The organism is Arthrobacter sp. CAN_A1, from assembly GCF_015751665.1.
GTDB lineage: Bacteria > Actinomycetota > Actinomycetes > Actinomycetales > Micrococcaceae > Arthrobacter_D.
In genome coordinates this window covers 170,946-279,561 of sequence record NZ_JADOUR010000005.1, presented here as the reverse complement: position 1 = coordinate 279,561, position 108,616 = coordinate 170,946, and the positions used below count along the sequence as shown (strand labels likewise).

The window sequence follows — 108,616 nt, the reverse complement described above, 5'->3', positions numbered from 1 at the left end:
GTGGCGTCGGTGATCCGTGCCCTGACGGTGAAGGTGGCGGGTCCGTCGTTGAGGTTGAAGTCGGTCTTATCCACCGATGAGCTGACCAGGACGGGGGCACTCGTGTCCGCGGCTGGGGCTGTGATGGTGATGGTTTCGATGGTGCGGAAGCTTCCGCTGTTGCCGAGGGTGTCGCCGAGCGGGTAGAGCAGAACTTCCCATTCTCCTGGTGCGGAGCCTTGGGGGATGGTGACGGTGCGTTCGTAGGTTCCGTCTTTGGCGGTGCCGGAGATCAGGGTCATCGAGCCGAATCCGTGGGATTGGCTGGTATCTGAGTGGGACACGGTGAGGGTGGGGGCTTTTGCGCCGGTGGCGTCGGTGATCCGTGCCCTGACGGTGAAGGTGGCGGGTCCGTCGTTGAGGTTGAAGTCGGTCTTATCCACCGATGAGCTGACCAGGACGGGAGCACTTGTATCTGCAGCAGGAACCGTATTGAGAGGGGATAGTGCTTGTGCGCTCACCGCGCCTGGGGACAAAGACGACAACACCAAGGTGCCGGCAGTAAGCAAAGTGATTGTGGCTCTGCGTGCAGGCAGAGTTCGTCCCCAGATATTCATTTGTCCCCTATGGTGCTGTTCGCAAGTAATTGAGATGATTCGGAATCCAGCGAGCCCGAAGCTGGGCCATGGATCGGTTGTACCCCTATATATATCGGCACCGTAAGACGGAATGTGAGCTTTATTGATCCCTGTTCTGGGTCCCCATAATCCGGCGGGCATCGGCTTGGGCAAGCAATTCCTCCGGGCTCACAACCTCCCCTTCCAGGTGCGATGACCCGCGGATCAGCCGTCGAAGCTCGGCAGGCGAATAAGGGTCAGGCGTCCGCCGATGCGCCATCGCATGGCAGTTGGGGCACAGCGGCACCAGATCGGTGACTGGATCAAGCACGTAATCGGAGGTGAGCTGCAATCCCGGAACAATATGGTGCAACTGAATGAAGCCCCGACCGAGCTCTCCATAGGTCGCCTCAAAGTCGAACCCGCAGACGGTGCAACCGGTCCCGTGGTGCGCAACGCAGAGCCGGCGTGCGTCGGGGTCCTGCTCGTAGCGGTTCACCAATGTCCGCGTCAGCGCGCTGGCGGGAAGGGTCCCGGGGATGGGGGCCACGGGATCGGCGTCCGACGGCGAAACATGCTCGGCCCACACCGCGCGCACCAGCTGCTCATCAGCCGCGGCGAGAGGGGTTCCGGCAGGGAGTCCGGCACCCCACGCGAAATCCGGCACCCGGCCGAGCAGCACCGACTCGGGGATGTGTTCGCCGCGGGGGAGAAGCAGGTCGACGTCAATGGTCAGGGAGCCGGCGTCGTCGTGGGCTGGTGTGGCGACGATCCCGTGACCCAGGAGGCCGCGTTCAGTGGCACCCTGCAGGATAATCCACGCGTCAGCACCTGGGGTCGCCGTGGAGTGAGCCGGCCACGCCACGGCGGCAAACCCGGTGGCGCGCACGGTGTCAAGGATAGAGGTGTAGGCGAACTGCCATCCGTCCCGCCGATCCGGATCCCAGCCGAGCACGATTGCCGTCATGGCACTCATTGTGTCACTGGCCGCACAAGCCAGTGGCCGCCCACCGGTTTCCCGATGCGCGGCCACTGATGGTTCAGACGTTGCTGGTTAGGCGGGGTCGGTGGAACCCTCTGCTACCGGCGTGTTTGCGGCCTCAGTCTTGGCGTCGGCTGCTAGGGTCTGGCGACGACGGTACAACTGGATGCCGATCGCGAGGGGGATGGCTGCCAAGGCCGTTGCGCGCATCCAGGGCCGGTCCAGGACGTGCCCGGTGGCTGAATCCAGTGACACCGCGCCTGCTCCCGCAATCGCGAACGATGCCGCGGCAATGCCGAGCACTGCCGGGTACTCGAAGCCGCCATCGGTGGCGAAGAAGCCGTTGGGGGTGTGAACACTGGCAGCGACGCCCATGGTGGTCGCTGCTGCAGCGCCGGCAACGGGGGTGCCGAGGCCGACGGCGAGTGCCAGACCCGCGCCCGCCTCACCCAGCCCGGCGAGCACGGCGCTGGTTTTGGCCGGGCGGAAGCCCATGGCGTCCATGCCCTTGCTGGTGCCGTCAATGCCTCCGCCACCAAACCAGCCGAACAGTTTCTGCGAACCGTGGGCGACGAGGACGCCGCCCAGGGCAACCCGGAAAATGGTCTGCGCGGTGGTGGCCGCGACAGGAGTATGTAGTTGATGCGTCATGGAATTCCTTCGGTGGGGGTCTGATGCTGCGTGCAGCTCCCCTTCTATAAGGCACGAGTCGGCTGGTTTCTTCCCGGGTCCACGATTCCTGTGGGCGGCGGGACTGTCAGACTATGTGCATGGACATCGCACTTGGTCTTCTCGCCCTGGTTTTGGTGGTGTGCGCGGGGAGCGCCCTGGGCCGCCGACTCAACGTCTCGGTTCCGCTGCTCCTGGTGCTCGTGGGTGTGGTGGGCTCCTACCTACCCTTCATCCCTCCGGTGGAACTGAACCCCGAGCTCGTGCTGATCGGGATCCTCCCGCCGCTCCTGTACGCGGCGGCCCTGCGCACCTCGGTAGTCGACTTCCACGCCAACAAACGCAACATCGGCCTGCTCTCCGTGGGCTACGTCATCTTCGGAACCATCGCCATCGGTCTGCTGGTGTGGTGGCTGATCCCCGAGGTCCCCCTGCCGGCGGCGCTGGCGCTGGGCGCCGTCGTCGCTCCGCCCGATGCCGTGGCCGCCACCTCCATCGCCCGGCGGGTGGGCATGCCGCGGCGGGTGGTCGCCATCCTTGAGGGCGAGTCGCTGGTGAACGACGCGACGGCGCTGGTCCTGCTCCGTTCCTCCATTGCGGCTATCACCGGCAGCGTCACCCTGTTCGACGTCGCCAGCGAGTTCCTGCTCGCGGTCGCCGGCGGGCTGGCCATCGGGGTCGCGGCCGCGTGGATCATGCTCCAGATCCGCACCCGGGTGCGCAACGTGGCGGTGAATACGTCGCTGTCGCTGGCCGCCCCCTTCATTGCGTTCATTCCGGCGGAGGCGATCCACGCGTCGGGGGTACTCGCCGTCGTCGTCGCCGGCCTGATCCTGGGCACCAAAAGTCCGGCGATGCCCGGCGGCGCCTCCCGGGTGAGCGAACGCAGCAACTGGGCCACCGTGCAGTTCCTGTTGGAAAACTCGGTATTCCTGCTGATCGGGTTGCAGGTGCGGTTCATTATTGAGGCGGTCAATGACGACTCGCTGGGGGTCGGCCGGGCCTGGATGATCTGCGCGATCGTTGTGGCGGCTGTTCTGGTGCTGCGCCCCCTCTGGGTGTTTCCGGCCACCTATCTGCCGCGGCTGATCCCCGCGGTGGCGCGACGGGAGCCAGCCCCGTCGTGGCAGCTGGCCGCTGTGGTGTCGTGGGCCGGGATGCGCGGAGTGGTGACCCTCGCCGCCGTGTTCACCCTGCCGCAGGACGTCCCCCACCGGTCGGTCCTGGTGCTCGCCGCGCTCAGTGTGGTGGCCGGAACGCTCATCCTTCAGGGTTTCAGCCTGCCGTGGCTGGTGCGCAGGCTCGGCATCCGGGGGCCCGACCCGCAGGAGGACGCCCTGACCCGTGCGTCCCTGATGCAGCAGTCCACCACCGCCGGAATGGAGCGGTTGGCGGTCCTGACTCGCCCCGACGATCCGCCCGAGGTGCTCACCATGCTCCGGCGCCGCACCGAGGAGCGGAACCTTGCTGCCTGGGAGCGGTTGGGCCGGCCCGAGGCCGAGGCTCGCACCCCCAGCCAGCGCTACGCCGAACTGCGGATCCAGATGCTTGACGCCGAGCGGTCCCGGATTCTTGAGCTGCGCCGCACCGGCACCTACGCGCACGACGTGATCGACGGGGTGCTGCGGCACCTCGATATTGAGGAATCGGTGCTCGACTCGGTGCTCGATTCAGCGCTCGACGACGACGGCGGTCCGGGCGCCGACGCGTCCTCAGCTGTTGCTGCGTCCGGTAACGGCGACTGCGGGGATCTGCAGACGGCACCCGACCACGCCGTCCCGTCCGATCTGCAGTGCCTTGACTGCGTCGCCGAGGGAACCGAACCCGTCCACCTGAGGATGTGCCTGCAGTGCGGGAGGATCGGGTGCTGTGACTCCTCGCCCGGGCTCCACGCGTCCCGTCATGCCCGCAACAGCGGTCATCCGGTGGTCCGTAGTGTGGAACCCGGCGAGGCGTGGAAGTGGTGTTACGTCCACGAACTGCTCGGGTAGGCGGTACGCGCCGCCCGGGCTTAGATCCCAGGCTTGGAGCCGGGTCTAGCCCGCCGGCGTCGTCCGGTGCGCGCGCAGCACGGTGTCGTGGATGGTGACGCTGGCGCCGTCGTGATCCTGGGTCCGTTCGCGGGACTCGGTCACGATCTCCCACTGCTCCGGATCCAGCAAGAGCACGATCTCTTCGGCGGTGTAGAAAAGGTCCGTCCGGGGAGGCCGGTGCGCGCCGGACTCCATGTCGGTCGGATGGTGACCGACGATGAGCAGGGTACCGCCGGGCGCAACGGCTGCCGCCAGCCGGGTAAACAGGGGTTCGCGCTCGTCCTTCGGGAGGTGCATGAACTGCGCGGAGATGAGGTCAAAGGAGGACTCCGGGGGAGTCCACTCCAGGAGATTCTGGCGGCTCCAGGTGATCCGGGCGGCGGACGCCTCATCCGTTACAGCATGAGCAGCACCGCGGGTGAGGGCTACCTGGGAGATGTCGACGGCGGTTACCGTCCAGCCCTGACGGGCGAGCCAGATGGCGTCGGCGCCTTCTCCGCAGCCGACATCGAGCGCCGTGCCCGGCGCCAGGTCAGCAACCTCGGCGACCAGTTGCGGATTGGGATGTCCGCTCCAGATAGAGGGACGTTCGTTATAGAACGCGTCCCAATAGGTTTGGCCGTACTCGGTGGGTGTCTGTTCGTGGGAGTCCTGCGAGCGGTGGTGGTGGGAGGTCATGAGGCGGTCACCTTTGAGGTCGTGTCGGTTTGGGTGAGATTGCGGTGCGCTGCGAGGTCGCGCTGCAGTTCCTCTTCCATGAGGTTCATGTTAATCATCGCCCCGGTCAACGAGCCATCGGCCGCCGACGCAAGCACCTGAGCCATCAGATTCGCCGCGTTGCCCACCGCCCAGACACCCGGGACATTCGTGGCACCCGCGTCGCCCGTCGCGATGAAGGTCCCGAGACCCGATTCGTGGGCGACAGTTGCAACACCGAGTCCGGCGAAGACGTCGGCGCGCGCATTGAAGGTGGGCCCGACGACGATCGCCTCCAGCGGGACACTCCGGCCGTCGTCGAGCACGACGCCGCGTAACGAGTCCTCCGCGATGCTCAGTTCCCGGACGGCGCCTTCGACCACGCGGATGCCGCGGGCGGCAAGCTTCTCGAGTTCCTCATCGGTGGGCGTTGGATTGGTGTGGAGGAACAGGGTGGTGTTCTCGCTCCACTGCCGGAACAGGAGTGCCTGGTGCACGGCCATCGGGCCGGTGGCGAGGATGCCGATGGCCTGGTCGCGGACCTCCCAGCCGTGGCAAAACGGGCAGTGCAGTACGTCGCGGCCCCACCGTTCGCTGATGCCGGCGACGGCGGGCAGCCCGTCGACCAGGCCGGTGGCGATCAAGAGCCGCCTGCCGGTGATGACCTGGCCGCTCTGCAGCGTGACGGAGAAGTCCTTGCCGTCGCGGCCCGAGCTGACTACCTGGCCGTCGACGATGGTGCCGCCGTAGGACTCGACCTCGGCCCGGCCGATCGCGAGTAGCTCGGCCGGCTTCATCCCTTCGCGGGTGAGGAAGCCGTGGACCCCCTCGGCGGGAGCGTTGCGCGGCTCACCGCCGTCGACGATGATCACCGAGCGCCTGCAGCGGCCCAGCATGAGTCCGGCGCTGAGTCCGGCGGCGCCACCGCCGACGATGACGACGTCGTACGTGTCTGTGAATGGAGGTGTGCTTCTGAGTGTGGTCATGTTGTTCATCCTCAATCCGTTCGCTGAGCGGCGCAAACATCTTTGCTGATATGGCAAACTGGGATTATGGATAAGGAAATTGACGACGCTCTGGCCGCTGTCGGGCCACGCCTGAAAGCTCTGCGCGTTCGGCGGGATATCACGTTGACCGACCTTGCCAAGGCGACGGGAATCTCGGTCAGCACGCTGTCGCGGATGGAATCGGGCCAGCGGAAAGCCACCCTTGAACTGCTGCTACCCCTGGCGAAGGTGCACCAGGTGCCGCTGGATGAACTGGTGGGCGCGCCAACCACCGGGGATCCGCGCGTTCATTTGCGGCCCGTCACCACCAGTTGGGGCACCCTCGTGCCACTGACGCGCAAGCCGGGCGGGATTCAGGCCTACAAGCACATTCTGCCGGGTGGCACTCAGCGGGAGGCGCCGACCCAGCAGGTCCATGAAGGCTACGAATGGCTGTATGTGCTGAACGGCACGTTGCGGCTGGTGCTGGGGGATCGCGACGTCGTCCTGCCAGCGGGCGAGGCTGCCGAGTTCGATACTCGGGTGCCGCACTGGTTTGGGCCGGCCGACAATAATCCGGTCGAGTTCCTGAGCCTGTTTGGCCGGCAGGGTGAGCGGATGCATCTGCGGGAAGTGGCGCACGGCGACGACTGACCTCTGGCGAATCGTCGGCCTACCGCTCGTCGCGCCAGAGCTCCCTGCCAGCCCAATACGCCATCGAACCATTGACTGAGACTGCGGTCACACCTAGTGTCGAAACATTAGTAGAAAACTTATTCCACAACGTGGAACTCGCAGGGCGTAGATTCATGCGGGACTCACAGTCAAAGGGGACTGGATGATGGACAATCTTGCTGTGTTGAGCCTATTGGCGTTGGCGCCAATTCTGGTGGTGGGGGTATTGCTGGCGGGATTCCGCTGGCCCGCGAAGTACGCCATGCCGGTCGGCTACGTTCTGGTGGTGCTCGTAGCGCTGCTGGTTTGGGAGATGGATTTCACCGGCGTCATCGCGGCGTCGCTTGAGGGGCTGATCGTTGCCGCGACCCTGCTCTACATCGTCTTCGGTGCGCTGCTGCTGCTCTCGACGCTCACGATCGGTGGTGCGATGGCGAGCATTCGGGCCGGGTTCAACAACATCTCCGCCGACCGCCGGGTGCAGGCGATCATCATCGGCTGGCTGTTCGGTAGCTTCATCGAGGGTGCGTCGGGCTTCGGTACGCCGGCCGCCGTCGTTGCCCCCTTGTTGCTGGCGATGGGATTCCCGGCCATGGCTGCGGTTATGGTGGGCCTGATTATCCAGAGCACGCCGGTGAGTTTCGGCGCGGTGGGTACGCCCATTCTCGTGGGTGTAACTAATGGGCTGGGTGGCGATCCGGCGGTGGAGGAGCGCATCGCGGTTCTCGGGCTGACGATGCCTGAGTTTGTCTCGAACATCGGGTTCCAGGTCGCGGCGATCCATGCCATTGTTGGCATCCTTATCCCGCTGATCCTGGTCTGCATGCTGACCGGGTTCTTCGGTCCGGAGCGGCGTTTCCGCGATGGCCTGGCTGTCTGGCCGTTCGCGATCTACGCGTCGCTCGCCATGACCGTTCCCTACGTGACTGTTGCGCGCTTCCTCGGGCCGGAGTTCCCGTCACTCTTCGGCGGGCTGCTGGGGCTGATGCTGGTCATGTTCACATCCAGCAAGGGCTTCCTGATGCCGAAGGACACCTTCGACTTCGGTCCACGAGCCTCCTGGTCCGACCGGTGGATGGGCACCATTGAGCCGTCCGCGGCGACCGACTCCCGCACCCACATGAGCATCATCAGCGCCTGGTCGCCGTACGTGTTGATGGCGGCGCTGCTGGTAGGTACCCGGGTGATCGCCCCGCTCAAGGAATTCCTGACCGGTATTCAGATTCCTTTCGAGAACATCCTCGGTACCGGGATCACGACCAATGTGCAGCCGTTCTACTCGCCGGCGTTCTTGATGATTATTGCCGCCGTGTTTGGTTACCTCCTGCACCGGATGAGCGGCAAGCAGATTGCCGAAACCATCAAGGTGTCCGGCAAGCAACTCGCCGGAACCGCTGTTGCCCTGCTGTTCGCGGTTCCGCTGGTCAGGGTGCTGATCCAGTCCGGTCCTGACCTCAACGCCTCCGGCCTGTCGAGCATGCCGGTGACCCTGGCCGAAGGCGCTGCCGCCATCTCAGGTGTTTCCTGGCCCGTCGTCGCACCGTTCATCGGTGCGCTGGGGGCGTTCGTCGCCGGGTCCAACACCGTCTCGAACCTCACCTTCGCCCAGTTCCAGTTCTCCACCGGTGTGGCGATCGGTGTGCCGCCGGAGCAGGTAGTCGCCGCGCAGGCGGTCGGCGGTGCGGGTGGTAACCCGATTGCGATCCACAACATCGTGGCGGCTTCCGCAACAGTCGGGCTGTTGGGGCGTGAGGGTGACCTGCTGCGCAAGACCATCCTCGTGACCCTGTATTACTGTCTGGCGGCGGGTGCCGTGGCGTCGCTGTTCATCTTCGGCTTCGGACTGAACCTTGGCACCTTCGTGCTGGCGGCTCTGCTGATCGGGCTGGTCTTCCTGGCACGGTGGATGATGCGCTTCCAGGGTAAGGATGCGCTGTCGAAGGTCGGCGGTGGCGGTCATTCTGACGGCGGCCGGGACGACGTCCGCACCAGGGACGACGACGTCGATGACGACGACTCCAGGGACCGCGTCTAGTCCCCCGACCGCGTCTAGTCCCCAGCAACAAAGAGGGCGGCGTCCGGGAAATCCCGGGGGCCGCCCTCAACAACTCTCTCGCACCTAGATAAGTGCTGGAGGTGCAGGATCGTGGTTGCCCAACCACTTTCCTGCGGCTCCGGCACTTTTCTGGCGTCCGGGGTGCGGGGTGGGGCCGGGGTGAAGGTGGGGGCTTGCCGCCACAGGAAACCGCTAGACGAGGCTGGTCAATCCGGTTTGGGCAGCAATTGCCTGCTGCGCGAAGGTGGAGAACCGACGCGTGGCAGGGGACAGGTAGCCGTGCTTGCGTTGTACCAGGGCGATCGTGTCGTAGAGCGGCTCAGCGAAGGGGAAACTCAGCACATTGTCCTCACTTCGCAGAGAATCGAGGATGCCGCGGGCCATGAAGGAGTCACCCGCCCCGGCCGCCACGAGGCTATACGCAGTCTCCGCATGTTCGACCTCCATCTGCGCCTCGATGGAAAGACCCGCAAGGTTTGCACGATCTCTCAACTGACGTCGCGTAGGATCCTTCCACCCCGCGTGAGCGTCATAAAGGACAAGCTTCGCGGCGGCAAATTCCTGAATGGTCACCGGTCCGGCATTGGCCGCCCTCGTGGATGAGAGGTAGTAGACCTCGTCCCGCGCGAGTTTACGGAACTCCAGGTGGTCCGTGTCCACCGGCAGCACCACCAGGCCACACTCGATCTCACCGCTCGCCACCGAGGCGGCGACGACGTGGGAGTTCAGCCCGATCATGCGCACCCGCACACCCGGGTACTTCTGGTTGAACTGCACAACGAGGTCAGCGAGATCATAGTTGGCGGCATACCGAAGGACACCGAAGGTTGATACCCCGCCGGTCAACGTGTGCAGCGCCTGCACGGCTTCGACTCCGTGCCGAGCCGAATTGACGCATTCGAGGGCATGGGGGCGCAATTCCTCCGCTGCCGGCGTCGGCGAGAGACCTTTGGAGGTGCGCAGAAACAAAGAGACTCCCAGCTCCTGTTCCAGGCGGGAGATGAGTTCGGATGCCGATGCCTGGCTGATCCCCAGCTCTCGGGCCGCCGCGCTAAGCGACCGGTTGCTGTAGGCGGCGAGGAAAGCCCGGAGCTGATTCAACGTCATAGGGAGACCCTATACCTTCCATCGTTAAAGGGCGGGTTCCCCTATGTAAAGGTGAAGCCTAAGCTCGCCCCATGGAACTCGACGCACATTACGCCTCCTTCATCACGGGATCATACGAATGTCTCAAGAGCGCGGCCATTGGAGGAGTCCCCGCACAGCGACTCCCGAAGGTGGTTGAGACAGTGTCGGAGATGCTGTCAACCATAGAAAAAGGTGGCCGCGACGCCGTCGCCAACTACTCGACGGTCCTGGACAACTGGGCAGGCGGCGACATCGAGATGGACGCCGACGCGCTCCGTCGGACGGGTGACTCACTCAAGCCCGAGCTCCGGGCGGCCCTCGAGGCAGGGGCGGAACGCACCAAAAGGTTTGCCGGGCTGCAGCTTGAACATCTGCAGGACTTCGAAACGGAGATGATGCCGGGCGTGGTCGTTGGCCAGCGGTATATCCCGGTAAAGCGAGTTGGGGCGTACCTTCCCGCCGGCCGGTTCCCGATCCTCGCCAGCGCGTTCATGACGGTCGGTGTCGCGAAAACGGCTGGCGTCCCCACCGTGATCGCGTGTTCACCACCGACCTCACCGACGGCCGGTAACCCTGCCGTCTTCTACTCGGCCTACCTCTCGGGCGTCGACAGGGCGTTCGTCGTCGGTGGCGTCCAGGCGCTGGCCGGCATGGCGTTCGGGCTACTGGGTGAACAGCCGGTGGACATGCTCGTCGGCGCGGGCAACGCCTACGTCACCGAAGCGAAGCGGCAGCTTTTCGGACGGGTGGGCATGGATCTGCTGGCCGGACCGTCCGAGGTCGCGATCATCGCCGATGACACCGCCGACCCGGTCCTCGTCGCCGCCGACCTCCTCGGGCAGGCCGAGCACGGCCCGCAGTCGCCTGCCGTGCTCGTGACGACGTCGCGGGAGCTCGCCGTCGCCGTCATTGCGGAAGTGGACCGTCAGCTGATTGATCTGAGCACCCGGGATATTGCCGGGGCCGCCTGGCGGGACTACGGAACGGTGTACGTCACCCAGGACAGGGCCACCGCCGTCGAGCTCATGGATATCCTTGCGCCCGAGCATCTGGAAATTATCACTGCCGACGACGACTACTTCCACAAGAACCTGACCAACTACGGGTCACTCTTCCTCGGGGAATGGTCCACGGTGGCCTATTCCGACAAGGGCATCACCGGAACCAACCACGTCCTCCCGACCGGGGGCGGGGCGCGCTCTTCCGCGGGCCTGTCGGTTGCCCGGTTCCTGAAACCCCTCACCTTCCAGCGCATCGAACGGGCCGCCACCATGGAGCTGGCACCGCTCGTATCCGAGATTTCCTCCTATGAGGAGATGGAAGCGCATCAGCGTACCGCTGACCTGCGCATCACCCGATTTGAGACCGAAGCATCATCAATCAAGGAGCACTCATGAACAGCAGTCGTGCAAAAATCTCGTTCGTAGCGGGAGCCCTCGGGATCGCCCTGACTCTGGCGGCGTGCGGGGGAGGATCCTCCAGCGAAAGCGAGTCTGGAGGCGGGGAGGGTGGCGCCATTGAGACGATCACCATCGCCACCTCGAATGATGCGCCCTTTTCCTTCACCGATGAGGCCGGAGCACTTCAGGGGATCGACGGGGAAATGCTCAACTGGATCGCCGAGAAGAAGGGATGGGAGGTTGAGGTCTTCGTTTCCGAATTCGCCACCCTGATTCCAGCCATCCAGGCAGGCAAGGCCGACGCCGTCGTCGACGCCATGTACATCACTGATGTCCGCAAGGAAGAGGTGAACTTCACGGACACCTGGTACCAGCAGGGCGAAGGGATGGTGGTGCCCGGGGATTCGACCATGACCAACCGCGACGACGCCAAGGGCACCGTCATCGGGGTCCAGACCGGCACCACGTTCATCGAACTGGCGGAGTCCCTTGAGCCGGAAGAAATCAAGTACTTCGACTCGCAGGCTGCGTTGCTGACCGCAGTGGAAAACAAGCAGGTCGACGTCGTCTTCACCGACGCCGCCGTCGTCGCCTACAGCCTGGTGCAGAACCCCAACGATGCCATCAAGATCGTGGACCCGTATGAGCCCTTCTTCCCCGGCCTGATCGGCGCGGCTATCCCAAAGGAGAACACGCAGCTGCTGGAGGAACTGAATTCCGGTCTCGCTGAGCTGAAGGCTTCGCCCGAGTACATGGAAATCCTGACCAAGTATGGGCTGACCGAAAGCAACGCCGTCGACTGATCGTTCCGTATTGCTCCACCTAGGTTGAAAGGGAGAACCGGCCATCGATTTTATCCAAGGCACGCTCAGCTACTTCCCGCGACTACTTGCGGCCTCGCCGATTGTCATCCAGCTCGCCCTGGGGGCGATGGTGCTGGCCCTCGTCCTCGGGCTGTTGCTGGCACTCGCCAGGATTTCGAAGTCGAGGATCCTTCGGGGAATCGCCGTTGTCTACGTCGAGATTATGAGGGGGACGCCGCTGCTCGTGCAGTTGGTGTACATCTTCTTTGTCTTGCCGGCCATCGGCGTGAATATTGATCCCATCCCTGCGGGGATCCTCGGCCTGGGGCTGAATTATGCGGCCTATCTGTCGGAGGTGTTCCGCTCGGCCATCCTGTCCGTCGAGGCAGGCCAGACGGAAGCGGCGCTGTCGCTGGGCTACACGCCGAGCAAAGCGCTGTGGAAGGTTGTTCTTCCGCAATCGTTCATCGTGTCGCTGGGTCCGATCGGCAACTATTTCATCGCGATGGTGAAGGACACGGCCCTGACCTCGGTCATCGCCGTGACCGAGATTCTGAAGACTGCCAACATCATTAACGCCCAGACCTTCGAGACAACGCAGATCTACACGGCAGCCGCACTGCTCTACCTGCTGATCAGCCTTCCGCTGTCGCGAATTGTGAGTGCACTGGAGAAGAGAGCGAGGGTCCATGTCTGACGAAGTGATCGTAAGCGTCCGGGACGTCCACAAGACGTTCACCGTGATCAAGACCCCGGGTCTGCTGCAGCGTCTCCGGGGTGATCGGCGGGAGGTGAACAGGATAGAGGTCCTGAAGGGCGTCGATCTTGACGTCCACAAGGGCGAGACAGTGGTCATCCTCGGGTCCAGCGGATCCGGAAAAAGCACCCTTCTTCGCTGCATGAACAAGCTGGAAACTATCGACGACGGCCGGATTCTGGTCAACGGACACCTCGTCGGCTACGAGGAGCGGGACGGGAAGCTGAAGGATGAAAAGGCTTCCATCACCGCGAAAAAGCGAACTGACCTCGGCATGGTCTTCCAGCAGTTCAACCTGTTCCTGAACAAGACCGCTCTGGGGAACGTCATGGCGCCCCTGCAGGACGTCAAGAAGATGTCCAAAACGGAGGCGGAGAAGCATGCCCTTGAGAACCTGAAGCGGGTTGGACTGCTGGACCGAAAAGACAACTATCCGTCCCGGCTGTCGGGTGGGCAGAAACAGCGGGTCGCAATTGCCCGAGCGCTCGCGATGGATCCAAGCGTCATGCTGTTCGACGAGCCGACGTCGGCCCTGGACCCGGAGTTGGTGGAGGAAGTGCTGACGGTGATCAAGAGCATCGCCGCTCAGGGCACCACGATGGTGATCGTCACCCACGAGATGCAGTTCGCACGCGATATCGCCGACATCATCGTGGTGATGGACCAGGGAATCATCGTGGAGAAGGGCACCCCCGATGAGGTGTTCTTCAGGCCTCAGCACCCGAAGACCTACGCTCTCCTCAAACGGTCCGGACTGACTGTTGAGCCTCCCGGGGGGAGTGCGGCTTCGCCTTTGTAGTCGTTCGCTCGGGTCCGGGGTGCAGCCGGGGTGCGGAGGGCGGGTCTGGGGCCCGGGGCTAGATGGCCTTGCCCGGGTTGAGGAGTCCGTGGGGGTCGAGGGCGTCCTTGATGGACCGCATCACGTCGAGGGATACCTCGCCGAGTTCGGGCAGTAGCCAGTCGCGCTTGAGGAGCCCGATGCCGTGCTCGCCGGTAAGAGTCCCGCCGAGGCTCTTCGCCAGGTAGAACATTTCTCCGAGCGCCACCTTGGCCGGACCCTCCGTGACCGAGTCTTCAGGGTTCAGAACGAGCATCGGGTGAAGGTTCCCATCGGAGGCGTGAACCACCGAGAAAATGCGAACCCCGGTGCGTTCGGTAATCTCTTTCAGCCCCACTGCCACCTCGGCAAGCCGCCCCCGCGGCACACCGATGTCACCGATGGACACCCGGCCCAGCTTCTCCAGGCAGGGAATGGCTTCGCGGCGAGCGGTGATCAGCTGAGCGGCGTGTTCGTCGTCGGTGGCTTTCTCGATTGACGTGGCGAACGGCCTGATCGCCTCGATCAGCACATCCTGTTCGAGGTGGGCGCCGTACCCGTCGGTCTGGCCCAATAGGAAGGCTCCGCCCTGGGAGCGGTAGGTGGTGCCCATGGCCATGTCGATCGCCTCGAGTGTCTGCCCGTCGATCAGCTCCAGCATAGAAGGCTGGATCTGTGACGCAATGACGGCGGATGCCGCTGCCGCCGCGGTGGCGAAGTCGGGAAAGAACGCCGCGACGGTCGCCGTCGCCACCGGCAGCGGGCGAAGCCGCAGGGTGGCTTCGGTAACGACGCCGAGCGTCCCCTCGGAGCCGACGATCAGAGCATTGAGATCGTACCCGGAGACGCCCTTCATGGTTTCGCGGCCGGTCCGGAGTTGGCGGCCATCGGCGAGCACCACGTTCAGTGACAGCACCGCGTCCCGGGTGACACCGTACTTGGCGCACCGCATCCCGCCCGCGTTGGTGGCCACGTTGCCGCCGATGGAGCAGATCGCTGTGCTCGCGGGGTCGGGTGCGTAGAACAGGCCGTATTCGCCGGCGGCGGCGTTCAGTTCCGCGTTCAGCACGCCAGGCTCGACGACGGCGAGTTGCTCCACCGCATCGATGCGCAGGATCTTGTTCATCCGGGATACGTCGAGGACAATTTCGCCAGCGCGAGCCGAGGAGCCAGCAGCGAGTCCGGTACCCGCCCCACGGGTCACGATTGGCGTGCGATGGGCGGCGGCGAGACGCATGGTGGTGACGACGTCGTCAGTTGTCTCAGCGAAAACCACCCCGTCCGGCAGGGACCCGGCAACAAAGCCTGACCGATCGGTACTGGCAGTGAGGCGGTCAGCGTCGGAGATAGAAACGGTCCGCGATCCATCCAGGACGCTCGCAATGGAGCTGGTGTGAAGTGACATGTCGTAGAACCCCTTCGTTATACGGATCAGCGGTGGTGTACTCGGTAACAAGATCTCACATGGTGGAATAACACTTCTGCTGATTGGATAAAATCCTAAGGGGTCTCGTGGAGTGGGTCAATGGAGTTGTGCCGGATTCCCTCCCGCATGCGCCAGGAAGAGGCGTGATCGCGCTGAGTGGTTAGGCTCCTGAGAGAGTCGACGGCCGACGTATTAGGAGCAAAAGGGGCGGACCCCCAAAAAAGGATCCGCCCCTCAAAAGGAGCTAGGAGATCTGCAGGCCACCGTTGATGTCGTAGGTGGCGGCGGTGATGTAACCGGCGTCGGGGCCCACCAGGAAGCAGATCAGGGCGGCGATGTCGTCGACGGTGCCCACCCGGCCCATCAGGATGTCCTTGGACATGTCCTGCTTGCGTTCCTCGGTGAGGGTGCCGCCCATGATGTCGGTGTCCACCGGGCCGGGGGACACGGCATTGACGGTGATGTTGTGCTCGCCCATTTCACGGGCCAGCGCACGGGTGAAGCCGATGATGCCGGCCTTCGAGGCGCTGTAGGCGACCTTCGAGTAGGTGCCGCCACCGCGCTGCGCCGAGATGGAGGAAATGCTGACCACGCGGCCAAGCTTCCGTTCGATCATCCCGTGCAGGGCGCGCTGCGTGACCAGGAAGGTGCCGGTCATGTTGACGGCGAATACCCGGTCCCAGGCGGCCTTGGTTTCCTGCATGAACTCGGTGGGGGAGCTGATCCCGGCCAGGTTCACGACGGCGACAATCGGCGGCACCGAAGCTTCGACAGTGCTGATCGCAGCGTCGACCGACGCTTCGTCCGACACGTCAGCGGCGACGCCGACCGTCTGCACACCGTGGCGCTGGGCAATATCGTCGGCAGCCTCTTTGGCCGCTACCCCGTCGATGTCGAGGATGGCGATGGACCAGCCGTCGCGGGCCAGCCGGTCTGCTGTCGCGCGGCCAATGCCGCGGGCCGAGGCTGCGCCGGTGAGGACTGCTGTGCGTTCAATCGGAAAGGTCACTGGATCTCCTGCTGTTGTTTTTCGTGGTGAATGAAGTGCTCGTAGTCGTCGTACGTCTGGTTGATGTGGGCCTGCATCGCCTTGCGGGCGACCTCGGGGTTGCGGGTGCGGATCGCCTCCAGCACCAGGAGATGATGCTCGATGGCGTGCTGCTGCACCTCGTGAAAGGAGGACGTTTCCCGCCGCATCGTGTACAGCAGCTGGCTCAGCGGCCCGAGGATCACCGGCACAAAGGGGTTCGCTGAGGCCCGGAAAATCGCCTCATGAAACGCGATGTCAGTGGCGGTCACGGCGTCGAGGTCCTTCGCCTTATGGGCTGCCTGCAGCGCGACGTTGGCTTCCTCCATCCGCGCGATGTCCTCGTCGGTGGCGTGCAGGGCCGCCAGTTCGGCGGCACCCGTTTCCACCATCCGCCGGATCTCCAGGAGGCGTAGCGAGATATCGGGAGAGTCGGCGGTCGTCGATGCGTACCTGACAATGGCCTGCAGGTCGGTCCACTGGGCCGCCGGATTCACATAGGTGCCCAGGCCCCGTTTGATCTGCACGATGTGCTGGGCCTGGAGTTGCTTGAGCGCCTCCCGCACCGTCAGCCGGCTCACGTCGAGGGATGCGGCCAGGTCGTTTTCCGGGGGGAGTGTTGCACCGGGTGGGTAGGTTCCGTCGATGATCCGTTCCAGAAGGTCATCGAACACCGATTCAGCGAGTGGTTTGCGTGCCACCGGTGATCCCTTCGGCAGCGTCCTCTTCAGCTGCGTATTTATTCACAGTGCGCCGCTGCGGCGCGACCACCTTGATCACTGCCGAGTCGTCGGCGGGGCCCAGGCCCTGGGTCTGTCCGAGCAGGAACAGCTGCTCGGCCGCCGCAGCCACCGGTGCCGCGAGTCCGGCGCCGCGGGCGGCCGTGCCCACAATGCCCAGGTCCTTCACGAAGATGTCGAGGCGGCTGAGCACCTCGGCGTTGCCGTCGTACCCCTCGATCATGCGCGGCCCCCGGTTGGACAGCATGAACGACGACGCCGCGCCGGTTTCCAGCGCCGCCAGGGCAAGCTGCTGGTCCAGTCCGAGCGCGTCGGCGAGAGCCAGTGCCTCGGCCGCTGCAGCGATATGCACGCCACACAGCAGCTGGTTCACCGTCTTCATGGCCTGACCGTCACCGGCATTGTTGCCCACCACGGTCAGCGTCGACGCAAGACGTTCCAGCACGGGCCGCGCCAAATCCAGTGCGGGGGGGTCGGCGCCCACCACGATCAGCAGGTCGCCTTCCCCAGCGCGCACCGGACCGCCGGACAAGGGAGCGTCGACCAGCGCCACGCCCAGGTTGCCGAGCCGCTCGGTCCAGGAGGCAACGGCGTCCATTCCCACGGTGCTGGTCATCACGACGACGGCGCCCCGCGTCAGAGCGGGGGCAATGCCCTCCCAGCCAAACAGGACGTCTTCCACCTGGGCGGCATCGCGCACGGCCAGGAGCACCACGCTGGCGCCTTCGACGGCGTCGGCGGCCGTCGGGGCGCAGGTCAGCCCGGTCTTCTCGCCCCGTTCCCGCGATGCTGGCATCGGGTCGTACCCGGTGACGTCGAATGCCTCGGCCAGGCGGGTGGCCATCGGCAGGCCCATGGCGCCGAGGCCCAGCACCGCAACGGTATTAGCGGTCATCGGAGGATCCCGTCGTCGTAGGGGAAGCGGCGGGGGAGCGGAGGATGTCCACCACGTCGGCGAGGGAATCGTCCGTCCCGACATTGCCGGCGAACACCACGAACGGGATGGAGCGCGCAGGCCCATCGGCTGGCTGCCAGAGCGAGACGATGCCGGGGAGCATCGGCCCGCGCACCAGTGCATGGCGGATCGACAGCCCATGGGCGGCAACGTCCGAGGAGGTAATGCCGCCCTTGGCGATCACAAACCGGACGGGCGCCGTCGCGATGGTGGAGCGGACGACGTCGACCACTGCCTGCGAAATGGTCCGCGCAAAGTCGAGGCTCTGCTCCGGATCATCGGACCGGATCAGGCGGCGGCTGGTGTGCAGGATGACCTCGCCAGACGGAAGACCGTCGACGACGGCGCGCACCGCCTCTGCCACCCCGGCATCCCGGCGTTCAGGGGCCAGGACGGCTTCGACGTCGAGCTCCACGAGCCGGTCTTCGGGTCGCCGCGCCACCAGGGCGTCCAGCTGCCGGGTGGTCAGCCCCACATAGGAGCCCACCACAATCAGCCCACCGGAGGCCGGGGCGTCGAGGCCGGCGAACACTTCCCCGGCCGTCAGCGGCGCGCGTTCCTGCTGCCCGATTCGGGCGCGGACGAACGGCGGACCCACCCGGTAGAGCAGCTTCTTGCCGCGGCTTTCGGCTTCCTCGAGGCCCAGTGCGAGCGCGCGAAGGTCATCTTCGGTCACGGCGTCCACCACGATCGGGACGGCGTCGGACGCATGGATCAGAGCGTCGGCAATGCCCTGCGCGCCGCCGCGGATGATTGAGAGGTCCAGTCGGATGACGGCGCTCGCGGACCCGCCGGTCTTTTCCGCCACATACTCGCCAAGGTCCGAGGAGGTGAACCCGAAGGTGGCGTCCTGGGCGAACTCGGTGTCGGCCACGGGGGTGAGGGCGCCGTCGTTCCCGCGCAGGTAGTGGACGCCGCCAATGGTGACGCGGCCGGCGTCGGGAAAGGCGGGAACCATGACCACGCCGTCGGTCTCGATGTCGGCCAGGGACAGCAGGGTGGCGGCGATGACGTCACTCTCGAGGGGGAAGTGGCCGCGGAGGGTGGAATCACTGCGGCTGACAAACCCGATGGTGACGCCGGCGGCCGTGGCGGCGTCGAGTGAGTTGGTGACGATCTCCCGATTGCGCGACGCGGTGGTCTCCGGGTCGAGGCTGCGGGTGTTGGTGAGGACGTAGACCGCCGGTGCCGGTGCGCCGCCGATGCGCTGGGCGAAGGCCCACGCGAAATCGCCCGGCTCCCAGGAGGTGAGGACCGGCAGATCGGCGACGGACTGGGTGCCGGTGGGGTCGTCGTCGAGCACCACCAGGATCCGTCCGGAGGCCTGCACTGCGGCAGCGATCACCTCCGGCTTGATGGCCTGGACAGCTGGGTAGCCGCTGAGCAACTCTTCTTCGAGTATCACTGGTTCCGCACTTTCGTCACTGGGTCTTCGTCACAGGCACTTGTCAGATGTCATATGTCTAGTGCTAGTGTGACACCCAGCACAGTGCCCGTCAAAAGTATCGATCAGGCCAGTGCGACCCACCTGAGATGGCAACGAGGCCTGCTCAGCGACCGAGGAGCAGTACGTGGATATACAACTTCTTTTGGCGCTCGTCCTGGGTATCGCCACCATTATTGTTTTGGTGCTGAAGACCCGGCTCGATGCGTTTGTAGCACTTTTGATCGCGGCGCTGGTGACCGGCATTGTCGCCGGGCAGGCACCGTTGGATATCGTCTCGTCGATCACGATGGGCTTCGGTAACACCCTGGCATCGATCGGCATTGTGATTGGCCTGGGCGTCGGGATCGGCAAGATCCTCGAAGTCTCGGGAGCAGCAAACTCGTTGGCGATGGCGTTCCTGAAGCTCTTCGGCAAGGGCCGTGAGCCCTGGGCGCTCGGCAGCGTGGGCGCACTCGTGTCCATCCCGGTGTTCTGCGACTCCGGCTACGTCATCATGAACCCGCTGGCCCGTTCCATTGCACGGGTCAAGCGCGCCGGGTACATCACCCTTGCGCTCGCGCTCGGCTGTGGCATGACACTGACCCACCACCTGGTGCCTCCAACGCCCGGCCCGCTGGCCGTCGCTGGCATCCTTGGCGCCGACCTCGGTGCGCTGATCCTCGCGGGTCTGGCGTTCACCGTCCTGCTGCTGCCGATCGTCGTTGTTTACGCCCAGTGGATTGGGCCGAAGATCGAGCCCTCCATGAACGCAGAGGTCCGCGAGACCGTGTACGGCACGGTGCACGCCCAGTCGGGTCGCCGTAGCGGCGGTACCGCTGTCGCCGATCACGACGGCGGCGCTAACACCACCGATGAAGACGACGCTCCGTCGATGGACGTCGACAACACAACCCTCGGCACGCCTCCTGCGGGCGCCAAGCCCCACCGGGTCGGCGCTTTCGTTGCGTCGCTGCCGTTGCTGGTTCCGCTGCTCCTCATCATCCTCAACACGGTCAGTGGTGCGATTGACCAGAACAACCAGGGCGTTGTTGGCACCGGGGAGTACACGCCGTCGTCATGGGCTGTGCCGTTGGCGTTTATCGGCAACCCGGTTGTTGCCCTCGTGATCGGTGTCATCCTGGCCGTCTACGTGCTGCTGCCCCGCTGGACGCCGCGTTCCAAGGTGCAGGGCTGGTTTGCCGAAGCTGCCGCCTCGTCCGGTCTGATTCTGCTCATCACCGGTGCCGGTGGCGCACTCGGCCAGGTACTGCGGAGCTCGGGTGTGGGCGACGCCCTCGCCGAGGCTATCGCCGGTACTCCGTTGCCAGCGTTCCTGGTGCCCTTCCTCATTGCCACGCTGGTCCGAATTGCTCAGGGCTCCGGAACGGTCGCCATGATCACCGCGGCCTCCGTGACCGCACCGCTGGTAGGTTCACTCGGTATCGATCCGATCGTTGCGGCCCTGGCCTGCACCGCCGGTTCGATGGTGTTCAGCTACTTCAACGACTCCTACTTCTGGGTGGTCACCCGCTTCGCTGGCCTGGACGGCATCGCGGCTCTCAAGGGTTGGTCAGGCATCACGACGGCAGTCTGGGTCGGCTCGATCCCGCTGCTGTTCATCGCCAACGCAATCCTCGGCTGATCTAGCGAGTTCTTTTCAACGGTGGCCGGGCGGCTCGGGTGTGAATCCGAGTCTCCCGGCCACTGCTGGCTTAACCGACAAAGAGTCACGAGGGCTTGTGCCATACCCGTATGCTTCTCTCACGAGCATGAGATGGGGGACATCATGCGCTGGGGGTCCAGGCGTTCAAGTTCTTCTACCTGTGTATCGCGTTGTGCCTAATCCATTCGCGTTATCAGTCCACGGAGAACAAGTGAAAACAATCAGAGCTGCCCTCATGATGCTCGCGGTGCTGGTGATCAGCGCCGGCACCCTGGTGGCGCCGTCCCAGGTCAGTGCGGCCACTACTTTCAATGACGTTCCATCGACCAGTCAGTTCCATAAGCAGATCACCTGGCTTGCCGATCAGGGCATCTCCAAGGGATGGTCAGATGGCACGTTCCGCCCGCTGCAGTCGGTCGCGAGAGACGCGATGGCAGCGTTCCTCTACCGGCTGGCTGGTTCACCGGCCTACCAGCCACCCGCGCAGTCGTGGTTCACTGATGTACCGGTGGGAACCCAGTTCTACAAGGAAATCCACTGGCTCGCGTCCCAGGGAATCACCACCGGCTACCCGGACAGGACCTTCAAGCCGCTCAACTCGGTCAACAGGGATGCCATGGCAGCGTTCCTCTACCGGTTCTCCGTCAAGCCCTCATTCACTGCGTCGAAGTCCAGCGCGTTCCGCGATGTACCCACGGCGAACATGTTCTATAAGGAGATCAGCTGGCTCGCGAACACCGGAATCTCCACTGGCTGGTCGGATGGCCGATTCCTGCCCCTGCAGCCGGTCAAACGTGATGCCATGGCGGCCTTCATGTATCGGACCAAGACCGAGCTTCCGCTGAACCGTCCGGCTGCCTACGGGTCGACGGCGGTCCAGGTGCTGCAGTCCATCCCGGTCAAGGGTCGCGCTCCCAAGACCGGCTACGACCGCGACAACTTTGGGCCTACCTGGTTCGACACCGACAACAACGGGTGCGACACCCGCAACGACATGCTGAAGCGCCAACTCACCAACATTACCTACACCTCCGGCAACTGCCAGGTCGCTACCGGAGTTCTCGACGACCCCTACACCGGAACACTGATCAACTTTGTGCGGGGAACCACCACCAGCACAGCGGTGCAGATCGACCATGTTGTTGCGCTGTCTGATGCCTGGCAGAAGGGCGCGCAGCAGCTCAGCGCCGATCAGCGGCTGATGTTCGCCAACGATCCTCTGAACCTTCAGGCCACCGACGGCCCGATCAACGGTCAAAAGGGCGACGGCGACGCCGCCACCTGGCTGCCGCCAAACAACTCCTACCGCTGCACCTACGTTTCCCGACAGGCCTCAGCGAAGGCCATCCACGGATTGTGGGTCATGCAGGCGGAACACGACGCCATGGCCAGCGTGCTGAATAACTGTGCCGGTCAGCCAGCCGCAGTTACCCAGCCAGCTCCCGTCGTCATGACGCCGGCGCCGAAACCAGCGCCAGCTCCGGCGCCCGCGCCGAAGCCGACGCCGAAACCCACCCCCAAGCCGACACCGAAACCGACTCCGAAACCAACCCCTAAGCCGACACCGCCTGCCAAGCCGGCGAATCCGGGCGATTCAAAGAACTGCCCGGACTTCAGCACCTGGCGGGAAGCCCAGAACTGGTACGAGAAATACTTCCCGTATTACGGCGACGTGGCGAAGCTTGACCGGGACAAAGACGGCATCGTTTGCGAGACGCTCCCCGGAGCACCGTAGGAACCGTTAGTAAGCAAGCGACTTCAGTAAGCGAGGCGACTGGGGCTGGGTTCGAAGCCGCCGGACGTCGCGCATAGCGTTCACAGTGGGTTATCGATACAGGGGATCTTTCTAATGCGTCCGGACGACAAACTATCAGCGCTGTTGCGCGAGGCGTACCAGCCCTGCAGCAACTTCGGAACCTGTCGCGAAGCGCAGTGGGACCCGGAGTCGGGGCACATACCACGCGGCTTCCTAGGCGCGACGGGTGCGCTCGACGACGTCGAGCTCGTAATGGTTTTTGCGGAACCGGGGCATCCGCATCGCGGCGAGGTTTATGACTCTGAGGACAGTCCGGACACGTTGCTTGAAAATGGGATGCGTCATGCTTATGAATCCTTCGCGAATGGGACGGATCTGTTCCATCGCAATGTCCGCTGGTTTATGGGGCAGCTCTACCCCGATCTCACCTTCGATGAGCAGCTTCGGCACGTCTGGCTCACTGATGGTCGCCTGTGTTCGATCGATAACGAGATTGGCAGGGTAAGTGGTCGCATATGCGCCGAGCGCTACCTTCGGGCCGAACTGGAGATGCTCCCGAACGCCACAGTCGTCGCTTTCGGCGGGAAGGCGCACGACTATGTTCGGCGCTTGAAAATCGAATACGTGAAGGCGTACGCATTGGCGCCTCCTGGTGCCAACCACAAGCCGGCGCGGCCGAGCTGGGAAAAGGCGCTCGAGGTTATTGAGTCCCGGCGGGTCCAGGGTTAAAATTACCGTCGTGGTTATTCCCGTACTACGGTCCGCTCACGGAGCTCCTCACGACGTGCCGGCACCCATCTACCTAACGCCAGATCGTTAGGTCAGGCTTTCAACAAAACAAGAGGCGGTCGCCTGCATGATGAAGTTTGGAAAGTACTGACCATGCTCCTTCCAGAGTGCGCACTGTTAGGCTCCCCAAATGACCACCCTCCCCGCATTGTCCCCGCTCCGAACCATCGCCCGCATTGTCTTGGGCGCTTTCCTCTTCTTCGCCGGGCTCGCACACCTGACGTTCGCCCGCGCCGAGTTCGCCGCCCAGGTACCTGACTGGATGCCACTCAATACGGATTTTGTGGTCGTGACGTCCGGCATCGTCGAGGTGCTCCTAGGGGCTGCGCTGGTCTTCCTCCCTCGCTGGCGCGTTATCGTCGGCTGGATCGTCGCGACATTCTTCGTAGCCGTATTCCCCGGCAACATTGCCCAGTACGTCGAAGGCGTCGACGCCTTCGGCCTGGATACGGATAGTTCTCGTCTGATCCGGCTGTTTTTCCAGCCGGCCCTGATCGCCTGGGCGCTGTGGTCAACCGGTGCCTGGCGGGACCGCAACACGCTGGGGTCGGTTAACCGACTAGGTCGGTAGTAGTAGGAGCAGATTCTGGCTCCGATAGGGCCTCTAAGCACCCACTTTGGTGTTGCAGCCCGACATATGTCAGATGGCTCGACTAGGGTTGCATTATTCATTTTGATTTAGGGGGAATTGTGGATTTTGCGGAACGACTCACAGCATTGGCAGCAAAGGTGCGCCAGCAGAAGTCTCAGATTGAAACAGAGGAAGCCACCAAGAACGCATTTGTCATGCCGTTCATCTCGACCATTCTCGGGTATGACGTCTTCAACCCGCTCGAGGTGGTCCCTGAATTCACTGCAGATGTTGGGGTAAAGAAGGGCGAAAAGATTGATTACGCCATCATGCATGGCGGCACGGTTCAGATTCTGATCGAGTGCAAGAAGTCTAAGGAACCGATCAAAATTGAACACGCATCGCAGCTTTATCGCTACTTTGCAGTGACTAATGCTCGGATCGCGATCCTCACTAACGGGGAGGTTTACGAATTCTTCACGGACCTCGACGCGCCCAACAGAATGGATGCAAAGCCCTTCCTTGTCCTTGACCTCAACGACATCGATGAGACCCTGATCCCGGAGCTGATGAAGCTTTCGAAAGAGATTTTTGACCTTGACTCGATTATCAGTGCTGCCGGTGAGTTGAAGTACATCGGGCAAATTAAGCGCACCCTCGCCGCACAGTTCAAGGAGCCGGACAGCGAGTGGATCAAGTCGTTGACTACTCGGGTCTATGAAGGTGCGTATACGCAGAAAGTGCGTGAGCAGTTCACCGGGCTGGTGACGAAAGCGACGAAGCAGTTCCTTAACGAGCAAGTCAACGATCGGCTAAAAACCGCTTTGGGGTCACCGAACTATCCGATGGCGAATGACGCGACTCTCGCGGCTACGGTGACGAGCGAGCAAGCGGTCGAGGATGACCTCGCCGAGACCGGAGTCGAAACAACACTCGAGGAGCTTGAGGGATACCAGATTGTCCGTGCGATTGTCTGCAATGAGGTAAAGCCTGCGCGCGTGGTTCAGCGCGACGCTAAGTCCTACTTCGCGGTGCTACTGGATGACAACAACAGGAAGCCTATTGCCAGGCTCCATTTCAATCGGGTCCAGAAGTATCTAGGCGTTTTCGATGATCAGAAGGTTGAACAGCGCATTCCGATTACTTCATTGGACGAAATCTATGAACACTCGGACGCACTCCGGACTAGCGTGAGGGCATATTTGGCGGCGGGCTGATTTCTTCAGTGCCGCCGGTGCTCTCAAGTGCCGCCTGTTCCTTAGCTCCTGACTTCCGGGGCCATCTGGGACGGCTGAATTCGATCTCTCGCAACTTCTGCATCTGTGGTTTTGCTTTACCGACGGCTCTGGGAACCGAGCTAGCAGCCGTTCCGATAGCGGTCCGGGACTGGTTGGTTAGGTCGCTCAGTGATTTCCGCCAGGACTCCCGTTCAACTGGCCCGTAGACAAGCCCTTCCAATCCATAGATCGTCGCGAACTGTCCGATGGTTTGGTGGATCGTTTCGACGGCGTTGAGTGTGGACTTGCTGCGCAATGGACTGACAACACGTGAGAAATCATTAATGTCAGACACCTTTGTGATGGCGTCATTTAGCTTCTGAAGCCTGAGTCCGGCCATCTCGCGACGGTTGGCGGCCGCGTGCTCGACTGCGTTGATGTGATGCTGCAAGTCGTCTGGTGCGCTTTTGGCCGCGTGGACTATTTCCAGCGTGTCCATTCTCGTTTGGTTCACCTGACACGCGGCTAACAGAACCAGCCAGGAGCGGAGTTCCGCCTCACTCGCGTGCTTGACTGCGTCTGCTTTCTCCGTCGCATTTCCCACGGTGAGGGAATCCGCGATGAGATCTAGCTGGTTCAATGCGTAGGAGCTGGATTGCGCGAGTGACGTGCTGTGAAAGGAGACTTGAGCCCAAGTAGTTTCGCTAATGCGTCCGGTCTCTTCGTACAGCGAGTATGCCTTTTCCATGACTTGGGTCATGCCTTGTACGTCACCCAGCGCGTGGGCTCGATTGTCGGATAGCAGCCGATCAATCTTGATGTTCATTGCCTCGACGAGCTGTTCCAAGTCAGCCAGCGCTGCCTTCAGCGCCGCTGCCGCACTAAGGGCAGCAACATTAGTCATTGTCGTGGGATTCATCAGGGCCGGTTCGAATTTGGAGTTACCTACGATCTGGCCTTTTGTTCCGCGAATCAACCCGGCCAAGGGGCCGTCTGGATTAAATTCCTTGAACTTCGCTAGAAGTCGCGCGGATTCGGGTGTGAGGGTGAAAGTCTGGCCGGTCATCGACGTTACGACTGTGGCTATCCCGGTCGCAGCGGCCACCGCGTCAAGTGTCGCTTTCTTAGCGGTAACTGCAGCTTGAGGACTGACGGATAGTTCCCGCATAAATTTCTGAATAAGGTCGGTATCGCCAACAATCGCAGCTTCTTTGCCCGAAACGAAAATACCGAGGTCGTGATTTTCAAGATCCATGCCCCTATTGAAGCAGATAAGGTCGACATCTGTGTGGCCCCGTGTCTGAGAAGGAGCGCTGGGTGGAGTGAGATGCGGTGATCAGGATGGGACTATGGAACCCACTTTTCCGCTCTCCCGAGCGCTCGTTCCAACTCCCGACCACCTGCTTCCGCAAGCAGTGTCGAGTTGCCCACCACAACTAGAAGACCTCGCGCTCGGGACAGCCCAACGTACAGCTGTTCGGCTGCACGGTCAATCTCTTTGAAGCCGTCCACACATAGAACCACAACCGACCGCTCAAGACCCTTGAACCCGAGGACGTGCCCATAGAACTCGGTCTCCATCGCGTGAAAGTCGCGCCAATAGTCATCCGTCGTTCCATTGTCGAAGTGTTCCTGGTGAATCGGGTGACGGCGGCGGGTGGTGAGCAGAGCGATCTGGTTCGAGGCCCAGCCATCATTGATGAGGGCGTCAATACAGTCACTTGCGATGTCAAGAGCGTCCTCCGTGGCGCACTCCACTCGGCGAACAGGCAACCCCGTGCCGCCACGGGGAGTGAAGTGCTCCCCGGCGAAAGACTTGAACACTTCGGCTATACGGCGGGTGTTCCGGAGGTTGTCGTCAATGTGGATGGGTACGAGCTCTGCTGCTGGCCCATGGGTGAGGTCTGCGGTGGCCCCGCCCCAGCGGCGGTAAACATCCTGACGGTCATCCATAAACGCGTAGACCTGGCCCGCTAGGGGGTCTTTCAAGCAAGCGAGCAGGGCTTCCCACCACAGCGGGGCGAAGTCCTGCGCCTCGTCGATGATGACTGCGTCCAACTTCTGCTCCAGGGCCAGGCTCGCCGCCTTCTCTATCAGCAGGCGTGGCATGTCCTCGTCGAAGTAGGCTTGTCCGGTGCCGTCCGGGACACCAAGAGACTGCACAAAGTCGTGGAACTCGCCCGTGAAAACCGGTTTGGCCTGCCGCCACCCCGAGACCTGGTTCTGCAGGTGCTGTCCCAGGCCCTTGTTGTAGCAGAACAGGCCGACCCGGTTGCCGTCGCGGCATAGTTGGCGCGCTTTCGCGACGGCCAGCCACGTCTTGCCACGATTACCGACCAGTTTCTGTTGGATGTTCAGGAGATTGAGGGGTACGCCGGGTCGTCTGTTGACGACCAAGATCTCCGCGAGACGGCCGTCGCCTCACTCGAACTTCTCCTGCGCCTGGTGGGGGAGTTGCCGCTACCGGACCGGCTGACCGGGGTGTCCTTCGCTCTCGGGAGCAGGCGCGCCCGGCAGGGAGTTCCCCTCGAGTCGCTGCTAAAGGCGGTCCGGATGGACTTCCGCCTCCTGTGGGTGGCGATGCTGGAGAAGGTTCCTGCTGCATCGTTGCCGGACTTCACCCAGGACGCGGTACGCGTGTGGGAAGCGGTCGAGTTCCACACCATCCGGGTACACGCCGGATATCTCGACGAGCTGGCGAGCATGGCCCAGGCGAAGGAGCAGCAGCGCGCCTTCCTGCTGTCCAGGTTGCTCACCTCGGATGGGAAGGACCCCCAGCTGCTGGGTCAGGCCGCGCGGGCGCTCGGGGTCGACGTCGAGAGTCGGTTCATTGTGGCGGTCGCGGCCAGCCACGCGCAGAAGACATTCCGGGAGCGGGCCGCGGCGGCCGGCGTCGGGCAATTCCTCCACGAGCGCGACGGGGCGCTCATTCTTATTCTGGAAGACCTGCCCGCACGGGCGGGGAAGGAGCCAGCCGGGACCCGCCCGTGGCTGGACCAGCTCGACTGCTTCCTGGCGCCGTCAGCCCGATCGTTGGCCGAGGTGCCCTTGATGCTGCGGATCGCCCTGCAATCCGTTCCCGCGGTTATTCCGGAGTCCTCGGGCAGGCAAACTATCCGTGAAACGTGGGGCCACGTGGCTGCGGCCCAGCTGGGTGAGTTTGGCCCCGTGTTGGCCGAAACGGTGTTGGGGCCTTTGGCAGCGATTTCCAGTCATGAGCGGGACCGGCTGATCGAGACGCTGCAGTCCTACTTCTCTTCCGGCTCGGTGTCCGATACCGCCAAGGAGCTGCACTGTCACCGCAATACGGTGTTGAACCGCCTGGCCCGGTTCGAGCAGCTCACCGGGTATAGCCCGAACAGGCCGGTGGACGCCGCAGCGGTGCTGGCGGCGCTGACTGTTCAGGCTCCGGTCGGTGACGGCGGGTAGCCCTGCTGGTGCGGTGTTGAATTGTCGGTGCCCGGATCTAGCATGGCCGCATGAAACCCCTTCAGAAGGCCAAGGTACCGCGCACCCGTAAATGCCCGGTCTGTGAAAGCGAATCGTGGCGGATTGCCTACGGGATGATTTTGCCGGACGCGCGGGAGCTGATGCCGAAAACGGTGTTTGCCGGGTGCTGCGTCTTTATGGATGAGCGACTTAACCTCGCAACGGGGGAGAGGGAGCTTGGATCACCCGACTGGGAATGCCAGAACGCCGAATGTCGGCATCAGTGGTGGTGACCTCCTTGGAGTCGTCCAATAAATTGTTGAACAATACCTTGCGCAGATTGTTCAACAACCTGTAGGGTCGTCTCCAATACAAAAATGTGACTCCAGTCACCTTGACGTAACGGATGGGCCCATGGCAGATATCGAGAACAAACCGAAGCTGAGCTCCTCCGCTCGGCGTACCGCGCTCCTGGGAGCTATGTTCCTCATGGCGACCAGCGCCATTGGGCCTGGCTTCATCACCCAGACCACAGTCTTCACCGTTCAGATCGGCGCCGCGTTCGCGTTCGCGATCCTGGCATCGATCCTCATCGACATCGCCGTCCAGATGAATGTCTGGCGCGTCATCGGGGTCTCCGGGCTCCGCGCCCACGAACTCGGCAACAAGGTCCTCCCCGGGGTGGGCTGGTTCCTCGCCGGGCTGGTCTTCATTGGCGGCGTGGTGTTTAACATCGGCAACATCGCCGGTACCGGCCTCGGAACCAACGCCATGCTCGGCATGGATCCCAAGATCGGCGGCGCTATCTCTGCCGTCATCGCCATCCTGATCTTTATCAGCAAGAAGGCCGGCATGGCGCTCGACCGCATCGTCGTGTTGCTCGGTGCCATCATGATCCTCCTGATGATCTACGTGGCCATCGTCGCGGCGCCTCCCGTCGGTGAAGCCCTCAAGAACGCGATCCTCCCCGAACAGATCGACTTCCTCATCATCACCACCCTCGTCGGCGGCACCGTGGGCGGTTACATCACCTACGCCGGCGCGCACCGGATGCTCGACTCCGGCGTCACCGGTCCCGAAAACGTCGGGGAGATCACCCGCAGCTCCGTGCTCGGCATTATCGTCACTGGCGTCATGCGGGTCCTGTTGTTCCTGGCAATCTTCGGCGTGGTCGCCGGTGGTGCGGTGCTGACCAGTGACAATCTGGCTGCAGAAGCCTTCGGCGTTGCCGCTGGCGAGATCGGTATGCGTATGTTCGGCATCGTCCTGTGGGCCGCCGCCATCACCTCGGTGATCGGTGCGGCGTTCACCTCGGTCTCCTTCATCACCACCTCGAAGACCCCCGAGCGGAAGCGGAACCTCATTACCGTTGCGTTCATCGCAGGCTGTGCCGTGGCGTACCTCTTCCTCGGTCAGGCTCCGCAGGAACTGCTGATCTTCGCCGGTGCGTTCAACGGACTGATCCTGCCGGTCGGCTTCGGTGTACTGCTGTTTGTGGCCTGGCGCCGTCGGGACCTGCTGCACGGCTACGTCTACCCCAAGTGGTTGCTGATCATCGGCGTCATCACCTGGCTGCTCACCTTGTTCCTCGGCTACACCTCCATCACCGGACTGGCGCAGCTGTGGGGCTGACCGACCTGCCGGCCGACCCGGCCTCGATGCTGCCCGACGACGCCCGGGCCGCCTTCCGTGCCGGACTGGTGACGCCGACGTCGGGCTGGTCCCGCGGCTACGCGCAGGTGAACGTGCTGGCGATTCCGCGGGAGCAGGCGTTCGACCTGCTGCTCTTCGCCCAGCGCAACCCGAAGCCGTGCCCCATCCTCGGGGTGCTGGAGCCGGGTGAAACCACCGGGCCGCTGCTGGCGGGCGGTGACATCCGGACCGATGTCCCCAAGTACACCGTCTATCACGACGGCGTCCTGGTGGACGAGCCCACGGACATCACCGCCCACTGGCGCGATGACCTGGTCACCTTCCTGTTCGGCTGCTCCTTCACCTTTGAGACCGCACTGCAGGACGGCGGCGTCAGGATCGCGCACATCGATCAGGGCGTGAATGTGCCGATGTACCGAACGAACCGGGAAGCCGCACCCGCCGGCGCCATGTCCGGGCCGCTGGTGGTGTCGATGCGGCCAGTGGCGGCCGCTCAGGTGGCCGACGCCGTCCGCATCACCTCCCGCTACCCGGCCGTGCACGGCGCTCCCGTCCATGTGGGGAATCCGGAGGAGCTGGGTGTTGACCTGGGCTCGCCGGACTTCGGCGACGCAGTGCAGATCCCCGAGGGTCACATTCCGGTGTTCTGGGCCTGCGGGGTCACGCCGCAGGCTGCGGTGATGCAGTCACGGCCGCCGCTGGCGATCGGCCACGCGCCCGGTCACATGCTCATCACCGACGCGCGGGACAGCGACTATCTGGTGCCCTAGGCGGTTCGGGTTTGCTCGGCGGATGCTTCATCAGCGAGGTGCGCCAGCAGTTCGGACTCGGCGGAGTCCAGGTAGGCGCGTAGCCCGGCAGCTGCCTCTTCGCGCTGCCCGGCGCGGAGCCGCTCGACCAACTGCACGTTGCGGTCCACGTAGTGGCTGTGAAAGTCGGGGGCCGATGCCATCGCGAAAAACACCAGCCGCATCTCCGCAAGCACCCGATCCATCAGGGTGCGCAACGATTCGCTGCCCGCCAGGCCAACGACGGCGCTGTGGAGCGCCTGGTTGGCATCAGCCATGTCCGGGACCGACCCGGCGTCGCGCGCTGCCTGGGCGCGCCGCACAATGGCTTCCATGTTCTCGAGCACCTCGGGGGTGACCTCACCCCACAACGCGGCGGCGGGTTCGATCATCCGGCGCACCCGGTAAATCTCGCGCACCTCATCGGCACCCGGGGACGCCACAAACACGCCGCGGTTCGGGATCCGGGTGACCACTGACTCGCGGGCCAGCGAGGAGAACGCCTCACGCAACGTATTGCGGGACACGCCCAGTGCCGTCGACAACGACTGCTCCGACAGCTTGGACCCCGGCGTCAGCTCGCCCGCGGCGATCCGGCCCCGCAGGACGGTGGCGATCCACGCCGCCGTGTGCGCATGCTCGGCCGATCCCGATGCCCCGTTATCCAGCTCCGCTGCTGCTTCGATAGCCATTACTTTCCCCACCCTCGTCACCAACAGATGTTAGCCGACCGTGCTCAGAACGTTTCCCAGGACTTCGCCACGGGCGACGGCGGCACCCGGGTCCTGCCCGCCGCGGGTGAACGTACCGGCCGCCGTGGACACCACCTCGGTTTCCATCTTCATGGCCTCCACGACGGCGACGGGCTGTCCCGCGGCGACCTCGGCGCCGTCGTCAGCCAGCCACTTCACCAGGGTGCCGCCCATCGAGGCGGTGATCGCGCCGTCGTCGTTCGCCGTCGCGTCGGGGGACTGAGCGACGGCGCTTCCGTTAGCGTTGCCGCCACCGTTCATCAGCGCAGCGAACACTTCGGCGGGCAGCCCGAGCTGGACCGCTTTACCGTCGATCTCCACGGTGAGGGTTTCCCGCCGGGCAACCGGTCCCGCGGTCCCGCTCGACAGTGCGGCGTCCAACCGGCCAGCGAATGCATTCTCGATCCAGGTGGTGTACACGCCGAGTCGTTCCGGGTTGGTGAAGTCCGGATCCCGCACCACGGCACGGTGGAAGGGAATCACCGTGGGAAGGCCTTCGATCCTCAGCTCGTCGAGGGCGGCGCGGGCGCGGCGGAGGGCTTGCGGCCGGTCTTCGCCGTGCACGATGAGCTTGGCCATCAGGGAGTCGTATTCGGCGGGGACGCTGGAGCCGGAGCGCACCCCCGTGTCGACGCGGATGCCAGCGCCGGTGGGCGCCTCGAACACGTCGATCAGTCCCGGCGAGGGCAGGAACCCGCGGCCGGCGTCCTCAGCATTGAGCCGGAACTCGATCGCGTGGCCCCGCGGCGCAGGGTCCTCGGTGATGCTGACCGGCAGGCCGGCGGCGATGCGGAACTGTTCGCGGACCAGGTCGATGCCCGACGTCGCCTCGGTCACCGGGTGCTCCACCTGCAGGCGGGTGTTGACCTCCAGGAAGGAGATCACGCCGTCGGGCGCCACCAGGTACTCGACGGTGCCCGCGTTGGTATAGCCGGCCTCGCGGCAGATGGCGCGAGCTGACTCGTGAATCCGGGTGCGCTGGTCATCGGTCAGGAACGGGGCGGGGGCTTCCTCGACGAGCTTCTGGTTGCGGCGCTGCAGGGAGCAGTCGCGGGTCCCGACGACGACGACGTTCCCGTGCGTGTCGGCGAGGACCTGCGCCTCGACGTGCCGCGGCTTGTCGAGGAACCGTTCCACGAAGCACTCGCCACGCCCGAACGCGACTGTCGCTTCGCGGACCGCCGAGTCGAACGCGTCGTCGATGTCTTCCATCCGGTGGGCGATCCGCATGCCGCGCCCGCCGCCACCGTAGGCCGCCTTGATGGCGACCGGGACGCCGTACTGTTCGGCGAACGCGCGGACCTCCTCGGCGCTGGCGACCGGACCATCGGATCCGGGGACCAGCGGGGCCCCGACCTTCACGGCGATCTCACGGGCGGTGACCTTGTTGCCGAGGCTGCGGATCGCCGCCGGTGACGGGCCGATCCAGGTGAGCCCGGCGTTCTGCACGGCCTCGGCGAAGTCGGCGTTCTCGGAGAGGAATCCGTAACCGGGGTGGACGGCGTCGACCCCGGCCTTCACTGCGATGTCGAGCAGCTTGTCCATGTTGAGGTACGTGTCGGCGCTGGCCGATCCGTCCAGCGCGTAGGCCTCGTCGCTGAGGCGGACGTGGAGGGCGTCGGCGTCGGGCTCGGAGTACACGGCAACCGAGGTCAGCTCCACGTCAGAGCAGGCGCGGGCGATGCGGACGGCGATTTCCCCGCGGTTGGCGATCAGGACCTTCTTCATGGCTGCTACTTTCGCGGGCTTCGGGTGGTGGTCGGGGTCTGTTTCAGGGGCTGCAGCGTTTCGGGGTCGACGGCTTGGAACCGCAGCTTCGTTCCCGGCGGGAGTTGGGCTGCGATCGGTAGGTCATCTGGTACGACGACGCCGATCACCGGATACCCGCCGGTCACCGGATGGTCGGCGAGGAACAGCACCGGAAGGCCCGACGGCGGCACCTGCAGCGAGCCTGCGACGACCCCTTCGCTGGGGAGTTCATCGGTGATGGTGCGTTCGAGTGGCTTGGTCGGTCGCTGCGCTGCGGTGTCTTGTATTTTGGTGGCGTCCGCTGCAGCTCCGGCATCTCCCGTGGCGAGCCGGACGCCGATCCGGTTCGATTCGGCGGTCACGGTCCAGGTCTGCCCGGTCAGCGCTGTCTGGGATGCGTCGGTGAACCAGTCGTGGCGGGGTCCGCCGATGATGCGGAGGACGACCGGTGCGTGGGTTTTCGTTCCGACGCCGCTCAGCCGGACGGCGTCGGGAAGCGTTGAGGGCTCTGCGGCGCCGACCGTGCGGCCTTGGTCGATCGGCCCGATCGGCAGCATGGTTCCGGCCGTCAGAGGGTCCGGGCCGATCCCGGACATCACATCGGTGGACCGGCTGCCCAGCACCTCGGGTACATCGATCCCGCCGCGGATGGCCAGGTAGGTGCGGAGCCCGGCGTCGGGCTGGTCGAGGACTAGAGTTTCGCCGTCGTGCAGGGCGAACGGTGAGCACATTGGCGCCGGACGGAAGGTGTCGTCTCCGCCGCCGTCGTCCACGCCGGTAATCACGGCGGGCGTTATGGCTCCGGCCAGGGCGAGGGTGAGTTCGCCGTGGGCTTTGACGGTGAGACCGCCGAGGATGGTCTCGATCACCGCGTCGCCCGGTGTGTTGCCGACCAGCCGGTTGGCTTGCCGGGCGCTCGCGGTATCGGCGGCGCCGGCCTTGGAGACGCCCACGTCGCCGAGACCGGGCCGTCCCAGGTCCTGGATCAGCGACTGTGGGCCCGGAGCGAGAATCTCAAGGGACATGCCAGGCTGATTCACCGTCTCCAGGCCCGGGTGGGTGTCCGGAGCCGCTACGTCCACCTGCTCTGTCACCGTGACCGACTCCCGCACGGCCACGTACTGGACGGCGGTGCCGGGGCGGAGCAGGGCTGGCTGGTCCCGGTCCAGGTCCCAGAGGCGGGACGCAGTGCGGCCGATGAGCTGCCAGCCGCCGGGGGAGCGCCGGGGGTAGACGGCGGAGAAGTTGCCGGCCAGGGCTACCGCGCCGGCGGGGACGGCGGTGCGCGGCGAGGTGCGGCGGGGCACGGTGAGCGCCTCGTTCTCCCCGACCAGGTAGGCGAACCCGGGGGCGAACCCGCCAAACGCTGCAGTCCACAGCTGGCCGGTGTGCGCGGCGATGACGCCGTCGGGGTCGAGGCCGGTGAGGCGGCCCACTTCGGCGAGGTCTTCGCCGTCGTACACCACCTCGATCCGCACGGGATCGCCGGTCGTCGCGGTGTCGGTGGCGGGCGACGTGTCCAGGCGGGCGACGGCGGCCCGGGCGGCGCGGGCGCTGGCGCCGGAATCGAAAACAGCCAGGACGGTCTGGGCTGCGGCGAGGACGTCGACCTGCCCGCGGAGCGGGTGCTGCTGCAGGTGGGCGTGCACCGCGAGGACCGAGTCCAGCGATTCCAGCTGGATCAGCAGGGCGCGCGGCCCGGCCCAGCGGATTTCGGGAGGGTTCACACGAAGCTCCGGATCTCGACGCCGGCGGCTTCGAGGTCGCGGCGGACGGCGGCGGCCATGGAGACGGCGCCGGTGGTGTCGCCGTGGAGGCAGATGCTCTCGGCTGTCGTGTGGATCGTGGAGCCGTCGCGGGCGATGATCGTGCCCTCGGTGGCGAGCCGGACCATGTTGGCGGCGACTTTGTCCTCATCATGCAGGACGGCGCCGTGTTCGCGGCGGGAGACCAGGGTGCCGTCCGGGTTGTAGGCGCGGTCGGCGAACGCTTCGGGGACGCCACGGAGGCCAGCCTTCTCGGCGGCTGTCAGGGCCACGGAGCCGGGGAGGAGCATCAGCGGGAGGTCGCCACCGAACGCCTTGACGGCGTCGACCACGGCCTGGGCCTGCACCTCGTGGGTGACGATGGTGTTGTAGAGGGCGCCGTGGGGTTTGACGTACTTGATGGCGCCGCCGGCCGCACGGGAGATCGCGTCGAGGGCACCGAGTTGGTAGAGGACGTCGTCGGCCAGTTCGGTGGGGGAGCAGTCGAGGAAGCGGCGGCCGAATCCGGCCAGGTCGCGGTAGCCCACGTGTGCCCCGATGGTCACATTGGCGGCGACGGCGTCCCGGCAGGTCTGCGCGATGGTCGACGGATCACCGGCGTGGAACCCGCACGCCACGTTGGCGCTTGAGACGGAGCGGAAGATGGCGGCGTCGTCGCCCATGGTCCAGTTGCCGAACGATTCGCCGACGTCGCTGTTGAGGTCGATGTACACCATTGTGATCCTCGTCTCTCCTGAGTGGTCCCTCTAGGATGCACGAGTTTGCAGGATTGTTCAACAATTCTGCGTCAGGCTGGTCTTTTCGGTGCCGTGACGCCTATGAGCTATGGAGCCACTGTGCTCTGTAGTCGCTTTTCGAGCCGGAACGCGACGAGCGCCGTCGCCGCCCCGGCCGCGGCGACCACTGCCGCCAGGGCCCAGCCGACGCCGTCGGGAAAGTGGGTGAAGATAAACCCGAAGACCAACGGTCCGAGGGTCGCTCCGACGTAGGTGCCGATCTGGGTGATCCCGGTGGCGCGGGTGGTGTGGGGGTGGGAAGCGCGTGAGACTACGAAGTGAGCCAGCCCGTTCCAGCCCCAGCCGAGGCCGAACGCGATGATGCACCCGATGCCGTAGGCCACCGGGTGCCCGGAGGCCATGCCGATGAGGCCCACGCAGCCGGTGCCCATCATGATGGCGACGGTGGCCATGGAGCCGCCGATGCCGCGGTCGGCGGCAATGCCCACCAGCGGTCGGGCGAGGATTCCGGCGACGCTCGCGGCGCCGAGCAGCAGGCCGGCGGTGGCGGCGTCGAACCCGGCGCCGACGGCCGAAGCCACAGTGAAGGATCCCACCACGTTGGCTTGCGCCGAGCCGAGCCCGCTGGCGACCGCGGTCATCAGGAGGAACGGCCGCAGTTCACGGGGGATCGGCGTTTTTGCGGCTTTGGATTTTGGCGCTGTTTTGTCTCTCGGTGCCCGACGGGGCACTGATCGCACCAGTGCCGGGATGAGCAGAATCGCCAGTCCCGCGGCGATGGCGAAGGTCCACTGCCAGCCGATGGTGAGGGCAATCAGGGGTACGGATAGTCCGGCGGCGAGGGTGGCTGCGGGGATGGCCGCTTGTTTGAGGCCGAACGCGAACGCGCGGTTCCTGGTATCCACCTGGTCCACGATCAGGCCGTTGGAGAGCGGCTGACACAGCGCGTTGGCCGCGCCAGCGAACGTCAGCCAGAGGAGGAGCCAGGGCCAGTCGGGGGTGAGGAAAGCAATTCCCACCAGCGAGATCAGGCCAAGGCTCACGCCCAGCGGCATGCCCCGCCTCAGCCCCAGGGCGGTGGCGACGACGCCGGCCGACGCCGACAGGAGTGCCGAGACGCCCCAGAACACCCCCACGACGATGCCGAGGGCCGACGGCGTCAGCCGCAGGTCGTCTTCCAGTTGGACGGCGAGTCCACCGATCAGGAAGACCGGGAGCACTCCGACCACTGTGGTGAGCGCGGCCATGGCTGTCGCGAGCCGGCCGGGTCGGCGTCGGTCGGGCGCCGAATGTTGTAGCTGGGCGGCTGTCACGCCCTCAGCCTATCCTCGGCGGTAGCAGTTCCCAGCTACGCTCTTCCCATGACCAGCAGTCAGCATCGGAGTCGTTCGTCGACCTACCCAGCCGTGGACGTCGTCGCAGTCCAGAGGCGTACGGTGTCGGTGCTGATTGTGGGCCAAATTCTTGGCGGCATCGGTATTGGGTGCACCGTCTCGATCGGGGCGGTGATGGCTGCCAACATTTCCGGGTCGGACGCGCTGTCCGGCACGGCCACGACGCTGAGCACCCTGGGTGCTGCGGCGAGTGCCATCCCGCTGGCCCGGCTCGCTCAACGGCTGGGCCGACGTCGGGCCCTGACCACTGGTGCCCTGCTGGCCGCAACTGGATCCGTCGTGGCAATTGTTGCCGCGACACTGAGCTCGTTCCCTGTGCTGTTGCTGGCTTTTGCTTTCCTCGGTGTCGGTACCGCGGTGAACCTGCAGGCCAGATTTGCTGCCACCGACCTGGCGAGTCCGGAGCATCGGGGGCGGGACCTGTCGCTGGTGGTCTGGTTCACCACCATCGGGGCGGTGCTGGGACCCAACCTGATCGGGCCGGGCGAGACGATCGCGTCAACGCTGCAGATGCCGTCGCTCACCGGGTCCTTCCTGATTGCTGTGTTCGCACAGTTGGCCGCGGCGACCGTTTATCTGGTGGCATTGCGACCGGACCCGTACCTGTTGAGCAAGTCCAACGCCACCCAGAACACTGACGACGTTGTCCCCGGAGCCATCCGCGGGCGGGGTCCGCTGGTGTTTGCCATCGGCTCCATCGCCATCAGCCATGCGGTGATGGTGTCGGTGATGTCCATGACACCGGTGCACCTGATCAATCATGGTGTAACGCTGACGATTATTGGTTTGACCATCAGCCTGCACATTGCTGGGATGTTTGCGCTGTCGCCGGTGTTCGGGTGGCTCAGCGACAAGGTAGGCCGGGTGTCAACCATCCTGATGGGGCAGGGTCTGTTCGCTGTGTCGCTGCCGATTGTCGCGTTGGGCGAGGACGATCCGGTCCTGGTGACCGTGGGACTGGTGTTCCTCGGGCTGGGCTGGAGTGCGTCGACTGTCGCAGGATCTGCGCTGGTGGCGGATCTGGTGACCGGCTCGGCTCGGCCGAAGATTCAAGGCCGGACAGACCTCTTCATGAACCTTGCCGGCGCGGTTGGGGGAGCAGCCGCCGGGGTTGCACTGGTGCTGATTGGCTATGCCGGACTGGCTTGGGCTGCCAGCGTGCTGGTGCTGGTGGTTGTGGCGGGGTCGCTCGTCGTCAGATCCGAGGTTACGCGGGCAGCACCCTGATGGTGAAGGTTCGGCGAGCTACTGCACCGGTGTTGTCTTGGACCTCTACGGTAAAGGAGAACGTCGCCGCCCTTGTGGGGGTGCCGGTGACTCTGGCCTCCGGCCTGTTCTCCAGGGTGTTCTTGACGAAGCGTGTCCCATCGGGAAGGGTTCCGGAGACCAATTTGAACCTGAACGTTGAAGGTCCAGGGGGATCACTGCAGACGATGTAGCCGAGATACGCCTGCCCCACCGTGGCATCGGGCATCTGCGCCGGGGTGATGAACGTCAATGGCTCTTCAGGTGACACGGTCGCCGAGGCGCCGTTTGAGGCGGTCGACGTGTTTTCGGCAGCGTCGAAGGCGGCCACCGTGTAGGTGTAGGTTCCGGCGGCGAGTCCTGTGTCAGTAAAACTTGTCGCATCCGTGGTGCCCAACAAGCTGCCGTTGCGGTGGACCCGATAGCCGGCTACCCCAGTGTCGTCCGTGCTGATTCCCCAGCTGAGGCTGACCGTTGTACCCACCACGGTGGTGACCAGGTTCGCCGGAATCGAGGGTGAAGTGGTATCCGAAGCTGATGCTGGGGGTACGGTCACCGACGCGTTGTTGCTGGCTCCAGAGGTATTCCCAGCCGCATCGATGGCCGCCACCGTGTAGGAGTAGGTTCCTGCCGCCAAACCCGGGTTGGAGAGTGTGGTGGTGGTGACGGTGCCCGCCAGCACGGTCCCGTTGCGGGACACGCGGTACCCGGTGACGCCAACGTTGTCCGTGCTGGCTGTCCAACTAAGGGTAGCCGTGAAACCGGACAGTGTGGCGGTCAGGTTTGCGGGCACACTCGGAACGGTGGTGTCCGACGCTGGTGGCTGGGTGACCGTGCACCCGGTCAAGGTCCTGGTGATGACGGTCGCTGAACCGTCTCGCAGGTCCACCGTGCAATCGGCTGGCGCGGTATAGGGGTCGCGGTCGATGCGGAACTTCCCCGAGCTGTCGCTACGGCCCATGACAACGTTGTCCACACTGATGTCGCGGGACGCGATCGCGGTTCCTTCGATCCGCAGCGCTGACCCGGAGACTTCCGCCCGGGTGACAGAGACGGCTGCGACGGCCGGAGCTACGGTGAGCATCCCGGGCAACATAGTGCCCGCTATAACGGCTGCAATGATTGAGCGCTTGCGATTCCTGAGCATATTGTGATCCTCACTCTGGGGCCATTGACCTGACAGAGGAAAACCGTTCCCTAAGACGGAATCCGTATGCCGAAATATACGCCCGATCATCCGTGGGTTCAATGGACAGGCCGAGCTACTGCACCCGCCGTCGCCTCATAGGTCCGGGTCTTTCGGTGCGCTCAGGCCGAGGTGATGTCAGGCCAGTCTTGGTCCCGGGCAAAGGTGGGGCGGTGGAGTCGTAGCTGTGGCCGGTGGGGGTGGTGATCCGGAGGGAGTGTCGGGGTCCGGGGCGTGGTTGTGCTGTCCAGCCGGGTGTTTCTTTGGTGTGGTTGCACGCTTCGCAGAGCCCAGCCCCGTTCGAAATGGAGGTACACCCGCCGCGATGCCACGCGACGATGTGGTCGACGTGGCGGATGGGTGCGTCGCAGTACGGGGTGCGGCAGGTGTCGTCCCGGGCGGTAATGTACCGGCGTTGCACCCGCGTGAAGAGTCGGGCCCTGGAATCCATGGCTACCAGGTCCCCTGTGCCTGGTGTGGTGTAGAGGCGGCGCACCCACACGTCGAAGGTGGATTGGGCTGGAGACGGGTTCAGGAGGTCTCTGGCCCAGGAGGAGGGGACGATGCCGTAGCCGGGGATCCGGGCCGGTTCGCTGTCGCACTGAAGGAGGGCCCGGTCGGTCATGATGACCTGCACCTCGACCCGGGAGACACCACCGGCGACACCGGTGATGCGTTCGACGAGGGTGTCGGCCATCAACTGTCCCCGGGACCGGGTGTCCCCGCCCGATCGGGCCGTGTCGGCGTGCCGGGTTAACGCCGCGTAGGCGGCCACCGCGTTTTTCACCGGCAACAACGCGCTCAGGTACGCCATGGTGTCCGGTGCCGGACGGATACTCACGAACCGTTCGCCGGCGGCGTGGGCGGCCCGGTTCACCACCGAACGCGGATCCCGCCGGTACGCGGCAGCCTTCACCGCCGCGACGATGGTTTTGTCCCCGCACCCGCTAAACGTCCCCGTGTCAGGGTGGAGTTCCTCATCGACGGCCGTCCGGTCGGCGGCGGACAGGCACGCCGTCTCCTTCACCAGGAGGGTAGCCCGCCACTCGTTCAGCTCACCGTCCTCCAGGGCTGCCAACGTATGGGGCATTTCCGTGGCCAGCGCCCGAGCCAACCCCAGAAGTCTGCTGCCGCGGGACGGGGACTCCCGACGGGCCAAAGCGACCTGCGCGGCAACACTTCTGCCCTGCTCCGCGCCTGGCACGCCGGCGTTGGCCTGGGATTGGCGTTCGGAGAGGTCAAAGGCCACAGCGATCCGGGCCTGTATCCCGGCAATGGCGGATTTCACGTCCTCTAGTCCGCGGAGCTGATTGATCATCCCGGCGGAGTCAGCGGCTGGCTTCAGCGACTGGAGGGCGTTGAGCAAAACCCAGGTGCCAGCATCACGGGAAGCGCTGCCATTAGCAGTACTACTAGAACCAGAAGAACCACGCGGGCCCCTTCCCGGGAGGGTAGATTCCTTCCGAATCGATGTAGAAGCCGTGCTGCCGTCCATACCTCCATTGTCCCAAACTGCACCGACAATCCAGGGACTCACGAGCCTATGTGGATAAATCTCTCGAACAAACATTCGAATACGGTCGGAGGCCCGGCTCGGGCTATAGACAGGATCCATCCGTCGTGCGACCACAGCGACGCCAAACGGTTCCTTGCCGATCGGCTCGTGAATGCCCGACCTGCTTGGGCAGCACCCAACGGCGGCGCAACCAGCCAACAATCACACGGGCGGGAACTGCAGTACGCCGCCCTGGTAGACCTGCCCGATCATGGATCGCAGCATCGGCAGCTGTTCCGTCGATTCGAGCGTGCCGGTGAGGACGACGACGTCGGCCAGGTGCTTTGGCGCCAACCGGCCCACGGAGTCGACGGGGGTGATGAGTTCGCCCGGCACCGAGGTGGAAGCCGCCAGGACCTGCTCAAGGGTCATGCCGGCATCGGCCATCAGCGCGAGCTCTTCCAGATTGTCGCCGTGCGCGCCGACTCCGGCGTCGGTTCCCATGCCGACCTTGACCCCAGCGGCGATTGCCCGGGCAACCGACTGGCGGTGGTCCTCCGCGACCCGTTTGGCCTTGTCGATGACCTGTGGCGAGAGGCCGCTCGTCCCAGATTCGCCCTTGCGGATGACGGCCAGCGGGGCTGACAGGGTGGGTACGAGGTAGGCCTTGGTGTCCAGGAACAGCTGGATTGCCTCGTCGGTGAGGTAAATGCCGTGCTCGATGGTCCGCACGCCGGCCTGCAGCGCGTTGATGATCCCGGCGGTGCCTTGCGCGTGGGCCATGACGTACTTGCCCTGCATCCCGGCTTCCTCAACGACGACGGCGATCTCCGCTGGGGTGAACTGGGAGTGCTTCGGGTCGGTGGTCGGCGAGAGGACGCCGCCGGTGGAGCAGATCTTGATCTGGTCCGCGCCCGCCCGCAGGAGGGTGCGCGTCACCTTGCGGACCTCTTCGACGCCGTCGGCGATGCCGCTGGGACGGCCGGGATGCGGCCCGAAGTCGGGGGAGTCGAGTCCCGAGGGATGCCAGAGGTCGCCGTGGCCGCCGGTCTGGGACATGATGCTGACGGCAATGCGGAGCCGTGGGCCCTTGACGATCCCGGTCTCGACCGCCTGCTTGGCACCCAGGTCGGCGCCACCGGCGTCGCGCACGGTCGTGACGCCAGCGCGCAGGGTGGCCTCAAGGTTCCGCACGGATTCGTAGAACTGCAGCGAGTAGGGCTCGACCATCGCCTGGATGGATCCCGGGGTCGACGTCATGGCGTGAACGTGCAGGTCGATCAGGCCCGGAAGCACCGTGCGACCGGCGCAATCCACCACCGCGGCATCCGCATACGCGTCGGCTGAGCCGGCGTCGCGGCCCACTGCTTCGATGATCCCGTCGCGGATGACGACGTCGGTTTGGCCGGGGAGGAAGCGTTCGCCGTCGAACACGTGGCCATTCTTCAGAACTGTCGCAAGCGTCATTGCTGCCTTTCGAGGTTTGTCGTGACCTGATTCACCTTACTAGCGCGACTGCGGGTGTGGATCAGACGCTCTGTGATCAGCAATAACCAGATTGAGCCGAGAGCCATCGACTACCTAGCTGGTCCGCCGGCCGGGGGATGGAGTCAGAGGGCCCGTACGTCGAGGACGGACGCAAGTCCGATGAAGTCTCTGATGTTGCGCGTGTATAGGATCGCCTCGTGGGTCATTGCGGTGGCGGCGATGAGTAGGTCGAAGCTTCGCGCCTGGGGCTTCCTGCCCGATTCTGCGAACAGGTGAGATATCAATCCGTAGTTCCGTGCCACTTCGCTGTCGACGGGTAACGCCGAGAACCTGCTCTCAATCGCCGCAAGCCGGCGAAGGCGGAGTGCGCGTTGCGCTTCGTTGGCAACCAAAACGCCGTAGTGAAGTTCGGCATGACTGATCGTGCTGATACCGATTTCTTCGGGGACGGCCGGTACAACATTGGCGATGAGTAGGTTTGTGTCGAAGATGGCTTTCACTGCTGGGTCCATGGGTCGCGAGGTGACTCGTCAAATGCTCGCAGATCGGTCGCCCACTCCGGATCCGTCGGAGAGGAAAAGAGGTCTTGTACTTCGCTGTATCGATGCCAGGATCGCTCCGCTATGGGGCTAAGCACCGCGGCGTCCCGACCGGCGACGGTAATGGTGATCGTCTCACCAGCTTCGGCCCTCTTGATGATATCGCTGGCATGCTGGCGAAGTTCTTTCAGACCAATATGCTTCATCCAACCAAAGTAGCACTTGTGCTACTCCGAAGATCGGCGTTGGCCTAGGGCAGCCGATCCAGGACCCAATCCCACCGGATCACCTCCTGCTCCAAGCGGACGCCAGGGCCATAGTGGTTGTCCCGCAGAGCGCGGTACAGGTCTGACTCTGAGGGAGTGAGCCGCACCGGTTCGTATCGTGCAGGGGAAGCTTCGGTGACCCACTCGGCGCGATGCGTCAGCAGGGTCTCCGCATCCATGAGGAGGCTGGAGACGTGGGGGTGCACAGTGCGCAGCAAATCAAGGATGCGGAACCCATGGGTATCAAGATCCCCCCAGTAGAAGACGGCGCAATCCTGCAGCCAGCTAGCGTCGCGCACTGCCGAGACTCCGTAGCCCGCCCCGAAGAGTGCCATGGTGCCCGGCCGATCCGGGAGGGAAAGGAAGTTCACCAGATTCTCGGTGACAATGACGGTATCGACCGGTAGGTTCAGGGTCCTGAAAACCTCGGAGGTGACCGTGATGTCGCGGGCGGCGCCCAGCAAATCCAGCCCTGCGCTGAGGTGATCCGCACTCTGGTCATCAACACCTGGGTTATCGAGACAGCGTCCGTCGAGCAGCCGGAAGCGGACCAGTTCCGGCGGATGAGTAAACCCGTGACGGCGGGCGAACCGCGCCGCCGGGGTGCGCGGCTGAACCGCCCCCAGCAACTCATCGGCGGCGACGGTATCAGGCACAGCCAGCGCAGCGTCGTCGTCGGTCGCCGACAGCTGGACGGAAGCGGGATCCTTGATCGGCTCCCGGGCACGCAAAGCGATCACCATCTCGTCCACCGTCTGCCGGTGTCTTTCGATGAACTTCGTGTGGACTCCCGGCAGGCTCAGCTGCCGGACAAAGATCCCGGGATGTGGATTCGCCGCAAGCCACACGGCTGCCCGGGCGGCGAGAAGCGCCGAATCACCCAACCGCAGCAGCTCCAGTGGACGGTTGGCCGCCCAGGCGTGCAGGACAGGGTCGACCGCTGCGAGCTTCTCGGCGACCGCCTGGGCACGAAGGGAGTCCCTGGTTTTGCCTGCGAAAGCGATCTCGTCCTCGACCCGGGCAAACACCGCAGCGGCCGGTACCAGGTTCGTCCCGATGGTGGTTCGGCCAATTTCGGCCGTCTCCAGGGTAAAGTCACCGTCTGCGTCGAACCACTCCCGGGCCCAGGTGCGCGCCGCAGCGTAGCTGTCGCGCAGCTCGGCCGCGGTTGGCTTCTTAACGGCACGACGGCGCGGATAGGCGCCCGAAGGGTCCAACAATTCCCGCAGCAGGGTGCCCCGACCCCAGGCCTTGACCGACTGCGCGCGCAGCTCGGCAAGGGTGGTCCACCGGGAGTCAGTTGGCACGTGAGGCCCGCTCGTCCCGGTACTCCTGGATGGTCATGTTGCGGAGCTGGGAATCGTCGCCGTTGGAGTTGGCCACAAACCCCACGTGGGAGACAAAGGGTTCGATCACGTGGATCTTCTGCAGGGGTGTGACGATGAGTAGTTGCAGCTTCATCCGCTGGAAGAGTTCCAACCCGTAGCGAGCCGACTCGTCCGATCCGCGGCCAAACGCCTCGTCAATCACCACAAAACGGAAGCTGCGCCCGGCGGCTTTCCCGCCGGTCTTGCCAGCGGACCCGAGCCCGAACTGGAAGGCCAAGGCCGCGGCAAGGATGGTGTATGCCAACTTTTCCTTCTGGCCACCAGACTTACCACCGGAGTCCGTGAAATGCTCGTACTCCTCACCGGTTTCGGTCCATTTTTCCGACGCCGAGAACGTGAACCAATTGCGGACATCGGTCACCTTCCAGGTCCACTTCTCGTCGAGCGCGGTGTACCCCTCGCGTCCCCGGAACCGTTCGATGAGCCGTTCCACCTGCACAAACTTTTGTTCTGAGTACTGATCCTGATCATTCAGGCTTCCCTCCGAACACGCACGCAGATCGATACCGAACTGCCGCACGTCGAGATCAGTGGTGGGCTGGTGCTCCAGTTGGATGTGCCGCCCGGGATTATAGGGAATCCCGGCCAGCGACACGTTGATCTCATTGATACGGTGAACGATGTCCTGCCGGCGGCTGTCCAGGAAAGCGTTGAAGGCCACCACCTCGTGAATGGTGTTCTGGTTCAACGACTCCTTGAAATGGGTCTGGAACCGGGGCAGGTCATTGCTCACCAACTCGTGCAGCAACCGGTTAAATTCTCCGGCCGATTCGAGGGCTGCATCGAACTCGGTGGTCTCGTTCGGGTACTTGTTGCGGAAGTCGGCCATCCTGCGCACCGTTGACTCGGCAGCGGTGGCGATCCGCTTGGTGAGCGCATCGATGGTGCCCGTCAGCTTGTTCCGGACCGTCGACTCCACGCCGGCGGTGTTCTTGTAGGTCAGGGTCGCGCCGCCCAAAGCCTCCGCCTCGAGCACCCCGACGGCGGCGAGGACGTCGGCGTCGTCGGTCAGCGGAGTGTCCGCCAGGACCACTCGGCAGTCCTCGACCGCCTCGGCGATGTCCCGTGAGGCATTCTCGTTGGCGCCCAGGCGCTGCTGAATCCTTCCCGCCTTCTCCTCAAGCCGGCCCAACTGAAGGTTCAGTTCAGATTCCCGGACCCCCAGTTGCTGGAGCACATCGCTCGCGGATTCGAGGTTCGAACGCTCCCGTTTCAGCCCGTCGATCTTCTGGGCGGTCTCCTGCCAGCCGATTTCCCCGAAGTCGGCGATGGAACCAAGGGTGCCCAGATACTGGTGCTTCCGGCCGAAGGCGCCCAACGCTTGGGTCACTTTGGTCAGCCGTGCCTCAACACCGGACCGGTCGCCCGCCAGTTCGTCCCGCTCCGCCCGGATCCGGGCGATCTTGTCGTGATTGTCCCAGCCGAGGACAAAGTTGCGCCGGTCCGCCAGGTCTCTCCGGTCGTCCTTCTCATGCCGCCCGCCTCCACCCTTGAGCTGGCCACTCATGGTCACGGCTCGGGGGCGCCGCCGGAAATCCTCGAGTGACCCGGAGCAGAAATAGTCGAACCGACCGCTCAGCTCATCAAGGAGGAAATCCCTGAACGGTGTCGCCTGTTTGACCGCAATCTTCGAGGACAGGGTTCCCGGTTCGGCCGGTCGCGGAGAATATCGGTCTCCCACCCGGCGGTATACCAGGCGCCCTTTCAGGTTGTTCCCGTCCACCCAGCTGCTGACCGCCGCATAGTGTTCCTCCGGCACCAGCAGCGACAGTGCGAAACCCCGCAGGGTGCGCTCCGCGGCGCCTTCCCACACACTCTCGCCGTCGCGCACCCGCAGCAGCTCGCCCGCATAGGGCAGCGCCGATTCGGAGATTCCCGTTCCTTCGCAGAGACGACGCCGCAGCTCCACCTGGTAGCCGGGCAGCAAATCGACCCGGGCCTGCAGACTGGCCAGTTCGGCGTCAATGGCGTGCACCTGTCCGTCAAGTTCGGTCTTCTTGATGGTCAGCCCGGTCACCGTCTCCTGCAGTTCGGCGGACCGCGAGCGAAGCTCAGCCTCCACCTCGGGCAACCTGCCCCGGTTGCGGTCAAACAGCACACGATCCTCCGGGGCCTGCAAACCCAGGTCCGCGGCGGCCGTGGAATAGCCGTCGAAGCGGGACCGCTGGCGGGACAGCTCCGAGCCCAGACGGGAGACATCGGCGTCGATCGCCGCGAGCCGGCCGCCGCCGTTCGAACGGATATCCTCCCGCACCGCTGCCACCTGATGTCTCGCGTCAGCGAGCTCCGCCGCGGTTGTAGCGGCGTCCTCGTTCAGGCGAAGTCCGGTGCTGGACAGCTCCTCATGATGCTCCAGGCTGAGCTGGAGCTTCCGTTCGGTGAACCAGGGATGCAGCTGGTCCCGTTGCGCGCGTGACTGTTCATGCTCGCGGCTCAGCGTGGCGTGGAGCGCGGATCCGTCGCGGATCGGTTCGAGGAGGGTGATCTGATCTTTGGCGCGGACGACGGCGTCGTGGGCCTTCTTGAGGTCGTCGAAGTGGTGGATGAGGGTGCCGATCCGGGTGGCGGCGTCGTCCTCTTCCAACATATTGGTGCGCACAAAGGAGGTGATATTTTCCACCTGTTTCATGGACACGGTCCGGTGGAACAGCTCCATGGCCTGGTTCCCACTGATGCCAAACTGCCGTTTGAATGCGGCGGCGTACGGATCGAACGTGTCGTGCACGACGGCGCCCGCGGCCCGCAGCTGTTTCTTCAGTTTTGCGGGTTCCTGGCCAAAATTGGCGAAGTCCTTGGCGATGGTCTGGGCGTTCTCGGACAGGGAGTAGAAGCGGTTGGGTTGTCCCGACTCCTGGGGGGCCCACAGCGTGATCGCGAGGCTCACCGACCTGCCCAGCTGTTCGTTGTGGAAGACCCCGAGGACCACGGTCAGCGTGCCGGTGCTGCGCAGGGCAACAGGCTTGGAGTATTCGCCGCCGGCGCTGCGGGTGCTCTTGTGGAAGCCCCGCACGTAGGACATCAGAGTGCGTTCCTTCTTCTGCGCACCGGCAGCTTTGTTGTAGTCAATCCGGTTGGCGGGGAGCAGCAGGGTGGTGATGGCATCCACCACTGTCGATTTGCCTGAGCCAATATCGCCGGTCAGCAGGCTGTTGGCGCCGTCGAGGCGGAACGTCCTGACGCCCTGATTGAAGGTTCCCCAGTTCAGCAGTTCAAGTCGCTGCAGCCGGAACCCCGGGGGGATTGCGCCGTCGTCCAGCGGTTCATCAAGGCTGAACAGGCTGTCCTGTTGGTTAGTTGTCATCTGCCGCGACCTCCCCGACGTCTTTGCCGCTACTTTCCTTGGTGCCTGACCCGGCCAGTGACGCCCGGTAGTCGGCTAACCGCGCGTCGAACTCTTCGAGCCACTGCGCGTCGACAAACGCCTTGAGGATCCGTGCCACCTCATAGGTTCCGGGTTGCCCACGCATTTTGCGGAGGAAACCCAGGTCAACCACCTTTTTGATGTCCGAGCCGAGCCGGTCGAGCACCCGGGCCTCATTGCTCGATTCGGCAAGGAAGACCGACACCAGATCGGCGATGTCCTGTTCGGTCATGATGAGCCGGATCTCGCTGCTGTTGGTATCAAATTCGAGCATCCGTCCCCGCAGGAGGGCCAGCAGCAAACTGACGTTGAAGGTGAGCTGGCGGCGGGGGATCAGCCGTGGAAGGCTGCTTTCCGGGTCTTCCCGGGAGCGGAGGAAGGCGTACCCTTCGGGTTCGTCGAGGATGAGATTCAGTCCGAGGACCGCCGCGTAATCCCTCACCTGCGAGGTGAGCTCCAGCAACGCCTGCCAGGTTTTCTCGTCGGATTCGGCGTACACCACCCCTTTGAAGAGCCGGGTAATCACACCGGGGAGTTCCGGCGGCGTGGTGGTGTCCGTCTCGATGGTCATGTGGGCCTCACGAAGATGATCTGGTCAATGGTGGCCTCCCTGATACTTCCATCGGGGAGGGTCCAGAAGAGCTGATCGGTGGAATCCGGGTTGATGGTGGCCCACTGGGATTCAGTGGCCAACTGGTAGTAGGCAACAATTTCGGCCAACCCCTGAGAGAGCGGGTAGCTGGTGGTGATGTCCGCCAGACTGGCCTGGTCGGTGTCAGCCAGCACAGCGTCGATCTGCGCCACGAGCCGCGCCGAGTCCACATGGAACTGGCTGAACAGGGCGGCGGCGTCCACGCCGGAGTCGTCGGCCGTCACGATGGCGTCGTCGACCAGCATTCGCCGGCTCGGCTCGTAGAGGGGGCGTTCAAAGGGAAGCGCCACCTCCACGGCGGGTGCGGGGACGTGCATGAAAGTGCCCGGCGCGGGCTGGCCACGGGTCTCAAGCGCACCGGATTCGATGCTGCGGATGAGCTGCATGATGCGCTTGTTCTCCAGAAATACCTTGTCATCCAGGAGCCGACGCATCTGCTGGGACAGCTGACGGACGGTGGTCTGGGTCTGCTCGACCGCGGGGAGCCAATCCTGATGCAGGTTGGCGACCGTATGTATATTGTCCAGCTTCGCGAGAGCATCGATCTGGGTGGCGCGTTGCAGAAGATCACTGAGTTCCGTCCGGAGCCGGGGCGACATGAGATAGTCCCAGAAGCCCTGGAAGGTCCGGCCCTGCAGAGAGCTGCTGATGTCCTGCTGATTGGCAAAGATGGAGGCCAGCAGCTCGCCCTGGGTGCCGTCCCACGTGGCGATCTGTTCGCGCACCTGACGGTCCAGTTTGCGGAAGTTCTGTTCGACTTCGCGGAAATCCGCGAGCAAGTCCCGTGCCAGTGCGGTGAGTTGCTGGAAGTGGTCGAGCGCTTCGGGCGCGCTCATCACCGCAATATGACCTTCCCTGATGCGCTGCATCTCGGCGTCGATGTCGTCGCGCTGCCGCTGCAGCTCGGCCAGCCGCTCATCCGGGTCGGTCTCGGAGCGCTGCACCAGTTGTTTGAGGACGGCGAAGATGCTGGTGAGCCGCGACTGCGTGGCGACGAAGTCACGGCCTTGCAGACTCTCCACCCACCGGAGCGCGCTCTCGGCTGCTGGTGTCAGGTCGTATCGCGGTTCGTCCTGACCCGTGACGTAGTACTTCCTCAACCAGGCGCGTTCGGGTGCCGCCCAGTCATCAAGATAATCGGCGGCGGACCGGGGATAGCTGTCATCGCCGAAGGAGTCCCGGAGGCCAAAGAGCACGTCATCCAGGGCGTCAACCAGCTGCTGGCGGCCGAGATTTCGTGCATTGGGCCCGGTGAACGCCGCAATGAAGAAGGTTATTGCCAGCGGGGCGTTTTGGGCGCGGAGCAACGACCAGCCTGCATTGTTTTCGCGTAGGGAATTGACCCCGTAGAAATCCATCCGCTCCGAGTCCACCTAGCCCTAGGATGCCTTTGGTATTCAATGCTAAGGCACAGCTCCCCATGAGCGGGGCTACAGCCAGCTGGCCCGCCGCAGTGGAGGTTCGGTCCCGCCGGGTCGCTGCACCAGCACCTGGTTGACCCCGGTCAGACCGTTCTCAAAGCCCAGCGCGCTGGTCGCCATGTAGAGGCGCCACACCCGGGCTCGACCCTCGCTGGTCAGGCCTACCGCTTCCTCCCAATGGTCCTCAAGGTTCTGCACCCACGCGCGGAGGGTGAGCGCGTAGTGTCGGCGCAGCGCTTCGACGTCGAGCACCTCGAACTTGGCCGACTCCAGAGCGCCGAGCATCACCGTGAGACTGAGCATCTCGCCGTCGGGAAAGACGTATTTGGGGATGAAGGAATCAGGGTCCGGCCGCATGGTGTCCCCGGCATTCCACGAGATGGCGTGGTTGAGCAGTCGTCCGCCGGGGCGCAGGAGGCCGAACAGGTGGCTTGAATACTCGGCGATCTGGTCGCGCCCCACATGCTCGGACATGCCGATGGAACTGATCGCGTCGTACGGGCCGTCGTCGACGTCGCGATAGTCCTGGACCCGGATCTGGACCCGGTCGCTGAGACCGGCGTGGGCCACCCGTTTGCGCGCGCGTTCTGCTTGCTCGGTGGACAGGGTGACGCCGACGACGTCGGCCCCGTAGCGTTCCGCCGCGTGCAGGGCGAAACTGCCCCAGCCGCACCCCACGTCGAGCACGCGCGTCCCCGGCTGCAGTCCGATTTTCCGGCAGACCAGATCGAGTTTCGCTTCCTGCGCCGCGTCGAGGCCGGTATCGGGGGAGTCCCAGACCGCGCAGGAATACACCATGGAGGGTCCGAGGACGAGCGCGTAGAAGTCGTTGCCGACGTCGTAATGGTGGGAGATGGCGGCGGCGTCGCGCTTCTTTGAGTGTTTCCGGCCGACCCGGTCGATGGTGATCTCCTCAGGCGGGGGAGTGGGGTTGAGTCCGATGGCGCCCAGCCGGACGGCGGTGGTCAGCAGCTTGGCCCGCTCGCGGAGCGTTGGCGGGCTGAAGGGTTCCAGATCGGCGAACTTCCCGACGGCGCTGAGCGCGGTGAAGCTTTCATAGAGGTCTCCGGGGGCATCGATGTCGCCGGCAACATAGGCCCGGCTCAGGCCCAGCATCCCGGGGGACCAGAGCATGCGGCGCAAGGCCCGTCGGGAGCGGAATTCGATCACCGGGGCTGCCGGCGGACCTGCTTCCGATCCGTCCCAGGCCCTGAGTCGGAGCGGAATTTCTTCGGTCCCCAGAACGATCCCCAGCGCCTCGGCCAGCAGTGCGGCGGCCCCCTGTGCTTTGCCCATAGCCATGTCTACTCCGGTTTGCGCCGGAGGGCCAGAGGGGTATGAACCTTGAACCGGGGACGGGCTCAAAATGAGAGCCACTAGGATGGCGGAAGACAAGGATCAGGGTCTGGAGGAGATCAACAATGGCGGGGATCACCAGTGCGGATGTGGCGCGTGAGAGTGGGGTTTCGCGCACCACGGTCAGCTATGTCCTGACCGGGCGCGAGGGCGTGAGCATCTCCGAGGAGACCCGGCGACGTGTCCGGGAAACCGGGAAGCGGCTCGGCTATGCGCCGTCCGCTGCCGCGCGAGCGTTGAAGACGGGCCGCAGCGACCTTGTGCTGTGTATTCTTCCTGACTGGCCCATCGGACCAGTGATCGAAACCCTCCTGGACCACCTCGCCGATGAAGTGGCTGAGCGAGGGCTTTCAGTCCTGGTGCACCACGCCCGCGGACAGCGTCCACTGCAGGATCTCTGGCGTGCCGTCACACCTCGCGCCGTGATCGGTTTTGCTCCTTTCGACGACGACGATCTTCTGGCTATGCGCCAGGCCGGCATCCAGGTGCTGGGTACCCAAGGGGATGCCGCGGCAGGACCGGCCCATCGACCCTCCGAAGGTCAGATACGGATCGGACGGCTCCAGGCTCAGCAGCTGATTGCCACCGGGCGGCGCCGGATCGCCTATGCCTGGCCCACCGATTCCCGTGTTGAACACTTTGCAGCGGATCGGCTGGCAGGAGTCCGCCGTGAATGCGCGGACCATGGTCTGCCTGAGCCGGAGGTGCTCCCGGTTGACCTTGAGGCAGACTCAGCCGCTGCGGCCCTGCGGACTTGGCGACACGGTCCGGACCCGGTGACCGGTATCGCCGCGTACAACGACGACGTCGCGCTCGCCATCCTGGCGGGGCTTCGGCTGCACAGACTCGAGTGCCCTGCGCAGGTGGCGGTTGTTGGCGTCGACGACGCGCCGGCGGCTCGTCTCGCCGAGCCGCCGCTCACCACCATTTCCCAGTCCATCGAGCTGCAGGCCAAATACCTCGCTGGCCTCGTCCTCGCCGGTCTGGGCGACCAGGCAGAGGACGAGGCTCCGGCATTCCCCGGGGACGGGATGGTGCTGGTGGTTCGCGGGTCGGCGTGACCCGACAGAGCCAGGCGTTTCCCGTCAGGACCTACTGGTACTGCACCACGTAACTGGGGATACCCGTGTTGTCGTTACTGACCGGAGCGCCGGTGTTGTTGACGACGTGGTCGATGGTGCCCGCTCCAAGGTTGACGGTGAGGATATGGTTCAGCTGCACACCGGCGGTGTCCGGAACCTCGAAGCCCCGGGTGGCGTGGATGGTGGGATCCACATTGGTGAAAACGTAGGAGCCGCCACCCCAGAGGGTGTGCTTCCTGACGTCGTCGGCCACCTTGTAACCAGCCCACCCGAGGACGCCGTCGTGCTGCCATGCCTCCTGGTTGGGCGGATCGTAGGGCAGCTCGTTCTGGAAGAAGACCGTCCGGCCGTTCTCGCCGTTCCAGATGACGTTGTACTCCTGGTAATGCTCCACGAAAAGTCCCGTGGCTGTCACATTGTCACCGTTGATGATCACACCGTTGCGGCCCGTGCTGATATCCCAGCCGAAGGTCCCCGCGTTGCCGTGATCCGCGCGCCATGCCCAAATGTGGTCGATCAGGACGTTGTCGCTGTTGACCTCAAGGCTGACGTCCGCCTTCCCGACGTTTGGTCCACCGATCCGGAAGTACACATCGCTCAGCGTCGTGGGGTTGAGAGGATCGTTCTTCTTGCCGCTGCTATTCCCGTTCTTCGTGCCGATCTGGAGCAGCAGGGGCGAATTGACCTCGCCACCGTCGATGGTGACACCCGCAAGGACGACGCCGGACACATCGGCTACGCGCATCGGCGTTGCGCCGTCCACCGCGGTCAGGGTTGCATGGCCCATGCCCAAGACAACCGTGTTGGCCCGTTTGATCGCAATAGTGCTATCGATGCCGTACACCCCGGGGGTCAGCAGGAGGTGCTTGCCGCGCGCGAGCTGGCTGTTGATGGTCTGGACGGAGTCCGACGGATCGGCGATGAAGAAGTCCTTGAGCTGGATAGTCCGGCCCTCGGTGACGCCGTCCTCCCAGGAAATTCCGCGCGAGTTCACTTGCGCGGAGGGGACCCGCACGTTGTAGCCGCCCTTGTCGTCAACGAAAAGGTAGGGCTTCTCGCGGCTGACCGGGGTTTCCTCGAGAGTGGTGTAGGGGGGAGTGGGGAAGGTGGTGTCCGCCGGGGCGCCATCGACACCGGCGAACACGGCATTCCACACGCCGTTGGACCAGGAGCCTATAGTGCTGTTGCGCGTAAACCACTGCTGCTGGGAACCGTTGATGATGTCACCGGCCTTCGAATCGGCCATGTACCCGCCGCTGGCAAACTGGGGTCCGGCGGTGCAGTAGTCCATCAGCGAAAGTGTTCCGCCGGTGACGTTTACCCGGCGCAGTGAGACGGCCTGCGAGACAGCCCAGAAGTTTGCTGATTGCCGGCAGCCATCCTGACCGGCGCCGTTCACCTGGATCGTCAGGTTGGAGAGGGTGCGCCAGAAGTTGTTCAGCGCGATGCAGTTACTCGTGCCGTTGTTTTCAAGGCAACGGTTGTAGACCTCGATTTTGCCGTTGATCGTGACATCGGTCGGTGACTCACCGAGCCCGGCGACCTCCGTGTAGTAGCCCACTTTGAACTGCAGTGGCTTCTCGTCTGTCCCGTAGGTGCCAGGGAGGAAGAGTAACGACTGGCGGTTGGTGCCCATTTCGTCGTCGATCTGGCGGGCGTTGACGGCGTCGACCTTCGCCTGAATGTCCTCGACGGGCATGGTGGGCGAAAAGACCGTCACATTGGGGCCAAGATCCGGCACGGCCGGTTGGTGGTTGGCCTTGGTTTCCGCGGCGGGGGCGGGGGCGGCGACCGCAGCAGCGCCGGGTGCCACGAGCAGGGCGGCGGTCAGGCCCACCGCCAGAAGGGCGGGAAGGGCAGCCTTGCGGCGCCCGGTCGTCGGGGGAGGGGAGGACTGATGGGGTGTGGGGGGCAGAGGAGACATGAGCAGACGATTCTCTCCGTTGAGGGGTCAGTTGGTTAGTGACTCGTGTCACTAGGGTGTCATCAGATTGAATCGGACGCGGCCGCTTCCGTCAAGATGTGACGATAGCGCGGGGTTCGCTGGGCGGAGTCAGGTCCTGGACACCAAGAGGTGCGAGGAACGCCTGGGATCCGGTTTCGCGCTCAGTCCTGCTGAGAGGGCCTGCTCAAGGCACCAGGTGGGGACGCTGCTGCCAAGTAGTTCCTTGAGGGAACCGAGATGCTTCACCCGCGAGGTCGCCGCCGATCCGAACACGGTCTGGTTCACAGCACCATCACGATGCATGTTCGGGTCACGCAGGGCCGCGTTCCAGGCCCGGCTAAGACCTTTGACCACGGACTGCGGGTCATCGCCAGCGTTCTTTAGATACTTGTCGAGGTGGGTCTTCATGACCTCGATTTCGGTGATTCTAGGGGCTTTTACGGGCTGCTTGGGGGCCGCTGGCTTCACTTCAACGGGCTGCTTCATCATCAGGCGAGCCAGTTCGCTATGGAGATTTGAGAGCTGGAGGTGGATGTCGACGATGCGCTGGGCGCTATCTTCCATTTGGCTGACGGGTGACGGGGCTAGCTTCCGGCGCGCCGCTCGGGAGACTGTGCAGCGAAACAGTGCTGCCAGCGCGTCGGCGAGGTCAAGGTGAGCCGCCGGGTCGGCCACGTGTAGCGGAACCGGGATAGTCCGGTTCTCCCGTAGGCTTTGCGCAAGATCAGCCAGTGAGCCGTGCACCCTCCCGAAGCGCAGACGCTCGCGGGTGGTTTCCGGCCCGATCTGCGGAGCGTACACGCACTGTTGAAGCGTCATGTCCAGGGCTGGAACGGTCGGGAAGAATTGCTGTCGCACCGAACTTCGAAGCACGGCGCGCACAGCTTCATGTTGCCGTGCCACCTGCTCGATCGGGTTGGCTGCTTCCGATCCATCAGCGAGGATCCACGGTACGCCGGTGTCTTTCACCGAGGCGACCGGCGAATGAAAGCCTTTCCACTCCGAGACGGTGAAATCGCCGCGCCTGGTGTTGTAGAAGAGCCAGTCGACTTCGGCGACCGGCTTCCCCGGCGCGTCCACCCTGCAGTTGCTGAAGGCCCACACAGAGTCATCAAGAAGCTCGTCCAGCTGTGCAACATCGGCTGTCGCTGGCCGGTGTGCGGCGGTGTTTGAGGACGGGAAATGCAGCACGTGGAATTCTTCCTGCGGCGAGGGACGCAGACGCTGGTTGTCCGCGAGCGCCCAACCGCCGACGAACATTTAGCGCTGATGCGCTATGCAATCATGGTGGGTGAAGACCCTGGACCGCAAGCCCCTGAACTGGGGGCGCTATCCCGGGTGGGAAACATCAGGCGCACGTTGCATACCCACCGGTTACTGGGCGGGTCGTCGATAGACTGCGCAGACAACCATCTACCGGGGGATTCGCTTGGCCGACCTGCAAGTGATTGCCACGGCAGGGCCACCACGTAGGATCCACGTATGGATAACGCCTACGCGACCGCGGATCAGTCAACAGCGAGTACCGACACCCAGCTCGTCACCCTCGACGACATCAGGGCCGCCGCCGAGCGGATCCAGGACCTGGTGCTACGTACCCCGATCATCGCGCTGCCACACCCGGATCGACCGTCCGACATCCTGCACCTGAAAGCCGAATCCCTCCAGCCGACCGGAGCCTTCAAGCTCCGCGGCGCCTACAACACCATCTCCCAGGTGCTCGATGAATCCCGCGACCGCGGCATCATCGCCCAATCCTCAGGCAACCATGCCCGCGCCGTCGCCTGGCTCGCCAAGCGGCTCGACCTGCATGCCGTCATCGTGATGCCCGACGCCGCCCCGCCCACCAAAGTCGCCGCCGTCCGGGCACTCGGCGCCGAGGTGGTGCTGGTCCCGGCCACCGAACGGGACAGCCGGACGCTCGAACTCGCCGCCGAACACGGCTACGTCGAGGTGCCGCCCTACGACGACCTCCGGATCATCGCAGGCCAAGGCACCGTCGGGTTGGAGCTTATCGAGCAACTCCCCGACGTCGACGTCGTCCTCGTCCCCATTTCCGGTGGCGGGTTGATCTCCGGGATTGCCACCGCCATCAAGTCCCTGCGCCCCGAGATCCAGGTGATCGGCGTCGAACCCGAATTCGCAGCAGACGCCGCCGAAAGCCTGCGCGAGCAGCGCCGGATCACGTGGGACACCACACTCACCTACCGCACAGTGGCGGACGGCCTGCGCACGCCCGCCGTCGGCGTCCACCCCTGGGAACACATCAGACGCTACGTCGACGACGTCGTCACGGTCTCCGAAGAGCAGATCCTCACCGCGGTGCGTCACATTGCGGTGGAGGGCCGCCTCGTCGCCGAGCCGTCGGGAGCCGTCGCTACCGCAGCCTGGATGCATGACCTGGCGCCGCGCGGGGCAACCGTCGCCGCGATCGTCTCGGGGGGCTCCGTCGATCCGGCCCTGATGGCGAGGGTCCTGGCTGACTAAACTCGGCCCCAATGCGACGCCCTGTACTCAATCCCCGAGGCGAAGGCGAAACGGAACAGAGTCAGGCCACCATTACGCCAGCGAACGCCGCAGCGCCCGCCTCGGCCACCAGCTGATCCTGTTCGATCGAACCCGTCGACACACCGATAGCACCGACGATGCTCCCGTCGCGCACCAGCGGAATGCCACCCGGAAAGACGACCAGACGGCCGCCGTGCGCGTCGTTCAGGCCGTAGATCGGACCGTCCGGTCGGGTCATCCCCTGGAGGTCGCTGGTCTCGCACTGGAAGGCGATGGCGGTGTAGGCCTTGTTGATCGCAATGGTGATGCTGCCGATATTCGCTCCGTCCATCCGGACATGGGACTTCAGGTTGCCGCCGGCATCAACCACGGCGATGTCCATGGGCTGGCCAATCTCGCTCGCCTTCCCGGCGGCGGCGTCAATCACGCGGCGGGCCTCTTCAAGGGTGACAGTCTCCAACACGGTTCCAGTTGCCATGAGCTTCCTCTTCCTCAACGTGGGTCAGCACAGCTCTGTGCTCTGGACAGCGTGACTGGCATCGGGCGGCTTGCCAAGTAGTGATTACCCCCATGTGGGGGAGGGTGTTCCCTCATACCCACGGGCGGGGTTCTCGCCTACCGTGGGATCAGCCAACAAGGAGGTTTGCCGTGGGTGTTGTGCCCTTGAAGGACATTGTCGATCCGGCGTTTGCCGCGCGCTACGGGGTGCCGGCGATCAATATTTTCAACGACCTGACCATGGAGGCGGTGCTCGCCGGTGCGGTGGAATGCAATTCCCCCGTGATCCTTCAGACGTCGGTCAAGACGGTCCGCAGCATCGGCTCCCGGGTCCTCTTCGAGATGTGGGAGTCGATGACGCGCGGGATCGAGGTGCCGGTCACCCTCCACCTCGACCACTGCCCCGACCGCGACGTGGTCACCGAATGCCTGAAGGCTGGCTGGAACTCGGTACTGTTCGACGCGTCAGCCCTCCCGGTCGAGGAAAACCAACGACAAACCATTGAGGTGGTCCGCGAGGCACGCAGCTACGGCGCCCAGGTGGAAGGCGAAATCGAGGCGATCACAGGCGTCGAGGATGACCACGGTTCGGATGAGGTCTCCAAACAGCAGAGCCTCGAAACCGCGCTGACTTTCATCGACGCCACGGGGATTGACGTTTTTGCCCCCTCGATCGGCAACGCCCACGGCACCTACAAGGCCGCACCGGTCCTGGACGCCAACCGGGTGACCGAAATTGTTAAGGCACGGTCCATCCCCATCGCACTGCACGGCGGCAGCGGGCTCAGCCCCGAACAGTTTCAGGACCTGATTGCCCGCGGCTGTGCCAAAGTCAACATCTCTACGGCGCTGAAGGAAACGTTCATGAAGTCCCACCTGGCCTTCCTGAAACAGGCCGAACAGAACAGCAAGTGGGACCCGCCGTCGTTGTTCAAGCACACCCGCGGCGATGTGATCGACATGGTCAAAGAACTGGCCGAACAGTTCGGCAGCGCCGGGAAGGGCAGGTAGCCGACCATGCCCACCCTGATCTTCGATTGCGACGGTGTGCTCGCCGACACCGAGCAGTTTGGTCACCTCCCGGCTTTCAACAGCACGTTCGAGGAATTCTCGGTGCCCGTGCAGTGGAGCGTCGAGGACTATGCGGAGAAGGTGAAGATCGGCGGCGGTAAGGAACGTATGCGCAGCATCCTCACCGACGACGTGAGCGCCCAGCTGGGACTGCACGACGACGCCGCCAAGGACGCTGCCATCCTCGCCTGGCACAAACGAAAAACTGCCATCTACACCGACTTGGTGGACGGCGGTGTGATGCCGGCGCGGCCAGGAATCGCCCGACTGGTGCAGGAGGCGCACGACGCCGGGTGGGGCCTCGCCGTTGCCTCTACCTCGGCGGAACCCGCGGTTCGGGCCGTGCTGACTCACGCCGTCAGAGAGGACCTCGCCGCACACTTCGCCGTGTTCGCCGGCGATGTGGTGCCCCGGAAGAAGCCGGCCCCGGACATCTACCTGCTCGCGCTCAGGGAACTCGGTCTGAGCACTGACGACGCCGTGGTGGTCGAAGACAGCTCGAACGGGCTGCGCGCCGCCGTCGCCGCCGGCCTGCGTACGGTGGTGACCGTCAGCGGTTTCACCCGGGAAGAGGACTTTACCGGTGCTTCCCTGGTGGTTGCCTCGCTGGGGGACCCCGGCGAGGCCGCCGAGGTGCTGGCCAACCCGCTCGGCGTTGAGGTGGCCGGCGTCGTCACCCTCACCACCCTGCTGCAGCTACTGGACTCTCCGTCCGTCACAACCAGTCCGGAGGCATCATGACATCCACCGACCTCGAGAATGTCGAGTTTGTGGTCCGCTCCATCGCTCAGACGGCAGTGGACAAGGAGAAGGAATTCGGCGACCTTGACGCCGTCGTCGGCGACGGCGACCTGGGCTATTCCCTGGCCCGCGGCTTCGAAAAGGTCCTTGCCGATTGGGACACCTTCAAACGCGACGACCCCGCCACCTTCCTGCAGCAGATAGCCCTGGCCATCTCCAGCCGCATCGGCGGCACCTCCGGCCCACTCTGGGGGACGGCGTTCCTCAGGGCATCAGCGGCAGCGAAAGCGTCCGGCATCATGGACGGCGCAACGGTCGTCGCCATGCTGCGCGCCGCGACCGACGGCATCAAGGCACGCGGCAGCGCCGAACTGGGTGACAAGACCCTCCTCGACGCGATCGTCCCCGCGACCGACGAGCTGGAACGCGAACTCGGCAAGGGAACCGACGCCGCTGGCTGCCTGAAAGTCTTCTGCGACACGGCCCGGGCCGCCGCCGACGCCACCAGCTCGCTGGAGGCCAGGCGGGGGCGGGCCAGCTACAGCGGGAAAAGAAGCATCGGCTCTCCCGACGCCGGCGCGGTGGCCGTGGCCATCATGATCGAACGACTGACCTCTGAATGGGCGGCACGCTAGCCCCTTTTCCTTGACCTGCCAATCAACACAACGATGTGGAGCCCTCATGAAAAAGTTCGTCAATGACCCCAAACAGTTCGTCCCCGAGATGCTCGAAGGCCTGGCCCTGGCCAACCCCGACACCCTGCGGTACGTCCCGGAATACAACCTGATCATGCGGTCCGACAGCCCCAACGAGAACAAGGTGTCGATCGTCCAGGGGTCGGGGTCCGGCCACGAACCGGCGCACGTGATGGCCGTGGGCAAGGGGATGCTCGACGCCGCCTGCCCGGGTGACGTCTTCGCCGCACCACCGTTCGACTACGTCTTCGAAACCACCAAACTGCTGGCCTCCCCGAAAGGCGTGCTGCTACTGGTGAACAACTACACCGGCGACAAGATGGTCTTCGACATGGCCCAGGAAATGGCCGCCGCTGAGGGCGTGAACGTGAAGACCCTGTTCATCGACGACGACGTGTCGGTGCAGGACTCCACGTACACGATCGGCCGACGCGGTGTTGCCGGTAACTTCTTCGTGATCAAGGCTGTCGCAGCGGCGGCCGAGCGGGGAGCTGACCTCGACGAGGTGATCCGGGTGGGCGAGAAGGTGAACTCAGTGACCCGCACCATGGGCGTCGCGCTGACTGCCTGCACCCCACCGGCGAAGGGAAGCCCCCTCTTTGAGCTGGGCGAGGACGAGATCGAAGTCGGTGTGGGCATCCACGGCGAACCGGGCCGGCGGCGGGCCAAGATGATGCCGGCCAATGACATCGTCGACGAAATCCTGGAGCCGGTGGTCAACGACCTGCCGTTCAAGGACGGCGACCGGGTGGCTCTGATGGTGAACGGCCTTGGCGGCACCCCCATCAGCGAGCTCTACCTCCTGTACGGGCAGGCTCACAAGCAGCTCGCGGCGAAGGGCATCACCGTCGGACGCAGCTATGTCGGGGAGTACTGCACGTCACTCGACATGGCCGGCGCTTCGATCACCCTGGTCCGGCTCGACGACGAGATCGAGTCGCTGCTCAACGACCCGGCCGAGATTGCGATGCGGGTGTTCTAGGCGGCGCCGTTCATGCTGACCAGCATGGTCCGGTTGCGGGCACCGGTCTTCCGGAGCAGGGAACCGACGTGTTTCTCAACGGTCTTCGCCGAGATCTGCAGCTCGCGGGCAATCTGCTTGTCGGCCATGCCCTGAAGGACCATGTCGCGGACCTGGCGCTCCCGCACGGTGAAGTTATCGTGCGTGGAGCCGTCCGGCGTGGCTGCCATCAGGGAGTCGAAAATGTCGCCTTCCACCAGGGCCTGCCCCTGTCCGGCCGCCACGATGACGCGGGCGATCGCTTCGCCGTCGGCCGCGCGGTTGATGAACCCGCGGACCCCGGCCTGCTTGGCGGAGCGCACCTGGTCCACCGTGGGATTGTCCGTGAGCACCACGATGGCCGCGTAGGGGTCGAGCTCCCTGACCTGGGCCAGCAGTCCTGGCGCTGAGGTCTGGATCATGTCCAGATCAACCACCAGGACATCAGGGCGCAGCAGCTCGTAAGCATCAAGCAGTTGCGCTGGCGCGCTGACCTCGGCGGCAATCTGCACGGCCGGCTCGCTGAGCTGGAGCAGCCTGACCAGCCCGGCGCTGATCAGGGGCTTGTCATTGCCGATCAGCACCTTCCACCGCGATTGCGGGTGCCCGCCCCGCTCCGGAACCTTGTCCGGGAGGGTGGCCTGCACCTTGGTGCCCCAGCCCGGCATGGTGTCAATGTGCAGGTCCCCGCCCAGATGGACGGCCCGCGAGGTCATCCCATGCAGCCCCAGGCATCCGGACGGCACGGCGGAATGGTCCCCGTGGGTGGCGGCCAGATCGAATCCACGCCCGTTGTCCTCCACCAGGACGGCCAGTGAATCAGTGTCATACACCAACCCCACCCGCACGCTCGTGGCCCGCGAGTGCGTCACTACGTTGCCCAGCGCTTCCTGGATGATCTTGAACGCCTGGTGCTCGATCTCGGGCGCGAGCGCACGGGGAGTCCCAATGACGGTGAGCTGGGTTTCCGCGGCCCCCATTGATTCGACCCAGGTCAGTTCCGCGGCGACCGCCACGTCGAGGTCCCGGCCCGCGAGCGACGCCGGGCCCATCCCCAGCACAGTGCGGCGGGTTTCGGCGAGGGCGTCGTGGGCGATATTCCGGGCGGTTCCAAGGTGTTGCAACGCGGCGGTTTCGAGGCCATCCTGCCGGACTGCTTTGTCGGCGTCGTCCAGGCTGAGGAGGAGGGTCGCGAGGGACCGGCCGATGGTTTCGTGAACGTCCCGGACCGCCCGTTCGCGTTCAGCGCCGATCGCCGCCTCCTGTTCGCGCTCGGACGCGATGGCGTGCAGCTCAGAGTTCTTCAACGCGATTGCCGCGTGGCTCGCGAACAGCTCAGCCAGTGCGGCGTCGTCGGGGGTAAACACCCGCTCAGGGTTGGCCCCGAAGATGATGCAGGTGCCAATCACCCGTTCATCCCATTGGATGGGCACTCCAATGACGGCGCAGTTCCACCGCGGATCGTCGGGGGAGATGTGGCCCTTGGCCACTTCGCTGTAGGTTCGCAGGATCACCGTGGATCGCCCGCGGACCACCTGGCCGGTGACGCCTTCGTCCAGCGAGAACGTCTGCCCTTCCTGGCAGCCGACGCCGAAGTCCACCTTCTTCGCGTAGGTTCCGCTGGCTTCGTTGACGAGGGAGAGGGACCCGGATTCGCAGCCCAGCAGCGTTGCCGCGTGCCGGAGAATTCGTTCAAGGAGCGGTTGCAGCTCGAACCTGCCAGCAAGGTCGCGCGCCAGATTGGCCACCGTTTCCAATCGCTGCTGCGCCCCATCTGCACGCCAGGTGTCGTGCAGCAGCGGATCCAGCCCCAGCCGTGAGTCAGTCATCTTCGTCCTCTCTGACGAAACTCGGGTCACGCAGCGGCGAATCCCCCACCAGCGCGGTGTCACCCCCTGCATTACATCACGACGCGGGCTGGTTAGCTCCTGGACTTTTTGTCAGAGCAGGTCATAGGGCTCCAGGGGGCGGTTCTCGCGGTAACGGTCCCGCCACCTGTGGTGGGCCTGCGGTTTCCCATCGTCGTGCACCACCAGCACCGGGCACGCGGCGTGGGCCACGCAGGCGTTGCTCACTGACCCCAGGTGTAACCCGCGGAGGCCGCCGTGGCCGCGCCGGCCTACGATGAGCAGTTGCGCCGTCGCACCCGCTGCAACGAGCTGGGTCGATGCTTGTCCGCGCACCACGTCGCTGGTCAGGCCCGGAGGCGGCTCTTCACCGTAGGCCTCCTGGATGGCTGCGCCGAGGTGGCTGGTTGCTGCCAATTTGAAGGCTTGGGGGTCCGGTAGCAGGTATTCCTCATACATTTTGGGGTAATCCCAGCAGGCGACGGCGTGTACCCGGGCGCCAAGGGCCGGAGCCAACGCAGCGGCGAGCCTTAAGGCAAGAATGGAGGGCCCCGAGCCGTCGACTCCGACGACTACCTGTGGGTCCTCCGGGTTTTTATCCATCACAGTTCTCCTTGCTCGGGCAGCATCAGCTGACGCTGCAATGGGTGGGTTACGGGTGGTCCTCCTTCATCTCTGTAACCTCCAATTTTACGCCCTGGGAGCTGTTCCGGCGGGAAAATTCAGGATCCGACTAGGCGTTGTTGTTGCTCGCCGAGACCCTTAATCCCGAGCGTCATGGTGTCCCCGACGCTCAGGTAGGGGAAGCGGCCGGAGAGGGCAACGCCCTCGGGGGTGCCGGTGTTCACCACGTCGCCCGGATCCAGTGCCAGATACTGGGAGAGATCCCTAATGATCTCGCCGACACCGAACACCATGTCCGCCGTGGTGGAATCCTGCCGGGGCTCGCCGTTCACCGCTGAGTACAGCCGCAGGGCCTGCGGGTCCGTCACCTCCGCGGCGGGCACCAGGGCGGGACCCAGCGGGTTGAAGGTCGGAGCACATTTGCCCTTGGACCATTGACCGCCGGAGTGGCCCATCTGGTAGTCACGTTCCGAGACATCGTTGCTGATCGTGAACCCGGCGATGCAGTCGAGGGCCTCCTCGGCGCTGGCCAGATAGGAGGCCCGTTTGCCGATCACCACGGCCAGTTCCACCTCCCAGTCCACCTTCTGCGCGCCCGGGGGGATGACGACGTCGTCGTACGCACCGACCACCGTGTTGGGATGCTTGAAGAAGATGATGGGTGCCTTCGGCGGGAGGTCGCCGGTCTCCGCAGCATGCGCGGCGTAATTTTGTCCGATGCAGACGACGGCGCCGATGCCGGTCAGTGGCGCACCTACCCGGAGGGAAGCAGCATGTTTGAGCTCCGGCAGCTCACCCGCGGCGAGGGCGTCGCGCACCCGCTGGATCCCGTCGGCGCCGAGGAAGGCTCCGGTGATGTCGGTGGTCAGCCCCCGCAGGTCGAAGGTGGTGCCGCCTACGCGCACCACCGGGATTTCCTGGCCGGGCTCGCCCAGTCGCAGCAGTTCCATTTCGGATCTCCTTTTTGGCTCAGTGTGACGCGGCTGATCCTACTTGTGCGCCGCTTCGTTCCACAGCGTGCTCATCTCGGTCATGGCGCGTTCCATGATGGCGAGCATCGACTGGTGGGCATCCACCGGGTTGCCGCGCTGGATGGCGCTGGCGACGTCGACGTGCATCTGGAGGGCTTCCTCGTGCGGGTGTTCGGGCATCAGTCCGTAGTGGGTTCGCCCGGTGAGGACCTCGGCGACCAGGGAGTTGAGTTTGCCGAACATCTCGTTGCCCGAACTGGATAGGACGAGGCGATGGAACTGGATGTCGAGGGTCAGGAACAGGTCGGTGTCGCCGTCCTGGCCGGCGGCCCACAGCTTGCCGGCCAGCCCCATGAGCTCGCTGGCGTCGGCCAGCGGCGCCCGCAGAGCGGCCAACCGGGCTGCCTGCGGTTCGATGGCGGTGCGCAGTTCGGTCAGGGACCGCAGCTGGGCCACCCGACCCGGTGACGCGAGCCGCCACCTGATGACCTGGCGGTCGTAAAGGTTCCATTCGGTGGCGGGGAGCACCTGGACGCCCACCCGGCGGCGGGATTCGACCATGCCCATCGACGCGAGGACGCGCAACACCTCGCGGATGACCGACCGGGAGACGCCGTAGCGCTCCTCGAGTTCCTCGATCCGCATCACCGATCCCGCGGCCCACTCGCCCGCGCCGATGGCCAGTCCCATCTGGTCAATGACCGATGCGTGCAGGCCGGGGGGCACAGCACCAGGGGAGAGGGGATCGGTTGGCCGCATGAAGTGAAGCGTATCAAGAGCATCCCAATGGGGTCACGGGGTTGCATAAGTATGATCTTTGTCACTACTATCGTGGTTTATAGCAGATGTAAACCGATCATCTACTCCTGGCCCCGGTCAACGCGGGTGTCCTCAACGAAGAGAACTGGAGCAACAGTGCAGCGCAAAACTATGCGGGTAGCCGGACTGGCGGTCACGGCATTGCTGGGCGGAACCCTTGCAGCATGCGGCGGAGGTGGCGGCGACGAAGCTTCCGACACTCTGCGGGTCACCCTCGCCAATCACGTGTGGACCGACAAAATCATTGAGGCCATCCCCGAATTCGAGGAAGAAACCGGTCTGACGGTCGAGCTCACGCAGCTCGGCGAGGACCAGCTTTCAGCCCAGTACAACGTGCAGCTCAACGCGGGCACCGACGAGATCGACGTCATGATGTACCGGCCGCTGCAGGAGGGCAAGCTGTTCGCCCAGAACGGCTACCTCGCGGACCTGACCGAGCGCGTCGAAGCCAACTCGGAGTGGGAATGGGCCGACTTCCAGAGCGGCCCCGTCGACTCCACGACCTTCGAGGACAAGGTGGTCGGCATCCCGACCATCACCGAGCGCGAAGTGCTGTACTACCGCACCGACCTCCTGGAGGAAGCGGGCCTTGAGGTCCCCGAGACCCTTGAGGAACTCGAAGCGGCTGCCCAGCAGATCAGCGAAGAGAACCCCGATGTTGCAGGTTTCGTTGCCCGCACCGGCAAGTCACCGGCCGTCACCCAGTTCTCCAGCTTCCTCTACAGCTTTGGCGGCGACTTCATCGATGAGGAAGGCAACTCGGCCATCTCCTCACCGGAAGCCAAGGAAGCGTACGAGTACTACGGCCGCATGATCAACCAGTACGGTCCCGAGAATGTCAGCACCGACATGAGCTGGCCCGAGGCGATGGCCATCTTCACCCAGGGCGGTGCGGCCTTCTACACCGAGGCTGACAGCCTTTACCAGAACGCCACAGACCCAGCGAACTCGCAGGTAGCCGAGAACGTCGGCTTCGCTCCACTGCCTGCAGGCCCCGCCGGTTCCAAGCCCTACAACGTGCCATCGTGGGGCCTCGGCATCAACGAGGCGTCGAACAACCAGGACAACGCCTGGAAGTTCCTCGAATGGGCCACCAGCAAGGAAATGGTCCTCGAAATCCAGCAGGAAGGCGTCCCGGGTCCACGCACCTCGGTCTGGGCCGACCCTGAGGGCACCTCGACCTACCCCGAGGATCTTGCTGCAGCCATCGAAGCCAGCGCCGAAAACGGCGTCGGCTACGACCGTCCGCTCGTGATCAACGTTGCTGAAGCCCGTGAAGTGGTGGGCGATCCGATCGTCATCGGCATCACCGGCGGCGACGTCGACGCGGCGGCTGACGCTGCTAGCGAGTCCTTCCAGGCCTTCCTGGACGACGAACGCGAATAGCGTTCGACGGCGGCTCCCGTAGCCGCCTGCGATGCGGCGCCGCCCGGTGGGGACCACCTCCGCCGGGCGGCGCAACCAGCACCCTCACGCGCTCCACCCCACCAAGAATGCAACCATTGCACTTCCTGCAACAAGGACGTTGACCATGACTGTCGCCTCCCCACCGAGGATCAACCCGCCGAAGGACCGTAGGCCGGGAAACACCCGCTACAAGGCCTACTCCGACTGGGCCAACAATCACCGCAAGTGGCTGTTCGCAGCGCCGGCCATGATCTTTGTCGGCATCCTCATCATCTTTCCGCTCGGTTGGACGATGTACCTGAGCCTGACCGACTCCTCGGGGTCGGTCCGCGCCGAGTCCGACTTCATCGGGTTTGCCAACTACGCCGAAGTGCTGACCGACACCGAACGCTTCTGGCCCGCCGTCGGGCGCACCTTCGCCTTCACCTCGGTGGCGCTCGCCGTCCAGATGGTCCTCGGCATGGGTATCGCGCTCCTGTTGTGGCGCCCGTTCAAGGGTGAGAAGTGGGTCCGGGTGGCCATCCTCCTGCCCCTGGTCGCCACCCCGGTTGCCGTCGGCATGATGTGGCGGCTGATCTTTGATCCGAACATCGGCTTCGCCAACCAGGTCCTCGGTTTCGTGGGCATCCCGCCCCAGCCGTGGCTATCCGGCCAGGCGACCGCCCTGCCCACGGTGATCTTCATCGACATCTGGCAGTGGACCCCCATGGTGGTCATCATCCTGCTCGCCGGTCTCACCTCCCTGTCGGAGGAGCCCGACGAAGCGGCCCGGATCGACGGCGCCAACGCGTGGCAGCGGTTCCGCTACGTCACCGTCCCGCTGCTGATGCCCACCATCATTGTCGCCGTCCTCCTGCGGAGCATCGACGCCCTGAAGACCTTCGACCTGCTGTACGCCACCAAGGGCCGCGGCGGTGGATCCTTCAACGAGGTGGAGACGCTGAACATCTACGCCTACGGGCTCAGCTTCGACTACAACGACTACGGGTTGTCCTCCACCGTCCTGATCCTCTTCTTCCTCATCATCATCGGCGCCATGTGGGTTCTGACCCGCCGCCGGAAGGACGTGTAGCTCATGAGCACGATCGCCCCCCACCTGAGCCAGGGCAGCACCCAGCCCACCGGTATCCCGAAGCGCCGGAAGAAGCCACTGCGCCGGCAGGGCTACAAGATCTTCCGCGTCGCAGCGCTGACCCTCGTGGTCCTGGCGTTCATTGCCCCGCTGGTCTGGATGTTCCTTGCCTCCCTGAAGACCAACGTGGACATCTACGACGCGTCCAAGACCCTGATCTTCACCCCCACCGCCGCCAACTACGAGACCGTGCTGGGCCGCAACAACTACTTCTCGTTTGTGTTCAACAGCTTCTGGGTGGCGTTCGCGTCAACCGCGCTGTCCCTGATCATCGGCGTTCCTGCTGCCTATTCCATGAGCCGGTTCGCGATGCGCCGGTCCGCACTGGTGGTTCTGATGGCCCGGATCATCCCGGGCGTCAGCCTGCTGGTGCCCTGGTACTACGTGTTCTCCAACCTGTCAATGGTGGGCGGGTACGGGGTGCTGATCCTGTCGCACATGTTCGTGGCGTTGCCGCTGATCGTGTACATCATGATGTCCTACTACGATTCGATGCCCCTCGAACTCGAAGAGGCCGCCCGGGTGGATGGGCTCACCCACATCGGCGCCTTCCTGCGGATCACCCTGCCCCTGTCCATCGGGGGCGTGGCGACGGCCGGCATCCTGTCCTTCATCTTCTCGTGGAACAACTTCATGTTCGCCCTGGTGCTCTCCGGCGCCGAGACGAAGACCCTGCCCGTGGCCATCTTCAACTTTGTTGCCTACGCCAGCATCGACTGGGGAGGACTGATGGCCGCCTCAGTGGTGGTCACCATCCCGATCATGGTGATCGCCCTGTTCACCCAGAAGTACATCGTCTCCGGCCTCACCGCCGGCGCAACCAAGGGCTAGACCATGGCACACACATCAACCCCGCCGATCGTGGTCATGGGGGTGCAGGGCTCTGGGAAGAGCACCATCGGGGCCCTGCTCGCCGAACGCCTCGGCGTCAGCTTCGTCGACGGCGACGACCTGCACCCCGATGACAACAAAGCCCTGATGGCTGCCGGCACCCCGTTGACCGACGACAACCGGCTGCCCTGGCTGCACACGATCGGCACGGTGCTGGCCGAGGGGCGGGAAGACGGCGTCGTCGTCGCCTGCTCCGCCCTGAAGCACGCCTACCGGGACCTGCTCCGCGGCCACGCGCCGGACCTGGTGGTGGTGCACCCGCACGGGACGATGGAGCTGGTGGCAGCGCGGATCTCGGCGCGCGAGCACGAGTACATGCCGCCGTCGCTGCTCGCCTCCCAGTACGAGAGCCTGCAGACCCTGGGCGACGACGAACGGGGACTCACCGTCGACATCTCCGACCCGCCGCAGGCCATGGTTGACCACATTCTCGCGTACCTCTCCGAAAGCTCCATTCATGCGCATTAGCAGGATTGAAACCTTCCTTGTCCCACCGCGCTGGCTTTTTGTCAGGGTGGAAACGGACAGCGGCATCGTCGGGTGGGGTGAGCCCGTGGTGGAGGGGCGGTCCGAGACGGTGCGGACCGCCGTCGAGCAGCTCTCCGAACTGCTGATCGGCGCCGACCCGCTGCGGATCGAGGACCACTGGCAGGTCATGACCAAGGGGTCCTTCTACCGTGGCGGAGCCATCCTGGCCAGCGCCGTCGCCGGCCTGGACCAGGCGCTGTGGGATATCGCCGGGAAGTCGCTCGGCGTGCCGGTGCACCAGCTGCTCGGCGGGCACGTCCGCGACCGGGTCAGGATGTACGGCTGGGTGGGCGGCGACGAACCCGCCGAGGTGGCCGACTCCATCTCCGCCCAGCTCGAGGTGGGACTGACCGCCGTGAAAATGAACGCCAGCGGCAGGATGAGCCCGCTCGGCAGCGTCGCTGAAATTGACGCCGTCGTGGAGCGCGTCGCCGCGGCCCGTGAGGTGCTCGGCCCGCACCGCGACGTCGCCGTCGACTTTCACGGCCGGTTCACCCTCGCCAACACCCGGCGGGTCGCGCCCCTGCTGGAACCGTTGCACCCGTTCTTTCTCGAGGAGCCAACGGTGCCGGAAAACTCACACCTGATCGGCGGCCTCACCAGCTCCACCAGCATCCCGATCGCCACCGGGGAGCGGCTCTACAACCGGCAGGAATTCCTCCCGGTGCTGCAGGCGGGGATCGCCGTAGCGCAACCTGATCTGTCCCACGCCGGCGGTATCACCGAGGTCCGCAAAATCGCTTCCCTCGCCGAAATCTACGACGTGCAGCTGGCGCCGCACTGTCCGCTGGGACCGCTGGCGCTCGCCGCCTGCCTGCAGGTGGGGTTCGCCACCACCAACTTCCTAATCCAGGAACAGAGCATCGGCATCCACTACAACCAGGGTGCCGAGGTGCTCGACTATGTCCTGGACAAGACTCCGCTGAAGTTTGTGGACGGCCACATTGAACGGCTCACCGGTCCCGGTCTGGGAATCGAGATCGACGAGGCAGCAGTCCGCCGGGTGGACAAGAACGGCCACGCCTGGCGCTCACCCGTGTGGCGGCACGACGACGGTTCCTACGCCGAGTGGTAAACCGGCTTTCAGCCCTACGAAAGGACCACCCATGACTGACTTTCTTGCAGGACTCTCCGACTCCCGCCTGCTGGCCATTATCCGCGGGACCGACCGCGACGCCTCAATCCGCGCCGCCGTCGCCCTGGTCGATGAAGGGGTCCGCCACCTTGAGGTGTCGCTGAACACCCCTGACGCGATCGACGTCATCGCCGCGGTGCGCCGCGAAGTGGGGGACCGGGCGACCGTTGGGGCCGGAACGGTCCTCACCGTCGACGACGCCGAGCGGGTGGCCGCTGCCGGCGGGCAGTTCGTGGTGACCCCGGCCGTGTCTGCGTCGGTGGCCGCAGCGGTGCAGCTGCAACTGCCCGTCATTGCCGGTGCGTTGACTCCCACTGAGGTGTTCACCGCGATGGACCAGGGTGCCACCGGCATCAAACTTTTCCCGGCCTCCCTCGGCGGGCCCCGCTACCTCTCGGCCCTGCGCGACCCGTTCCCGCTGATCCCGTTTGTCCCCGTCGGTGGGGTGGATGAGGCCGCGGCCGCCGATTATCTGGCGCGCGGTGCCGTCGCCGTCGGAGTGGGCTCACCGCTGGTCGGGGACTCGGCGTCGGGCGGGGACCTCGCTGAACTACGCCTCCGGGCCCGGCGATACCTCGAGCTCGCGGCGGCGGTCGCCGGATGAGCGAGGGCACGGACGGCGGGCCGTCGATGGAGGTGGTCACCTTCGGCGAAACGATGGCATCCCTGCGTGCTGCCGGGTTGCTGCGGGCCGGGGGAACGATGACCATGTCGCTCGGCGGTGCCGAAACCAACGTGGCGATCGGCCTCGCCCGGCTCGGCCACACGGTGAGCTGGATGGGCAGGCTCGGCGCCGATGAGGTGGGCACCTTCGCGTTGCGGACGCTGCGCGCCGAAGCGGTGGTGACCGACGGCGTCGTCCTCGACCCCCAGCGCGCCACAGGCCTGATGCTGCTGGAAAAGCGGATTGCTGACGTGTCGCGTGCCGCCTACTACCGGGCGGGCTCGGCGGGGTCGGCGCTGTGCATCGACGACCTGCGGGCGGCGTTCGACGGTCAACCGCGGATCCTGCACCTCACCGGGATCACTCCGGCGCTGTCCGCCAGCGCCGCGGAGGCAACCCTGTGGGCCGCGGGTGAAGCGAAGCGCCGAGGCATCCTGGTCAGTTTTGACGTTAACTACCGGTCAAAGTTATGGACCGCTTCCGACGCCGCCGCGACCTTGGGTCCGCTGGCGGACCTGGCCGACTTCATCATCGCCTCCGACGACGAACTCGCCCTTGTGGCACCCGTGGCACCTGGGGGGTCGGAAACCGACGCCGTGGCCGGCCTGCACCGGCGCGGGGTCAGGGAGGTCATCATCAAACGGGGTGCGGCAGGTGCATCCACCTATATAGCAGGAGCGCCGGCGGCCCACCAGACCGCGCTTCCGGTCCCGGTGGTGGACACGGTGGGCGCCGGGGACGCATTCACCGCCGGCTACCTCTCGGCCTTTCTCGACGGCGAGCCGATCCCCGGGCGGCTGCTCCGCGGCGTCACGCTCGGGGCGTTTGCCGTCGCCGGTTCCGGAGACTGGGAAAACCTGCCCTACCGCAGCGAATTGAGCCTGGTCGCGCAGTCCGCCGGCAGCACCATCCGCTAATCAGTCCTGTTCATCTACAGGAGTTCGAATCAAGGAGACGTCAGTGAAAATCAAGAGCGCAGAAGTGATCGTGTCGAGTCCGGACCGGAACTTCGTCACCCTGAAGATCACCACCGAGGACGGCCTGACCGGGCTTGGCGACGCCACCCTGAACGGTCGCGAACTTGCTGCCGCCGCTTACCTTGAGCATCATGTGGTGCCGCTGCTGATCGGGCGGGACGCCCACCGGATTGAGGACATCTGGCAGTTCCTGTACCGGGGCGCGTACTGGCGCCGCGGGCCGGTGACCATGGCGGCGATCGCCGCGGTCGACGTCGCGCTCTGGGATATCAAGGCGAAGGCGGCGGGGATGCCGCTGTATCAGCTGCTCGGCGGCGCGTCCCGGGACGGCATCCGCGCGTATGGCCACGCGAGCGGGCGGGACATTCCCGAGATCCTCGACTCCGTGCGGGAGCACCTGGACCTGGGGTACAAGGCCATCCGCATCCAGACCGCTGTGCCCGGCATCGACGCGGTCTACGGGGTGGCGGCGCAGCCCAGCGCCGGCGGCACCCGGTACGACTACGAGCCGGCGCAGCGGGCGGCCCTTCCCGCCGAAGAAGACTGGGATACCCGCGCCTACCTGCGGCACATCCCGACCGTGTTTGAGGCGGTCCGGGCCGAGTTCGGGCCGGAACTACCGCTGCTGCATGACGGCCATCACCGGATGACACCGATCGAGGCTGCGCGGCTGGGCAAGTCGCTGGAACCGTATGACCTGTTCTGGCTGGAGGACTGCACGCCCGCGGAGAACCAGGATGCGCTGCGGCTGGTCCGGCAGCACACCACCACACCGCTGGCCATCGGCGAGGTGTTCAACACGGTGTTCGATTACCAGACCCTGATCCGTGAGCAGCTGATCGACTACGTCCGCTCGGCCGTCACCCACACGGGCGGGATCAGCGCCATGAAAAAGATCCTCGACTATGCGGCGCAGTACCAGATCAAGTCGGGCATCCACGGGCCCACCGACATTTCCCCTGTCGGAATGGCTGCGGTACTGCACCTTGACCTGGCGATCCACAACTTCGGGATCCAGGAATATATGCGCCATGGAGACCTCACCAACGAGGTTTTCCAGCAGTCGTTCTCCTTCACGGACGGCTACCTGCACCCGGGCGAGCAGCCGGGACTCGGCGTCGAACTGGATCTGGACGCCGCCGCAGCGCACCCCTACACGCCCGCGTATCTCCCCTTCAACCGGCTCAAGGACGGGACCATCCACGACTGGTAGGCCACGGCTCGTCAGGTGGGGGCTGTGCCAGCGGCCCGCGAGGTTGCCGCGGCCCGTCAATCTTCGGATACTGGGGGTTCCTGTCCAGACTGCGGGAGGCCAAATGGACGGCACGATGGACGAGGCGGCACGGAGGGTGCGCCGGGCGGCCGAGTATCGTGCCGCGCAGAACGGTGACACTGCGCAGAACGGTGATGCCGCGCAGAACGTTGACCCGGACTGGTGGCTCAAGGAGCTGATCATCCGTGAGCAACTGACCGGGTTGGCGCCGGAACCGTTTCTGCTGCGGAAGGACGATGCAGAACTGGACGCCCGTCTGCGGGCCGAGCCCACCGAAGCCGCGGTTCGGCAGGTCCTGATGGAGTTCAACCGGCGGGTGGTCAGCGCGCGTCGTCAGCTGCTCGGCGGGCCTCCGGTCATCACCCGGACCCGGGACATCGACGCGGAGGTGGCCCGGTGGAAGGCTGGACGCCGCCCAACCGAGCCAGTCCGGGAGGACACACCAGCGCCGGCTCCACGGCAGCTCCGCTGGTGGCGACGACCCGGCCGGTAGTTCCTCGACAGGACTGTGCGCTTTCGAGGTTCCGTCCCGGATTGCCGCCGGTTCAGGCGGGGTACGCCGCTCGCAGTTCGCGCATGCTGAGCTTGCCGCATCGTTCAAGCGGCGGCAGGAGCCCCAGCACGGCGTCCAGGTCGTGGCGTTCCAGACGGGACTTCAGTACCCCGGCCAACGCGGCGAGTTGCTCAAGTCCCAGCATTTTGCTGGAGCTTTCAATACTGAGGATGACATCCATCAGCTGGGCTTCATCGCGGGCCTCGGCAGCACGGGTCAGCCGATAGAACCGCTGGTCCCACATGCCGATGGAGATCTGGATGAAGGCCTGGCAGGCCACCGGATTTTCAAGCTCCCGCTCCAACCGATCCAGGGTGTGCGGGGAATGAAGAGGCAAAGCTTCAATGGCGTAGTCGATCATAGTGTCCTCTTCTTTCCCGTGGGATTTCAGGCTAGAAGAAGACGGTGCCGGTGTAACGAGTGGTGGCTACTCGATTCGGCGCAGGGTGTACGCGAGCAGTCCGTGGTTCCTACCCGCGGCGGATCGCGGCAGGAGACCTAGCCGGTCAGGGCTGCGGCGTACTCCCGGGACACCTGATGGCCCAGGTGGAGGGTGAGTGCTGACCCGGCCGCGAGCACCGGATCGATGACGGGAAGACCATACCGCCGGCGAAGTTCGCGGGTGACTCCCATACTGGTCAGCCCGGTGCACGCTTGAAGGATGACGTCGGCGCCGTCGTCAACCAGCCGTTCAGCCGCGAGGTAGGTTCGTACACCCCCGATGGCGTGAGCAGTTCCTGGGTGTGGGTGACGCCGTCGGGTGACTGCACCGTGTGGAGGTGACTGCCCAGCACCTCGACAACGGCCGGGGGAGGATCAGCGCTCAAGGCGAGCACCCCGATCCGCGAACCCAGAGCCAGGGCCGCCGCGGCACCAGCCGAGCCGGCACCGACCACCGGAACGTCGACCAGGGCGCGGATTTCCGCGAGGCCGGGATCGGACGAGCAGCTGATCATGATGCCATCCACGTGCGGTGCCAGGTCGGCGGCGAGGGCCAGGACCTTCGGCGCCGCGGAGTTGTGGGTGTGCTGGTCGTAAACGCCCTCCGGCAGGTCATGAACTGCGCGGGAGATCACCTCGACGCCGAACGCGTCCTGGACGGCGCGGCCGTGGACGTTCAGCAGCCGTGGGTCACTGGCGGTGAGGACTCTGATGAGGCCGATGCGTGTCATTGATTCCTCGGGGGGAGGGCGGGGTGGTCACTTCCATGGTGACGGCGCCGGAATAACACAGGGTTTCGGGCGGGTTAGCACTAAAAGAGCCGTCAGCCGGGGCGAGGCTAGCCGTTGTAGGCGCGCTCCAGCCCATTGATGTCAATCTTTCGCATGGTCAGCATCGCCTGCATGGCACGGCCGGCACCCTCGGCGTCGGCGTCGGCGCCGGACAACAGCTCCCCGAGCCGGGTAGGGACAATCTGCCAGGACAACCCGTATTTGTCCTTGAGCCAGCCGCACCTTGACTCCTCCCCGCCGTCGGCGGTCAGTGCCGTCCACAACCGGTCGGTCTCCTCCTGCGACGAGGTGCTGATGGCGAGGGATACGGCCTCGGTGAAGGGAAACTGCGGGCCGCCGTTGAGGGCCTGGAACGCGACGCCGTCCAGCTCGAAGTGCACCATGATCGCCGTGCCTGCGGGCTGCGGGCCGCCCTCGCTGTACCGCGATACGTCAGTAATCCGCGAGTTGCCGAGCAGGGAAACGTAGAAGATGGCGGCCTCTTCGGCCTGCGAATCAAACCAGAGACATGGTGCTATCGCTGACATGGGGGACTCCTGGTGCTGGGGCTGGGTGTTCGGTGTTCGTAGTCTGGCCCGGCAGCCCCCGTCGCGCAAGGACCGCGGGGTGGCTAGAGCAGCTTCTCGAGGTGGCGTCGCGCGCTATCCACTGCGCGCTGCGCGTCGCGGGCGGTTCGGGTCGCCGCGGACTGGTCCAGTTCGGCGTCGTCGATCTGGGTGTCGAGGGTCAATAGAACCCCCCGCAGCTCGGTGAGCCGACGCTGCAGGTCCTCTATTTCGATAGTCAACCCGGTGCGGCGGTCCTGGAATTTGTTGAGCCGGTGTCCCGCGTCCTCTGAGTCGTCGTCGGCATCGGCCAGGGTGCGTTCGGCGTCCTCCAGGTCGGTGTGGGCGTTCTCGACCCGCTCGTCGTCGGCCTCTGAGCCCCCGTCGGTTGATTCAGCGGAACCGGTGCCGGTGGATGATTCGAACGGCCCGCCCACGGCGCCCGTCAGGTCGGCGGCGTCCCAGCCGCTGGCAGCCAGCGAGCGGAGGAGGCGGCCGCTCGCAACGGCGGCTGCGGCGTCGGGATCGGTCATCGCGGCGCGGAACGTCTGCTCCACCTCGGCGGCGACGGAAGCGCTGACACCGTGACCCAGTTCCTTCGCGAGGGAGAGGCTTTCCTTGCCGAGCAAGGTCAGGAGCCGCTGCCGTTGCTGACCGAGCTCCTTCATCAGCTTTTGGTCAAGATTCTCCTGGGCGGCGCGCAGTGCGACGCCGAGGTCGAGTGCCTGATCGACAGCCTCTCGACGGTGCTGGACCAGCATGTTGATCAGCCACCCCGCCATCGACGGCTTCGGGAGCCGCTTGATCTGTCCGGAGAGCAGCTTCTCGCCGGCGCCCTTGGCCGCCGCATTGCGTTCGGCGGTGAAGTCCTCCAAGCGCAAATCGTACAGGCGGGCGGCAGCCTCCGTGAGTGCTGCGTCCGATGATTGCCGAGTGCTCACTTGGTCCTTCCGGTAAGCGGGTGGGTGTGGCCCCAATGTAGCGGTGGTGACATACCTCTCATAATTGCCGCTACCATTCCTTTAGGGGTATCGGTCTGGGGAGATAGATCGGCCATCGTCGGGCAGCGTATCCCTGCAGCTGCAGGGGTGAAACGTGGGTGCCAAAGACAACGAAGGAGTAGGTCAGTGGCGACGAAATGGGAACCTCGGTTCGAGGGGGAGGTGTTACCTGAGTCGCTGTTTGCGCAGGCCCATGCGGCTACGTCCGAGGTCACACTAATCACCGATGCCCGCCAGAATATCGTCCACGTCTCGCAGACCTTTACCACTATTACTGGATACAGCCCTGAGGATGTGGTGGGGCTAAATTGCCGGTTGCTGCAGGGGCCTGGGTCTGATCCTGAGACGAAGCGCGCCATGAGGACAGCAATGGCCGCAGGGGAGCCTTTCCGCGGGGAAATCCTTAACTACCGTAAAGACGGTTCGGCATTTTGGAATGACCTGAGCATGGTTCCGCTGCGCGATGCCGGCGGTCGGATCGTCCATTATGCCAGCGTCCAACGGGACATCAACACTCGGATTGCCTTACACGAGCAGCTGCGGTTCCAGGCAATGCATGATCCGGTGACAGGGCTGCCGAACCGGGTGGCGCTTACGGGTCGGTTCCAGGACGTTTTTGCTAAGGGTGACCACACCAAGGTTACGGCAGCCGTAGGCATGATCGATCTTGATGATTTCCGGACAGTCAACAACGCCTTCGGTCACGAAGCGGGGGACCAAGTGCTCAAGGAATGGGCTGTGCGCATGCAAGCCAACATGCGCGACGGTGATTTTCTGGGCCGGATGGGGGGCGACGAATTTATTCTCCTGGTGAAAGACATTGACCGCGCGGCGGCGCCGGTGGTGCTCGCGGGAATCCTGGATTCGCTTCACGATGTGGTTGAACGGCCGTTCATCGTCTCGGGGAGAAGCATTAGCGTGGGGATGAGCATGGGACTGGCACTGTATCCTCGCGATGGGTGCGATATGGCGTCGTTGCTGAGGAACGCCGATGACGCGTTGTATCAGTCGAAGAAGTTGAAGACTAACCGTGACCGGTGGTGGACGCTCTCTGATACTGATTCGGTGACCGAATTAGGGTCCGACTTAAACTATCTGAAGGCGGGCGTTGCTGGCCTCGGCGGACGGTTGGAGAGCAGCGCTATTGACGGTTACCGGGAGCGGCTGCGGTCTGGTGGGCTCGAGTCGTACATGCAGCCCGTCATTGACCTCCGCGACGGATCGGTTCACCTGTTTGAGGCGCTGGCCCGCCTGCGGATGCCCGACGGACGGATTGCCTCGCCCGGCGAGTTCCTTCCCTATCTGACCGAAGACGAGCTTGACCTGCTCTTTGTTGGGATGATCGATCAAGCGCTCGGTTGGGTGGCACGGTGGGATCGGGAGGGTCTGCGTGCGAACATTTCGGTGAATCTCCCCCCCAGCACCCTGCTCAACCCGGATTGCGTGGAACTGGTTCGCACCGCTTTGCAGCGCCACGGGATCTCACCTGACCGGTTAGGCCTGGAATTGCTCGAATCACAGACCCTTGAGTGGGAGGTGCAGCGTGATGCCTTGGATCAGCTCGTGGGCCTCGGGGTTGGACTCGCGATGGATGACCTCGGCGCTGGCTACAGCAGCCTCAAGAGGTTGTCGGTCCTTCCTTTTAACGCCATCAAACTGGATCGCGAGCTTCTCACCGAGATCCGCAGGAAGCCTGTGGAGACACTGAGCATGATTGCGTCCCTCATCCAGATGGGCCGTGATTTTGAAATGAACGTCGCCATCGAGGGGCTGGAGGACCTCGGGATCACCGAGGCCGCCGTCGTCCTCGGCGCTCCGCTGGGACAGGGGTTCTACCTATCCCGTCCGCTACCTGCCGCGGAGGCTGCTGGCTGGGCACGCGACTTCACCTTCGATGCGCAGATGAATGCGCCGCGAACCTATCTGGGTGGGTTGGCCTACCATTGGCAATTCGCCCGGCTGGGCGCACCTCATCCTCGGCCGCTGGGAGCCTGTCCCCTCACTGGACTACTCGACGACAGTCCCGCCAGTGAGGATGTGATGCGCTGGCACGCTTTGCAGCACGATCCCGATGAAACCCATCCATCGGCAGGCCGCCTGCTCATAGACTGGTTGGTGCAGCAGATCCGGCGGAAAGGTGCTGGCACCCCCGGAGTCTTCACTCCGATCTAGGGCACTCATCACCCCACCTACCCCGCCGAGAAGTGACGTCTGGCGACTCAGAGCGCCGGTGAGTCGCCAGATCTCACTCTTCGGCGCGGAGGGGCGGGAGGGGAGGGCGAAGGGTGGGAGGCATGGGAAGATGCTGACCATGAACTTCACCGAGCGCACTGGCCGCAAACCAATCGTCGCCGTGCTGGTGGGGGACCGGTCGGTGGTGGGACTGGAGCGGGTGGCGGCACTAGCCGAGATCCGTGAAACCGGCGCCGCCGGTCTCCCCTCGGCGCTCCGCGGAGCCGATGTGCTCTACCTCTGGGACTACTTCTCCGGAGCGCTGGAGCCAGCCTGGAAACACGCCGATTCCCTGCAGTGGCTCCACGTCGCCGCGGCCGGCGTCGACAAGCTCCTGTTCTCTGACTTGGTCGAGTCGCCGGTCACTGTGACGAATGCGCACGGCGTGTTTGACCGCCCCATGGCCGAGTACGTCCTCGGCGCCATGCTGTTCTCGGCCAAGGGCTTCGGCCAGACCCGCGACCAGCAGCACCACCGGGTCTGGGGGCGGCGGACCACCCGCAACATCGCCGGTGCCCGGGTGCTTATCGTGGGAACGGGGAGCATCGGCCGGTGCACTGCACGCCTCCTCACCGCGGCAGGCGCCGACGTCGACGGCGCCGGCCGGGTAGCCCGGAAAGGGGACTCCGATTTCGGTACTGTCCACTGCAGTTCAGACCTCGCAGCGGTGGTGGGCGCGTATGACTGGGTGGTCCTCGTGGCGCCCCTGACCCCGCAGACCGACGGAATGGTCAGCGCCGACGTGCTCGACGCGATGTCGCCGTCGTCCTACCTCATCAATGTGGGACGCGGCCGGCTCGTCGATGAACCGGCGCTGGTGCGGGTCCTCGCCGACGGTGGGATAGCCGGCGCGGTGCTGGACACCTTCGCCGTCGAACCCCTCCCCACCACCAGCCCGCTCTGGGGGATGGACCAGGTGCTCATCTCGCCGCACATGGCGAGCGACGCCGATTCCTGGCTGGAAGATCTGGCCCGCCAGTTCGAGACCCATTTTCTCACCTGGCATGCCGGCGACCGGCTACCCCACCCGGTGGACAAGGCGCTCGGGTACGTGCCGACGTCGGGCTAACCCAGCGAACGAATCCGGGCCGGGCGGAATAGATCCTCTTCCTTCGGGCGTTGCGGCTAAGAGGATTCCACGCCTATTCACTTTTCGAAGGATTCTCCGTGCCCCATAGTTCCCCGCCCGCCGCCGCGAACCAGCATGCCGCGAACCAGACGGCCGAGCGTCAGGAGGACACGGCGGACGAGCAACGCAACAAGCTGGTCATCTCGCTGCTGCTCGTCTCAGCCTTTGTGGTGATCCTCAACGAGACCATCATGAGCGTTGCACTGCAGTCCCTGACCGTTGACCTCGGCATTACCGTCAGCGCCGGACAATGGCTGACCACTGCCTTCATGCTCACCATGGCAGTGGTCATCCCCGTCACCGGGTTCCTGCTGCAGCGCTTCCACACCCGGCCGGTTTTCATGGCTGCCATGTCCCTGTTCAGCCTGGGCACCCTAGTGTCGGCGCTCGCGCCCGGCTTCGAGGTGCTGCTGGTGGGCCGGATCATCCAGGCCAGCGGAACCGCGATCATGATGCCGCTGCTGATGACCACGGTCATGACCCTGGTACCGCCCGCCTCGCGCGGCCGCACCATGGGCAACATCGCCATCGTCATTTCGGTAGCGCCGGCCATCGGCCCCACCATTTCGGGCCTCATCCTCAGCGTGCTGGACTGGCGTTGGCTGTTCTGGCTGGTCCTGCCCATCGCGCTCGGTGCACTGGCACTCGGCGCCACCCGCATCCAGAACGTCACGACGCCGCGACGCCTCCCCATCGACATCCTCTCGGTGATTGTCTCCGCCCTGGCCTTCGGCGGGATCATCTACGGACTTAGCCAGTTCGGTGAAGCTGCCAACGGCGGCGGAGCCGTGCCGCAGTGGCTGCCCCTCGCCGTCGGCGGTGTGGCCCTGCTCCTCTTTGTCCTGAGGCAGCGCACCCTGCAGCGCGCCGACCGGGCCTTGCTGGATCTCAGGACGTTCAAGTCCCGCACCTTCACCATCTCCATCCTGGTGATCTCGGTGAGCATGATGGCCCTCTTCGGAACCATCATCCTGCTGCCGCTGTACGTGCAGAACGTTCTCGGGCTCGAGCCGGTGGTGGCCGGTCTGCTGCTCTTCCCGGGCGGGCTGACCATGGGTCTGCTCGGCCCGGTGGTGGGCCGCATCTTTGACAAGCGCGGCCCGCGGGTCCTGGTGGTGCCCGGCGCGATTATCGTCAGCCTGGTCTTCTGGGGACTGACCATGCTCAGCGAAACCACCCCCTTCCTGATGGTTATGGTGGCTCACGTCTTCCTGAGCGTGGGCCTCGCACTCATGTTCACGCCGCTGCTGACCTCGGCACTGGGCTCGGTCCGCCCGGCCCTGTATTCCCACGGCAGCGCGATTGTCGGTACCGTCCAGCAGCTCGCCGGCGCCGCCGGCACCGCCCTTTTCATCTCGGTCATGACCATTCAGGCGACCGCACTGCTCGACGACGGCGCCTCCGAAGTCGCTGCCGAAGCCGGCGGTATCCAGGCCGCCTTCTTCTGTGGGGCGATCGTCTTCATGTTTGCCGTCGTCGCTGCTTTCTTCATCAGGAAGCCCGACGAGGTGCCTGTTGACGGTGCCGAGGCCCCGCTCGACGGCGCTGGAGTGCCAGCCGTCCACTAGGCGGCTAGGGGTGCCTGATCCCGTCACCGTTGATGACGGCCAGGTACCCCTCCCGGAACGTCGGGTAGGTGAACGCGAACCCCGTGGCCCGCAGCAGTGAGTTGCTGAGTCGTTTCCCGCCGGACCGTGACGACGACGACGGCCCCACCGGTGGTGTGGGCAGGCCCAGCTGGGCGGCGAGGAACTCAAGTACCTCACCCTGGTCGACTGGCTCATTATCGACGCCCACGTACACCGGTCCCGGTTCGCTCAGGCGCGTGGTCAGGTGCACGATGGCCGCCGCCGCGTCGTCGCGATGGATTCGGTTGGTCCACTGAACGTCCTGGGGTACGACGGCGGTCCCCGCCGTGAGCTGGTCGATCAGCCGGGTGCGGCCCGGACCGTAGATACCCGACAGGCGAAGGATGGTGGCATGGGGCCGCCGGCTGCGCAGGAGCTCTTCGGTGCTGGCCAGGATTCGTGCGGTGGCGGTCCCGGGTGCCAGCGGAGTCGATTCGTCGACCCACCCGCCGTCGTCGCCCCCAAACACGGCGGTGGAGGACACGAGCAGGACCTGGGCATCGACGCCGTCCCGGTCCAGCGCGTCAAGCACGTTCCCCGTGGCGGTGAGGTAGGCCGATCGGTAGGCGTCCTCGGTGCGGCCATCCGCAGCGGTGGCCAGGACCACGATCCGGGTATCGGCCGGAATCTGTGGTAGCTCGCCGGTGAGATCCACGGCGGCTCCCTCGATCTCCGCCGGCAGCTTGCCCGGCGAGCGGCGCCACCCGATCACCCGGTGCCCGGCCGCGGCGAACCTCAACCCCGCCTCAGTGCCCAGGTCCCCACAGCCGGCAATCAGCACCGTACCCCGAGTGGCGTTTGGTTCACCCGATTGATCCACGTTGCACTCCTTCTCGCGCCGGCCACAAGACCGTAAAAGTCGAGCCTACAGCGGCGGGAGCCGCTTGAAATCCCAGTGACCGGGCCCGGAGGGTGGGACTGTCTGGACAATCCCAGCCATCGGCTGCGATCGGTGGGACTGAAGGGGACGGCACGGCCTAGCGGGAGGTGACCCGGCCGTCGTCGGGCTGCTTCTCCCGACCCACCCGGGTGGCGGGCTGAACTGGAACCTCAGGCAGCACAGGGCCAGGGCGTCGTTTCTTCCGCCGCGACGTCACCGACCGCCCGTACACGGCGTACATGCTCAGGCCCATGATGATCATCAGCAGCACCGTGTAGACCAGGGTCAGCACCATGGCGTCGCTGATGTTATCCCCGTCGGTGCTGTTTTTGATCACAATGCCCAGCGGTTCGTACAGCGGGGAGTAGAGGAACACTGCGGTGTCGTAGTCATCAAGGAGGCTGTTGAAATTCAGTGCGGTGATCGCCGCAGCGGTGGGCAGGACGATGGGCAGCAGCACACGCCGGAAGGTGTACAGGGACTTGGCCCCCAGGATCCGGGCCGCGTCTTCCACCGAGTCGCTGACCGAGTAGAACGCTGCCTTCAGTAAGCGCAGGGTGAACGGGATCTTGATGATGATGTAGGCCACAAGCAGCACCCACACCGTCCCCGTCAGCACCTGCCCACCAATCAAAGCATTGGGGCGGTCAAACGTGAGGATCAGCCCCAACGCGATCATCGTGGACGGCAGGATCCACGGGATGTGGAGCAGGTACTCGGCCACCATGGTGGCGACGTTCCTGTGCTTCTGCAGGATCCGGGCAACGAACAGCAGACCCCCGACGACGACGACGGCCGCTGCTGCGCTGTACAGGACGCTCACGATGAACGGCTGGAAAGCGCTCTGGGTGGTGAAGACGGTGATGTAGTTGTCCAGCGTGAACCGGTCCCAGGACAGGGTGGCCGTCTGGATGCTCGCCGAATCGGTGAAGGAGAACACCACGATCAGGAGGATCGGCAGCATGTACACGACGAAGAGGACGTAGGCGATGGCGTGAACCACCACGCTGGCTACCGGGTTGGTGATCTTCTGCTTCTGCATGGTCGCGGAAACCTTGGACACCGAGAAGTAGGTGCCGCCTCGTTCCACCCGGCTCATCACAGCAAGCAGGATCATCGTGGCGACGCCGAGAATCAGCGCCAGCAGGGCGGCGATGTCACGGGAGGTGGTGCTGCCGGAGAAGGTGAGAATCAGCGGGGTGACGGTCTGGAAGTCGGGACCGCCCAGCACCTGCGGGGCCGTCAGCGCGGTCAGGCCGCCGAGGAACACCAGGATGGTGATCGCGAACAGGATGGGACGCAGCACCGGTAGGACAATCCGCCACAGGACGGTCAGCGTCGAGGCACCCATGCTTTTGGCCGCCTCGATGGTCTGGAAGTCCACCTTGTTCAGCGCCGAGGTGAGGAACAGCATGTGATAGGACGTGCTGGCGAAGGTCATCACGAAGACCACGGCCAGGAACCCGGTGAACCACTCGGCGTTCATTCCAGGGAAGTAGTTAAGGAGCAGATTGGTGATGAACCCGTTCTGCCCGTAAATGAACTTGTAGCCAGCCACCAGGACAATGCCGCCGTAGATCAGGGTGGTGGCGTAGCCCAGCCAGAGGATCCGCGAGCCCAGAATGTCGAAGTACTGGGTGACCAGCACAATGAAAATGCCGACAATGTTGACGGTGACGGCCAGGACGATCGCGAGAATAAAACTGTTGCCCAGCGACTTCATGGCGCGGTCGGAGCTCAGCAGCTTGTCGACTGACCGGGGGGTGAACTCACCGTTCGGAAAGAAGGTGGTGGCGAGCAAACCCACATTAGGGGCGACGAGGAAGGTGACAATAAACCAGGTCAGCACCACCGAGGTCACCAGGACCATGGGGGAGCGGATCATGGACCGCAGCGACGTCTTCATCGGTCCCCTCAGTACTGAAGCACGTTGTCGGGATTGATGAACAGGTCAACCGTTGCGCCAAGGTGGAGCGCACTGGGACCGTTCTCGGAGACCAGCGTCTTGATGCTGTTCCCGCCGACGTCGACCGTGTACCGGCTGTGCATGCCGTGGTAGCTCCGGGCGGTTACCCGGCCGTTGACCTTCACCGCGGCGGCACTGACCTGAGTGCGGTCCAGGCCCACCTTCTCCACCCTGAGGTAGGAGCTCTTGGCCGGATCAAGTTTCCGCATGGAGACTGCGTTCAACTGCTGGATCAGCGCTCCGTCCAGCACGTTGATGTCCCCGATGAAATTGCAGACGAACTCTGTGGAGGAGGAGTCGTAAATCTGTTCGGGCGGTCCCACCTGTTCCACCACGCCCTTGTTGAAGACGGCGATCCGGTCGCTCATGGTGAGGGCTTCATCCTGATCGTGGGTGACATACACGGTGGTGATCCCGAACTGGCTCTGCAGGTCCTTCAGCTGGCCGCGCAACTGCACACGCAGCTTCGCATCGAGATTGGACAGGGGCTCATCCAGCAGCAGGATCTTCGGTTGCAGCACCAGCGCGCGGGCAATGGCGACGCGCTGCTGCTGGCCGCCGGAGAGCTCGGAGATGTTCTTGCCCAGCTGCTCGTCAGTCAGTTCCATCTTCGCTGCAATGTCCGCGACAAGGCGTTCGGTTTCAGCCTTGCTTTCCTTGCGGACCTTGAGCCCGAAGGCGATGTTCTCCCAGACATTCATGCTGGGGAACAGGGCATAGTTCTGGAACACCATGCCGATGCTGCGCTTGTCGCTGGACAGCTGGGTGACGCGCTTGCCGTCCACATAGACGTCGCCCCGACTGGGATTCACGAATCCCGCAAGGGTGCGCAACGCCGTCGTTTTGCCGCACCCTGACGGGCCAAGGAGGGTGAAGAACTCACCTTCCTTGACCTCAAGGTCCAGATTCGGCACCGCCACGAAGCCGTCGAACGAGACCTCAATATTCTCGTACCTGATCATCAGGGCATGTATTCCAGTTCGATCTTTTCCACCCACGGAGAGATGTTGTCCCGGATGAACTCCCAGTCCAGGTCCTGTGGAGGAAGAGACTCATACTGCTCCAGGACAGCGGGGTCCGCCATCTCGAGGGCGCCCTCATTGGCGGGAAGGGTCGAGAACTCCTGGGCGAACCCGCCCTGGACCTCGGCGCTGCCGAACCAGTCGATGAACCGCTGCGTCTCCTCCTGCTTGCTCGTACCCTTGACCATGGCCACCTGCTCGACCGCGTAGGGGATGCCGACCGACGGCTCCACCACGCCGGCGGCAACGCCGTACTCCGCCTCGCGGGCTGGCAGGCCACTGATGGTCATCTGCCCCAGGTCCACGGTGTCCGACACCATCCGCGCAAACAGGTCTTCGCCCTCGACGGCAGGGGAGCCGTTCTCAAAATAGCCCTGGATCTGAGCCCAGCCCTCGTCCGAAATTCCCAGGTCACCGCTCTCGTCCTGGTAGCGGGTCAGAATGCCGGCCATCACAATCTGCTCGGTAGCGCCCTCCAGAGAGTTGACCGACTCGTAGCGGTCGTGGAAGCGCTCGTCCTCCCAAAGATCGGTCCAGTCCGACGGCGCCTCGCCCGCAGGGATAGCATCCGAATTGTAGGCGAGCACGATGCCCTGCTGCACCAACGGCCAGAAGGCTTCGCCGTCGCCGAGCTCCGGGTCCACTTCGCCCGACCAGGCGGGAGTGTAGGCCTTGAGGATCCCCTCCGCCTTGATCTGTTCGAAGTACATGTTGTTCAGGCCGAAGACGACGTCGGCCACCGGGTTCCCGGCCTCGGCAATGATCCGGTTGGTCAGATCGGCGCCGCCGGCGCCCACAATCTCCAGGCTGAACCCGGCTGCTTCGGCTTCGGCTTCGAGCCATTCACCTTTGCCATCCGAATTTGAGTTGGTGTAGACCACCAGGGTGGCGCCCTCAGCCGAATCCTCATTGCTGGTCTCGGTGGATGCGCCACCGCACCCGGCAAGGAGCAGCGCCGCTGCCAGAGTGGCCGTAACCGAAATTGTTCTACGCACGTCGTCTTTTCCCTTCTCACCCCCGGACGACGAATCGTGGAGGGCTGAGCCAATAGCAGGGCACGAATCCGTGCCCGCTTGCCCATGCTCGTCCAGTCCGGTGGAGGGAATACAGCGCGTCAGTGAACTAGCGGTGAACGGCTCACCACCTTTAGGCCAAGGCTGCAACCTCGTCCGTCCGGGCGGCGGCGTCGGCGTGCTTATCCTTCCGGTGCCGGAGCTGGCCGATCAGTGTCACCACCGAGGTGAGGACCGCTGAGAGTGCAATACCCACCCAGAGATCGATATGAAGTGCCGCTGCCCCGACGAGGGCGCCGAGCAGAATCAGCGCGATGGCGAGCGCGCGGCGCATCCAGAACTGGCTCTTTCCGCCGGCGAGACGGGAGTCCGAGGCGAGCCCGGTAATGGTGGACGTCACCACCACTGTGGTGATCTCAGCGACCTTGAGACGCTTCGCCGTGGCAGCCTGTATGCCCATGGCAAGGGCCAGTGTGCTGGTGGTGATGCTGCCCAGCAGATGGTCGCCCGTGACATCGATCAGCGCGGTGAACACCGCCAGGCCGCCGATGAGCACTGCCACCCCCAAAAACGTTAACGAGGTGCGTCCGCTCCACCCCTCGGGGGCCTTGCGCAGCACGCGCCCGCCAATGACTGCACCCACCATGAAGAAGAGTAGAGCCAGCGCGGGACGCAGCACCGGAAGGTCGCTGCCGCCGGCAATGGCCATGCCCAGCAGGACAACGTTTCCCGTCATATTGCCGGTGAAAACTTGATCCAGTCCCAGGAAGCCGACGGCGTCCACCACGCCGGTTGAAAACGTGAGGACCAGCATCAGCCATAGGTGGAGTCGCTCGGTGGAGACTGGCTGACGCTGCATTGGATCCTCCGGTGTGTACGAGCTGCTGTTCAGAGACTGGTGTTATACGAACCGTCACATTTCGGACGGCATGTATACAAAATACACCGTTCTGTTTATTGTTGTATGCAATCGGTCACATGAGACCTGCGCCACATGCAGCCCCCGCCTCCTGAACCAAGGATAGAAATGCCGCCCACACCCCGTACGCAGCCGGTCCCGCCGGTCCCGCCGGACACGCGATCCCGGTCCTCACTCAAGACAGCCGGCGTGTTTGCGAGTGCCGCCGCGATGATCCTCGCGATGACCGCGTGCCAGCCCCTCCAGGCCCTCGAACCGGCGCCCGAACGCGAAGAGATCACCACCGCCTCGCTTGAGGGCAAGACCATCGTCGAGGGGGGAGACCTGGTGATGGCCCTTTCCGCCGAACCCGACCGCCTCGACCCGACGACGTCGTCGTCCCTTTACACCCGTTACGTCATGCAGACCATGTGCCAGAAGCTGTACGACATCGATGCGGCAGGTGAACTCATCCCGCAGCTCGCCACCGAGCTGCCCGAGGTTTCCGACGACGGGCTCACCGTCACCATTCCCGTGCGGGAAGACGCAGTGTTCGCCGACGGCACCGAGTTCAACGCCGAAGCGGTCCGCAAAACCATTGACCGCCACCTGAACCTGGAGGGCTCATCCCGGGCCAGCGAGCTCGGGCCCATCACGGGCATCGAGGCGACCGACGAGTACACGGTCGAGATCACCTATGAGACCCCGTTCGCCCCGCTGACCGCCGCACTGGCCGACCGCGCGGGCATGATGCTCTCGCCGCAGGCACTCGACACGGCGGGCGAAAACTTCGGCGACAGCCCGGTGTGCGTGGGCCCGTTCAAGTTTGTCGACCGGGTTCCCCAGACGTCGATCTCCGTCGAGCGGGACCCGCTCTATTACGACGCCGAGAACGTCCACCTGGACAGCATCACCTACCGGATCATCACCGACGCGAACATCCGCGCCGCGAACCTGCGCTCCGGTGACGTCCACGTGGCCGACACTATTTCACCCCAGGACATTGACGCCCTGACTCAGGAGGAGGGGATCGGCGTGCTGCAGGTCGGCTCGCTTGGCTACCAGGGCCTCACCATCAACCTCGGCAACACCGACGGCGTCGGCGAACCGGTGGGCACCATCGACACGCCCCTTGCCCAGGAGGCAGCCGTGCGGATGGCGCTGTCCATGACGATTGACCGTGAGGCACTCGTCAACACGGTCTTCAACAGCTGGTACCAGCCGGCCTGCTCGCCGGTCTCGCCGGAAAGCCCGTTCACCTCCGAGCTCAGCGAGGACTGCCCGCCGTTCGACCCTGAAGGCGCTGTCGCCCTGCTCGACGAGGCAGGCATCGAAATGCCGTACGAGATCGAGATGCAGGTTTCCAACGCCCCCGACACGCTGCGCTTCGCCCAGGCCCTGCAGGCCGCGGTGTCCGAGGAGGGCGCGTTCAGCCTGACCATCGTTCCGGTGGAGTACTCCACCCTGCTGGACGTCCAGTCGCGCGGGGACTTCGAGATGCTGCAGCTCGGCTGGTCGGGCCGGGTAGACCCGCACGGCAACATGTTCAACTTCCTCTCCACCGGCGGGGGTAACAACTACTCCGGTTACAGCGAGGACGACGTCGACACCCTCCTCCGGGAGGCGGCCCAGACCATCGACGAAGGCGAACGCGCCGACCTGTACGGCCAGGTGATCGAGAAGGTCCAGGAAGACAACCCGCTCATCTACCTCTACCGGGTGCGCAGCCTCACCGCCTACTCCACCGATATCGCGGGGGTGGAAACCTTCGCCGACGGCGTGGTGCACCTCAGCAACGTGGCCTTCATCGATGAACCGGCAGAGGCTGCCTCGGCTGAAGCGGAAGGGGCCCAGCCATGATCCGCTATGTGGCATCCCGGCTCTGGCAGTCGGCCCTGACCCTGCTCCTGGCGTCGCTGGTGGTTTTCATCGGCGTCCGCCAGCTGCCGGGCGACCCAGCCCTGGCCATGGCTGGAGAGGAAGCCTCGCCTGAGCAGGTGGAGGCGATCCGTGAACAACTGGGGCTCAACGACTCACTGACCAGCCAGTACTTCACCTTCATCGGCAACATCATGCGCGGCGACTTCGGAGAATCAACCCGTACCGGGACCCCGGTCACCGAACTGATCGCCACCACCCTGCCTGTCACCCTGTGGTTGTCCGCCTACGCGATCGTGGTGGCCGTCGTCGTCGGGATCCTGTTCGGCGTCATCGCCGAACGGTTCCGCGGGCGTTGGCCCGAATGGTTCGCCAACGGGTTTGCGCTCGTCGGCCTGTCGGTGCCGAACTTCTGGCTCGGCATCCTCGCGATCCTGTACCTGTCCGTAACGCTCGGCTGGTTCCCGGCGTCGGGATATGTGGACGTGGCAACCGACCCGTTGCGCGGCCTGTACTACCTGACCCTCCCGGCCGTCATTCTGGGGACCGGGCTGGCCGCCGTGATCATGCGGCAGACCCGCGCGTCGATGATCGAAACCATGAGCACCGACTATGTGCGGACCGCCCGGGCCAAGGGCCTGGGCCGGGGCCGGGTGCTGATGCGGTACGGGCTGCGGAACTCGCTGATAGTGGTGGTCACCATTGTGGGGCTGCAGCTCGGCGGGCTGATTTCCGGCGCCGTGGTAACCGAGCGGATCTTCGCACTGCCCGGCTTCGGGAAACTGACGCTCGACGCCGTGTTCACCCGTGACTACCCGGTCATCCAGGCCGTGGTGCTGATCATCACCATGTCCTACATCGTGATCAACCTGGCCGTGGACATCCTGTACTCAGTCGTCAACCCGAAAATCCGAGTCGGAGGAGCCAACTAATGGCCGCTACTGAAATCGCCCCCACGGGGACCGGCCCGGCCATCGGGCCTGAGGGTGCCGGCCTCGGCTCGGCCCGCGGCCGGATCTGGCGCTCCCTGCGCCGGAACCCGCTGGGCATTGCCGGCGGCATCATGCTCGCCCTGGTGGTGCTCGCAGCGGTGTTGGCGCCGCTGATCGCACCCTACGATCCCACCGAGGTCCACTTCGACGCACCCTTCCAGGATCCCCTCACCGTGGGCTACCTACTGGGTACCGATGACCTGGGCCGGGACATCTTCTCGCGGATGCTCTTCGGCATGCAGGCCTCCCTCCAGGTGGGCGCACTGTCCGTGCTGCTCGCCGTCGTCGTCGGGACGCCACTGGGGCTGCTGGCCGGCTACTGGAAAGGGTTCGACGCCGTCATCTCCCGCCTCACCGACGTCACCCTGGCCTTCCCGTTCCTGATCATCGCCGTCGGACTGGCGGCGATCAGCGGGCCCAGCCTGTCCAACGCTGCCATTGCCCTGGGGATCGCGCAGATTCCGACCATGATCCGGGTGGTCCGCGGTGAAACGCTGCGGATCAAGGAGAGCGACTTCGTGCTCGGCGCCCGCACCATGGACGCGTCGGGGCTGCGGATCATGGCGCAGCATGTGTTGCCCAACGCGGCGTCGGCGATCATTGTGCAGGCCACGGTGATCATGCCGGTCGCGGTGATCGGCGAGGCGCTGCTGTCCTTCCTTGGTCTCGGGATCCAGCCGCCCACCCCTAGCCTGGGTATCATGCTCTCGGATGCGCAGCAGTACATTTTCAGGTCTCCGACTGCCGCCATCTTCCCGGGCGTTGCGATTGCCGTGATCTGCCTGGCCTTCAACCTGTTCGGGGACGCCCTGCGCGACGCACTCGATCCCACCAGTACCTCAAGTTCCCGCTCCCGAACACGTAAAAAGAACCGAAAGTGACGTTGATGACTTACACAGCACCCGCTTCCTTCACTACCCGGCCCACCCTTGAGGGCACCTTCGGGATGACCGCCTCCACCCACTGGCTGGCCACCGCGTCGGCGCAGGCAGTCCTTGAACGCGGCGGGAACGCGTTCGACGCCGCCGTTGCCAGCGCGTTCGTGCTCCACGTGGTGGAACCCCACCTCAACGGTCCGGGCGGCGATATGACCGGCGTGTTTGCGACGGCGGCGAACCCGTCCGAGCCCATCGTCCTGATGGGGCAGGGCCCCGCACCGGCCGCTGCTACCCGGGAGCACTACCTTGCCGAAGGGCTGGAGCTGGTGCCAGGTTCGGGTGCGCTCGCCGCCGCGGTGCCCGCCGCCGTCGACGCCTGGTTCCTGCTGCTGCGCGACCACGGCACCTGGGAGCTCGGCGACGTCCTGGACTTCGCCATCGGCTACGCCCGCAACGGGCACCCGATTGTGGGACGCGTCGGCGCGACCATCTCCGCCGTCGCCGACCTGTTCAACGACCATTGGCCGACGTCGGCGGCGCTCTGGCTGCCTGAGGGCAAGGCTCCCGCGGCCGGTGACATGATCAGGAACGAGGCCTACGCCGTCGTGCTGGACCGCCTGGTCGCGGCCGGTGCTCCCGATGCCACCCGAGAGGAGCGCATCGACGCCGCCCGGCGTGAGTGGAGCGAGGGATTCGTGGCGCAGGCCGCCGTCGCCTTCACCGCCCAGCCGCACCGCCACTCGTCCGGCACCGATCATGCCGGGGTGATGAGTCTCGAGGACTTCGCCGGCTGCCAGGCCGGGTATGAACCCGCCACCACTTTCGAGTTCCGCGGTCACACCATCGCCAAGACCGGAGCCTGGGGGCAGGGACCGGCCCTGCTGCAGACCCTCGCCATTTTGGCCGGGTACGACGACGAGCACCTCGACCCGTCCACGGCGCTCGGCGCCCACACCATCCTCGAGGCGCAGAAACTCGCGATCGCCGACCGGGAAGCGTACTACGGAGACGCCGACGTCCCCCTCGATTACCTGCTGTCCGAGGGCTACGCGGCCGAACGCCGCGCACTGATCACCGACAGGGCGTCCACCGAGTTCCGCCCCGGCACCGTACCGGGCCGGGAACCGTTCACCCCGCCGCTCCGTACCGAGTACCTCCCGCCGGCGCTCGCCGGGATCGGCGCGATGGCCGGCGTCGGGGAGCCCACGGTATCGCGCAGTGGTGAAACCCGCGGCGATACCTGCCACATCGACGTCGTCGACCAGTGGGGGAACATGGTCTCTGCCACTCCGTCCGGTGGCTGGCTGCAATCCTCGCCCACCATCCCGGAGCTCGGGTTCTGCCTGGGGTCACGGTTGCAGATGACCTGGCTGGAGGACGGCGCGCCGTCGACCCTCCGCCCGGGCAAGCGCCCGCGCACCACGCTGACCCCCACCCTGATCCTCAAGGATGGGGTGCCAGTGGTGGCGTTGGGATCGCCCGGCGGCGACCAGCAGGACCAGTGGCAGCTGCTGTACATTCTGCGGACGATTGTCGGCGGCTACTCGCCGCAGCAGGCGATCGACGCGCCGTCCCTCCACACGACGTCGATCCCCGGCTCCTTCTTCCCGCGGACCTGGGAGCCCGGCGGAGCCGTAGTGGAGGACCGTCTGGGTGAGGACGTCATTACCGATCTGGAGGATCGCGGCCACGTGGTCACCCGGGCGGGTGACTGGGCGCTCGGCCGCATTTCCTCAGTGGTCAGCGACCCCGCAACCGGCGTGCTGAAGGCCGCCGCCAACCCGAGAGGAGCACAGGGCTATGCAGCAGGGCGATGAACTGAACGGAGTTCGATCAGACACAGGATCACGAGAGGTCCTGCTGAAGGTCGAAAACCTTGAGGTGACGTTTGGTGACACCCCGGTGCTGCACAACGTCAGCTTCGAGTTGCGGAAGGGTGAGCGGGTAGCCATCGTGGGGCAGTCAGGCTCCGGCAAGTCGACGACCATCGGCGCCATCCTGCAGCTGCTGCCCGGCAGCGGCTACGTCTCCGGCGGGTCAATCTGCCTGGGCACCGCCGGCGACACGGTTGAACTCGCCGACGCCTCCGAGGCGCAGATGCGCACCATCCGTGGCTCCCGGCTGGGACTCGTCCCACAGGATCCGATGTCCAACCTGAACCCGTCGATGAAGGTCGGCGCCCAGATCGCCGACGCGCTGATGTCCAACCGGGCACCAGGCAGCGAACGGCTGGACCGGGCCCAGACCAAGGCGCGCGCCGTCGCGCTGATGGCCGAGGCGGGGATTCCCGACGCCGAACGCCGGTACGGGCAGTACCCGCACGAATTCTCTGGCGGCATGCGCCAGCGGGTCCTGATCGCCATTTCGTTGGCGGGGGAGCCGGAGCTGCTGATCGCCGATGAGCCGACGTCGGCCCTTGACGTGACAGTGCAGCGGCAGATCCTGAACCACCTCCAGAACCTGGTGGACGCCCGTGGCACCTCGCTGCTGTTCATCACCCACGACCTGGGATTGGCCGCCGACCGCACCGACCGGATCATCGTGATGTCCGAGGGGCGCATTGTCGAGGTAGGCACGCCCCGCGAAATCCTTCTCAACCCGCAGGAGGACTACACCAGGGCCCTCGTTGCCGCGGCGCCGTCCGTGGTGGCGGTGCTGGGCCGGGAACCCGCCGGTGGCGGCATGTCGTCGATCGCCGGTCCCGAGCCGATCCTGGTGATCCGCGACCTGTTCAAGGAGTTCAAGCTGCGCGGCCAGCGCGGCGGTCTGGTGCAGGCCGTCAAGGATGTCTCCTTCAGCGTGCAACGGGGGACGACGACGGCGGTGGTCGGCGAATCCGGGTCGGGCAAGACCACCGTGGCCCGGATCATCCTCGGGCTGGAGACCGCCACGTCCGGGAACGCGCTGATCGACGGCAAGACCATCACTGCCAGCCGCGGCCAGGAGCGCCGGGCGCTGCGGCGGATGGTGCAGCCGGTCTTCCAGGACCCGTACGGATCGCTTGACCCCACGTTCAGCATTGAACGGCTGATCGACGAACCCCTGCGGATCTTCAAGGTGGGGGACAAGGACGAGCGCCGCCGGAAGGTTGCCGACCTGCTCGACCAGGTGGGCCTGCCGCATTCGGTGGCGCAGCGCCGGCCCAACGAGCTGTCCGGCGGGCAGCGTCAACGGGTGGCCATCGCCCGCGCGCTGGCCCTGGAGCCGGAGATGCTCATCCTCGACGAGGCGGTGTCCGCGCTGGACGTGCTGGTGCAGGACCAGATCCTGCGGTTGCTGGCCGATCTGCAGGACCGGCTGGGGCTGACCTACCTGTTCATCAGCCACGACCTCGCCGTCGTCCGCCAGATTGCCGATAATGTGGTGGTCATGAAAGCAGGCGAGGTGATGGAAGCGGGAACGGTGGATCAGGTCTACAACCGGCCCGAGTCCGGGTACACCCGCGAACTGCTGGGAGCGATACCCGGTGCTGCCTTTGCCGCCTGATCCGACACCGGTTGATCCTGCCCCCAAACAGCGGGTGCAGGACGAAATCCGGCATGACATCATTTTCGGTTCCCTGCAGCCTGGCACGCGCGTGACCGAGGCTGTGCTCGCCGCCAAATACGGGGTGTCCCGCATCCCGGTGCGGGAGGCGCTGCGTGCGCTGGAGGCTGAGGGTTTCGTCGAGTCCAAACCCTACGCCGGGTCGACGGTGTCGGAGATTCCGGTGGATGACGCCGACGATCTCTTCTCCGTGCGTGAAGCGCTTGAGGCGGCCACCGCGCGGCGTGCTGCGCGGCGGGCGGCCGCGCAGTTCAGCGCAGGGGAGCCCAGCGCCGAGTGGTGGAAGGCGCGGCGATCGCTTGCTGACCTGCTCGACGTCGGCGACAAGGCCGTCGCGGAGGGGAACCTCCAATCACTGCCGGAACTGAATATCCGGTTCCATCTGGGGATCGCCGACCTCAGCGGCAGCGCCTCGCTGACGGCCCTGTTGCGCCAGATCTCCGGCAAGATCGAGTGGCTCTACGCGACCGACGTCGACAATCGGGGCAAGCAGTCCTGGAGTGAGCACCGCTCGATCATGGCCGCGATCGACGCCGGCAACCCGGCCGAGGCCGAGCGGCTGATGGCCGGTCACGTCCACCAGTCCCGCGTGGGCTACCTGGACCGGTTCGCCACCCCCTGACCAGGCTGTCCGCGGGACGGGGCTAGAGGAGCGGCCGGAGCGGGGCCAGGATCGCTTCGCTGACCCGGGCGACGATGTGCCGGCGTTCCCATTCCTGGATGGTGAGGATACGGCTGTTGCCGCTGTCGATCGCAAAGATCTGCTCCATGCTCCGGGCCAGGTCCTCGTCAAAGATTTCGATGTTGATCTCGTAGTTGCCGGTCAGGCTCAGCCGGTCAATGTTGGCGGTTCCCACCGTTGACCATTGGCCATCCACGGTGGCGGTCTTCGCGTGAATCATCGCGTTTTGGTAGAGCAGTACCTGGATCCCGTTCTCCAGCATCGACGTATAGAATCCGCGGGACAGCCAGTCGGAGAGCACGTGGTTGGATTCCTCGGGAAGGATCACCCGGACGTCGACTCCGCGTTTGCTGGCCCTGAGGAGGGCGTTGAGGATCTGCTGGTCGGGGATGAAGTAGGCGGTGGTGATGTAGATGTGGTCCTTGGCGCGGTTGATCGCATCGAGGTAGACGCCGCGGATGGGGAACACCAGGTTGGCCGGGATGTTGTTGACCGCACGCAGCCGTGGCTCCCAGAAGTCGGCGCTAATGTCGTTCAGGGGCGGCCGTGACTTCGCCGCAGACAGATTCCAGACGCTGACAAACGCTTCGCGCAATTCCCAGACCGACGGCCCAGCGATCCGCAGATGCGTGTCCCGCCACTTCGTGGCGTACAGGGTGCCGATGTTGTAGCCGCCCACAAACCCGACGGCTTCATCCACCACCAACAGTTTGCGGTGATCGAAACCGGTGCCCCGGATATTGGTGAACAGCACCGACGGGCGCAGCACCGGAAACCTGAAGACCCGGACGTCGGGGTGGAACGAGTAGAACGACGGCCGGACCACCAGGTTCGCGAACCCGTCATAGATCACGTACACCTTCACACCCCGCGCGGCCGCCTCGTTGAGCGCGTCCCGGAAGGTGTGTCCGACGTCGTCGCCCTTCCAGATGTACGTCTCCATCAGGATCTGGTGCTGGGCGGACCGGATCGCCTCGAGCATCGCCTCGTAGAGGTCCTCACCGTAGGTGTAGACGGTGGTGGTCGAGCCGGCCACATGGCCCTCGAAGATGCCGGGTTTGGGGAACCCTTCGCGCTTTGTTCTGATCCTTTTCTGCACTGCGTCAATGATCACCAGTGTCGCAGCGACTGCCGCCTGCAACCCCGCGAGCGCCAGCGCCGCTCTTCCAACAACTGTCCGGGCGAAGCCAAAGAGGTGCTTCGGGTGGTGTAGACGCATAACCAAGAGCCTATCCGACCGACGACGGCGGTCAGAGGCGGCGTAAATACCGGTCCGGGGCGTTCATGAAGCTCCGCCAGTTCACTGTCAGGTCCAGCTCATCCCAGTGCATGTGCCGGAACCCCCACGGGCCGAGCTCCAGGATTGTCGCTCCGGGCAGGGACGCGAGGAGGGGAGAGTGGGTGGATAGCAGCACCTGCGACTTCCCGTCGGCCAGCAGTTCCTTGAGGATGCCCAGCAACGCCAGGCACCCGCCGAACGACAGGGCGGACTCCGGCTCATCCAGCACCTACAGGCCCGGTCCGCGGAACCGGTCCACAGCGAGTTCCAGGAAGGATTCGCCGTGGGACATCGAGTGGAACTCGGAGTCCTTCCGCGACATGCTCGGATTTTTCTCGAGGTAGGTGAAGAACCCGTGCATGGTCTCGGCCCGCAGGAAATAGCCGCGTTTGGTGGCGCCGGGATTGCGGACCAGCTGCAGGTGGGCGGAGAGGTCCGATTCGGACGGCCGGGTGGAGTGCTGAGCCCCGGTGGACCCTCCCTCCGGTGAGAGTCCGAACGCCAGCGCGATTCCCTCGATCAGCGTCGATTTGCCGGAGCCGTTCTCGCCGACGAGTACCGTCGCCGCACCCAGGTCCAGTCCGTCGCCCAGCAGTTGAGCCACGGGCGGCAGCGTGCCCGGCCACTGTCCCGGCTCCAGCGGATACGCCGGGTGGGCGGTCACCCGGCGGAGGGGGAATCGGTCGAGGTGCATCACAGCATCATGGCAGCCGCCTCCGACAGTCACAATCTCCTGCACCATCCGTCGGTGTGCCATGATCAGCGCATGGCGCGTTCCGCCGACGCCATGATGAGCACACGACGAAGGAGTCACCCCGCATGACCGGTTGGAGAATCAGGGACTTTCACTCTGCTGACATGGACGCGATCCTGCACCTCTGGGAAGAGTCCCGCAGCGCCGGCGTCGAACCGGTGTATGCCCTGGCCGAGGTTCTCGCCTCCTGCCAGAAGGACCACGCCGTCGTCGCCGTCCACGGTGACACCGTGGTGGGCACTGCGGTGGCCCGCGCCGCCCACGATCAGGGCTGGATTGTCTTCTTCGCCATCGATGAGGGCTGGCGGAACCAGGGGATCGGCAGTGCGCTGCTCGCCGCGATCGAGGGCAGGATGGCGCCGCACGGCCTGACCAAGCTGTCCACCCTGGTGCCCGACGCCGAGCACCGGGTGGATGCGCTCCTCAACTCTGGCTTCCAGGACCGCAAACACCTGAGGTATTTCGAACGGGACATTCCCGTGCAACGCCAGGAAATGGGCCTGCTCAGCGAACTCGGCGGACGGTTGATGCCGCGGAATCTGTGGAACAACGTAGGCGGGATGCAGCGGGAAAAGGAACTGCTTGAACGCCGGCTGGTGCTGCCCCTGGCCAACCCCGACCTCGCCGAGCAGTATGGGGTGGTGCCGCCGCGCGCCGTGATGCTGTTCGGCCCGCCGGGCACCGGAAAGACCACGTTCGCCAAGGCCATTGCGTCGCGGCTGGAGTGGCCCTTCGTTGAGGTGTTCCCGTCACGGCTCGCCGCCGATTCCAAGGGGCTCGCGGGGGCGCTCCGCGAAACGTTCCTCGAGATCGCCGAACTCGAACATGCAGTGGTCTTTATCGACGAGGTCGAGGAGATCGCCGCCCAACGGCAGGGCGAACCACCGTCCCCGTTGCAGGGGGTGACCAACGAACTGCTGAAGATCATCCCTGCGTTCAGGGAGCGGCCCGGCCGGCTGCTGGTCTGCGCCACGAACTTCATCCGCGCGCTCGACACCGCGTTCCTCCGCCACGGCCGCTTCGACTACGTCATCCCTATCGGCCTGCCCGACTCCGCCGCCCGCCACGCCATCTGGCAGCGCTACATTCCGGCCGAGGTGGCGGCCGACGTCGATATCGCCCGGCTGGTCGACACTTCCGACGGCTTCTCCCCGGCGGATATCGAGTTCGCGGCCCGCAAGGCATCCCAGCGGGCCCTGGAACAGGCGGTCTTCGGGGCGTCCGACGGCGGCGCCCCCGCTGCGGGCCCCTCCAGCGAGGACTACCTGACGGCCATCGCGGAAACGCGGACCACCGTGTCGGCGTCCGTGGCCCAGGAATTCCGCGAGGACATCGAACGGATCGCCAGACTGTAGCGGGGCGCGAGGACTAGCGGGGTTTACGGCCCAGATACACGGTGTTGGTGGAATCCCTGCCCTGCAGCGGGTTGTCGAAACTGACCACCTCGGCGCGGACCTCGGTAAACACGCCGCCCAGCAGGGCGAGGTAATCGTCGTCGGGCGGGTCGTTTGACCAGAGCGCGAAAATCCCGCCGGGATGCAAATGACCGGCGAGTTTGAGCGTCCCCGCCGGGTCATAGAACGCCGCGTGGCTTGGGTGCAGCACGTGGCGGGGCGAATGGTCGACGTCGAGAATCACCGCGTGGAACAGCCGCGCCGGCGCCTCGGGGTCGAAGCCTTCCGACGACGCGGCCATCGCGAAGAAATCCCCGTGGACGTAGCGGCAGCGGGGATCGGCGGTCAGGGATTTTCCGGCCGGGATCAGTCCCGACTGGTGCCATTCGATGACTTCGCCGAGCGCCTCGACGATCAGCAGCGACTGGGCGCGTGGACTGTCGAGTACGGCCTGGGCCGTGTAGCCGAGGCCCAGCCCGCCGACGACGACGTCGAGCCCGTTCCCGGGCAGCTCGGCGAGGGCCAATTCGGTCAGCTCGATCTCCGCCACGGTGAAAAGGCTTGACATGAGGAAGTCGTCGTCAAGCTTGACCTCGTAGACCTCCTTGTCGAAGGTCGGGTCCCAGCGGCGGCGCAGGCTGATCTCGCCCAGGCGGGTCTTGCGCCAGTCGAGCTCCTCGAACCGGGCGCTCATCTGGGGGCTCCGGACTGCGGGAGGGCTGACACGGGACGGTGAGGCTGAAGGAACATGTCCCCAGTGTGTCAGGGATAGCGGGCGCTGGCCCAGGTGTGGTGGCGGGTCGTCAGTCGCGCACCCGGACGGCGGTCTCACGCAGGTACAGATCCACCCGCGTATACGCATCGCGGGTGAGGGCCTTCCACAGTTCGACGGCGAGGCGGGGGTCCTCGGCCTCGAGCCGGGAAATGGCATCGGCGGTGAGCACCATGACCTTGACCCCGCCCTCAGCCTTCACCGTGGTCTCCTGCCGGTCATCGCTGCCGAGCGCCAACTCCCCGAAGGTCATGCCGGCGCTCAGTGTGGTCAGCCGCACCCGGTGCCCGGTCGGTCCCGGGACCGAGGTGGTGATTTTTCCGGACAGGATAAAGAACACGCCGCCAAACCGTTGACCCAGCCGCCGGATCACGTGGCCGTCGTCGTACTCCCGTTCTTCCATCCGCTCGGCGAGGGCTGCGGCGTCTTCGGTAGTCAGCGGGCTCAGCGCCGGGCAGTCGGTGACCTTGACGGCCGAGGGGAGGTACAGGTCGTCGCCGTACGCGGCGATCAGCCGGTCCTCACACCACTCAACAGCAGCGGTCCGGGTGTCGAAGGTGGGGACTTCCCGGTCCACGTGTTCGAAGGTGTCGGCGAGGGCGCCGTCGCTGTCGATCAGGACCAGTTCCCTGCCCTCGCTGACCAGGTTTTCGCGGGTTTCGGCCAGCAGGCGCAGCGAAACGTCAGCCACTTCGTCCACCCGGCGCAAGTCGAGGATCACCAGTTCAACCGTCTGGTCCAGCGAACTCAGTTCGCGGATCATCGACTCGGTACCAGCGAAGAGCAGGTCGCCGTTGAGTTCGATCACCCGGGCGCGGTGCCCGTTGTCGCGCAGAAGGTCCATGGCCTCATCGTTGCGGCGGATCCCTGAGGGCGACGCCGAAATGTCGTACGTGGACCGGATCGCCGATTTACCCGTCCGGGCTGCCCTGACGAAGTGTAGTTCCATGTCACGGGACAGGCGCTGGCTGGTGGCCATGCCGCGGACGCTGCTGCCGTGCTCGTCCAGCGGCGGGGAGTACACGGCGAGTCCTACCTGGCCGGGGAGGACGGCGATGGTGCCGCCGCCCACACCGCTCTTGGCCGGCATGCCGACGGTGCTGATCCAGGCGCCCGCGTCGTCGTACATGCCGCACGTCGTCATCACCGACAGCACCCGTTCGATCGGGCCGATCTCCAGGACCTGGCGGTGGGTGAGCGGGTTGCGGCCACTGTTGGCCAGAGTGGCCGCCATCACCGACAGGTCCAGGCAGTTCACCAGCACCGAGCACTGGCGGAAGTAGTCCTCGATCACCGGCGTCGGATCGTCCTCAATGATGTTGAAGGAGCGCAGCAGGTGGGCCAGCGCACGGTTGCGGTGGCCGTGTTTGAGCTCGGACTCGTAAATGTCAGTGTTCACGCTCAGCTGCCGACCCGCGAAGGCCGAGTACGTATTGAGGATCCGCTTGAACCGGCCGTTGCCGCCCGACCCCTTGATCAGGGAGGTGGCAGTCAGGGCGCCAGCGTTGATCATGGCGTTGGACGGGCGTCCCGACCCCTCGGCGAGCGAAATCTCGTTGAACGAATCCCCGGACGGTTCGACGTCCACTTTTTCGTCGACCGCTTCCATTCCCAGATCGGCGAGGGCCAGCCCATAGGTGAACGGTTTGGAGATCGACTGGATGCTGAACTCGTCCCGGGTGTCCCCGACCTCATAGATGTAGCCATCCACGGTGGTGAGGCAGATCCCGAAGTTGTTCGGATCCACATTCGCCATGGCAGGGATGGAGCTGTACGGCTTCCCGTCCTTCAGATCCGAGATCTCCTGGTGGATGCGCTTGAGGTAATTTTCAATCGGGGAGTCCATGACTGCAACATTAGGCGAAGTTGGGGTTTGCCCTGAGTATGACCGGGTGCCGGGCCGTCACTTGACCTGCGTCGGCGGTTGTCAGTCAGCGGCCTTTGCGGCCCAGAATCAGGGCCAGGGCGATGCCGACCATCCAGATGTCCTTCGCCACCATGGTCCCTTCCTGACTGGGGCGAATGCCATCCGACTCGGTCATCTCCGGAGTGCGGAAGTACATCAGCATGGTCCCGCCGGAGAAGGCGCCGAGGGCAAGACCCGCCAGCCTGGCGGGGACGAAGGGGGTGAGCAGCGCGGTCCCGACGCCCATCTCAGCGTAGGAGAGGTATGTGCCGAACTTCTCCGGTGCGAGTTGAGCCACCTGCGGGATGGCCTTCGCGGCCATCGTCTGCAGGTAGGCCGCGGTGCCGGGATCGAGGTGCCGCTTGCTGAACCCGGAGTTCAGGATAAAGGCGCCGGTGGTCAACCGAAGGGGCGCCTGACGTGCAGTGAAACTCATCACATTCCTTTCACAGCCGGACTCTTCACGGTGAGCCTACGTCCGCAGGGCCGCCCGCGCTAGAGGAACGGGAGAATAAAAGTGCACGCACTACGCGAACGGGGCATCGGCGAACCCGCACACGGTGATGTCAATGGACCCCACCTGAGCCTGCCCGGCGAGCCCGGCTCGGACCGCTCCGGCGACGTCGCGGACCAGCCGGGGCGCCGACGCGTCGGTCAGCGCGGCGATCCGCACCCGGATGTTGACCCGGGAGCCGGCGTCCTCAACGGCGACCAGTGTTTCGTCGGCGCCGAGGGTGCTCGCCAGGCCGGCGAGCACCGCCGAGCGGGCCGGATACAGGCCGGCAACACCGTCCACTCCGGCAATGATGTCCTGCACCCGGAGGGCTAATTGGTCCTTATTCATTCACCTCTCCCTTCGGGCTCTTGAGGTAGTGCTCGTGGACGTCGGTTACCGCCACGTCGACAGACGTGAGGTTCAGCTCCGAGTGGTTGAGCACCGTGTGGGCGATCCGCGACCGCAACGACTCGATCATCGATGGGAGCGGGTGCCCGTAGAAGGCTGTCACGGTGACCTCAATCCTGACGTCGGCCCCAGGCTCGGTGATGTCGCCGTGCAGGCGGCACTTACCGATGGTCGCCCCGTCAACGTCGTCGCCAGTGCTGCGGATGAGGGCGAGGAGACTGCCCTCGGTTTCGGTGAACGAGTCATCGGGATGCTCACTGGACAGGGGAACGCTCCGGCCGGAACGCATCTCCAGCCGGAGGTTTCCGAGAATGGACTGCAGCCACGGCTCGTCGGCTGAACCGGCGTGTTCAGTGTCGGCTGCCGCAAGGTCGCCTGTCAGCCGGTGAAGCGAACGGAGGCCCGCCAACCCCGCCTGGCATTCGGGGCACCGCTGGTAGTGCTGTTCGGCCGGTGAATGGCCGGTCAGTAGGTAATCTTCAAGCTCGTCGAGGCTGTGGCCACAACCAGGATCCTGGGTTCCGTCGCTCATCGCCAGTCCTCCATTTCCTTCATCAGGGTGGTTCGTGCTCTCGATAGCCGACCGCGAACGCTGTCGGTGGTGATATCCAGCGTCTCGGCGATGTCCTCGTAGGACTGCCCGCCCATCTCCTTGAGGACCCAACAGTGGCGCTGCTCGACCGGAAGCTTCCTGAGGGCTGCCACGAGGGACCGCATCTGATGGTCCTGCTCCGCCGCCCGCTCGGGGCCGGGTGCAAGATCGGACGGTTCGACGTCGTCGAGGCTCGCCGGGTACTTGCGCCTCCGGATCAGGTCGATGCTTTTGCGGCCGCAAATGCGCATCAGCCACGGTTTCACAGCGTCGCCATCCTGCAGTTCACCCAGCAGGTTCCACGCCTGAAGCAGGGTTTCCTGCACGGCGTCGTCAGCGTCGGCCGTTGACCCGGTGAGGCGGCGGGCGTACCCGCGCATCAACGGTCCGTAGCGCCGGGCGAGTGCCTCAAACGACGCAACGTCGCCGTCGGAGGCCCTCTCCACCAGGAAGGAGTCCGCTGCATCATCGAGGTTCAGGCGCGGCCGGGTCGGGACGGTCAATCGACCCTCCGGGTGCGGGTGAACCGTGCCCTGGCCCCGGTCTGGACGCTGAGCAGGACCGGGAGGCGCTCGCCGAGCAGCGTGTCCAGTCCCCGGATGGCCTCCTCGGCTGCGGCCACCACGGCTCCCGGGGAGGCCCCGCGGCGCGGCTGGACCCTGATCCGTAGGCCGGTCCGCCTCCGCACCCGCCAGGAGGACACCGCGACGGCGAGGATCTGCCCGTTGCCTTCGAGGGCAGTCCTGAGAGCGTCGGCCACCAGCGTCGTCTCAACGGTGGTGCTCCCCGACTCACCCTCCTGCCGTCCCACGGCAGCGGTGCGGCCGCCACCCTGGGAGGTGATCCACCCGATGAGCAGGGCGGCACAGGCCGCGACGAGCACCAGGGCGGCAACGGTCCACCAGCTGAGGTCGGCGGTCAGGGGTGCCGAGGCCAGCAGCCCCGGGAGTCCGTCGACGGCGGCGGTACCGGCCGTGGACCAGGCATCGGCGACGGCGGGCACAAGGCCCGCCGCAGCGGTGAGGGCGCCGAGCGCGGTCAGGATCAGCCCGAGCACAGTCAAAAGGGTCCGGTTGAGCCAGCGGTGGGTGGAACTCATATGCCTAACGCTCCTTCGTTCCTGATGTTGATCCTAACGCCCGGTTCCGGGCGGATCCCGTACCCGGCGAGCTCCTTCTCGACGGCGGCCTGAAGGAGCCGTTCGTCGAGGGGAGACCCGCTGGTGGGGCGGACGTCGACGGTGATGCGGCGCCGGTCGACGCGGGTGGACACCTGATCGGGATCCAGCCCGGCCTCCTGCCGGGTGCGGCGCGACACGGCGGCGGCGACAACTTCCGAATCGATGACCACCGCCGCCCGCTCATGGCCCACCACGTGCAGCGCCTTGGTGCCGGGGGTGACGGCGACCAGCAGCACCAGCAGACCCACCAGGGCCAACCCGGCGCCGGCCGCGACCAGCCCCCAGGGGAGGGTTGTCTGGGGCAGGCCGGCAACCCACTGGAGCAGGGTCGGAGGGTTCGCCACCAGCGCTGGTTGGCCGAGGAGGGACAGGATCGCTTCGGTCCCGAGCCACGCCAGCACCACCAGCAGGACGACGGCGGCAGTCACCGACGCGACGGCACGGGAGGAATGCGTTTCGCGGCGGAGGAGCCTGCGGGTGTGCAGTGTTTCGCTCATGCCACTGTCCTTTCCGCCGGGGGGCTGATCCCGGTCAGTTTGATGTCGATGCGGCCCACCTGCGACCCGGTCACCTCGGCAGCCGTCTTGCGGATGCCGGTGCGGGCGCGGTCGGCGCGCTCAAATAGTGTCCCCCCGCCCTCCTGGACGGAGTGGGGGTCCCCGGCCGCCTGGAGGAGGGTCGGTGCGGGGAGAGGGACCGAAACGGTCACTCCGAGCGCCCCGCCGTCGTCGGCCAGGCTGACCCGCACGTCGCGCCGCGGGATGCCGAAGGCAGCCGCCGCAACAGCCTCGGTGGTGTGGGTCAGCGCCGCCTTGGTGATGCGCGTGTGCCCGGCACGTCCAGCCGGAGCCGGCTGGTTGTTCGCGGTCATGAGGAGGAGCGCCTGCCCCGCAGGGCATCGAGCACCGACCCGAGGTCAAGCTTTCCTTCGGCGGTGCGGCCGACGACGGCACCGATGGCCATGAACAGCGCCACCAGGACGAAACCCCAGAAGCCGAAGATCAGGGCCGCGAACGCGAGGGCGGCGCCGGCTGCGACGCCTGCAGTGGTGGGGCTCATGAGACGCGCGCTTCGGCGGGAACGGTCTGGGCGTCGTCGGCGGCTGAATCATCGCCGGGGACGTGGATGTCGGTGATGGTCACGTTGACCTCGGTGACCTCCATGCCCACCAGGTCCTCGACCGCCGCGTAGATGGCGTCGCGAACCTGGCCTGCAACGTCCTTGAGCGGGTGTGGGTACTCGGCGACAAGGGTGATGTCGACGGCAACCTGGGTCTGGCCTACCTCAACGCTGATGCCCTGCGTGTGGTCCTTCTGGCCGACGGCGTCACGGAGAGAACCGAGGGCGCGTGCCGCGCCGCCGCCCAGGGCGTGGACGCCGGGGATGTCACGGACGGCGATGCCGGCAATCTTGGCGATCACGTTGTCGGCGATGGCTGTGGTGCCGCGGCCGTCAGCGTTGGGGTTCTTCCCGACGACGGTTCCCGGGGTCGGCTTGGTGGCCTGGGTTTTGTCCTGAGGCTGGGTAGTCATAGTGAACGCTCTCCTTAATTGATAAGTCACTGATCAATCAACACTGAAGTTGACGGGCTATTTGGGTGACCCCTGAGGGGCGCACCTGCCACTAAGACGTTCCCGCTGTAGACAATGTCACGGTGGGTTTGAGGTGACCTGTATCACACCATCGACAGGCTGTATCGACTGCCAATCGTGACCGTCGTGTGACAGTTCCTTAATATTGCTGTGCGTATCCTGTAAAAGAGGTCCGATCGATTGCGCCTCAAACTATTTCGGATAATTGCCCACGGGCTGACACGTAACCAAGGTGAAGAGGGTATTGATTTGTTGGATTTCTTTGGAGACCGGCTACCTCAAATCCTGTTCTCCAGCTGGCAGCACTTTTCCCTCGTCGTCCAATGTCTGATCCTCGGCACCCTGATTGCCGTAGTGATCGCAGCACTGGTGTACCGCAGCAGCTTCTTCAGGTCACTCGCCAACAGCGTCTCAGCGGTGGGGCTCACCATCCCTTCGTTCGCCTTCATCGGCCTCATGATCGCCCCCTTCGGGTTCGGCGTCACACCGGCCGTGATCGTGGTGTCCTTCTTCGCCGCCCTGCCGATTCTGCGGAACGCGGTGGTGGGGCTGACCGGAATCGACAGCGCCGTGGTGGAATCCGCCAGAGGCATCGGTATGAGCCGCTTCCGCACCCTGCTGCAGATTGAACTTCCCCTCGCCTGGCCGGTGATCCTGGCCGGCATCCGCGTCTCCGCGCAAATGGTGATGGGCATCGCCGCGATCACCGCCTACGCGCTGGGCCCGGGTCTGGGCGGCTTCATCTTCTCCGGGCTGTCCCGGCTGGGCGGCGCCAACGCCATTGAATCTGTCGCTACCGGCGTCATTGCCGTCATCATTCTTGCCCTTGTGCTCGACGTCCTGCTCATCGGCCTCGGCCGACTAACCACTCCGCGAGGTATCCGTGTCTGAGACCCTTCCCACAGCAACCACCACCCGTGACAACGCCGGGAACGGGATCACCGGCGCCAGTATCCTGCTGGACAAGGTCACCAAACACTATCCAGGTCAGGATTCCCCGGCCGTTGACGGTCTCACCCTGGAGATCCCGGCCGGCAAGATCGTCATGCTGGTTGGCCCCTCGGGGTGCGGCAAGACCACCACACTGAAAATGATCAACCGGCTGATCGAGCCCACCGAGGGCCGGATCGTCCTCGACGACGATGACGTTACGGACATCAACGGGGACAGTCTCCGACGCCGGATCGGCTACGTCATCCAGGCCGGCGGACTGTTTCCGCATATGACCGTTGCAACCAACATCGGCATCGTGCCCAAGATGCTCGGCTGGAGCAAGGACAGGATTGCTGCACGGGTCGACGAACTGCTGGAACTGGTGTCCCTGGACCCGGCGCAGTACCGTGACCGTTTCCCCAAGGAACTCTCCGGAGGGCAGCAACAGCGCGTGGGGGTGGCCCGCGCCCTGGCCGCCGACCCGCCCGTCCTGTTGATGGACGAGCCGTTCGGTGCCGTGGACCCGATCACCCGGCAGCGGCTCCAGGACGAACTGCTCAACATCCAGGCCGAGCTGCAGAAAACCATCGTCTGCGTCACCCACGACTTCGACGAAGCGGTCAAGCTCGGCGACTGGATCGCCATCTTCACCGACGGCGCTCAACTGGTGCAGTACGACACCCCGGAACGGATCCTCGCCAACCCGGCGAACGAATTCGTCGAGAACTTCATCGGTTCGGGCGCCGGCCTGAAACAGCTCACACTCACCCGGGTCAATGAGGTGGATCTGGCCGACGCCGTCGTCGCGCAGATCGGCGACCTGGGCAGCGATGTGCTGTCCCGGCTCGACGCGGCGCACCACGACCACGCGGTGATCGTCGACGGGAAGAACCGCCCCATCCAGTGGCTCACCCGTCGCCAGCTCACCCGCACCGAAAAGGTCAGCGACGACCGGGACGCGAAACTCCCCGTGGTCGGCGACCGGGCCACCCTCAACGACGCACTCGACACCATGCTCGTCTCCAGCGCCGGTGCAGCCCTCGTCACCGGGAAGCGGGACACGTTCCTCGGGGTGATCGACGTCGAAACCGTGATGGATGCGATCGGCCGCGCCCACACCCACGCCCGGTCGGCGCACTCGTCCGGGCGGCCCGTGGGCGTCAACACCGGCACGCTGCAGGCCGTCGAGGAGCAGGACAACCGCCCCGACGCCGATCGCGACGGCGATTCGGCCGGCACCGCTGGATCCGGCCAGTGAGCGCTACCGCACCCGTCCAGAACCCCCAGGTGCTCGCCGCGCGGGCGGACGCCGCCGGCACCTCATGGCGGCCCCTGGGCTACCAGCTGGCGGGTATCCTCGCTGCGTTCGCCGCCCTGGTGATCTGGGCGCTGACCGCTGACCTGTCGGAGGTCGAGCTCAACACGCTCAACCCTGACACCCTGCTCGGCTACACGCTGGAACACCTCGCTCTGACAGCCGTCTCGGCAGTGATCGTGCTCCTCATTGCCATCCCGCTCGGTGTACTGCTGACCCGCGGCCCGTTCCGGCGGTTGACCGGACCCGTGCTCGCCGTCGTCAATATTGGCCAGGCCG

At 65.0% G+C, this 108,616-nt stretch carries 101 protein-coding genes and 2 pseudogenes (1 of these 103 running past the window's edge); 45 read left to right on the top strand and 58 right to left on the bottom strand.

Translation table 11 applies throughout. The annotated features are described in order from the left end of the window. The 3 genes and pseudogenes from IWX62_RS08470 to IWX62_RS08460 all read right to left on the bottom strand — a co-directional run. Positions 1-500: pseudogene (locus IWX62_RS08470) on the bottom strand (peptidase S8/S53 subtilisin kexin sedolisin); the annotation flags it as partial. 217 nt (positions 501-717) lie between these two features. Further along, on the bottom strand, positions 718-1,563 hold the full coding sequence (locus IWX62_RS08465; RefSeq protein WP_196840911.1) for an HNH endonuclease: 846 nt from the start codon (positions 1,561-1,563) through the stop codon (positions 718-720). 87 nt (positions 1,564-1,650) lie between these two features. Beyond that, positions 1,651-2,229 (bottom strand): DoxX family protein, encoded by a 579-nt coding sequence (locus tag IWX62_RS08460; RefSeq protein ID WP_196840910.1) that lies wholly within the window; start codon positions 2,227-2,229, stop codon positions 1,651-1,653. A 119-nt stretch (positions 2,230-2,348) separates the two neighbouring features. On the opposite strand from IWX62_RS08460, the gene IWX62_RS08455 reads away from it, so the two are divergent. Beyond that, positions 2,349-4,238, top strand: coding sequence for a Na+/H+ antiporter (locus tag IWX62_RS08455; RefSeq protein ID WP_196840909.1), 1,890 nt, complete (start codon positions 2,349-2,351; stop codon positions 4,236-4,238). Positions 4,239-4,283: 45 nt separating this feature from the next. Here IWX62_RS08455 and IWX62_RS08450 read toward each other — a convergent pair whose 3' ends face one another. Together IWX62_RS08450 and IWX62_RS08445 are read right to left on the bottom strand one after the other, a co-directional pair. Beyond that, positions 4,284-4,958, bottom strand: a complete 675-nt coding sequence (locus tag IWX62_RS08450; protein ID WP_196840908.1) for a class I SAM-dependent methyltransferase — start codon at positions 4,956-4,958, stop codon at positions 4,284-4,286. After that, entirely contained in the window at positions 4,955-5,962 is a 1,008-nt protein-coding gene (locus tag IWX62_RS08445) for an NAD(P)/FAD-dependent oxidoreductase (RefSeq protein ID WP_196840907.1), read from the bottom strand. Before IWX62_RS08445 ends, IWX62_RS08450 begins: the two co-directional genes overlap by 4 nt. Positions 5,963-6,028: 66 nt before the next feature. On the opposite strand from IWX62_RS08445, the gene IWX62_RS08440 reads away from it, so the two are divergent. Both IWX62_RS08440 and IWX62_RS08435 read left to right on the top strand, forming a co-directional pair. After that, a complete protein-coding gene (locus tag IWX62_RS08440) occupies positions 6,029-6,616 on the top strand; it encodes a helix-turn-helix domain-containing protein (protein WP_196840906.1) in 588 nt (195 codons plus the stop codon). A gap of 184 nt (positions 6,617-6,800) precedes the next feature. Next, the gene (locus IWX62_RS08435) at positions 6,801-8,672 is read left to right on the top strand and encodes an L-lactate permease (RefSeq protein ID WP_333483294.1); all 1,872 of its coding nucleotides are present in this window, start codon (positions 6,801-6,803) and stop codon (positions 8,670-8,672) included. Positions 8,673-8,885: 213 nt separating this feature from the next. Here IWX62_RS08435 and IWX62_RS08430 read toward each other — a convergent pair whose 3' ends face one another. Continuing rightward, complete coding sequence (locus IWX62_RS08430; protein ID WP_196840905.1) at positions 8,886-9,800, bottom strand: LysR family transcriptional regulator; 915 nt, start codon at positions 9,798-9,800, stop codon at positions 8,886-8,888. 71 nt (positions 9,801-9,871) lie between these two features. Here IWX62_RS08430 and hisD point away from each other — a divergent pair, with 71 nt between their 5' ends. The 4 genes from hisD to IWX62_RS08410 are packed head-to-tail and all read left to right on the top strand — an operon-like array spanning position 9,872 to position 13,580. Continuing rightward, positions 9,872-11,218 carry a histidinol dehydrogenase gene (hisD, locus tag IWX62_RS08425; protein ID WP_196840904.1) on the top strand — a complete coding sequence of 449 codons (1,347 nt, stop codon included), beginning with the start codon at positions 9,872-9,874 and terminating at the stop codon, positions 11,216-11,218. Next, positions 11,215-12,024: an ABC transporter substrate-binding protein gene (locus IWX62_RS08420; protein ID WP_196840903.1), complete on the top strand. Its 810-nt coding sequence runs from the start codon at positions 11,215-11,217 to the stop codon at positions 12,022-12,024. The genes hisD and IWX62_RS08420 overlap by 4 nt, the downstream gene beginning before the upstream one ends. A gap of 43 nt (positions 12,025-12,067) precedes the next feature. Then, positions 12,068-12,721, top strand: coding sequence for an amino acid ABC transporter permease (locus tag IWX62_RS08415; protein WP_333483305.1), 654 nt, complete (start codon positions 12,068-12,070; stop codon positions 12,719-12,721). Continuing rightward, a complete protein-coding gene (locus IWX62_RS08410; protein ID WP_196840901.1) occupies positions 12,714-13,580 on the top strand; it encodes an amino acid ABC transporter ATP-binding protein in 867 nt (288 codons plus the stop codon). The genes IWX62_RS08415 and IWX62_RS08410 overlap by 8 nt, the downstream gene beginning before the upstream one ends. A gap of 58 nt (positions 13,581-13,638) precedes the next feature. On the opposite strand, the gene IWX62_RS08405 is transcribed toward IWX62_RS08410, so the two are convergent. The 5 genes from IWX62_RS08405 to IWX62_RS08385 form a co-directional block, all read right to left on the bottom strand. Then, on the bottom strand, positions 13,639-15,003 hold the full coding sequence (locus IWX62_RS08405; RefSeq protein ID WP_196840900.1) for an FAD-binding oxidoreductase: 1,365 nt from the start codon (positions 15,001-15,003) through the stop codon (positions 13,639-13,641). 265 nt (positions 15,004-15,268) lie between these two features. Then, positions 15,269-16,033, bottom strand: a complete 765-nt coding sequence (locus tag IWX62_RS08400) for an SDR family NAD(P)-dependent oxidoreductase (protein WP_196840899.1) — start codon at positions 16,031-16,033, stop codon at positions 15,269-15,271. After that, complete coding sequence (locus tag IWX62_RS08395) at positions 16,030-16,752, bottom strand: FadR/GntR family transcriptional regulator (protein ID WP_196840898.1); 723 nt, start codon at positions 16,750-16,752, stop codon at positions 16,030-16,032. Before IWX62_RS08395 ends, IWX62_RS08400 begins: the two co-directional genes overlap by 4 nt. Continuing rightward, complete coding sequence (locus IWX62_RS08390; RefSeq protein WP_333483293.1) at positions 16,730-17,686, bottom strand: NAD(P)-dependent oxidoreductase; 957 nt, start codon at positions 17,684-17,686, stop codon at positions 16,730-16,732. Before IWX62_RS08390 ends, IWX62_RS08395 begins: the two co-directional genes overlap by 23 nt. Next, positions 17,676-19,151 carry a four-carbon acid sugar kinase family protein gene (locus tag IWX62_RS08385; protein ID WP_196840897.1) on the bottom strand — a complete coding sequence of 492 codons (1,476 nt, stop codon included), beginning with the start codon at positions 19,149-19,151 and terminating at the stop codon, positions 17,676-17,678. The genes IWX62_RS08390 and IWX62_RS08385 overlap by 11 nt, the downstream gene beginning before the upstream one ends. 166 nt (positions 19,152-19,317) lie before the next feature. Between IWX62_RS08385 and IWX62_RS08380 the strand changes: the two genes are divergently transcribed. From IWX62_RS08380 to IWX62_RS08360, 5 genes are all read left to right on the top strand, one after another. Next, positions 19,318-20,814 carry a GntP family permease gene (locus IWX62_RS08380; RefSeq protein WP_196840896.1) on the top strand — a complete coding sequence of 499 codons (1,497 nt, stop codon included), beginning with the start codon at positions 19,318-19,320 and terminating at the stop codon, positions 20,812-20,814. Between the two features lie 232 nt (positions 20,815-21,046). After that, positions 21,047-22,570, top strand: a complete 1,524-nt coding sequence (locus IWX62_RS08375; RefSeq protein ID WP_196840895.1) for an S-layer homology domain-containing protein — start codon at positions 21,047-21,049, stop codon at positions 22,568-22,570. Between the two features lie 114 nt (positions 22,571-22,684). Continuing rightward, entirely contained in the window at positions 22,685-23,320 is a 636-nt protein-coding gene (locus tag IWX62_RS08370; protein WP_196840894.1) for a hypothetical protein, read from the top strand. A gap of 190 nt (positions 23,321-23,510) precedes the next feature. Continuing rightward, complete coding sequence (locus IWX62_RS08365; RefSeq protein WP_196840893.1) at positions 23,511-23,951, top strand: DoxX family protein; 441 nt, start codon at positions 23,511-23,513, stop codon at positions 23,949-23,951. Positions 23,952-24,070: 119 nt separating this feature from the next. After that, complete coding sequence (locus tag IWX62_RS08360) at positions 24,071-25,168, top strand: type I restriction endonuclease (protein WP_196840892.1); 1,098 nt, start codon at positions 24,071-24,073, stop codon at positions 25,166-25,168. Here IWX62_RS08360 and IWX62_RS08355 read toward each other — a convergent pair. Together IWX62_RS08355 and IWX62_RS08350 are read right to left on the bottom strand one after the other, a co-directional pair. Then, on the bottom strand, positions 25,137-26,423 hold the full coding sequence (locus IWX62_RS08355; RefSeq protein ID WP_196840891.1) for a hypothetical protein: 1,287 nt from the start codon (positions 26,421-26,423) through the stop codon (positions 25,137-25,139). The two genes, IWX62_RS08360 and IWX62_RS08355, sit on opposite strands and share 32 nt — an antisense overlap. A 92-nt stretch (positions 26,424-26,515) precedes the next feature. Continuing rightward, entirely contained in the window at positions 26,516-27,565 is a 1,050-nt protein-coding gene (locus IWX62_RS08350; protein ID WP_196840890.1) for a hypothetical protein, read from the bottom strand. Between IWX62_RS08350 and IWX62_RS08345 the strand changes: the two genes are divergently transcribed. The 4 genes from IWX62_RS08345 to IWX62_RS08330 all read left to right on the top strand — a co-directional run bounded on the left by IWX62_RS08345 (position 27,515) and on the right by IWX62_RS08330 (position 31,020). Continuing rightward, positions 27,515-28,597 (top strand): PucR family transcriptional regulator, encoded by a 1,083-nt coding sequence (locus IWX62_RS08345; protein ID WP_196840889.1) that lies wholly within the window; start codon positions 27,515-27,517, stop codon positions 28,595-28,597. The genes IWX62_RS08350 and IWX62_RS08345 overlap by 51 nt on opposite strands. A 50-nt stretch (positions 28,598-28,647) precedes the next feature. Next, a complete protein-coding gene (locus IWX62_RS08340; protein ID WP_196840888.1) occupies positions 28,648-28,890 on the top strand; it encodes a hypothetical protein in 243 nt (80 codons plus the stop codon). 121 nt (positions 28,891-29,011) lie between these two features. Then, the gene (locus tag IWX62_RS08335; protein WP_196840887.1) at positions 29,012-30,229 is read left to right on the top strand and encodes an NRAMP family divalent metal transporter; all 1,218 of its coding nucleotides are present in this window, start codon (positions 29,012-29,014) and stop codon (positions 30,227-30,229) included. Positions 30,230-30,255: 26 nt separating this feature from the next. After that, the gene (locus IWX62_RS08330; protein WP_196840963.1) at positions 30,256-31,020 is read left to right on the top strand and encodes a putative hydro-lyase; all 765 of its coding nucleotides are present in this window, start codon (positions 30,256-30,258) and stop codon (positions 31,018-31,020) included. On the opposite strand, the gene IWX62_RS08325 is transcribed toward IWX62_RS08330, so the two are convergent. The 5 genes from IWX62_RS08325 to IWX62_RS08305 form a co-directional block, all read right to left on the bottom strand. Further along, positions 31,017-31,730, bottom strand: coding sequence for a GntR family transcriptional regulator (locus IWX62_RS08325; protein WP_196840886.1), 714 nt, complete (start codon positions 31,728-31,730; stop codon positions 31,017-31,019). The two genes, IWX62_RS08330 and IWX62_RS08325, sit on opposite strands and share 4 nt — an antisense overlap. Positions 31,731-31,760: 30 nt before the next feature. Then, positions 31,761-33,518 carry an acetyl/propionyl/methylcrotonyl-CoA carboxylase subunit alpha gene (locus tag IWX62_RS08320; RefSeq protein WP_196840885.1) on the bottom strand — a complete coding sequence of 586 codons (1,758 nt, stop codon included), beginning with the start codon at positions 33,516-33,518 and terminating at the stop codon, positions 31,761-31,763. A gap of 5 nt (positions 33,519-33,523) precedes the next feature. Continuing rightward, a complete protein-coding gene (locus tag IWX62_RS08315; RefSeq protein ID WP_196840884.1) occupies positions 33,524-35,266 on the bottom strand; it encodes a 5-oxoprolinase/urea amidolyase family protein in 1,743 nt (580 codons plus the stop codon). Next, positions 35,263-36,021, bottom strand: a complete 759-nt coding sequence (locus IWX62_RS08310; RefSeq protein ID WP_196840883.1) for a LamB/YcsF family protein — start codon at positions 36,019-36,021, stop codon at positions 35,263-35,265. Before IWX62_RS08310 ends, IWX62_RS08315 begins: the two co-directional genes overlap by 4 nt. 107 nt (positions 36,022-36,128) lie before the next feature. After that, complete coding sequence (locus IWX62_RS08305) at positions 36,129-37,355, bottom strand: MFS transporter (protein WP_196840882.1); 1,227 nt, start codon at positions 37,353-37,355, stop codon at positions 36,129-36,131. A 48-nt stretch (positions 37,356-37,403) separates the two neighbouring features. Here IWX62_RS08305 and IWX62_RS08300 point away from each other — a divergent pair, with 48 nt between their 5' ends. Beyond that, the gene (locus IWX62_RS08300) at positions 37,404-38,663 is read left to right on the top strand and encodes an MFS transporter (protein ID WP_196840881.1); all 1,260 of its coding nucleotides are present in this window, start codon (positions 37,404-37,406) and stop codon (positions 38,661-38,663) included. On the opposite strand, the gene IWX62_RS08295 is transcribed toward IWX62_RS08300, so the two are convergent. The 10 genes from IWX62_RS08295 to IWX62_RS08250 form a co-directional block, all read right to left on the bottom strand. After that, positions 38,644-39,828: a putative Ig domain-containing protein gene (locus IWX62_RS08295; RefSeq protein ID WP_196840880.1), complete on the bottom strand. Its 1,185-nt coding sequence runs from the start codon at positions 39,826-39,828 to the stop codon at positions 38,644-38,646. The two genes, IWX62_RS08300 and IWX62_RS08295, sit on opposite strands and share 20 nt — an antisense overlap. 115 nt (positions 39,829-39,943) lie before the next feature. Beyond that, on the bottom strand, positions 39,944-41,362 hold the full coding sequence (locus tag IWX62_RS08290; protein ID WP_196840879.1) for an HNH endonuclease signature motif containing protein: 1,419 nt from the start codon (positions 41,360-41,362) through the stop codon (positions 39,944-39,946). Between the two features lie 222 nt (positions 41,363-41,584). Continuing rightward, positions 41,585-42,829 (bottom strand): metal-dependent hydrolase family protein, encoded by a 1,245-nt coding sequence (locus IWX62_RS08285; protein WP_196840878.1) that lies wholly within the window; start codon positions 42,827-42,829, stop codon positions 41,585-41,587. 143 nt (positions 42,830-42,972) lie between these two features. Then, a complete protein-coding gene (locus IWX62_RS08280) occupies positions 42,973-43,350 on the bottom strand; it encodes a PIN domain-containing protein (RefSeq protein WP_333483292.1) in 378 nt (125 codons plus the stop codon). Further along, entirely contained in the window at positions 43,347-43,595 is a 249-nt protein-coding gene (locus IWX62_RS08275) for a type II toxin-antitoxin system Phd/YefM family antitoxin (RefSeq protein ID WP_196840876.1), read from the bottom strand. Before IWX62_RS08275 ends, IWX62_RS08280 begins: the two co-directional genes overlap by 4 nt. A gap of 44 nt (positions 43,596-43,639) precedes the next feature. Further along, complete coding sequence (locus IWX62_RS08270) at positions 43,640-44,962, bottom strand: Wadjet anti-phage system protein JetD domain-containing protein (RefSeq protein ID WP_196840875.1); 1,323 nt, start codon at positions 44,960-44,962, stop codon at positions 43,640-43,642. Next, positions 44,952-48,344 carry an ATP-binding protein gene (locus IWX62_RS08265; RefSeq protein ID WP_196840874.1) on the bottom strand — a complete coding sequence of 1,131 codons (3,393 nt, stop codon included), beginning with the start codon at positions 48,342-48,344 and terminating at the stop codon, positions 44,952-44,954. The genes IWX62_RS08270 and IWX62_RS08265 overlap by 11 nt, the downstream gene beginning before the upstream one ends. After that, a complete protein-coding gene (locus tag IWX62_RS08260) occupies positions 48,334-48,975 on the bottom strand; it encodes a DUF4194 domain-containing protein (RefSeq protein WP_196840873.1) in 642 nt (213 codons plus the stop codon). Before IWX62_RS08260 ends, IWX62_RS08265 begins: the two co-directional genes overlap by 11 nt. Beyond that, complete coding sequence (locus tag IWX62_RS08255; RefSeq protein WP_196840872.1) at positions 48,972-50,414, bottom strand: DUF3375 domain-containing protein; 1,443 nt, start codon at positions 50,412-50,414, stop codon at positions 48,972-48,974. The genes IWX62_RS08260 and IWX62_RS08255 overlap by 4 nt, the downstream gene beginning before the upstream one ends. 72 nt (positions 50,415-50,486) lie before the next feature. Next, positions 50,487-51,773 (bottom strand): class I SAM-dependent methyltransferase, encoded by a 1,287-nt coding sequence (locus tag IWX62_RS08250; RefSeq protein ID WP_196840871.1) that lies wholly within the window; start codon positions 51,771-51,773, stop codon positions 50,487-50,489. Between the two features lie 125 nt (positions 51,774-51,898). Here IWX62_RS08250 and IWX62_RS08245 point away from each other — a divergent pair, with 125 nt between their 5' ends. Then, positions 51,899-52,894, top strand: coding sequence for a LacI family DNA-binding transcriptional regulator (locus IWX62_RS08245; protein ID WP_196840870.1), 996 nt, complete (start codon positions 51,899-51,901; stop codon positions 52,892-52,894). Positions 52,895-52,925: 31 nt separating this feature from the next. On the opposite strand, the gene IWX62_RS08240 is transcribed toward IWX62_RS08245, so the two are convergent. Together IWX62_RS08240 and IWX62_RS08235 are read right to left on the bottom strand one after the other, a co-directional pair. Then, positions 52,926-54,839 (bottom strand): glycosyl hydrolase family 28-related protein, encoded by a 1,914-nt coding sequence (locus IWX62_RS08240; protein WP_333483291.1) that lies wholly within the window; start codon positions 54,837-54,839, stop codon positions 52,926-52,928. Positions 54,840-54,968: 129 nt separating this feature from the next. Then, positions 54,969-56,120: a hypothetical protein gene (locus IWX62_RS08235; protein WP_196840869.1), complete on the bottom strand. Its 1,152-nt coding sequence runs from the start codon at positions 56,118-56,120 to the stop codon at positions 54,969-54,971. Between the two features lie 222 nt (positions 56,121-56,342). Here IWX62_RS08235 and IWX62_RS08230 point away from each other — a divergent pair, with 222 nt between their 5' ends. Then, on the top strand, positions 56,343-57,347 hold the full coding sequence (locus tag IWX62_RS08230) for a threonine ammonia-lyase (RefSeq protein WP_196840868.1): 1,005 nt from the start codon (positions 56,343-56,345) through the stop codon (positions 57,345-57,347). Positions 57,348-57,408: 61 nt separating this feature from the next. Here the strand turns inward: IWX62_RS08230 and IWX62_RS08225 are convergent, their stop codons facing one another. Continuing rightward, positions 57,409-57,846, bottom strand: a complete 438-nt coding sequence (locus tag IWX62_RS08225) for a GlcG/HbpS family heme-binding protein (RefSeq protein WP_196840867.1) — start codon at positions 57,844-57,846, stop codon at positions 57,409-57,411. Positions 57,847-58,016: 170 nt separating this feature from the next. Here IWX62_RS08225 and IWX62_RS08220 point away from each other — a divergent pair, with 170 nt between their 5' ends. The 4 genes from IWX62_RS08220 to dhaK are packed head-to-tail and all read left to right on the top strand — an operon-like array spanning position 58,017 to position 61,355. After that, positions 58,017-58,877: a class II fructose-bisphosphate aldolase gene (locus tag IWX62_RS08220; RefSeq protein WP_196840866.1), complete on the top strand. Its 861-nt coding sequence runs from the start codon at positions 58,017-58,019 to the stop codon at positions 58,875-58,877. Between the two features lie 6 nt (positions 58,878-58,883). Beyond that, positions 58,884-59,678, top strand: coding sequence for an HAD-IA family hydrolase (locus IWX62_RS08215; RefSeq protein WP_196840865.1), 795 nt, complete (start codon positions 58,884-58,886; stop codon positions 59,676-59,678). Next, on the top strand, positions 59,675-60,313 hold the full coding sequence (dhaL, locus tag IWX62_RS08210; protein ID WP_196840864.1) for a dihydroxyacetone kinase subunit DhaL: 639 nt from the start codon (positions 59,675-59,677) through the stop codon (positions 60,311-60,313). Before IWX62_RS08215 ends, dhaL begins: the two co-directional genes overlap by 4 nt. 46 nt (positions 60,314-60,359) lie before the next feature. Next, positions 60,360-61,355, top strand: coding sequence for a dihydroxyacetone kinase subunit DhaK (gene dhaK, locus IWX62_RS08205; protein WP_196840863.1), 996 nt, complete (start codon positions 60,360-60,362; stop codon positions 61,353-61,355). Here dhaK and IWX62_RS08200 read toward each other — a convergent pair. From IWX62_RS08200 to IWX62_RS08185, 4 genes are all read right to left on the bottom strand, one after another. After that, positions 61,352-63,202, bottom strand: a complete 1,851-nt coding sequence (locus tag IWX62_RS08200) for a GAF domain-containing protein (protein ID WP_196840862.1) — start codon at positions 63,200-63,202, stop codon at positions 61,352-61,354. The genes dhaK and IWX62_RS08200 overlap by 4 nt on opposite strands. 111 nt (positions 63,203-63,313) lie before the next feature. Further along, positions 63,314-63,823 (bottom strand): universal stress protein, encoded by a 510-nt coding sequence (locus IWX62_RS08195; RefSeq protein WP_196840861.1) that lies wholly within the window; start codon positions 63,821-63,823, stop codon positions 63,314-63,316. Between the two features lie 119 nt (positions 63,824-63,942). Beyond that, on the bottom strand, positions 63,943-64,794 hold the full coding sequence (locus IWX62_RS08190) for a fumarylacetoacetate hydrolase family protein (RefSeq protein WP_196840860.1): 852 nt from the start codon (positions 64,792-64,794) through the stop codon (positions 63,943-63,945). Between the two features lie 39 nt (positions 64,795-64,833). Next, entirely contained in the window at positions 64,834-65,574 is a 741-nt protein-coding gene (locus tag IWX62_RS08185) for a FadR/GntR family transcriptional regulator (protein WP_196840859.1), read from the bottom strand. A gap of 156 nt (positions 65,575-65,730) precedes the next feature. Between IWX62_RS08185 and IWX62_RS08180 the strand changes: the two genes are divergently transcribed. The 9 genes from IWX62_RS08180 (at position 65,731) to IWX62_RS08140 (ending at position 74,134) form a co-directional block, all read left to right on the top strand. After that, complete coding sequence (locus IWX62_RS08180) at positions 65,731-67,020, top strand: ABC transporter substrate-binding protein (protein ID WP_333483290.1); 1,290 nt, start codon at positions 65,731-65,733, stop codon at positions 67,018-67,020. 145 nt (positions 67,021-67,165) lie between these two features. Beyond that, positions 67,166-68,113: a carbohydrate ABC transporter permease gene (locus tag IWX62_RS08175; RefSeq protein WP_333483289.1), complete on the top strand. Its 948-nt coding sequence runs from the start codon at positions 67,166-67,168 to the stop codon at positions 68,111-68,113. 3 nt (positions 68,114-68,116) lie between these two features. Beyond that, the gene (locus IWX62_RS08170) at positions 68,117-69,004 is read left to right on the top strand and encodes a carbohydrate ABC transporter permease (protein WP_196840858.1); all 888 of its coding nucleotides are present in this window, start codon (positions 68,117-68,119) and stop codon (positions 69,002-69,004) included. Positions 69,005-69,007: 3 nt separating this feature from the next. Beyond that, on the top strand, positions 69,008-69,532 hold the full coding sequence (locus IWX62_RS08165; protein WP_196840857.1) for a gluconokinase: 525 nt from the start codon (positions 69,008-69,010) through the stop codon (positions 69,530-69,532). Continuing rightward, positions 69,522-70,667: a galactonate dehydratase gene (gene dgoD, locus IWX62_RS08160; RefSeq protein WP_196840856.1), complete on the top strand. Its 1,146-nt coding sequence runs from the start codon at positions 69,522-69,524 to the stop codon at positions 70,665-70,667. The genes IWX62_RS08165 and dgoD overlap by 11 nt, the downstream gene beginning before the upstream one ends. Before the next feature lie 31 nt (positions 70,668-70,698). Continuing rightward, positions 70,699-71,331, top strand: coding sequence for a bifunctional 4-hydroxy-2-oxoglutarate aldolase/2-dehydro-3-deoxy-phosphogluconate aldolase (locus IWX62_RS08155; protein ID WP_196840855.1), 633 nt, complete (start codon positions 70,699-70,701; stop codon positions 71,329-71,331). Next, positions 71,328-72,308, top strand: a complete 981-nt coding sequence (locus tag IWX62_RS08150; RefSeq protein ID WP_196840854.1) for a sugar kinase — start codon at positions 71,328-71,330, stop codon at positions 72,306-72,308. Before IWX62_RS08155 ends, IWX62_RS08150 begins: the two co-directional genes overlap by 4 nt. 43 nt (positions 72,309-72,351) lie before the next feature. Continuing rightward, positions 72,352-73,581 carry a D-mannonate dehydratase ManD gene (manD, locus tag IWX62_RS08145; RefSeq protein WP_196840853.1) on the top strand — a complete coding sequence of 410 codons (1,230 nt, stop codon included), beginning with the start codon at positions 72,352-72,354 and terminating at the stop codon, positions 73,579-73,581. A 103-nt stretch (positions 73,582-73,684) separates the two neighbouring features. Further along, a complete protein-coding gene (locus tag IWX62_RS08140) occupies positions 73,685-74,134 on the top strand; it encodes a hypothetical protein (RefSeq protein WP_196840852.1) in 450 nt (149 codons plus the stop codon). A gap of 52 nt (positions 74,135-74,186) precedes the next feature. On the opposite strand, the gene IWX62_RS08135 is transcribed toward IWX62_RS08140, so the two are convergent. From IWX62_RS08135 to IWX62_RS08120, 5 genes are all read right to left on the bottom strand, one after another. Continuing rightward, positions 74,187-74,555: a hypothetical protein gene (locus tag IWX62_RS08135; RefSeq protein WP_196840851.1), complete on the bottom strand. Its 369-nt coding sequence runs from the start codon at positions 74,553-74,555 to the stop codon at positions 74,187-74,189. Between the two features lie 137 nt (positions 74,556-74,692). Further along, on the bottom strand, positions 74,693-74,836 hold the full coding sequence (locus IWX62_RS16255; protein ID WP_333483303.1) for a hypothetical protein: 144 nt from the start codon (positions 74,834-74,836) through the stop codon (positions 74,693-74,695). After that, positions 74,833-75,366 (bottom strand): aspartate/glutamate racemase family protein, encoded by a 534-nt coding sequence (locus IWX62_RS08130; protein ID WP_333483288.1) that lies wholly within the window; start codon positions 75,364-75,366, stop codon positions 74,833-74,835. Before IWX62_RS08130 ends, IWX62_RS16255 begins: the two co-directional genes overlap by 4 nt. A 107-nt stretch (positions 75,367-75,473) precedes the next feature. Continuing rightward, on the bottom strand, positions 75,474-75,953 hold the full coding sequence (locus IWX62_RS08125; RefSeq protein WP_196840850.1) for a VOC family protein: 480 nt from the start codon (positions 75,951-75,953) through the stop codon (positions 75,474-75,476). A gap of 83 nt (positions 75,954-76,036) precedes the next feature. Then, positions 76,037-76,912 carry a YscO family type III secretion system apparatus protein gene (locus IWX62_RS08120; protein ID WP_196840849.1) on the bottom strand — a complete coding sequence of 292 codons (876 nt, stop codon included), beginning with the start codon at positions 76,910-76,912 and terminating at the stop codon, positions 76,037-76,039. Positions 76,913-77,098: 186 nt separating this feature from the next. On the opposite strand from IWX62_RS08120, the gene IWX62_RS08115 reads away from it, so the two are divergent. The 3 genes from IWX62_RS08115 (at position 77,099) to IWX62_RS08105 (ending at position 81,901) form a co-directional block, all read left to right on the top strand. Continuing rightward, positions 77,099-79,144 (top strand): putative bifunctional diguanylate cyclase/phosphodiesterase, encoded by a 2,046-nt coding sequence (locus IWX62_RS08115; protein ID WP_196840848.1) that lies wholly within the window; start codon positions 77,099-77,101, stop codon positions 79,142-79,144. A 58-nt stretch (positions 79,145-79,202) separates the two neighbouring features. Continuing rightward, complete coding sequence (locus IWX62_RS08110) at positions 79,203-80,273, top strand: D-2-hydroxyacid dehydrogenase (RefSeq protein WP_333483287.1); 1,071 nt, start codon at positions 79,203-79,205, stop codon at positions 80,271-80,273. A gap of 98 nt (positions 80,274-80,371) precedes the next feature. Next, a complete protein-coding gene (locus tag IWX62_RS08105; protein ID WP_196840847.1) occupies positions 80,372-81,901 on the top strand; it encodes an MDR family MFS transporter in 1,530 nt (509 codons plus the stop codon). Between the two features lie 4 nt (positions 81,902-81,905). On the opposite strand, the gene IWX62_RS08100 is transcribed toward IWX62_RS08105, so the two are convergent. The 5 genes from IWX62_RS08100 to IWX62_RS08080 form a co-directional block, all read right to left on the bottom strand. After that, entirely contained in the window at positions 81,906-82,781 is an 876-nt protein-coding gene (locus tag IWX62_RS08100; protein ID WP_333483286.1) for an SDR family oxidoreductase, read from the bottom strand. Between the two features lie 157 nt (positions 82,782-82,938). Continuing rightward, positions 82,939-84,747, bottom strand: a complete 1,809-nt coding sequence (locus IWX62_RS08095; RefSeq protein ID WP_196840846.1) for an ABC transporter permease — start codon at positions 84,745-84,747, stop codon at positions 82,939-82,941. 8 nt (positions 84,748-84,755) lie between these two features. Next, complete coding sequence (locus IWX62_RS08090) at positions 84,756-85,769, bottom strand: ABC transporter ATP-binding protein (protein WP_196840845.1); 1,014 nt, start codon at positions 85,767-85,769, stop codon at positions 84,756-84,758. After that, on the bottom strand, positions 85,769-86,824 hold the full coding sequence (locus IWX62_RS08085; protein ID WP_196840844.1) for an extracellular solute-binding protein: 1,056 nt from the start codon (positions 86,822-86,824) through the stop codon (positions 85,769-85,771). Before IWX62_RS08085 ends, IWX62_RS08090 begins: the two co-directional genes overlap by 1 nt. Positions 86,825-86,975: 151 nt before the next feature. After that, positions 86,976-87,701, bottom strand: coding sequence for a YoaK family protein (locus tag IWX62_RS08080; protein WP_196840843.1), 726 nt, complete (start codon positions 87,699-87,701; stop codon positions 86,976-86,978). Positions 87,702-87,869: 168 nt separating this feature from the next. On the opposite strand from IWX62_RS08080, the gene IWX62_RS08075 reads away from it, so the two are divergent. Genes IWX62_RS08075 through IWX62_RS08050 form a run of 6 tightly spaced genes read left to right on the top strand, consistent with a single transcriptional unit; the run spans position 87,870 to position 95,656 of the window. Then, positions 87,870-89,600, top strand: coding sequence for an ABC transporter substrate-binding protein (locus IWX62_RS08075; protein ID WP_196840842.1), 1,731 nt, complete (start codon positions 87,870-87,872; stop codon positions 89,598-89,600). Beyond that, the gene (locus IWX62_RS08070; RefSeq protein ID WP_196840841.1) at positions 89,597-90,550 is read left to right on the top strand and encodes an ABC transporter permease; all 954 of its coding nucleotides are present in this window, start codon (positions 89,597-89,599) and stop codon (positions 90,548-90,550) included. The genes IWX62_RS08075 and IWX62_RS08070 overlap by 4 nt, the downstream gene beginning before the upstream one ends. Next, the gene (locus IWX62_RS08065) at positions 90,550-91,491 is read left to right on the top strand and encodes an ABC transporter permease (protein WP_196840840.1); all 942 of its coding nucleotides are present in this window, start codon (positions 90,550-90,552) and stop codon (positions 91,489-91,491) included. The genes IWX62_RS08070 and IWX62_RS08065 overlap by 1 nt, the downstream gene beginning before the upstream one ends. Positions 91,492-91,496: 5 nt before the next feature. After that, positions 91,497-93,305, top strand: a complete 1,809-nt coding sequence (locus IWX62_RS08060; RefSeq protein WP_196840839.1) for a gamma-glutamyltransferase family protein — start codon at positions 91,497-91,499, stop codon at positions 93,303-93,305. After that, positions 93,289-94,974, top strand: coding sequence for a dipeptide ABC transporter ATP-binding protein (locus tag IWX62_RS08055; protein WP_196840838.1), 1,686 nt, complete (start codon positions 93,289-93,291; stop codon positions 94,972-94,974). The genes IWX62_RS08060 and IWX62_RS08055 overlap by 17 nt, the downstream gene beginning before the upstream one ends. Further along, a complete protein-coding gene (locus IWX62_RS08050) occupies positions 94,955-95,656 on the top strand; it encodes a GntR family transcriptional regulator (RefSeq protein WP_333483285.1) in 702 nt (233 codons plus the stop codon). The genes IWX62_RS08055 and IWX62_RS08050 overlap by 20 nt, the downstream gene beginning before the upstream one ends. Before the next feature lie 22 nt (positions 95,657-95,678). Here the strand turns inward: IWX62_RS08050 and IWX62_RS08045 are convergent, their stop codons facing one another. Together IWX62_RS08045 and IWX62_RS08040 are read right to left on the bottom strand one after the other, a co-directional pair. Then, entirely contained in the window at positions 95,679-96,935 is a 1,257-nt protein-coding gene (locus tag IWX62_RS08045) for a phospholipase D-like domain-containing protein (RefSeq protein WP_333483284.1), read from the bottom strand. Between the two features lie 31 nt (positions 96,936-96,966). Next, positions 96,967-97,689: pseudogene (locus tag IWX62_RS08040) on the bottom strand (ATP-binding cassette domain-containing protein). Between the two features lie 125 nt (positions 97,690-97,814). On the opposite strand from IWX62_RS08040, the gene IWX62_RS08035 reads away from it, so the two are divergent. After that, on the top strand, positions 97,815-99,104 hold the full coding sequence (locus IWX62_RS08035; protein ID WP_196840837.1) for an ATP-binding protein: 1,290 nt from the start codon (positions 97,815-97,817) through the stop codon (positions 99,102-99,104). 13 nt (positions 99,105-99,117) lie between these two features. Here the strand turns inward: IWX62_RS08035 and IWX62_RS08030 are convergent, their stop codons facing one another. The 11 genes from IWX62_RS08030 to IWX62_RS07980 form a co-directional block, all read right to left on the bottom strand. Beyond that, a complete protein-coding gene (locus IWX62_RS08030; RefSeq protein WP_196840836.1) occupies positions 99,118-99,837 on the bottom strand; it encodes a spermidine synthase in 720 nt (239 codons plus the stop codon). Positions 99,838-99,946: 109 nt separating this feature from the next. Next, positions 99,947-101,761 carry a glutaminase A gene (gene glsA / locus IWX62_RS08025; protein WP_196840835.1) on the bottom strand — a complete coding sequence of 605 codons (1,815 nt, stop codon included), beginning with the start codon at positions 101,759-101,761 and terminating at the stop codon, positions 99,947-99,949. Between the two features lie 85 nt (positions 101,762-101,846). Beyond that, positions 101,847-102,257, bottom strand: a complete 411-nt coding sequence (locus IWX62_RS08020) for a hypothetical protein (RefSeq protein ID WP_196840834.1) — start codon at positions 102,255-102,257, stop codon at positions 101,847-101,849. A gap of 90 nt (positions 102,258-102,347) precedes the next feature. Continuing rightward, positions 102,348-102,665, bottom strand: coding sequence for a hypothetical protein (locus tag IWX62_RS08015; RefSeq protein WP_196840833.1), 318 nt, complete (start codon positions 102,663-102,665; stop codon positions 102,348-102,350). Next, the gene (locus IWX62_RS08010) at positions 102,658-103,257 is read right to left on the bottom strand and encodes an Asp23/Gls24 family envelope stress response protein (RefSeq protein ID WP_196840832.1); all 600 of its coding nucleotides are present in this window, start codon (positions 103,255-103,257) and stop codon (positions 102,658-102,660) included. The genes IWX62_RS08015 and IWX62_RS08010 overlap by 8 nt, the downstream gene beginning before the upstream one ends. Further along, on the bottom strand, positions 103,254-103,820 hold the full coding sequence (locus tag IWX62_RS08005) for an RNA polymerase sigma factor (protein ID WP_196840831.1): 567 nt from the start codon (positions 103,818-103,820) through the stop codon (positions 103,254-103,256). Before IWX62_RS08005 ends, IWX62_RS08010 begins: the two co-directional genes overlap by 4 nt. Continuing rightward, a complete protein-coding gene (locus IWX62_RS08000) occupies positions 103,817-104,416 on the bottom strand; it encodes a hypothetical protein (protein WP_196840830.1) in 600 nt (199 codons plus the stop codon). Before IWX62_RS08000 ends, IWX62_RS08005 begins: the two co-directional genes overlap by 4 nt. Further along, positions 104,413-104,994: a DUF6286 domain-containing protein gene (locus tag IWX62_RS07995; RefSeq protein ID WP_196840829.1), complete on the bottom strand. Its 582-nt coding sequence runs from the start codon at positions 104,992-104,994 to the stop codon at positions 104,413-104,415. The genes IWX62_RS08000 and IWX62_RS07995 overlap by 4 nt, the downstream gene beginning before the upstream one ends. Further along, positions 104,991-105,368: a hypothetical protein gene (locus IWX62_RS07990; protein WP_196840828.1), complete on the bottom strand. Its 378-nt coding sequence runs from the start codon at positions 105,366-105,368 to the stop codon at positions 104,991-104,993. The genes IWX62_RS07995 and IWX62_RS07990 overlap by 4 nt, the downstream gene beginning before the upstream one ends. After that, complete coding sequence (locus IWX62_RS07985; protein ID WP_196840827.1) at positions 105,365-105,556, bottom strand: DUF2273 domain-containing protein; 192 nt, start codon at positions 105,554-105,556, stop codon at positions 105,365-105,367. The genes IWX62_RS07990 and IWX62_RS07985 overlap by 4 nt, the downstream gene beginning before the upstream one ends. Then, a complete protein-coding gene (locus IWX62_RS07980) occupies positions 105,553-106,029 on the bottom strand; it encodes an Asp23/Gls24 family envelope stress response protein (RefSeq protein ID WP_196840826.1) in 477 nt (158 codons plus the stop codon). Before IWX62_RS07980 ends, IWX62_RS07985 begins: the two co-directional genes overlap by 4 nt. A 309-nt stretch (positions 106,030-106,338) precedes the next feature. On the opposite strand from IWX62_RS07980, the gene IWX62_RS07975 reads away from it, so the two are divergent. The 3 genes in view from IWX62_RS07975 to IWX62_RS07965 are tightly spaced (each overlapping or abutting the next) and all read left to right on the top strand, a layout consistent with a single transcriptional unit that may run on beyond the window. Then, entirely contained in the window at positions 106,339-106,980 is a 642-nt protein-coding gene (locus IWX62_RS07975; protein ID WP_196840825.1) for an ABC transporter permease, read from the top strand. Then, positions 106,973-108,280, top strand: a complete 1,308-nt coding sequence (locus tag IWX62_RS07970; protein ID WP_333483283.1) for an ABC transporter ATP-binding protein — start codon at positions 106,973-106,975, stop codon at positions 108,278-108,280. Before IWX62_RS07975 ends, IWX62_RS07970 begins: the two co-directional genes overlap by 8 nt. Further along, a protein-coding gene (locus IWX62_RS07965) for an ABC transporter permease (RefSeq protein WP_196840824.1) crosses the window boundary here: on the top strand, positions 108,277-108,616 show its 5' end (the start). It continues 443 nt past the right edge of the window; only the first 340 of its 783 coding nucleotides appear in the window; its start codon is at positions 108,277-108,279; its stop codon lies beyond the right edge, outside the window. Before IWX62_RS07970 ends, IWX62_RS07965 begins: the two co-directional genes overlap by 4 nt.

Excerpts from the sequence above, each read along its gene's own strand:
- IWX62_RS08465 (WP_196840911.1), bottom strand. The coding sequence starts at position 1,563 with ATGACGGCAATCGTGCTCGGCTGGGATCCGGATCGGCGGGACGGATGG.
- IWX62_RS08460 (WP_196840910.1), bottom strand. The coding sequence starts at position 2,229 with ATGACGCATCAACTACATACTCCTGTCGCGGCCACCACCGCGCAGACC.
- IWX62_RS08455 (WP_196840909.1), top strand. The coding sequence starts at position 2,349 with ATGGACATCGCACTTGGTCTTCTCGCCCTGGTTTTGGTGGTGTGCGCG.
- IWX62_RS08450 (WP_196840908.1), bottom strand. The coding sequence starts at position 4,958 with ATGACCTCCCACCACCACCGCTCGCAGGACTCCCACGAACAGACACCC.
- IWX62_RS08445 (WP_196840907.1), bottom strand. The coding sequence starts at position 5,962 with ATGACCACACTCAGAAGCACACCTCCATTCACAGACACGTACGACGTC.
- IWX62_RS08440 (WP_196840906.1), top strand. The coding sequence starts at position 6,029 with ATGGATAAGGAAATTGACGACGCTCTGGCCGCTGTCGGGCCACGCCTG.
- IWX62_RS08435 (WP_333483294.1), top strand. The coding sequence starts at position 6,801 with ATGATGGACAATCTTGCTGTGTTGAGCCTATTGGCGTTGGCGCCAATT.
- IWX62_RS08430 (WP_196840905.1), bottom strand. The coding sequence starts at position 9,800 with ATGACGTTGAATCAGCTCCGGGCTTTCCTCGCCGCCTACAGCAACCGG.
- hisD (WP_196840904.1), top strand. The coding sequence starts at position 9,872 with ATGGAACTCGACGCACATTACGCCTCCTTCATCACGGGATCATACGAA.
- IWX62_RS08420 (WP_196840903.1), top strand. The coding sequence starts at position 11,215 with ATGAACAGCAGTCGTGCAAAAATCTCGTTCGTAGCGGGAGCCCTCGGG.
- IWX62_RS08410 (WP_196840901.1), top strand. The coding sequence starts at position 12,714 with ATGTCTGACGAAGTGATCGTAAGCGTCCGGGACGTCCACAAGACGTTC.
- IWX62_RS08405 (WP_196840900.1), bottom strand. The coding sequence starts at position 15,003 with ATGTCACTTCACACCAGCTCCATTGCGAGCGTCCTGGATGGATCGCGG.
- IWX62_RS08390 (WP_333483293.1), bottom strand. The coding sequence starts at position 17,686 with ATGACCGCTAATACCGTTGCGGTGCTGGGCCTCGGCGCCATGGGCCTG.
- IWX62_RS08370 (WP_196840894.1), top strand. The coding sequence starts at position 22,685 with ATGCGTCCGGACGACAAACTATCAGCGCTGTTGCGCGAGGCGTACCAG.
- IWX62_RS08365 (WP_196840893.1), top strand. The coding sequence starts at position 23,511 with ATGACCACCCTCCCCGCATTGTCCCCGCTCCGAACCATCGCCCGCATT.
- IWX62_RS08355 (WP_196840891.1), bottom strand. The coding sequence starts at position 26,423 with ATGGATCTTGAAAATCACGACCTCGGTATTTTCGTTTCGGGCAAAGAA.
- IWX62_RS08340 (WP_196840888.1), top strand. The coding sequence starts at position 28,648 with ATGAAACCCCTTCAGAAGGCCAAGGTACCGCGCACCCGTAAATGCCCG.
- IWX62_RS08335 (WP_196840887.1), top strand. The coding sequence starts at position 29,012 with ATGGCAGATATCGAGAACAAACCGAAGCTGAGCTCCTCCGCTCGGCGT.
- IWX62_RS08330 (WP_196840963.1), top strand. The coding sequence starts at position 30,256 with ATGCTGCCCGACGACGCCCGGGCCGCCTTCCGTGCCGGACTGGTGACG.
- IWX62_RS08325 (WP_196840886.1), bottom strand. The coding sequence starts at position 31,730 with ATGGCTATCGAAGCAGCAGCGGAGCTGGATAACGGGGCATCGGGATCG.
- IWX62_RS08320 (WP_196840885.1), bottom strand. The coding sequence starts at position 33,518 with ATGAAGAAGGTCCTGATCGCCAACCGCGGGGAAATCGCCGTCCGCATC.
- IWX62_RS08310 (WP_196840883.1), bottom strand. The coding sequence starts at position 36,021 with ATGGTGTACATCGACCTCAACAGCGACGTCGGCGAATCGTTCGGCAAC.
- IWX62_RS08300 (WP_196840881.1), top strand. The coding sequence starts at position 37,404 with ATGACCAGCAGTCAGCATCGGAGTCGTTCGTCGACCTACCCAGCCGTG.
- IWX62_RS08295 (WP_196840880.1), bottom strand. The coding sequence starts at position 39,828 with ATGCTCAGGAATCGCAAGCGCTCAATCATTGCAGCCGTTATAGCGGGC.
- IWX62_RS08290 (WP_196840879.1), bottom strand. The coding sequence starts at position 41,362 with ATGGACGGCAGCACGGCTTCTACATCGATTCGGAAGGAATCTACCCTC.
- IWX62_RS08285 (WP_196840878.1), bottom strand. The coding sequence starts at position 42,829 with ATGACGCTTGCGACAGTTCTGAAGAATGGCCACGTGTTCGACGGCGAA.
- IWX62_RS08275 (WP_196840876.1), bottom strand. The coding sequence starts at position 43,595 with ATGAAGCATATTGGTCTGAAAGAACTTCGCCAGCATGCCAGCGATATC.
- IWX62_RS08265 (WP_196840874.1), bottom strand. The coding sequence starts at position 48,344 with ATGACAACTAACCAACAGGACAGCCTGTTCAGCCTTGATGAACCGCTG.
- IWX62_RS08260 (WP_196840873.1), bottom strand. The coding sequence starts at position 48,975 with ATGACCATCGAGACGGACACCACCACGCCGCCGGAACTCCCCGGTGTG.
- IWX62_RS08255 (WP_196840872.1), bottom strand. The coding sequence starts at position 50,414 with ATGGATTTCTACGGGGTCAATTCCCTACGCGAAAACAATGCAGGCTGG.
- IWX62_RS08250 (WP_196840871.1), bottom strand. The coding sequence starts at position 51,773 with ATGGGCAAAGCACAGGGGGCCGCCGCACTGCTGGCCGAGGCGCTGGGG.
- IWX62_RS08245 (WP_196840870.1), top strand. The coding sequence starts at position 51,899 with ATGGCGGGGATCACCAGTGCGGATGTGGCGCGTGAGAGTGGGGTTTCG.
- IWX62_RS08240 (WP_333483291.1), bottom strand. The coding sequence starts at position 54,839 with ATGTCTCCTCTGCCCCCCACACCCCATCAGTCCTCCCCTCCCCCGACG.
- IWX62_RS08235 (WP_196840869.1), bottom strand. The coding sequence starts at position 56,120 with ATGTTCGTCGGCGGTTGGGCGCTCGCGGACAACCAGCGTCTGCGTCCC.
- IWX62_RS08230 (WP_196840868.1), top strand. The coding sequence starts at position 56,343 with ATGGATAACGCCTACGCGACCGCGGATCAGTCAACAGCGAGTACCGAC.
- IWX62_RS08225 (WP_196840867.1), bottom strand. The coding sequence starts at position 57,846 with ATGGCAACTGGAACCGTGTTGGAGACTGTCACCCTTGAAGAGGCCCGC.
- IWX62_RS08215 (WP_196840865.1), top strand. The coding sequence starts at position 58,884 with ATGCCCACCCTGATCTTCGATTGCGACGGTGTGCTCGCCGACACCGAG.
- dhaL (WP_196840864.1), top strand. The coding sequence starts at position 59,675 with ATGACATCCACCGACCTCGAGAATGTCGAGTTTGTGGTCCGCTCCATC.
- dhaK (WP_196840863.1), top strand. The coding sequence starts at position 60,360 with ATGAAAAAGTTCGTCAATGACCCCAAACAGTTCGTCCCCGAGATGCTC.
- IWX62_RS08200 (WP_196840862.1), bottom strand. The coding sequence starts at position 63,202 with ATGACTGACTCACGGCTGGGGCTGGATCCGCTGCTGCACGACACCTGG.
- IWX62_RS08195 (WP_196840861.1), bottom strand. The coding sequence starts at position 63,823 with ATGGATAAAAACCCGGAGGACCCACAGGTAGTCGTCGGAGTCGACGGC.
- IWX62_RS08190 (WP_196840860.1), bottom strand. The coding sequence starts at position 64,794 with ATGGAACTGCTGCGACTGGGCGAGCCCGGCCAGGAAATCCCGGTGGTG.
- IWX62_RS08185 (WP_196840859.1), bottom strand. The coding sequence starts at position 65,574 with ATGCGGCCAACCGATCCCCTCTCCCCTGGTGCTGTGCCCCCCGGCCTG.
- IWX62_RS08175 (WP_333483289.1), top strand. The coding sequence starts at position 67,166 with ATGACTGTCGCCTCCCCACCGAGGATCAACCCGCCGAAGGACCGTAGG.
- IWX62_RS08170 (WP_196840858.1), top strand. The coding sequence starts at position 68,117 with ATGAGCACGATCGCCCCCCACCTGAGCCAGGGCAGCACCCAGCCCACC.
- IWX62_RS08165 (WP_196840857.1), top strand. The coding sequence starts at position 69,008 with ATGGCACACACATCAACCCCGCCGATCGTGGTCATGGGGGTGCAGGGC.
- dgoD (WP_196840856.1), top strand. The coding sequence starts at position 69,522 with ATGCGCATTAGCAGGATTGAAACCTTCCTTGTCCCACCGCGCTGGCTT.
- IWX62_RS08155 (WP_196840855.1), top strand. The coding sequence starts at position 70,699 with ATGACTGACTTTCTTGCAGGACTCTCCGACTCCCGCCTGCTGGCCATT.
- IWX62_RS08150 (WP_196840854.1), top strand. The coding sequence starts at position 71,328 with ATGAGCGAGGGCACGGACGGCGGGCCGTCGATGGAGGTGGTCACCTTC.
- IWX62_RS08140 (WP_196840852.1), top strand. The coding sequence starts at position 73,685 with ATGGACGGCACGATGGACGAGGCGGCACGGAGGGTGCGCCGGGCGGCC.
- IWX62_RS08135 (WP_196840851.1), bottom strand. The coding sequence starts at position 74,555 with ATGATCGACTACGCCATTGAAGCTTTGCCTCTTCATTCCCCGCACACC.
- IWX62_RS08130 (WP_333483288.1), bottom strand. The coding sequence starts at position 75,366 with ATGACACGCATCGGCCTCATCAGAGTCCTCACCGCCAGTGACCCACGG.
- IWX62_RS08125 (WP_196840850.1), bottom strand. The coding sequence starts at position 75,953 with ATGTCAGCGATAGCACCATGTCTCTGGTTTGATTCGCAGGCCGAAGAG.
- IWX62_RS08095 (WP_196840846.1), bottom strand. The coding sequence starts at position 84,747 with ATGAAGACGTCGCTGCGGTCCATGATCCGCTCCCCCATGGTCCTGGTG.
- IWX62_RS08090 (WP_196840845.1), bottom strand. The coding sequence starts at position 85,769 with ATGATCAGGTACGAGAATATTGAGGTCTCGTTCGACGGCTTCGTGGCG.
- IWX62_RS08080 (WP_196840843.1), bottom strand. The coding sequence starts at position 87,701 with ATGCAGCGTCAGCCAGTCTCCACCGAGCGACTCCACCTATGGCTGATG.
- IWX62_RS08075 (WP_196840842.1), top strand. The coding sequence starts at position 87,870 with ATGCCGCCCACACCCCGTACGCAGCCGGTCCCGCCGGTCCCGCCGGAC.
- IWX62_RS08070 (WP_196840841.1), top strand. The coding sequence starts at position 89,597 with ATGATCCGCTATGTGGCATCCCGGCTCTGGCAGTCGGCCCTGACCCTG.
- IWX62_RS08065 (WP_196840840.1), top strand. The coding sequence starts at position 90,550 with ATGGCCGCTACTGAAATCGCCCCCACGGGGACCGGCCCGGCCATCGGG.
- IWX62_RS08060 (WP_196840839.1), top strand. The coding sequence starts at position 91,497 with ATGACTTACACAGCACCCGCTTCCTTCACTACCCGGCCCACCCTTGAG.
- IWX62_RS08055 (WP_196840838.1), top strand. The coding sequence starts at position 93,289 with ATGCAGCAGGGCGATGAACTGAACGGAGTTCGATCAGACACAGGATCA.
- IWX62_RS08045 (WP_333483284.1), bottom strand. The coding sequence starts at position 96,935 with ATGCGTCTACACCACCCGAAGCACCTCTTTGGCTTCGCCCGGACAGTT.
- IWX62_RS08035 (WP_196840837.1), top strand. The coding sequence starts at position 97,815 with ATGACCGGTTGGAGAATCAGGGACTTTCACTCTGCTGACATGGACGCG.
- IWX62_RS08030 (WP_196840836.1), bottom strand. The coding sequence starts at position 99,837 with ATGAGCGCCCGGTTCGAGGAGCTCGACTGGCGCAAGACCCGCCTGGGC.
- glsA (WP_196840835.1), bottom strand. The coding sequence starts at position 101,761 with ATGGACTCCCCGATTGAAAATTACCTCAAGCGCATCCACCAGGAGATC.
- IWX62_RS08020 (WP_196840834.1), bottom strand. The coding sequence starts at position 102,257 with ATGAGTTTCACTGCACGTCAGGCGCCCCTTCGGTTGACCACCGGCGCC.
- IWX62_RS08015 (WP_196840833.1), bottom strand. The coding sequence starts at position 102,665 with ATGAATAAGGACCAATTAGCCCTCCGGGTGCAGGACATCATTGCCGGA.
- IWX62_RS08010 (WP_196840832.1), bottom strand. The coding sequence starts at position 103,257 with ATGAGCGACGGAACCCAGGATCCTGGTTGTGGCCACAGCCTCGACGAG.
- IWX62_RS08000 (WP_196840830.1), bottom strand. The coding sequence starts at position 104,416 with ATGAGTTCCACCCACCGCTGGCTCAACCGGACCCTTTTGACTGTGCTC.
- IWX62_RS07995 (WP_196840829.1), bottom strand. The coding sequence starts at position 104,994 with ATGAGCGAAACACTGCACACCCGCAGGCTCCTCCGCCGCGAAACGCAT.
- IWX62_RS07990 (WP_196840828.1), bottom strand. The coding sequence starts at position 105,368 with ATGACCGCGAACAACCAGCCGGCTCCGGCTGGACGTGCCGGGCACACG.
- IWX62_RS07985 (WP_196840827.1), bottom strand. The coding sequence starts at position 105,556 with ATGAGCCCCACCACTGCAGGCGTCGCAGCCGGCGCCGCCCTCGCGTTC.
- IWX62_RS07980 (WP_196840826.1), bottom strand. The coding sequence starts at position 106,029 with ATGACTACCCAGCCTCAGGACAAAACCCAGGCCACCAAGCCGACCCCG.